We start from the raw sequence: 115,343 nt of genomic DNA on the forward strand, positions 1-115,343 counted from the left end.
CGCCGGCTTAATTGCGAAGCCAGGGCTGGCAGTGAGAAGGGTGCTATAGAGCCCAGCTAAAGGGCTCTAGCCGCCTTTGCTGGGTTTGGCAGTATACTTTTGAAAATTTGATTCTGGCTCGACCCCTTGTGAAACCCGTAGACCGCCCTGAAAAACTCCCAACTCTGATAAAGGGGTTGCTAAAGTCCCACCCTGCCAGCGGCCAGCTGTGGGTGGGGTTTTCTGGTGGTCTGGACTCCACTGTTCTCCTGCACCTTCTGGTAACTTGCCAGGTTCCCGTGCGTGCGCTTCATATTCACCATGGCCTGAATGCAAATGCGGACATTTGGCTGGCTCACTGTAAAGAGTTTGCTGAAAATCTGGCGGTACCCTTTACAGCCATCCAGGTTACTGTTGATTACAAAGATGGCGGATTGGAGCAGGGGGCTCGCCGGGCGAGATATGCGGCCTTCAATCAGGTGATGTCCGAAGGTGATCAAATTCTGCTCGGTCACCACGCGGACGACCAAGCTGAGACTTTCCTGCTGCGCTTAATGCGGGGCGCGGGCGTGTTGGGATTGGCCAGCATGTCCGAGAGTCGAACGATCGGAGATAATAAGTACTTACTACGCCCTCTACTCGGAGCGGGGCGAAAAGAGCTAGAGCAGTGGGCTGAGGCTCACGGATTGAGCTGGATTGAAGATGACAGCAATGCGGATGAGGCCCTGGAGCGTAATTTTTTGCGGCATCGAGTTGTGCCACTGCTCAACCAGCGTTGGGGAGTGAGTCGCCAGATCGCTCGGGCAGCGGAGAACCTGAGGGAGTCTGCGGACTTGCTGTCTGAGTTGGCACTTGCTGACCTGGAGGAGGCTGATTTAAAGGTGGGGCGATTTGGCGAAAGTCTGGCCCTGCCTCGCTTCTTCAGCCTTAGCGAGGGGCGCCGTAAAAACCTTATGCGGCATTGGGTATTGGGCCAAGGGGGGCAGCCGCCAGAGTCAACCCTATTAAATCAGGCGCTTTTCCAGGTGACTCATGCGGCAGGGGATGCACAGCTTGAAGTTAATATGGGTGGGCGAGTGGTACGACGTTTTCGGAGTCGTCTTTACCTGACCCCTGAGCTGGCGCCAATTGCCAATAAACCCGATAAAAATTGGTACTGGGATGGCCGCTCTAATCTGGCTCTGCCAGCGGGTGGCATTCTTCGGCCCTCGTCGGATTGGCCAGTGGGCGATTATAGAGTGTGTTATCGCAGAGGGGGAGAGCGTGCGCACCCGGTAAATCGCTCCAGGTCACAAACGCTTAAGAAGCTCTTGCAGGAGTGGGCCCTTGAGCCCTGGCTCAGGGATCGTGTCCCATTGGTATTTTTGGGGGATGATCTGGTGGCTGTCGCGGGGCTCTTTTCATGCAAAGTAGGCTGCGCCATCCCGGATGAACCACCCGGCTGGCGGTTTTTCGATTGAGTGTTAAGGGGGTTTCTGCTACCCTGGCGCCCCGTCTAAAAGGCACCGGGAGAAGCTGGATTATCCGCCCGGGCCAGCCCTGTAAGCTCGACATTCATCGAGCGCTCAACTGACCAAGGTTTTGCATGACGCGCTATATTTTTGTAACTGGTGGCGTGGTTTCCTCGTTGGGGAAAGGTATCGCCTCCGCCTCTTTGGCCGCCATTCTCGAGGCCCGCGGCCTCAAGGTTACCATCCTCAAACTGGACCCCTACATCAACGTAGACCCGGGTACCATGAGTCCCTTCCAGCACGGCGAGGTGTATGTCACCGAGGATGGTGCCGAGACTGACCTGGACCTGGGTCACTACGAACGCTTTATCCGTACCCGGATGTCCAAGCGTAACAACTTCACCACCGGCCGCGTGTACGAAACCGTACTGCGCAAAGAGCGCCGTGGTGACTACTTGGGTGGCACCGTACAGGTGATCCCCCATATTACCGACGAGATCAAGCGCCGCGTTGTAGAAGGTGGCCGCGATGTCGATGTCGCTATTGTTGAAATCGGTGGCACCGTAGGTGATATCGAATCCCAACCGTTCCTGGAATCTGTGCGTCAGCTGCGTGTGGAAATGGGCACCAATCGCGCCCTGTTGATCCACCTGAGCTATGTGCCTTTCCTTGCCACTGCTGGTGAAACCAAGACCAAGCCGACTCAGCACTCTGTTAAAGAGTTGCGTTCTATCGGCTTGCAGCCGGATATTCTGCTGTGCCGTTCCGAGCGTGAGATCGATGAGGACTCCCGCCGCAAGATCGCACTGTTCACCAATGTTGAAGAGCGCGCTGTTGTACCGCTGCCCGATGCCAAGACCATCTACGGCGTACCGCGTCTTCTGCACAGTTACGGCCTCGACGATATCGTTGTGGAAAAACTGCAGCTGGAATGCCAGGCACCAGACCTTTCCGAGTGGGATGAAGTGGTCGATGGCAAGCTGAACCCGCAGCACGAAGTGAAAATTGCCATGGTTGGCAAATACATGGAGTTGCTGGATGCCTATAAGTCCCTGATCGAGTCCCTGACCCATGCGGGTATCAAGCATCGCTGCAAAGTGGATATCGACTTTATCAACGCTGAAGACGTTGAGGGTGAGAACGGCATTGACCTGATCAAGGATGCCGATGCAATCCTGGTTCCCGGTGGGTTTGGTGAGCGCGGTTTAGAGGGCAAGCTTGAATCTGTTCGCTACGCTCGTGAAAACAATATTCCCTACCTGGGCATCTGCCTCGGTTTACAGTCTGTGGTTATCGAGTTCGCGCGCAATGTGCTCGGCCTCGAAGGTGCCAACAGTACTGAATTCAATACTAAAACCCCGCACCCTGTTATTGGCCTGATCACAGAGTGGATCGATAGCGAAGGCAATATCGAGAAGCGCGACGAGCAGTCCGACCTGGGTGGCACCATGCGCTTGGGTGGCCAGGAATGTCGCTTGGCTAAAGACACCAAGGCTCGCGATATCTACGGCGCTGACGTCATTGTAGAGCGCCACCGCCACCGCTATGAAGTGAACAACAACTACGTTGATCGCCTGCAGCAAGCTGGTTTGAAAATTGGCGGCTGGTCTGCAGACGATACCCTGGTAGAAATGGTTGAATTGCCGAACCATCCCTGGTTCGTTGCTTGCCAGTTCCACCCGGAATTTACTTCAACCCCGCGCGACGGCCATCCGCTGTTCGAAAGCTTTGTTGCCGCCGCAATGAAGCAGCGTGAAAACCAGGGTTAATCAGTAATCCGCCCCCGGTCTCTGTGACTGGGGGTGAGATGACAGGGAGCTGACAGTGAAAACAATTGAAGTCGGAAATATTCAGGTCGCCAACGATAAGCCCTTTGCGCTGTTCGGCGGTATGAATGTACTGGAATCCCGCGACCTGGCGATGCAGGTGGCTGAGCACTATGTAAAAGTCACTGAAAAACTGGGTATTCCCTATGTTTTTAAAGCGTCTTTTGACAAGGCCAATCGCTCTTCCATCAATTCCTATCGCGGACCGGGAATGGAAGAAGGCCTGAAGATTTTTCAGGAAATCAAAGATACCTTTAAGGTTCCCTTGATTACCGATGTCCACGAAGTACACCAGGCTGCTCCGGTTGCCGAAGTCGTGGATATTATCCAGCTGCCGGCCTTCCTGGCCCGCCAGACTGATCTGGTCGCCGCTATGGCAGCGACTGGTGCAGTGATCAACGTCAAAAAGCCCCAGTTTATGAGCCCGCCGCAAGTTAAAAATGTGGTGGAGAAATTTGCTGAGTGCGGCAACGAAAACATTCTTTTGTGTGAGCGCGGTGCCTGCTTTGGCTACGACAATCTGGTTGTCGATATGCTGGGCTTTAGCACCATGATCAATGCCTCCGGCGGTGCACCGCTGATTTTTGACGTTACCCACTCACTGCAAATGCGCGATCCTTCCGGTGCTGCCTCTGGTGGTCGCCGTGCGCAGGTCACTGAGCTGGGCCGCGCAGGTTTGGCTATCGGTATTGCCGGCCTGTTCCTGGAAGCACACCCGAATCCAGACAAAGCATTGTGTGATGGCCCCAGTGCATTGCCACTGGAAAAGCTGGAGCCATTCCTGGCGCAGATGAAAGCGGTAGATGACCTGATCAAGGGTTTCGAGCCGCTGGATACGAAATAAGAAAGAGATACTTTTGCGCGCCCTGATTGGGCGCGCGGCACTTTCCCCTCTGCTATTTAGCAAAAAGTGCGTAAAGTCTGATTTACGAAAACCTATTTTCAGTAAGTACCAATACGGAGCCCATTGTAAATGAGCAAGATTGTCGCTGTTAAAGCCTTTGAAGTAATGGATTCTCGCGGTAACCCTACCGTTGAAGCCGATGTAATCCTGGAGGATGGTTCTATTGGCTCCGCCTGCGCTCCCTCCGGTGCCTCCACTGGCTCCCGTGAAGCGCTGGAACTTCGCGATGGCGATAAAAGCCGTTACTTGGGCAAGGGTGTCCTGAAAGCGGTTGAAAATATCAACACTACTATCGCTGACCTGCTCAAGGGTATGGATGCTTCCGATCAGCGCGCCCTGGACAAGGCGATGATTGATGCCGACGGCACTGAAAATAAGGCGAACTTCGGCGCCAACGCTATTTTGGCGGTTTCCCTGGCTGCCGCTAAAGCAGCTGCCGCTTCCAAAAAAATCCCCTTGTACCAGCACATTGCTGAGGTAAACGGCACCCCGGGCGAGTACTCCATGCCGGTGCCGATGATGAATATCCTCAATGGCGGCGAACACGCTGACAACAATGTGGATATTCAGGAATTTATGGTTCAGCCCGTTAAGGCTGAATCTTTTGCCGAAGCTCTGCGCCAAGGTGCTGAGATCTTCCACTCCCTGAAGAAAGTACTGTCCAGCAACAGCCTGAACACTGCAGTTGGCGATGAAGGAGGCTTTGCTCCGAACCTGCCTTCCAACGAAGCAGCGCTGAAAGTGATTGCTGAAGCGGTAGAGAAGGCCGGTTACACCCTGGGTGATGACATTACCCTGGCTCTGGACTGCGCTTCTTCCGAGTTCTATAAAGATGGCAAGTACGATCTGGCTGGCGAAGGCAAGCAGTTCGATAGCGAAGGTTTTGCCAGCTACCTGGCCGATCTGTCCGCCAACTATCCGATCCTGTCTATCGAAGACGGTATGGACGAGAGTGATTGGGACGGTTGGAAAGTACTCACCGATAAAATTGGTGAAAAAGTACAGCTGGTAGGCGACGACCTGTTCGTAACCAACACCAAGATCCTGAAGGAAGGTATCGAGAAAGGTGTCGGTAACTCTATCTTGATCAAGTTCAACCAGATCGGCTCCCTGTCCGAGACTCTGGATGCGATCAAAATGGCTAAAGATGCGGGCTACACCGCTGTGATCTCCCACCGCTCCGGTGAGACCGAAGATACTACTATTGCGGATCTGGCGGTTGCGACTGCTGCTGGTCAAATCAAGACCGGTTCCCTTTGCCGTTCAGACCGCGTAGCCAAGTACAACCGTCTGTTGCGCATCGAAGCTGAGCTGAATGGCTCCGCTCCTTATCGCGGCCGCGCTGAATTCAAGTAATCCATTATTTGAATTAGCGTGCAAGTACTACAAAGAGGGGCTAGCCCCTCTTTGTAGTACTATAAATACGAACAAGCGAAATATCGTAATCTCGTATGAAATGGCTGCTGGCAATACTCACCATTATGCTCCTCGCCACCCAGTACCGACTTTGGGTTGGTGAAGGTAGTCTCGCCGAAGTTACCCGTCTCAAGCGTCAATTAGCCCAACAGCAAGAAAAAAATATCGCGCTGGTGCGGGAAAACCGTCAACTGTTCAGGGAAGTCCGCAGTTTGAAAGTTGGCACTGATGGTGTGGAAGCGAAAGCCCGTTATGACCTGGGACTGATCAAGGAAGGGGAAACACTGTTTATCTTCCTGGATAAGGAAGAGGCTGAAAATTGATTAAGGATTATTGGGTCATTGTACCCGCTGCCGGCGTTGGCAAACGTATGGGGGCTGATCGCCCGAAACAGTACCTGCCATTGCTCGGGCGACCACTGCTATCCCTGACTTTAAAAAATATTCTTGGGTGGCCAGGTTTGGCTGGCGTTGTAGTATCGCTATCGGAGCAGGATACCTACTTCCTTCACCTGAAAGAAGCAAACCACCCCTTGGTACACACCGTTATTGGTGGAGCTGAGAGAGCAGACTCTGTTCAGTCCGCCCTGGATTTCCTGGCGGAGCGAGAAAGCGGCGATACTCCGGTTTTAGTCCACGATGCTGCACGACCTTGTGTGTCTGAGCGCGATATTTGCGCTTTACTCAGTGACGAAGTCTCACCGATGGCACTTTTGGCGCGCCCCGCGAGTGACACATTAAAGCGCAGTCATGTGACTGGCGGTGTAGCCTGTGTGGAAGAAACGGTTGAGCGCGAAAGTATTTGGCTGGCGCAAACCCCGCAACGGGCCCCTCTCAGTACTCTGCACTCTTGCCTTGGTAAAGCCCTGGAACAAGGGGTTGCTGTAACCGATGAAGCCAGTGCACTGGAGTTTTTTGGCCATTCACCGCAATTGGTTGCGGGTGAAAGTGACAATATTAAAGTGACGCACCCCGCCGATATCATAATTGCAGAAACTATTTTACGTCTGCGCTACTCCCCGACCGAGGATAAGCGATAGTGAGTTTTCGAATAGGCCAGGGCTTTGATGTGCACGCATTTGGCCCTGGTGATCATGTAGTGCTCGGAGGGGTACAAATCCCCTATGGGTATGGTTTGGTAGCTCATTCTGATGGGGATGTTTTACTGCACGCCCTATCGGATGCCTTACTGGGTGCTCTGGCCCTGGGAGATATCGGTAAACACTTTCCCGATAACGATGAACAATTTGCCGGAGCGGATAGCAGAAACCTGCTTCGACATGTTGTTGGGTTAATCGATAGTAAAGGGTATCGCCTGGTTAATGCGGATATGACGTTGATTGCCCAGGCCCCCAGAATGGCTCCGCATATCAATGGAATGCGAGTCAATATTGCCGCTGACTGTGGTGTTGATTGCGATGCGATCAGTGTCAAAGCAACCACTACAGAAAAGCTTGGATTTACTGGTCGCGGTGAGGGTATCGCGGCGCAAGCTACTGTTTTATTAGAGCGCAAAGATGTCTGAAGTTTGGAATCTGGATTGGCCCCGAGCGCTTGGGGGTGCGGTAATTTCTGGCGATTTTCGCACAGAATCAGAAGATTTTATTGTCGATGAATTGGCTATGCCACCGGCTGATAAAGATGGTGAGCATGTTTACTTACAGGTTGAAAAGCGCGGGGCAAATACCGCCTGGGTTGCCAAGGAATTGGCGAAGTTAGCTGGGGTGCAAAGCCGGGATGTCAGCTTTTATGGCTTGAAAGACCGACATGCTGTTACCACTCAATGGTTCAGTGTATGGCTCGGACAAAAGCCACAAGCAGACTGGTCGCAAATTAATAGCGATGAGATTTCATTGCTCCAGGCCTTCCGGGGACCACGCAAGTTGCGTCGTGGCGAGCATATGGGGAATCGCTTCAAGATTCGGCTGCGCAATGTAGAAGGTGATCGGGACAAAGCAGAAGAAGTACTTCAGCTGATTCCCAAAGGGGTGCCCAATTACTTCGGTGAACAGCGCTTTGGGATTGATGGCAATAACCTTAGCTTGGCAAAAAACTTAGCTGAAGAAGACGGTCGCTGCCGCAAAAGCGAAAAGGCCTTCGCCATGTCTGCTGCCCGTAGCTGGCTGTTCAATCAGGTTTTGGCTGAACGAGTCAACACCGGAACCTGGCAGAGCCCCCTCGTTGGAGAGCCTGAAGATTACCCAACCGGGCCTCTTTGGGGGCGTGGCAGAAACCTGTCAGCAGATGCCCTGGGGCAGTTGGAGGAGCAAGTGCTGTCTCCGTGGCAGCCTTGGTGCAACTGGCTGGAGCACTGCGGTCTTAGCCAGGAACGCCGGGCCATGATTTTATCCCCGGAGGCGTTTCGCTATGAGTGGGAAGGTGATCATTTAATCGTCGAATTTGCCTTGCCACCGGGTACTTTTGCTACGGCTTTGCTACGGGAGATAGCTCAGCTGGTCAATGTTAAACAGTGCACATAAAATTTGTATTTAGGTGACTGGCGCTGTTGCACAAATCATGGACAAGAAAAGAATATGGATCGCTTGAGACAAGAAGGTCTGGGGATGACTTCCCAGCGAACCCGTAATCGCTTGATCCAGCGATTGCGGGAAGAGGGGATATCCAACGAGGAGGTACTGGATGTAATGGCATCTACACCTCGACACCTCTTTTTGGATGAGGCCCTGGCTATTCGGGCCTATGAAGATACTGCTTTGCCTATAGGGTATGGCCAAACTATTTCCCAGCCATACATTGTCGCCCGTATGACTGAACTCTTACTGAGTAGAGCCAAGTCTCTACACCGGGTTCTGGAAGTGGGTACGGGCTCTGGCTACCAAACGGCCATTCTTGCTCGCTTGGTTGAACAACTTTATTCCGTCGAGCGTGTCGAACCTCTATTGGAAACTGCTCGCCATCGGTTGGGGGAGCTGGGTTACAACAATGTAGAGTACAAGCTCAGCAGTGGGGGCTTTGGTTGGAAAGAAGAGGGTCCTTACGATGCAATCCTGGCTGCGGCCGCACCTGCAATGATTCCTGATGAGCTGCGAGAACAGCTGGCTCCCAATGGAGTTTTGGTAATTCCGGTGGGGGCTGAGCAGCAATACCTGACGATGGTGACTCGTCGTGAGGATAGTAATAAGTTTGATGTGGAAAAGTTGGAAGCGGTACGTTTCGTGCCTTTACTCGGTGGCGTGGTTCGATGAGATTTACTGAGGTTCTAAAAAGTCGCTACCCCGGAGTACTTCTGCGGGGAATGGCAATGGGGGCTGCCGATGTGGTGCCCGGTGTTTCCGGGGGAACTATTGCCTTTATTACCGGCATCTACCAGGAGCTTTTGGACTCCCTCAGTCGAATAGGCCCGCATTGTATTACAGTGTGGCGGAAGGAGGGGTTTCTATCCACTTGGCGCTATATTAATGGGAGCTTTCTTCTCTCTCTTTTCCTTGGGGTATTGTTGAGCGTTTTTAGCTTGGCCCACCTGATTAGTGGCTTACTGCAAAATTATCCAATTGTTGTGTGGTCTTTCTTTTTCGGTTTGGTTCTCGCTTCCATTGTTCCCATTGTGAGAAATATCCCCCGGTGGTCGCCATCTGTTTTGGTTTTTCTCACACTGGGTATTGCGCTTGCAGTAACAGTGAGCGAGATGCGGCCTTCGGAGATACCGGCAACTCCATTTACGCTGTTTTTATCAGGTGCTTTGGCAATATGTGCGATGGCACTGCCGGGAATTTCCGGCGCTTTCCTGCTGTTATTAATCGGGATATACCCCAAGGTTTTAGCTGCAGTTCATGAACTCCAAATTTCAAACCTATTGTGCTTTGCGGCGGGGGCGGCAATAGGGCTGATGCTCTTCAGTCGCTTGTTGTCTTGGCTGATGCACAAATATGTAGCCAGGACATTGGCATTTCTTGCCGGGGTTTTGTTGGGTAGTTTGAAGATTATTTGGCCCTGGAAACTGCCAATGTCTGGGGAAATCGAAGCATCAAGCAAATTGGCCCCTTTGCTATCCAACACTTCTCCGCTAACTTATGTCGAGCAAACCGGCGACAGTGCTCATTTGGGGGGCGCAATTGTTGCGGCTCTAGTGGCGGCGCTCTTAGTTCTCGCTGTAGACTTCTTTGGCAAGGTGCACAGAGAGAAGTCTTGCGCCACTCCGCAATAAGATCTGGAAAATCTCGGTATGGCAGCGTTTTATCAAACTTTTCCAGAGATTTTTGGAGCTTTTCTTTAGACACTTTTTCCATAAATGCCGTGGTCTGATGTAAAAAGAGAATAATGGAATGTCATCTTTTGCAACCTCTTGAGCGCCGATGTTGGCGGAACAAACTCCCTAAAATCGGTCATTGTTTGTGGGGGGTGTTTAAAATATTAGGCTTGCTGGTTCTGCTGCAGGCCGTTTCCTCCTGTTCCAGCCATAAGGCTCCCTCAAGCTCCCTACGCCAGCCCCCGAGTATCAAAATTACCCACCACACGGTCGGTAAAGGGGATACCCTCTATTCGATAGCCTGGCGTTACGGTAAGGATTTTCGCCAATTGGCGGCGATAAATGGCATCCGCTCCCCTTATCAAATATATCCTGGGCAGAGAATCAGGCTGACGGGCTCAGTGCCAACCAAGAGCACCGCTAGTGCGCAAAAGAAGCAAAAAGCGCCAGTCACAAAAGCTAAACCGAAAACAACACAAACGACCACTGCTAAAAAATCTTTAACACCAAGCCCAAAGCGCCAATCAACAGCATCTCGCCGGAGCGGATCGGTCAACTGGCGCTGGCCCGCCAAGGGGAAAGTGATTAGTCACTTCCGCTCTGGGGACCCATTGCGTAAGGGAGTTGATATCGCGGGTGAAAAGGGTGAGTCTGTACTGGCAGCGGCTGATGGCACCGTGATCTACGCAGGAAGCGCCTTGAGAGGTTATGGAAAGCTGCTGATCGTCAAGCACAATGAGGTTTACCTCAGTGCCTATGCACACAATCACCGGTTGCTCGTAAAGGAGGGCAGCAGGGTAAAGGCGGGGCAAAGGATAGCGGAACTGGGTTCGAGTGGTACCGACCGCAACAAGCTCCACTTTGAGATTCGCAAAAACGGTCAGCCAGTAGACCCTCTTGCCTACTTACCGTAAGTTCACGGCCGCAGTAAAGCTCTGCAAATAAAAATGGACTTTTAACTAGTACCACTTGAGGTAGTCACTGTAATCGTGGCCATCCCAGGGTCAGCCGATTCAGTGGCTGTCGCCACATACCTGCGGCATTGATAGTTGTGTTATCAATGTCCGAGTGTGTTGTGCGGCTGAAATTGGCAAAGTACAAGGAGCAGGGGAAATGGAAGCACAACGGCAAGACCAGTCTATGGCTGGCCAGGCAGAAGACTTTCCTCCTGAGTTAGACGTTGAAAATGATGAGCAGAAATTAGGTTCAACTGAAGCAGGTGTTAGTCGCACGCGGAAATCTGCGGCTAAAAAGAGTTCCGCACCCTCCCAGGCAGAGAAAAGTAGAGTTTGTAGATTGGATGGCGATGGCCATTTGCAGAAAAATCTCGACGCTACTCAACTCTATCTCAATGAAATTGGATTCTCCCCCCTATTGACCGCAGAAGAAGAGGTGTATTACGCGCGCAAGGCTTTGCGTGGAGATGCTGCGGCAAGAAAACGAATGATCGAGAGCAATCTTCGCCTTGTTGTAAAGATTGCTCGCCGCTACGTTAGCCGAGGTTTGGCACTGCTGGACCTTATTGAGGAAGGCAATCTGGGCCTGATTCGAGCAGTTGAGAAGTTTGATCCAGAGAGAGGTTTTCGCTTTTCCACTTACGCCACCTGGTGGATACGTCAGACGATAGAACGGGCCATAATGAATCAGACCCGGACCATACGCCTGCCCATCCATGTCGTGAAAGAGTTAAACGTGTACTTGCGTGCATCTCGAGAGTTGGCGCAAAAGCTGGATCACGAGCCATCTGCAGAAGAAATTGCCACCCTCCTTGAGAAGCCAGTCGAAGATGTCGAGCGTATGCTGGGGCTCAATGAGCGGGTTACTTCTGTAGATACTCCCATTGGGCCCTCTTCTGAGAAGACCTTGGTAGATACCATCCCCGATCAGCAGGAATCTGACCCAGCAGAGCTTTTACAGGACAGGGACCTTTTTGACAGCATCAACCGCTGGTTGGGAGAGTTACCTGACAAGCAGTGTGAAGTGGTCTCTAGGCGGTTTGGTTTGCGCGGTTTTGAAGCGAGCACCCTGGAAGAAGTAGGGCGTGAAATCGGTCTCACCAGGGAGCGGGTCAGGCAGATACAGGTGGATGCACTGAAACGTTTAAGAGAGGTTATGGAGAAGCAGGGGCTCGACGGGCATTCACTATTTGGCAATTTGTAGCCTCTACTCCTTGATAATACCCCACTGCCAGTTTCTGGCTGTGGGGTTTTTTATCATCTCTTCTTACTGAGCTGAAGTCTTCGGGCTATGAGTTACTTCCTTACCCAGCGTCCCAGGTTGTCCTGGTAGTATTCTCCGGGTGACAAGCGGGCTTCCAACTTTTCAGCGGCGCGTGTTGCCACTTGGGCTATATCAATTTTATTGCGTTCAGCGATTCGAGCGTAAGCAGCTTTTCGCTTGGCATTCACTTCTTTGACCAGTTTTTCCAGTTCTGGTGAGCTGGCATCTACGATAGCGATGTATCCGCTATTGGCTTCACCAACCAGGCCCTTACTTTTGGCTTCATTCAGGGAAATTGCCATTGCAGGCAGGGCGATTAATAAGCTCAGTGCCAAAAAGGCTTTCATTAATGTCTTCATATTTGCCTCCTTAGAAAATCCCTTCCTTGTCTTCAAACAGGTTGTCCAGGTCCTTGTCGACCTTGACCCGAATTTCATGCTCAATTTTCACATTCAGGTTTACTGTAATTGGCTCACTGGGAGCCTTTACCGCTACAGTGGGTGTACACCCTGTAGCAACCATAGCGTATAGCAGCCCCATAGGAATCAGTCGGCTGGCTTTCATCTGACACTCCTCACAGTACCTCTTTGGTACCCTTTTACTTTTTGTACCTAGCCCGTGTTACCTGCCTGGTTCAGCAGGTGAGTTGGATGCCGGCAGACCCAAGTATTTTATTGAGTCAACCTTAACCGGTGATGAACCAAGCAGGCTTGTACATACCAATAAAGGCTACTTCACTCCTGACCTATTGGTCCAGCTGCTTTTCCAGGGTTTCAGTCAAATCACGACTGGCTTGCAATGAGCGCAGCATATCTGGGATATTGTTTTCAAGGTTCAGGTTGATCACCAGGTCTCGATCAGAATCGATAGCCTCACTTCGACCAACCAGCTTTAGCTGTAGTTGGAGATCTCCGCTGGCTGGATAGTCTATGCTGCCTTCCAGTGTTTGAAACTCATAATCTTCCAGTGCATTGGCTATCAACTTAAGTTGGGGGTTGCTTGCCAGCATCTGCGGAGAAAAGGCTCCGTAGTAGCGTAAGCGTCCGCCTGGAGCTTCACCCTGAAGGTGGCCGGCTTCCACAGTGATACCCTCAGGTCCCGTTACAATGGGGATTTCCAAATTAATTAGCCCGCTGGCCTCAAAGTTCTCTGAGTCCGTCTCCTGAGCTAAAGCCTTTAGAGAAATACCTTGTGCATGTACAATGCTTTTTCGAGTCTCTTCAGCGAGATTCCAAATAAGGGCTGATGAAGTAACCTTGCCTTGCAAAAAATCAGCAGAAAAATTATGCAATGTAATATCTTTCTGTTTGTCCAGTTGCAGTGATAACTGGATATTTTTCACTGGTAAGCCCGCGTTAATAGATTCTATCGATAGTGGGTATGGTGTAGGTGTGATCCAGTGCCCATCTTCGTTTTCTACTTTTAGATCTCCACTGATTCCGGTGGCAAAACTATCTTTATAGGTTGCTGCAATATCGTCCAATAAAACATGGATACTATCTTTGGACTGGGAGGGCAAAGACACAGAACCACCGGCAGAAAGTCTGCCCGAGACGATATTGAGGGGAAGGCCCTGGATCGTATCGTTTAGAGAGCGATCCGTACTAAAGGTCACTTCAGGAACGGAAAATTCAACTCCACCTGAGGATTTTGATAAGTCGTAAGAGCCGCTTAAATCAATTTTAATTGCACCTGCTTTAATTTGACTATGACTTGTTAGCTTATTGTGTTGCAGGGATAGCTTGCCTTTGGCTGAAGAGTTAACCTTGTACTTTTCCGGTGTCTCAATCTCTAAATTGTTACTATTAAATTCACTGTCCAGCGCTGTAGCACCATTTTTGATAGTAACAATACTATCAAGAAAATTGAGGTCTCCAGAAAGGGAAAATTGCTCGGTGTTGATAATTCCAAACTGACTGCTTATTTCTGGGAGAGTACAGATTGTAGGTTCTGTTACTTCGCAGTGTACTGTTGGTATATCTAAGTTTACTCTGTCAGCCTCCAATGTTTTGGTTGTTATTTTTTCTCCAGATACTTTAATGTTCTCTAGAGTGAATTTTTGACCTTTAAGATTGCTTTCAATCTTTGCCTTGGCCGTTGAACTTAGATTGGTAACTGCTAATTCTCTGGCCCGCTCATAAAGTTGGGATACTTTTGTCTTCAGCTCAAAGTTACAGGCACTGATATCAGAGAAGTGACATTGTATGTCGCTAGCGGTTAACTGTACTGTCGAGTCCCCATTGGAGCCTTGTATCGTTGCAGTTAGAGATCCTTGTTCGATCTTAATATCTCTTTGGTTGGGATTGGTCAGGTCACCTGTAATGGAGATAAGATCTTTAATGCTTGCCTGTATCTTGCTCTGATGTAATCCAGTAGTAATTAAAGGAGAGTTTTTTCCTGAAGTGGAAGCTGAAATATCCAATTGAATAGTTTGGTTTGGTATCAATTCTAATTGAAAGCTATTTACTTCTGGAGAGTTAATATTGTTAAGCGAACTTAGTTGAAGTTTACCCTTAAATGTCACATCTCCATTAACACTATCAATAGGTAGTGCTGGCAAGTGTCTGAGATATAGGGGGGAATTAACTATAGTATTTGCACTTGTTAGATGAAAAGTACCTTCGATATCTAATTCGGGAGATGTCGCCGATGTGCTCGAGCTAAAGTCCGCACTTAATAGCGGGGTATTGGTGTTTTTATCAGTATCTAAAGCTATATCAAGCTCGCCACTCCCCTTGATATGTCGAGGTTTAAATGGAAATAGTGATTCAAGTGTTATTTTTATTGGATTACTTATAGATAATTGGGCTTCTATATTGGAGTTTAGTTGAGCGTATGGGATTGTGGCCTTTAGATCATTGCCATTAAGTTGAATGTCAATTTCTCGGTAGCTTGAAATGGATAGCAGATTGTCTGGCAAGCTAATTGCGGTGGTAGCTATAATTTTGCCTGATACTGTCGGCTTAGTTGTGGAGCTAGCTTTAGGTTCAAATATCTCTATCAGTGGGGCTATAGATTCCAGCTCTGATACAAGTTCACTGTTTAAAATCCATGTGTCAGTTTCTAGTTTAGCAATAGTTATATCAGCTTCAGACAGAATCTTTGAGTTATTAGTTAGTATTCTGGGTTTTAGTTTGATTTCTGACAAACCTAAAAAAGCCTCAAAATATAAATTAAGCTCGCCAAACTGGGGGTGTTTAAGGGGAGTTTCGGCATGAATTTTTGTGCTGTCGCGAGCTATATTTAGTGGGCCGCCAATCAATTGGCCATCGAGTACTATTTGCTTAACGGATATCTTGCCTGGCAAAAAGCGGGTTAGACTTTGGCTTAGGGCTCTTAACGATAATGTATTACTTGTCTTGATATTATTTTCCGGGAGCTGCTCGTCGATATGGGCTTTGGTAACGATATCTTCAGCTTCCATGCTCCTGGTTAGCTTCTCTATTGACAGTTCAATTTTTTGAGTGTTATCTCGGTCATAAATAATATGGAAAGGATAGACAATTTTTACTCCCTGAAGGAGGATAATACTATTTACATTGGACTTTAGGCGAACTTCCTGGATGGAAACTTCTTTAAAACCCAGTCGTAGTCCTGTCAGCTCCTGAATAACTACCTCTCCTGAGAAAATATTGATTAGCTGAGAAGCAACGATATCCTTTTTCCACCAGCTAGCTGCTATGAGCGCAGCTAAAAAACAAGATAGGGTTATGATGGATATACGGAGTTTACGCACACTGAACCTCGGAGTTCCCGCAAGAGATTAGCTCAAACTTAAATCTATTATTCGTTACAAAAGGGCGGAGTAGGAATACTTTAATCCCTTACTTCTACCTTATGGCGAGTTTACCAGATTGGATAATTATACTGGCTGAAATTTCTCACCATGTTGGTCAGTATCTACTGTGCTGTGGGGTAGGGCAGACAGTAAGTGCTCTATATGGGTATATAATCGACCACTATTATATAGCTTTAATCTATTTAAGGTGATGCACTGATAGTTTTTGCCTTCTCCATCGCTGTTACCTCTGTGCTTGTGGAGGCAGACGTGCCAAGAGTGCCGGTGGGCAAGGCTGCAAGGGCAAGTATTAATCTAACTTATCTATGCGTGGCACCAATCGCGCTGGGAAGCTATAGTCCGGTTTTTAACTTGGGTGATAAATAGTATTAGCCCGGGTAACGATATTGTTGGTCCAATTAATCGAATTCATACTGCCCCGGAAGGGCATAGAATGACTGAAGGTGTTTCAATAATGAAAGATAGCCAGCCAAAGACCATTTACCTGAAAGACTATCAAGTACCAGATTACTTGGTGGATGCTACTGATCTACATTTTGAGCTGGAACCCAAGGCAACTTTGGTCAAATCTCGTTTGAATATTCGCAGAAATCCGCAAGCGGGTGCAGGGCTGCCGCCTTTAGTGCTGGATGGTGTCGAGCTGGAATTACTTTCGGTTTCTTTGGATGGAGTTTTGTTGTCTACATCTGATTATCAGGTTCTACCTGAGGGCCTGTCTATCCCTGTAGAGAAACCAGAATTTCTGCTGGAAATCCGCAATCGGATAAATCCGGAGGAAAACACATCTCTAGAGGGATTATATCTCTCTAATGGTATGTATTGCACTCAATGTGAAGCTGAAGGATTTAGAAAAATTACTTTCTATCCTGACCGGCCGGATGTTATGTCCAAATTTACCACCACCATCGTTGCGCCGATGGACCACCCAGTACTACTTTCAAATGGCAATGAAGTTGAAAGGGGTAGATATGAAGATGGTCGTCAGTTTGTAACTTGGGAAGATCCATTCGCCAAGCCGGCTTACTTATTTGCGTTGGTAGGCGGGGACTTGGAGCATGTGGAAGATAGCTTCACAACAGCCTCTGGTAGAAAGGTTAAGTTACAGATCTTTACGGAAGCGAAAAATATTGGGAAGTGTGATCATGCTATGCGCTCACTTAAAAATGCGATGCGTTGGGATGAGGAAACTTACGGAAAGGAATATGACCTAGATATCTTTATGATTGTTGCTGTTGATCATTTCAATATGGGAGCTATGGAAAACAAAGGATTGAATATTTTCAATTCGGCCTGTGTGCTCGCTAGCCCAGAAACAGCAACGGATTCAGCTTTTCAGCGGATTGAGTCTATTGTAGGACATGAGTATTTTCACAACTGGTCCGGCAATCGGGTTACTTGCCGGGATTGGTTTCAGTTGAGTCTGAAGGAAGGTTTTACCGTATTTCGTGATGCGGAGTTCTCCGCTGATCTTAATTCCCGAGCGGTTAAGCGTATTGAAGATGTATCCCTTTTGCGTACTACCCAGTTTGCTGAAGATGCCGGCCCTATGGCCCATCCTATCAGGCCAGATTCTTATATAGAAATTTCAAACTTTTACACTCTGACAATTTATGAAAAGGGTGCGGAAGTTGTACGGATGATTCATACACTCTTAGGTGCAGAAGGGTTCCGCAAAGGAAGTGACTTGTACTTTCAGCAGCACGATGGTTGCGCGGTAACCTGTGAAGATTTCGTCAAGGCGATGGAAGATGCTAACAAGGTTGAACTGAAGCAATTCCGCAACTGGTACAGCCAAGCAGGCACGCCGATACTTGACGTGACAGATAGCTTTAATGAAACTGATGGCACTTATAGTCTAACTATTCGCCAGTCTTGCCCTTCATCGCCAGGTCAGGAAGAGAAGTTACCTTTCCACTTACCAATAAGAATTGGATTGCTGGGGGCTGATGGCGCAGAGCTTGTACTCAATGAGCAGGGTGATACTGAAACTGTTTTACAGTTAACAGAAGATGAGCAATCTTTTGAGTTTTCCGGGCTTGCGGAGAAGCCTTTACCCTCATTGCTGCGAGGCTTCTCCGCTCCAGTAAAAATAAGGTACAACTATAGTAATGAGCAGCTTCAATTTTTAATGAGGAAGGATAAGGACACGTTTAACCGCTGGGATGCAAGTCAGCGCCTAGCATTAAATGCTTTGTGTGAGCTTCAGGTGGCTTTTCGTAAAGGTGAGGAACTACAGGTACAACCAAGTTTAATTAGTGCTTTTAAAGAGGTTTTAGAGGATGTTGATCTCGATCTAGCGCTGGTCGCAGAGATCTTGCAATTGCCCAGTGAGCAGTTTATCGCTGAAGAGTCATCATCTATTGATGCGGAAGCAATAATTGTTGCGAGGGAATTTGTAAAGAAGGTAATTGCAGGTGAATTATTTGATGAATTTCGCAAGCGCTATCTAGAATTGAATACCACAAAGCCCTATAGCCCGAATGCGTTAGATATTGCGCAAAGACGACTTAAAAATACCTGTTTATCCTATATCTGCATAACAGAAACTGAGGAGGCGTTAGATATAGCCCAGGTTCAGTTTGAGAGCGCTAGTAATATGACAGATAGTGCGGCGGCTCTCGCTGTTATTATTAATCATGCACCGGAAGACCGAGCCGGGGGGTTGATTGAACAATTTTATGAGCGCTGGAAAACCGATACTCAAGTAGTAGAACTATGGCTGGGTCAGCAGAGTTGTAGTCCCAAGCGCGGTACATTGGAAAATATTCGTGCACTTATGGATCACCCTGCTTTTGAAATGAAAAACCCCAATAAAGTAAGGTCTGTAATAGGTGGTTTTGCTAATCGTAATTTTAAGCAATTCCATAAGAGCGATGGTAGCGGGTTTGAGTTTGTTGCCGATCAGGTTCTGGCCTTGGACAAGCTAAATCCACAAATTTCAGCAAGGCTGGTTATACCGATCACACGTTGGAAAAAGTACTCTGGTAGCCTGGGTGAGAAGATGAAAGTTGCCCTGCAAAGGGTTGCTGATTCGGGAGACCTATCTAAGGATTTGTTTGAGGTAGTCAGCAAAAGCTTGATTTAAAATAAATGCCCGCTTGGGGTATGCTGCACATACCCCATTTTCTTATAGAATTTTGTTTTCTTTTTCTTCGCCTAGCTGGACTAAATGTAGCTTGTTTCCATCATTTTTTAGCTCAGTGATTGAAGTGTAATCGGGCCTAAATTGTTGTACTTTTTGGTGGTTTCGGATATGTGCAACAACTGAATTGATGACCATAAAATGGCAGAAGATAAAGGTGTCCTCTGAAAGACTTTCCAAATACCTGATTATGCCATCGCGCCAACCTTTTTGTTCTCTGTCGCAGGGGTCCCACTCTCCAGTAAGTAATGTTCGTAACCAGGTTAGGCGTTGAGCTTTGGGTATTTCCTCTGGTGTAGGTATTTCCGTCACTGCATTTTCAATTACAACCTCTATATCCCAAACTTCGGCCAAGGGCTTTGCTGTTTGCTGTGCACGGAGTTTGGGGCTGCTTATTAATTGAACTTTCTCGAGAGAGGAAAGTTTTAGGGCTAGCTCTTCTGCCTGCTTGTAACCTTCGTCTGTGAGTATTGGATCGGGGATGTGCTCCCCTTTCGCTGCTTCTCCATGCCTGATTAAAAAAATTCTTGCCATCTATGCCAACCTAAAGATAACCATTCAACCTATCGTCGGGTATATGTTGCCATAAACTGAGAAGCTCTGGTGAGTTAAACGCCCTGGCTGAGGGATGATTGCCAAATCGCTTACTGTGTTTTCCTGAAAACTCTGGCCAATCATTGCCGGGTTTCCCTGTTTCAGCAAAATTCAGCCAAGCTTGTTGCATTGAGGCACTTAATAAATGGGGGTTTTCTTCAGCGCCATATAGTGTTTTCAAGGACTGATCGCTATGGGTTCCAAATACATAGCCAAGCTCAACGGCGTGACAGGCCCCTAGTAAAGGCTGTGCAGCGAGAGGTTGTGCAAAGTGATAGTGATAGTTTTCCCCCTGATGACTTTGTAGGTGTCTCAACCCTGGCAAGGTGAATACCATATCAGTGAGCAAGAGGTTCCAGGCTCGGCTCCATTCTGGCCAGGGGTTGTCTGTCATTTTTTTTGCTAGTTGATAGTAATGTCTGAGTAGGGGCTTTAACTCGGACTCTGGGATAAGCCATTCCAAATGAGTGCATATTTGCCGGTAGTCCATGTTAAAGCTTTCAGGGTTTATTGCGCTGAAGAGATTCCATTCCTCCAAATTGTTCCCTAACAAAAGGGATGTTTGGTGTGTCGGGGAGAGCTTTTTTTCAGGGGAAAAAAGTTCCCTGTCTGCGACAGGTTTAAATGGCAGTTGCCCCCATTTTGCTGTCATAGACGTGTCAGAGAGTATTGCTTTTTGGGTTTTCAGAAGAAGTTTGGTTGGACAATTTTGTAGTGAGATGCCACCAGAGATTTCCTCAAATTGCTGAATGAAAGTCTTACCAACATGGTTGGCGCTTTGCTGGGAGTGGGAGGCTCTTGGGTGCCCACTTTGGACAATTGCACGCCGTATAAGTCCTTTACATTGTGGAGCTTCAAGTAAGGAGGCAATACTCATTGCCCCAGCTGATTCGCCGAAAAGAGTGATATTGTTTGGATCTCCGCCAAATGCTGAGATATTTTTTCGAACCCATTGTATGGCGGCTATTTGATCTAAAAGCCCTTCATTGCCGGTTGATGGTATATCACTAATATCCTTTAGGCGTAGAAATCCCAGTGCGCCTAAACGGTAGTTTATAGTGACAACAATTGTCCGACCGCTAGCTGCCAAGTATTTACCATTGTAAATTTCTTGGCATCCTGATCCCATGTAAAAAGAGCCGCCATGAACCCAAAACATTACTGGCAGCTTTTTTCCTTGCGACATTGCGGGAGAGAATACATTCAAATAGAGGCATTCCTCCCTTTCAGGAAGATTCCCGTTTTGATCTCGAACTTCCATTAGGGCGGATGAGTTTTGCGCTGCTGGTGAACCAAAGCTATGCGCTTGGAAAGGATTTTTCCAGCGGTCCAACTCTTGTGGAGGTAGCCAACGTAAATTCCCTACAGGAGGGAGAGCGTAGGGAATACCCAAGAATTTATATACGCCAGTTTCTTCATCTGTGGTTCCGATGATTGGCCCGGCAAGCGTATCAACAACGGGTGTAGGTTTTTTGTTTAAGTGCCTGCCAATTTCCGGGTCTGTAGTCATTTGTAACTTCCTAATCTTGCTGAAGTTAGCACGAAAACTGTTTTTCTCCTGCCGCAGCCTAACTCCTCCTTGAAAACGTTTTGAATTACGTCCATACAAAAGTAGTGCGCGTAAAAACGTACTGGCGTAATTGTTTTTTTATGGAGGGAAATTAGTAAGGCAATGTATTAGTGAATCTAGTCACGGATGGGCTCAAAGTGGGGTATTTTCCGTCTTTAAGCTCAGGCCATGAACTGTGTATTTAGGAAGTTGCACCGTTTGAAGTTGGTGAGAGCATGATTGCGAAAATCTTTGACAAATCCACGGGCTCAATCGACGAGCGATCACTGGAGGGGCTATCTTTGACCTCTCCTGGTCTTGTCGAAATGCCCGCAGATCCTGAGGATATTGCGTCTTTTTCCAAGGACGGAGTAGACCTTGTTATTGTTTTAAAGTCCGGTCAAATCATCATTATTTCAGGGTTTTACCTGTTAGATGAAGAAGGTGACCATAGTGAGCTAGTGCTAACAGGGGCTGAAGAGCCTCTTATGTTAGCTTCTAATGGAGACTTAATCTCCGCCTTTGCTGCGGCTGGTGGTGCATCTTATCCCGCACCAGCGCCGGCCAATCCCGGTTTTTCTTGGTGGATTCCAGCATTAATTGCCCTTGGAGTTGTTGTTATAGCTGTCGCGGCTAGTGATGACGATGACAATAACGGCGATCGTTTTTTTATTCCTGATTCTGATGCCGACGCTGACTCAGATGCGGATGCGGATGCGGATGCGGATGCCGATGCCGACGCGGATGCCGATGCCGATGCCGATGCCGATGCCGATGCCGATGCCGATGCCGATGCGGATGCGGATGCCGATGCGGATGCGGATGCCGATGCGGATGCCGATGCCGACGCTGATGCGGATGCGGATGCGGATGCGGATGCTGACGCCGATGCCGATGCCGATGCCGATGCCGACGCTGATGCCGATGCCGATGCCGATGCCGATGCCGATGCCGATGCAGATTCTGACGCTGATGCGGATGCGGATGCTGACGCAGATGCCGACGCAGATGCCGATGCCGACGCAGATGCCGATGCTGATGCGGATGCCGACGCTGATGCTGATGCTGATGCTGATGCTGATGCTGATGCTGATGCTGATGCTGATGCGGATGCGGATGCGGATGCGGATGCGGATGCGGATGCGGATGCGGATGCGGATGCGGATGCGGATGCGGATGCCGATGCCGACGCGGATGCCGATGCCGATGCCGATGCCGACGCAGATGCTGATGCGGATGCCGACGCGGATGCCGATGCTGATGCCGACGCGGATGCTGACGCAGATGCAGATGCAGATGCTGATGCTGATGCAGATGCGGATGCAGATGCGGATGCCGACGCGGATGCTGACGCCGATGCCGACGCAGATGCCGATGCCGATGCCGATGCGGATGCCGATGCGGATGCTGACGCCGACGCCGACGCCGACGCCGACGCTGACGCGGATGCCGACGCGGATGCCGATGCGGATGCCGATGCGGATGCCGACGCAGATGCGGATGCCGACGCGGATGCCGACGCGGATGCCGACGCAGATGCGGATGCCGATGCGGATGCCGACGCAGATGCGGATGCGGATGCCGATGCGGATGCGGATGCCGACGCTGATGCTGATGCTGATGCCGATGCGGATGCGGATGCCGACGCGGATGCCGACGCAGATGCTGATGCGGATGCTGATGCTGATGCTGATGCGGATGCTGATGCTGATGCGGATGCGGATGCGGATGCGGATGCTGATGCTGATGCTGATGCTGATGCGGATGCCGACGCGGATGCAGACGCTGACGCTGATGCTGATGCTGATGCTGATGCTGATGCTGATGCGGATGCGGATGCGGATGCGGATGCGGATGCCGACGCTGACGCTGATGCTGATGCTGATGCTGATGCTGATGCTGATGCGGATGCGGATGCGGATGCGGATGCGGATGCGGATGCGGATGCCGACGCGGATGCGGATGCCGACGCGGATGCTGACGCTGATGCTGATGCCGATGCCGATGCCGATGCCGATGCCGATGCCGATGCCGATGCCGATGCTGATGCCGACGCGGATGCCGACGCAGATGCTGATGCGGATGCGGATGCCGACGCGGATGCGGATGCCGACGCGGATGCTGACGCTGATGCTGATGCTGATGCTGATGCCGATGCGGATGCTGATGCCGACGCGGATGCCGACGCAGATGCGGATGCCGATGCGGATGCGGATGCGGATGCGGATGCAGATGCAGATGCAGATGCAGATGCTGACGCGGATGCAGACGCTGACGCTGACGCTGATGCTGACGCTGATGCCGATGCCGATGCCGATGCCGACGCAGATGCGGATGCGGATGCGGATGCCGACGCTGATGCAGATGTCGATATCGACATAAATATTGATATTGATATTGACATCAATATTGATATTGACGTTGACATTATCATCATCAATATCGGATCAAATTCTCAAGAGCCTGGTGAGCTTCAAGACAGCGATGTAGAAGCTCTCGATAGCGGTGCCGGAACGCCGTCTGATGCGTTGTTCGCTTGGGTGCCCGATGGGGATGCCGACGCGGATGCCGACGCGGATGCCGACGCGGATGCCGACGCGGATGCCGATGCCGATGCTGATGCTGATGCTGATGCCGACGCGGATGCCGATGCTGACGCGGATGCGGATGCCGACGCCGATGCTGATGCCGATGCCGATGCCGATGCCGATGCCGATGCCGATGCCGATGCCGATGCCGATGCCGATGCCGATGCCGATGCTGATGCTGATGCTGATGCCGATGCCGATGCCGATGCGGATGCCGATGCCGATGCCGATGCCGATGCCGATGCGGATGCAGATGCCGATGCCGATGCTGACGCTGATGCTGATGCTGATGCTGATGCTGATGCTGACGCGGATGCGGATGCCGATGCCGATGCCGACGCTGATGCGGATGCCGACGCTGATGCGGATGCAGATGTCGATATCGACATAAATATTGATATTGATATCGACATCAATATTGATATTGACGTTGATATTATCATCATCAATATCGGATCGGATTCGCAAGAGCCTGGTGAACTTCAAGACAGCGATGTAGAAGCTCTCGATAGCGAAGCTGGAACGTCGTCCGATGCGTTGTTCGCTTGGGTGCCCGATGGAGATGCAGACGCTGACACTGATGCAGACGCTGATGCAGACGCGGATGCAGACGCTGATGCAGATGCTGATGCAGACGCTGATGCAGACGCTGATGCAGACGCTGATGCAGATGTAGACATCGATATAAATATCGACATAGATATCAACCTTGATATCGACATTGATATTGATATCACCATCATCAATATCGGTTCTGATTCAACCGTTGGATCTGATGGGTTCCTCGATATCGACGTTACTGCAGATGCGGGCGAAGGTATGCTGGGTGCCGGTTCTAACCTGTCAATCGATGAGCTACTTGAGTCAACGAGTGAAGATGCTCAGGTATTTGAGTCGGGTGAAAATGAGGAGGGTGTGAGCCCGACCTTAGATTCCAGTGGCATGGTTGGTGGCACTGATGCCCTGACAGCGACAGATAATGCAGCGGCGTTTGAAGATCCTGTTGGAGATATGTGGCAACAAAATGGCTTGAGTGACACCTAGATCAGATAGCCTTTCATTAACTTATTTACCGGGCCGCAAGGCCCGGTTTTTTTTGGCTAGACTTTCGTAGCCACTCTTCGAAACCGTTGATGTCTAGCGGTGAGTGCGTGTTTTATCTCTCCAATAATCAGTGAAAAGTGAACATAGTGGAAGTGTTTAAACGACTATGGAAAATGTCAATGCTATTTGCTCTGGCATTTTGGGCTCTCCTTGCTGAAGCTGACCTCTTTGGTTCGTCTCCCACAGCTGAAGTAATTAGTCCAAGTAAAATGGATGTCGAAGTGAATGATTCACTTAGGCAGTTATCGTTTAGTGAGTATGAAAGGGGAATTAAACGAAATGAACTTAATATCCTTGAAGTCGTGCATCAAGCGGTGGGTTGGCACCCCCTAATTGCAGAAGCAATAGGTAGTCTTTACCAGCAGAGGCAGGGCGTCCGTTCCGCAAGGTCAGGATATTTCCCGCAGTTGAGTGCTGGTGTTGTGGCTGGACATGATTCTGAATATAAGCGTGAAGGTGATGGTCACGCATTTCAGATGAATGTTTCACAGATGGTTTACGACTTTGGCAAAGTATCCAGTAGCGTTTCTGTTGCCCAAGCAGGGGTGCAAAGATCGCAAGCTGAAGTTCTCCAATCTATTGATGAAGTTGCAAGGAGAACTGCAAAAGCTGCAATTGAAGTTCAACGTTACCAGTCACTTCTAATTACTTCTGATGCACAAGTTCAAGGTGTATCTGCTATTGCCAGACTTGTGCAAATTCGAAAAGAACGAGGGGTGAGTTCTCGCTCAGATGTTTTACAAGCTCAGTCTAGAGTAGATGCTGCGCACGCCGCCAAGCAACAGGTTGAAGCCCTGTTGCGTCGATGGCGTAGCACGCTACAAAAATTAACAGGTTTTCAGTCCCCTTTTCGGGTTGCTATGTATGTTCCGGAAGATGTCGCCCAAGCTTGTGACGTTGAATCGTTTAATCTGTCCTCTGTTCCAGAGGTTCTGGTTGCCGAAGCAGATAGAGCTGAGGCAGAAGCGAAACTAAAGTTGGCAAAAGCAAACACTTGGCCGACATTCACTTTGGACGGTAATGTAAATCAATATTTGGATCAAAACTATGTAGATGCCAACGCCCTCAATGAAAATGAAAAAGCCATCTTCCTAAATGTTTCCATGCCTATATACCAAGGCGGAAAAATAGCTGCTGGTCGAGAAGGCGCTAATTATGCTTTACAGTCAGCGGATGCTGCTCGGGATTCAGCTCAGCTGTCAGCAACCCAAAAGTATCGGGAGGCACAAGAGGAGGCAGAAGGGTTAATGCGAAGTTTGGGGGCGCTTAGTGCCAGGGAAAGTGCAATTGCAGAAACAAGGGATCTCTATAAGCAGCAATACTCCACCTTGGGAACAAGAACTTTAATTGATTTGCTCAATTCAGAGCAGGAATTACACCTTGCCCGCCTGGAAAAAAATAATACGATTTTTGATTTGCATTTACTAAAAATTGACTGCTTACATAGTCGTGGCGGTATGCGTGAAGCCTTCAAGCTAGAAGGTATTCAAATTCAGGGCGTGGAGGTGTTGCCTTGAATAATAACCAAATTGAAAGTACTAATGATGGTGAGGGTTCATCTTTAGATACCTCCAATATGGTATCTGACTTTGATCCATGGTGTGAGGCAATTATTGCCATTGCACGATATTATCGTATCGACTGTTCGGCCGAGAGAGTGCGAATAGCGGGAAATTGGGGGGGCTGTGATTCGGTAGAAGGTGTTATTCGTCAGATGTCGCGGCAAGCAGGCTTAACGGTTAAATTTTGCCCATTCACAGAGTCTGCGATTAATTCTTGGAGATTGCCTGTTGTAGCACAAACGATAGATGGACAGTTGATTGTCATCGATTCTGTATCCAAGCAAGAGCAACTGAGTGTTACCTACTGTGGCGATAAAGGCCTAAAAACGAGTGTGCCTCTGTGTGAGTTGAAGAGTCAAATTTTAAGTTTGGCAATATTCCGGCCTAGACGTACAGCGACTGATTCTAGAATTGATGAGTATATTAAGCCCCACGATAAACATTGGTTTCGACGTATTATATTACGGGACTTAAAACCCTACTTTCATGTGATGATTGCTACTACAATCGCTAATTCATTGGCATTAGCAGGCATCATTTTTTCCAAGCAAGTCTATGATCGAGTGATTCCCGCCGAATCATTGCCAACACTTTATGTCCTTTTTAGTGGTGTTGTAGTTGCCATTGTTTTTGATTTCATTATGAGAACCATGCGGGTCAGAGTAACGGATCTGTTGGGAAAACGTGCGGATATTCGTATGTCAGATTTAGTCTTTGGCCATGCCATACGGGTCAAAGATCAGGCAAGGCCAAAGTCTACAGGGACCTTTATTTCACAAATTAGAGATCTTGAAAGAATAAGAGAGTTGTTTACGTCCTCGACAATACTGGCACTCGCGGACCTTCCATTTTTTATACTTTTTCTGTTTGTTATGTGGTGGATTGCAGGAAGCCTGGCATTAATTCCTTTGGTAGCAGTCTTCCTACTGATAATTCCTGGTTTGCTACTTCAGCCAAAATTGGCGACTCTCTCCAAAGAATCAATCAGAGAGGGGGCTCTGCGCAATGCCATGCTAATTGAGACAGTGCAGGGACTTGAAGATATAAAAGCAATGCAGGCAGAGCAGAGATTTCAAGGGCAGTGGAATCACTTCAATGCAATTACCGCCGAATCCAGTCTTAAATTGCGGTATTTGGTAGGGCTGTTACTGAGTTGGACACACAATGTTCAATCATCGGTTTTTGCTGTTGTTGTTCTTTTTGGGGCGCCGATGGTAATGGAAGGGGGTATGACGACCGGTGCCTTGGTAGCAGCCTCGATTCTGGGCTCCAGAATGATGGCGCCAATGGCAAATATAACCCAAGTTCTTAGTCGGTGGCAGCAGGCTAGGATTGCGATGCAGGGTATTGATCAAATTATGCAGCTGCCAGTTGACAATCCTGAGAATGAAAAAAAAGTACAAAAATCAGTTATCCAGGGCAATTATCACTTTCAGCAAACGGTATATAACTACGGAGATAGTGCTGCTGAACCGGCACTGGTTATTTCCGACTTAAAAATACATCAAGGTGAGCGAATTGCGATCCTGGGCAGAAATGGGTCAGGGAAGTCAACCTTTTTACATGCTTTATCGGGATACATCGAGCCTGCCAGGGGGCAGTTGCGGCTTGATGATGTGAGCCTTGCCCATATAGATCCTGCTGATGTCAGACGTGATGTTTCCCTGCTTAGTCAGAAAACTGGCCTTTTCCATGGCACTATTTATGAAAACTTGGTGCTCGGCGCCCCATATGCCAGTGATGAGGAAATTATGTGGGCGCTTGATATGACTGGTGCCAAGGCTTTTGTTAACAAGCTTCCAAAAGGGTTGGGATGCTTGATCCAGGAAGGAGGTTTTGGACTTTCTGGAGGACAAAAGCAATCTCTGCTTTTAGCCCGCCTGCTTCTACGCCAACCAAATGTTCTTTTGTTAGATGAACCTACGTCAGCCCTGGATGAAGCTACTGAGAAGCGGTTTATTCATGCTCTTTCACAGTGGAGTGCTGAGCGCACAGTTGTAGTCGCCACTCATAGAACAAGTATTCTACATTTTGTGGATCGAGTAATAGTTTTAGATAGCGGCAGAGTTGCTTTAGATGAGCCCAAAGATAAGGCGATTTCCATATTGTCACGACAAAAAGGCAAAGATACCCAACAGGGTGAGAAGGTTTCATAGACAAATATTGGCGAGGTAGCCATGTCAAACGCAGATGGTCACGATTTGCTATCACACCCTCGGCGAGAACCAAAACGCGTTGCCCTCCTAGATATAGACTCTCAAAATGACGAAAAGCAGTATGGCGATGATGTTGATGATGCATCTCTGGTTCGTTCTGGAAGAATTGTTTGGGTATTTTTCCTACTTCTTGCAGCGTCAGTGACTTGGTCATATCTCGCTAAAGTGGATGAAGTGTCATCGGGTAGTGGAAAAGTAGTGCCAACTTCACGTTCACAAATTATTCAGTCTTTGGAGGGGGGCATACTTGCTGATTTAAAAGTATCTGAGGGAGATATTGTCGAGAAAGGAGAGGTGTTAGCACAACTGGATCCGACAAAGCTTCGCTCAAATGTAGATGAAATTTCAGCAAGATATAGAGCTGCTCTTGCAAGCGTTTCCCGCCTAAATGCCGAAGTAAATGGAATACCAATAAAATTCCCGGAAGAACTTTCAGAGTTCACCGAACTTATTGCTACAGAAAAGAAGTTATTTGATATAAGACAGCGAGGTCTGGCGGAATCCCTTCGTGGTTCAAAAGAAACATTAGAGTTGGTTAACAAGGAGCTAACTATCACAACTTCTTTACTTGATTCCGGGGCGGCTAGTAGTGTCGATGTGTTGCGTCTGCAACGGCAGAAGTCAGAGCTGGAAACCAAAATTCTGGAAATCAAGTCCGATTATATGGTCAAGGCTCGAGAAGAGCTTGCCAATGTTAGAGCAGAAGTTGAGTCACTTTCTTCCGTAAAAGAGGGGCGGTCTGACTCCTTGACCCGGTTGACTCATCGATCTCCTGTGAGGGGTATCGTTAAGGCTATTGAAGTTACAACAATAGGCGGAGTTGTGCCACCCAATGGAAAATTAATGGAGATAGTTCCTCTGGACGATCAGCTCTTAATTGAGGCAAAAATATCACCTAGAGATGTGGCATTTATCCGTCCTGGACAGGCTGCCAAGGTAAAAATAACAGCTTATGAGTATGCAGTATATGGAGGCTTAGATGGTGAGGTTACGACTATATCTCCAGATACAATACAAGATGAATTTACACCAGGGGAGTATTATTATCGGGTTTTTATCCTAACTGAAAAAGATTCCTTGATAAATAAAGTTGGAAAGAAATTCCCAATTGTGCCTGGGATGATTGCTACGGTGGATATCAAAACAGGATCAAAAACCATCTTTGATTATCTGTTAAAGCCGATTAACAGAGCAAGTGAAGCTTTGCGAGAGAGATAGCGGTGGGAATTGATGCTTGGTAGCAAAATCGCGTTTTCGGTGTTTTGTATTTTTCTCGGCCTTTTTGGTCTTTGGCGCGGTGCAGTAGCTGATAGCAAGAAGGTTACCTTGTCCGCAGAAGTTACTATAGAAAATCACTCTGAACGTGATGTCATAGGGTATATTCACAGATTGTCGATGCCAGTTGAAACTGGATTGCAGCAGTCATTAAAAGAGATAAGATACGAATACCCTGAAAATTTAGTTATCAAGGATCATAAGAAGGGAGATTCCAAGTATTTAGAAGTAAGGCTAGACATACCTGCAGGAAAGGTCGTTAAGCGAAAATTTCATTTTGACCTTTTGTTGAGTTCTTATGATTATGCCAAAATTTCTCGAGGTCGTGAGCCTTATCCGGCTAAAAAATATCTTCAGCCAGCAAAATATATTGAATCAGATGCTTTGGCAATAAAAAAATTGTCCTTGGAAATTCAGAATACGTTTTCTGATGAAGAGGGGCGATTGCGAGCTGCATTTCTCTTACCTCAAGCTGTTATCGAATATAAAATCCAACCGACAAAAGGCGCACTTGCGGCACTCGAGTCAAGAAAGGGCGATTGTACAGAGTATGCAGCTCTCTTTGTTGCTTTGGCCCGTTCAATGGGCTATCCAGCAAGGGTCACGTCTGAGTTTCTTTTTACCAAAAGAAAGCAATTTAAACAACCCAATCATCATGCTGCTGAGGTCTATATGAATGGACGCTGGATGCCGGTAGATCCTAATTTGGCTCAGGAGTCTCGATTTGGATATGGATTTGGTAGAGGACGGCTCAGTAAAATTATCCTTACCCGCGATTTTACTTGGGTGTGGTCCAATTTGTGGCCTAAAGAATTTAGGGGAAATGTAGACCAAACAAAGGTCGCTATTGAGTGGAGCTTACAATAGCGACTACTTGTTCTGATATATTTTGTAGACTGAATTTTATTCTGTTTTCAAGGTCTGCCCTGTTTTTTGGAGTTTATCTAGCAGTGCAGGAATAGAGCCAAAATCTGAATCCCGCCTTGAGCCTTTTAAAAGGATAAGGTCTGAATCCTGACAAAAGTCTGTTAGATAACTTACCAAGGCGGGAGCTTCGGAAAAGTGAGGGCCCAATAATTCATCAGGTAGCACCTTGCGAAGATACTCCATCTCCTCGCCATGGGTTATTACCCAATTTACCTGGCTTTGAATAAGAGGTCCAGCAAGGCTCTCATGAAGTTCCTTGGCTTTTTCGCCTAGATGCACGATTCGGCCTAGAACGGCAATCTTTCTTCCTTTATCTTGAGTTTCAGTTTGTGCAAATACGGAAAAAGCATTAAGCATTGAGCTAACCGTAGCATTCCAACTATCATCGATCAGACTAATGGATTTCCCATGTACTTTTATGCGGGTGCGCTGTAGGTGGCTGTCATCTAACTGTAGTTCTTGTAGTTTTAATGCCGCTGCATCGATATCTCTGCCCAAGGCATAGACTGCGCAAATGGAGGCTACAGCATTGTGTAGCATACCGATACTTGGAGCAGGAACGCGAAGTTCCAATTCCCTCTTAGGGAATTTCAGTTGGACCCAGCTACCAGATTCATCGGTACGTACTCCCAGAATACGAACTTCAGCATTAGGACTTTCCCCAAAGATGATGATTCGCTTTGCATGTTTCTTGGCTTTCTTCAATACATAGTCAAAGCACTTTAGATGCTCTCCAGCAATAGCGATAGCGGAGCCAGTAAGACCATCATAAATTCGTGACTTCCAACGAGCAGTATCTTCGACACATTTTACGTGGTGACTAGTTTGAGACATTCCAATTTCGGTTATTAAGGCAATAGTGGGTTTTACTTGATGTGTAATAGGGCCACGTTTCATCCATAGGGCACTTTGAGCAACTTCTATAACTGCGACTTCATGATCTTGATTCAGGCTAGCCATCATCGACGGCGCACCTACGCGAGAGTTATAGTTCCCCATACTGGAAAGTATTTTTTCTCTTGTTCCCAGCATTTGGGTAATCATCTTGAGTGTTGTTGACTTCCCCGCAGTGCCAGTAATCGCTATTACATCACCAGTAAATCGCTCCCTTGCCGCTAAACCTAATTCGACAATAACTTTGATTGGGTCTTTTACTTGGAGTACAGGGAGATCTTTTGGAAGTCCAGCAACGGGTTTGGATACAATTACTCCGGCAATTTGATCGGCAAAAGAAGGGAGTTTCTGGTGGAAATCCCAAAATTTGGTTGGCTTTTTTGAGCTTTGTTCATGGTAAGCTCGATCAAGGTTAGTGTGTGCAACGAATAGAATAGGGTCAAGAGACTCCTCTATAAAGCTACTCCCTGAGATTACGCTTCGGACAAACCATCCCTTTGGGGGCGGGACCAACCATCTGCCGCCTGCAATTGCATTAATTTGTTCTTCGTTCCAAGTTTGACCTGGATGATGTTGATAAATAACCGATGGGAACTCGGTCATATAATTGGGGACTCTGGGACGTGTGGAGGGCTTCTTCCCCAGTAGATTCAGTTGGGTAATCATTCCCCCTACGAGTATGGGTTTAATCTGGGTGGTGTTTGAAATTAGGCCTACGGCTAAATGTAAATGTACAGGTTGAAGTTCATTCTTGGCCGGTGCTCTTATTCCATACAGGTCTCGGTAGATTACCCCCGGCTGCCATTTTGTGGTGGGTACCTGCCAATCACAGGGATCATGGTCCATCGATTTTCCCCAATAAGGCATAGATGTTTCCTTGATAGGGATAGCTCGAAAGTCCAGGCGAAAATCTTCCTGTACTTTCTCGTCAGTAGTCCAGAAGGATTCTACCCACAGCATCTGGCGAGTTTTTATTTCACGGGGATAAAACCTGACACCTAATAATTTAAGCGGTCCGCATTCAAGCGGAGGGATCTGTGCATCCAGGGGTACTTGATCTACTGTCCAGTTTGGACTCAATGGACGCTGCTGCTTAATCGGGTCCCGCTTGTAATGGGTTTTAAAGAGATGTGGTAATTTACGGTATTTTCTATCTGGAGGCGAAAGCAAAATTGTTCCGCTACCATCTGAATTCGGTACTAGGTTTGTTCCCAGAGCTGAACAGGATTTGGAAAATCGTTGGGTAAGCTCTTTTGCGCTATCTCCACTCAACTGCTTGCTAAAGCCAAATCCGACACCTACAGGTACAAAGACAACCTTTTCTATTCCTTTTTCACTTAAGTAAAGCCGAAAGACTCCGCTATCTGCCAAACTTCGCCGAACTGCATCAAATAATAGATCCCCAGCATCATGGATAATTGGCCGATTCTTATAGACTTCAATACCTTGTAGGTTATGCGCACTGGTACCCAAAATACAATCTGCCCCAGCATCGATAATGGCATGTCCAATAGCGATTTCATCTTCGCTGGGCTCGGGTTCTCTGTTGCCTCCCCAGTGGACAGCGACAAGCACTATATGAGCTTTCTCTCGCGCGGCCTCAATTCGAGGTTTCAAATTGTCGAACCAGAGACTGGGCATGGTTAGTGGCAAGTGTGCACATCCGGGAGTATTTGGACCTGCTGCAAATCGGGGTTGTGTAGCATCAAGAGAAAAAATGGCTACATTAAGTCGGCCTGCTGGGCGATATACTGGGGCCAGAGCTTCTTCGATATTGATGCCTGAGCCTGTGTGCCCGATACCGGTTTCGTTGAGCCAATACTGCTGTTCCATTAACGCAGCAGTGCCATAGTCTCCACTGTGATTGTTTGCAGTGACAACAACATCAATACCGGCTTCCATTAATACCGAAAGCATTTCGGGCCGGGCTCGGTAATAGTATGGGGACGATTCGCCTTTACTGATCCCTTGCTCACCCTCAGTTCCGACTACACACTCTAAGTTAACGACGCTTATATCTGCATTTTTTAAAGCAATGACTGTGCCGAGTACTTTTTCGGTGCCAAATTGGGCCGTACGGTAATGCTGCCTCCGGGCTAAGTTAACATCTCCTCCCCAAGCGAGCACTGGTAGTGACTTGTGGGAGTCGGCAGTTGGCTCGACGGTCATCTCTTGGTATGCCTCATCAATATCCTCGGGTGCATTTTTGGGCGTAAGCAGGTACTTTCGATAAGCGACAAAACCAGATAGATAGTGCTCGACATCATCAATACGGATTCTGAAGGCATGGTGCCGGATAAAGAAGCTTCCCAATATACGTTTGGGATTCTTGAAATACATGGCGAATTCAGGCCAGAAATACCCATTTAGAAGGTACATCGCACGCTTATGTAGTGCCCTGTAAAAGTGTTTTAGGTCTACCTGGTCAAGTAAATATTGGAACTCGGGCTCTTTGCCCAAGCGAGTTACCATCTTTTCAGCTGCCATCATCAATTCAAGCAGAGTAGGGAATGTGGTTATCCTATTCTCCACAAAATCCAAATAGCTGGCGAAGTTTCGAATACCGAACTGGTAGTACTTCTCTTCGGGGCGATAAAGGGTTAGTTCATTAACGCAGTAGCTTAACCAATGATCGTGGGCGCGCCAGTGATTGGCTTGAATGAAATAATCAAATGCCTTTTCAACCAAATTTAGCCAGCGTGAATCTTTAGTAAAGCCATAGAGGCGCATCAAGCCAAAGGCAGCTTCACCGTCGTAATAGATGACCCTATGTTTATCTTTAACTTGAAGGTCTGGATATTCAAGAACATGGGAGAACTGCCCGGTGATTGAGTCCTGCATATACTCTATCCCAAGTGCTAATTGCTCCATCAGTTTGGAATACTTGTCGGTTTTCGTTGCCTCAGAGTACTTTACCAGGGCTAACAGTGATACTGCGTTGCCCCCTAGTTTTATTTCATTATTTGCCTCTACCAAAAAAGCTCCCTCAGCACCTGAGGGGAGGGTGGCGGTCTGAATTAGCTCTGTTGTAAGGTGTTCCAGTGATCGATGTATGGAGCTCATTAGAGCTTTGTCGCCAGTAACCTCCCAGGCTTCAATCATCGAATAAGTACTACTGGCATGTCGTAAGTTGTTATAGGTGTCGATCTTCCGGTCGAAACAGGCGTGCCAACCATAGTGGAAGGAGCCATTCTTTTTGACTTGAGAGCTTAAGTAGTTACTGCTGTTTCTAATCAATTCAGAGACAGTATTAGTATCTAATTTTTCTATGACACGTCGGCCGGCATCTAAACCGGGTCCGTAGAGGCAAACGGGCTGACGCTTGGATTCACAGAAAACTCCCTGAGTTGAAAGCAGAAGCACAGTCTTTTCTTCTGAAAAATCCAGCTCGGTATTTATACCGAATCTTTGCTTAGCGTAGGCAAGAAAATTGTTCTCATTAATAATGACATGATCAATCTGATTTCCGCCATAGAGCATGGCATTAGCATTTAGCTCTTGCTCCAGGAATGCTATTTCGCAGTCCATATCAAGTGCGAGGCCATAGCGGAAATACGACCTCTTGGTGTCTTTAAGGATTTCTTCCAAGCCTGCAAATGTCATTGTGCTTTTTTGGGTGACCCAATCGACACGTAACCAACAGGGTTCCATCTTGTGCGACTTTGCTGCCCTTTGGATTGTCTTTGCTAAGGCTTGCCAGGCTTCCGAAATATCCGCCGCCGTTTTATGCTTCACGATGGCGCGATGCTTGGCATCACTAATTGAAAAAAACAAGGTATAGGGGGGGCGTTGCTTACCCAGTGCCTGCTCAACCTGAGCACGCACTTGAACGAGCATGTTGGATAGGGACATGTCGCGACTTATCTCTCTATTAAAAAAGCTTGGCAGTATTTTTTCTGCTGGTCGGCTCGGGTGCTTTTCCTGAACGAGTATAGACGGGGGGGAAGATTCTGCTTTTAGTGGTTTGTACTGGGGTGGTGGTGTGGCAAATATTTTTTTTGTTTTATCTGTCAATTTGGGTTTTCAAAACAAATCTTGTCGGATAGTATTGGGTAACCGTATTCAGAATGATTGTTGTGCAACTCGCTCAGATCATTCTCTATTAACCTGTAATTAACAGTGTGGGTTAATACCAAGGTTTAGCCGTAGGGCAGGAGCATTTTCTGCCAAGAAGGAAACCCGGGATCTTATCATCTCGGGTTTTTTTGTCGGTAAATATAGGTTGTTTGTCTCAAATTCATCTTGCTTACTGAAACTCTTCTTTGTCTGCCTCTTAATTTTCTGAGGTAGGCTGCTTGCCCTCCCCCGAAAGATGGGCACCTTGGCCGAATAGTGAGAGAACCTTCCGGGTTTGTATTTGTACCAATGTCTTGCGGGCACTCGCCGAGTGGCCTTAGCGCCATTCTTTTATCTGGAACCAGTCAACTTAAACCATACAGGACAGGTGCCTCTATCGAATTGTTGGCAGTGAATCTATTGGAGTAGTAACCATGAATGGGAAGTGGTGGAGAAGCTTGAGGAGCTTCCCTCCGTTAGTTTGGATTATTTTAATTGGCAGTTTTTTTAGCCGTGGAACTTATTTTATGGTCTGGCCTTTCCTGGCCATCCTTCTATTTGAAAAGTTTCACCTCGGCGCGGCTGAAATTGGTTTGATCCTGAGTGCATCTGCCGTTGGTGCTGCTGTGTTGGGCTTCTTTACCGGTGCGCTATCGGATCGCTATGGGCGTCGCAATATGCTATTGCTTGGCTGCATTGTGAGTATTTTTTCCTTTGCTTTGTTGGCTGTGACGCAAACCTTGGCAGGATTTATCTGTGCGATGACCCTGTGTGCTATTGGTCGCGCGGTGTGGGAACCGCCGGCGAGTGCGCTGATAGGCGATTTAATTGACGATCAAGCCAGCCGTGAATTGGCGCTGCAATTCCGTTACTTCCTGATTAATGTGGGGGCCGCGCTGGGGCCCATTGTGGGTGTCTGGGCCGGTTTGAGTGCGCAGCAATCCACTTTTGGACTCACTTCTCTCAGCTACCTACTCTTAGCCCTGGCCTTTGTTTGGGGTTTTGCCAGAACCGAGAGCGGACGTTTAGCGAGTAAGCAAAGGGATGCGGGCGTATCTCTGGGAAATACGCTCTCGGTATTGCGCCGTGATCAGGTATTTATGGTGGTGATTATTGCGAATATTTTAACGCTGTTTATCTACGCGCATATGGATTCAAGCTTGGTGCAATACCTCACCCGCGCTGAAGCGCCGGGATTGGTAGAGCTGATATCCAGCATGATCTTTGTTAATGCGTCGACGATAGTATTACTGCAGTTTCCCATTATGAAGTTAATGGGGCCGCTGGCCATTAACACCCGTATTGTGATTGGGTTGGGTATTTTGTCGATCTCCCAGCTTTGGTATGCCCTAAATCCGGTAGATTGGTTTTGGGGTTGGCTCGGAGCGACTTTTATTTTGAGTCTGGCTGAGGCAATTTTGTTTCCAACCATGAGCATTCAAATTGACCGGCTGGCACCATCCCATTTACGCGGTACCTATTTTGGGGCCTCTTCCTTTTATGCCATTGGCTGGTCGATGGCGCCATTAATTGGTGGAGTGATTATTCAATGGTGGAGTGGCCCGGCCTTATACGGCTTGTTAGTGGCGTTATGTGGAGTTGTGTTCGTGCTCTATCGCCTTACCGAGTATCTGTCTCGCCCTGAGTGGCCTGAGCCTGAGGGAACGGTAGTCGCGGATCGAGTCGCCAATGTGTCCTAGCACCGGATACAGAATTTAAGGGCAAAAAAATACCCCCGCCAACTCTGGTCGACGGGGGTATTTTATTTTGTGATCGCCGGGAAATTAGATCTCGGCAGCGAGACGTGAGCCTTGGTCGATAGCGCGCTTGGCATCGAGTTCTGCGGCTTCATCAGCGCCACCAATCAGATGGGTGGTTACGCCGCGCTCTTGCAGAGCTTCGTATAGCTTGCGTGCGGGCTCCTGACCGGCGCAGACAATAATATTGTCGACTTCCAGTACCTTTTCCTCTTCACCAACGCGGATATGCAGGCCTTTATCGTCAATTTTGTCGTAAAGGGCACCGGCAATCATCTCTACCTTGCGATGCTGCAAGCTTCCGCGATGAATCCAGCCGGTGGTTTTACCCAGGCCTGCACCCACTTTGGTGGTTTTGCGTTGCAACAAATATACCTGGCGCGGAGAGCTTACTGCTTCGCGTGGCTTCAGGCCGGAGCGATTCTCCAGGGCAATATCGACACCCCATTCATTGAAGAACTCTTCCTTATCGCTGGCGACCACTTCATCTTCTGTGGAGTGGGGCCCATCGTGGGTTAGGTACTCCGCTACATCAAAGCCGATACCGCCGGCTCCGATAATGGCAACCTTCTCGCCAACCGGCTTCTTGTGCTTCAGTACATCCAGGTAACCCAGGACTTTATCGCTCTCAATGCCGGGGATCGGTGGAGTGCGCGGCTCGATACCGGTAGCAATAATCACTTCATCAAAAGATTGCAGATCTTCCGCTGTGGCGATGGTATTAAGTTTTACTTCAACACCGGTGACTTCCAGGCGGCGCTTAAAGTAGCGCAGGGTTTCCTGGAATTCTGCCTTGCCGGGGATCTGCTTGGCGATATTGAACTGGCCACCAATCTTATCGCTGCCTTCGAACAGGGTTACTTCGTGTCCACGCTCTGCGGCAACGGTAGATGCGGCCATGCCCGCAGGGCCGGCGCCGATTACAGCTACCTTTTTCACGTTGTCGGTAGGCAGGTAGTTCAATTCGGTTTCGTGACAAGCGCGGGGGTTTACCAGGCAGGAGGTCAGTTTCAGCTGGAAAGTGTGGTCCAGACACGCTTGGTTACAGCCAATGCAAGTGTTGATCTCGTCGGCGCGGCCTTCGGCGGCTTTGTTGACGAACTCAGAGTCTGCCAGGAAGGGGCGTGCCATGGAAATCATGTCAGCCTGGCCGGAGGACAGAACTTCTTCGGCGACTTCCGGCACATTGATACGGTTACTGGCGACTACCGGGATAGACAGGTGCTTTTTCACCTTGGCGGTGATATCGGTAAATGCCGCGCGGGGAACACTGGTGGCAATAGTGGGAACGCGCGCTTCGTGCCAGCCGATGCCGGTATTGATAATTGTGGCGCCAGCTTTTTCGATAGCCTGGCCCAGAGCCACTACTTCATCGAAGTCACTGCCATCTTCTACCAGGTCCAACATGGACAGGCGGTAAATAATAATAAAGTTCTCACCGACGGCTTCCCGTACGCGGCGCACAACTTCGATCGGCAGGCGGATACGGTTTTCGAAGGAGCCGCCCCATTCATCGGTACGCTTGTTGGTGCGTTTCACGATGAACTGGTTAATAAAGTAACCCTCGGAGCCCATGATCTCCACACCGTCATAGCCGGCTTCGCGAGCCAGGGTGGCGCAGCGTACATAGTCATCGATCTGGCCTTCGATTTCCTCGCTGGTCAATTCGCGCGGGGTGAAGGGGTTGATCGGCGCCTGGATGGGAGAGGGTGCGATCAGGTTTTCGTTGTAGGCGTAGCGGCCGGTGTGCAGGATCTGCATACAGATCTTGCCGCCCTCAGCGTGAACAGCATCGGTGACTTCGCGGTGCTGCTGGGCTTCTTCCGAAGTGGTCATCTTCGAAGCGCCCTGGAATACGCCACTCTCTTCGTTCGGGGCAATACCACCGGTTACAATCAGGCCAACGCCACCGCGGGCACGTTCGGCAAAAAAGGCCGCCAAACGGGTGAAGCCATTGGGGTGTTCTTCCAGGTTGGTGTGCATGGAGCCCATCAGCACCCGGTTTTTCAGGGTGGTGAAGCCCAGGTCCAGGGGGGCAAGCATATTAGGGTAGGCTTGGGACATGGCAAATTTCTCTTCTTGTAACCTTTAGGGTTCATTTATGTATATGCAAAAAAGTGCATATCGTTGCCCAGCAGGATAACAAGACGGCCCACTGTGAAACAGTGACTTAACCGGTCGAATTCAGTGATCAATTACGGGCCCCATCTAACCTTGATGCGTCCCATTCTCATCTATAAATAAAGTGTTTTTTAAGGGTTCCCTGTCTCGACGTATACAGAGGCTCATTTACTCCTCTACCAAGCTTACCAACTTGTTTCGCAGCCATTGATTGGCTGGGTCGTCGTGTTGATTTTTATGCCACAGCAGGTGCCAGTCCATTTGCGGTATTTGAAACGGAAGCTCAAACAATCGGGCTGAGTACTGTCGCGCCAGGCTGGCGGGGACTGTCAGTGCCAGGTCGGTTCTCAATACCACTAACGGTGCGACCCGGTAGTGCTGGACCCTCAATTTCACATTGCGACGGCGCCCTAACTTGTTCAGGGCAATATCTTCCAGGCCAGGACCACTCCGACGGCTGGAGACATGGATATGTTCCAGCTTCAGGTACTGTTCCAGGGTAAGGCTGGCGGAATCCGCCAAGGGGTGATCCTGGCGCAACATACACAGGTAGCGATCGTTCATCAGTCGCTGTTGTTTTATCTGTGGGGAAGTGGGTACGGGAACATCTAGGGCAAAGTCCAGGGTGTTGGCGGCCAGTTCCTTGACCAGCTGCTCCCTTGGGACCTGGAAAGACTCGACAGTGATACCTGGGGCCTCCTGCTCCAGCACTTCCAGCAGTCTAGGTAAAAGGAAAGTCTCCGCCATATCGTTCATGGAGAGCCGCAAGGTTTTTCTGGCTTCCTGTGGCACAAAATGACGCTGCTCGCTAAGGCTTGCCCCCAGTAGAGAAAGAGCTTCCTGGACCTTCGGCATAATGCCCTCAGTCAGTGGCGTCGGTGCCATACCGGTGGGGCTGCGAGTGAATAGTGGGTCGTCTAACGTACGGCGAAGTCGCGCGAGAGCATTACTGACAGCCGGCTGGGTGATATGCAGTTGCTCAGCGGCACGAGTCAGGTTTCGGGTTGTGTATATCGCCTCCAGCACGGGAAAGAGGTTCATGTCGATTCGCTGTAATTGCATTGCTGCCACCGTCATCACTCTCATGAATGATTCAATATTCGCATAATAAACTTTGATGATTCAAATGCTGGAGATAGGGTTGGGGAGATCAAAAGGGGAGGGAAATAGGTGGCTGAATTTATTCTGGTACGTCACGGACAGGCTTCATTTGGGGCCGATGACTATGACAATCTCTCCGATACCGGCTGGCAACAGTCGCGCTGGCTGGGTGAATACTGGCGGGATAAGGGTATTCGTTTCGACCGGTTGCTGTGTGGCAACCTAACCCGGCACCGGCAAACTTTGGACGGCATTTGCGAGGGGCTGGAACTCCCCGGTGAAAATACCCGCAGTGTACTCCCCCAGCTTAATGAATTTGATTTTCTAGCGGTTGCCAAGCATTACAGCGAGCTATACCCGGATCGGGCACCGGGAGCAGGTGCCAGTCGCGCCGATTTTTATCGATTCCTGAAGAAGGGGATGCTGGCTTGGGCCGCCGGTGAGATCAGTCCACCGGAAACCTGGTCGCATTTTGAAGCCAGAATCGCAGATGCACTTAAAAACATTTGCGATAGCCCCAAAGGCAGCCGAACCCTGGTTGTTAGTTCGGGCGGTGCCATTGCCATGATGTTGACGCAAATATTGGGCGGCTCAATTTCCACCGTCGCCAATCTCAATATGCAAATCCAAAACACAGCCGTTAGCCGTTTATTTTTCAGTGCAGAAAATATCAGTCTGCACAGTTTCAATCATGTGCCGCACCTGGATCGGGATGGGCGTCACGAATATATCACTTACAGTTGATTGGGCAGGTAACGATGGAATTTGAATACTCAGACAAGGTAAAAGGACTGCTGGAACGCCTGCAAAATTTTATGCAGGAGTATATCTATCCCGCCGAAGCGATATTTATGCAGCAGTTGCAGGAGGATCGCTGGGGAGAGCCGGCGATTTTGGCAGAATTAAAGATTAAAGCCCGGGAAGCGGAACTCTGGAATCTGTTTTTACCGGATTCCCGTTACGGTGCCGGGCTCAATAACCTGGAGTATGCACCCCTGGCTGAGGAAATGGGGAAAGTACTTTTTGCATCGGAGGTATTTAACTGTAATGCCCCGGATACCGGCAATATGGAAGTTTTGGCTCAATACGGTTCTGAGGCCCAGCGGGAACAATGGTTAACCCCGCTTTTGGATGGAAAAATTCGCTCTGCCTTTGCTATGACCGAACCCCGGGTTGCCTCCTCCGATGCCACTAATATCGAAACGTCGATTACCCGCGATGGCGACAGTTACGTTATTAACGGCCACAAGTTTTATATCAGTGGCCTGATGAATAAACGCTGTAAAGTGATGATCGTGATGGGTAAGACCGACCCGGAAAATCCCAATCGTCACCAGCAGCAGTCGCAAATCCTGGTACCCACCGATACGCCTGGAGTCAAAATAGTTCGCCCGATGACGGTATTCGGTTATGACGATGCACCGGAAGGGCATGCAGAGGTGATTTTTGAAAATGTCCGGGTGCCTGCCAGCCATTTAATTCTTGGAGAGGGGCGCGGTTTTGAAATTGCACAGGGACGCTTGGGGCCGGGCAGAATACACCACTGTATGCGGTTAATTGGCCAGGCTCAAAGAGCGCTGGAGATGATGTCGGCACGCGCGGAGCAGCGCATAGTTTTTGGTCGCCCGATGAGCAAGCAGGGATCGGTGCGTGAAGATATTGCCAAATCCGCCTGCGAAATCGAGCAGGCGCGCCTGCTGACTCTGAAGGCCGCTGCGCAAATGGATCGGTTGGGTAATAAGGCGGCCAAAGATTTAATCGCGATGATAAAAATTGTCGCGCCACAGATGGCTTGTAAGGTGATAGATCGCGCCATACAGATTCACGGCGCCGCAGGATTGGGGCAGGATTACAGTCTCGCCCATCACTATGCCTATGCTCGGACCATCCGTCTGGCGGATGGCCCCGATCAAGTTCATATGATGCAGTTGGGCAGAAACCTGGCAGCTCACTATGCCGCCGCAGAAAATCATGGAGGACTCAGTGACTGAGACGGTAAACAATTTGCGCAGCTCTGTGGAAGAGCTGCCTGTTGAGCGACTGCAAGAATATTTGTCCGGCAAAGTCGACGGTTTCAATGGGCCTGTAACGGTCACCAAATTTCCCGGTGGCCAGTCTAACCCCACTTTTAAGTTGCAAACCTCGGCGCGATCTTATGTTTTGCGGCGCCAGCCTCCGGGCAAGTTATTGAAATCTGCCCATGCCGTAGATCGGGAGTACCGGGTAATGTCGGCACTCGCCGATACTAAAGTGCCGGTGCCCAGGGTATTGCACCTCTGTGAGGACCGGGACCTGATCGGTTCTATGTTTTATTTAATGGAATATTGTGAGGGCCGGATATTCTGGAATGCGGCACTGCCGGAAGTTGACGCCGAGCAGCGTAGCGCTATGTACGATGAAATGAATCGTGTACTGGCGGCCATGCACAGTTTGGATATTAATGCCGTAGGCCTTTCGGATTACGGCCGACCAGGTAATTACTTCCAGCGGCAGCTGGACCGCTGGAGCACTCAATATCGAGCCTCTGAGCTGGAGCCCATTGCGGCAATGGATGAGTTGATGGCCTGGTTGGGTGACGTTTTACCGGATGATGATGGGCGTATCGCGTTGGTGCACGGTGATTACCGGCTCGATAATATGATTTTCCATCCTCAGGAGCCCAAGGTCATAGCGCTTTTGGATTGGGAACTTTCCACACTGGGACATCCCTATGCCGACCTCGCTTACCAGTGTATGCAAATGCGAATGCCCGCTGGCAAAGACAAAATGTCCGGCCTATTAGGCTTGGATATAAAGGCCTTGGGTATCCCCTCCGAAAAAGAGTATGTGGCCAAATACTGCCAGCGAATGGGTATTGATGGGATTGATAATTGGCCGTTTTATCTGGCTTTTAGCTTCTTTCGCCTGGCAGCGATTGTTCAGGGGGTGGTGAAGCGTGCAAAAGACGGCAATGCCTCCAATAAAAATGCGGCAAAACTGGGAGCCCTGGTAGAACCCCTCGCACAAGCTGCATTGGATATCGCTGCTAACGGTTAACTTGTGAAATTATAAGGATAAGAAATGGCAAAGAATATTTTTGATCTCTCGGGAAAAATTGCCCTGGTGACGGGTGCCAGTCGGGGTATTGGTGAGGCCATCGCAAAACTTTTGGCTGAGCAGGGTGCCCATGTTTTGGTTTCCAGCAGAAAAATTGAAGGGTGTCAGGCCGTAGCCGATGCAATTGTGGATGCCGGTGGCTGTGCCGATGCAATCCCCTGCCATATTGGCAACATGGATAATATCCAGCAGGTTATTGGCGATATTCGCGAGCGATTTGGTCGCTTGGATATTTTGGTCAACAATGCGGCGACTAATCCCTATTTTGGCCATATTCTTGATACTGATCTAGCGGCCTTCGAAAAGACGGTAGAGGTCAATATACGCGGTTATTTCTTTATGTCGGTAGAAGCCGGCAAATTGATGCGAGAGCAGGGTGGTGGCGTTATTGTAAATACTGCCTCAGTGAATGCCTTGCAGCCGGGTGTTGGGCAGGGTATTTATTCAATTACCAAGGCGGCGGTGGTCAATATGACCAAAGCGTTTGCCAAGGAGTGTGCGCAATTTAATATCCGGGTGAATGCTCTACTACCAGGGCTTACAAAAACCAAATTCGCCGGGGCATTGTTTTCCCACGAGGATATTTATAAAACTGCTGTTGGCCATATTCCCATGCACCGTCATGCGGAGCCGGAAGAGATGGCGGGCACCGTTTTGTACTTGGTCTCCGATGCTTCCAGTTATACGACCGGCGAATGTGTCGTTGTGGATGGTGGTTTGACTTCTTGTGGGGGGATTTAACCATGCATGATCCAATTCTCGATTTTAGTGATAAAGTCGCATTGATTACCGGTGCTGCCAGTGGATTTGGAAAATTATTGGCCGAGGAACTTGGTTCTCGGGGCGCTCGTTTGGTATTGGGAGATATCAATGAAGAGGCCTTGATGCAGTTGGCAGACAAACTGGGAAGCCAAAATATTGCTGTGCGCGCCCAGCGCTGTGATGTTTCCCAAGAGTCTGATTGCGCTGCTCTGGCGCAATTGGCTCAGTCAGAGTTTGGACAGCTGGATATCGCTGTTAACAATGCTGGAATCGCGCCTCCGATGATGTCTCTCAAGCAGACAGATGAGGCCATGATGGATCTTCAGTACAACGTTAACCTTAAGGGGGTTTTCCTGGGGCTTAAACACCAGTTGCCCCTATTGAAGATGACCAGCGGAGCTGTACTGAATGTTTCCTCTATGGCGGGGCTGGGCGGTGCTCCCAAGATAGCCTCTTACGCAGCGGCAAAACATGGTGTGATCGGCCTGACCAAAACGGCAGCGATGGAAAACGCCAAGTACGGTATCCGTGTAAACGCGATTTGCCCCTTCTATTGTCTGACCCCGATGGTTACCGATATTGCAACTGAAGATGCCAGCCCTGAACAAGTTCAAGCGTTTCTCGCTGAGGGATGCCCGATGAAACGCCTGGGCAAGCCGGAAGAAGTCGTAGCGGCCATGTTGATGCTGGTTTCCCCAAAAATGACTTACATTACCGGGCAGGCACTGGCAGTAGATGGCGGTCTCTCGGCCTATTGAGGTTGGGAATCGCAGAGAAAGCGAATAGAGAATCGAAAAGGAGCCTTCGATGCCTGTAGAAATTTCACCTGATAGCCTCGGCTATTACATTGGTTTTGAAACAGAGCCCACAGACTGGTTTGAAGTTGACCAGCAGAGAGTTGATAGCTTTGCTGAGTGCACCTTGGATCGACAGTTTATTCATGTAGACCCAGAGGCCGCTGCGAAAACACCTTTTGGTGGAACGGTTGCCCATGGATTTCTATCACTGTCACTGCTGCCTTATTTTGTAGGTGCTCTACAGATAACGGTTACAGGTGCTTATATGGGGGTGAATTATGGCTTGGATAAAGTCCGCTTTATCAACCCTGTAAAGACCGGTAGCCGGGTGCGCGTCTCCGGGAAAATACTGGATATTACGGAGAAAAAAGAGTCCCAGTATCAAATTAAGCTGATGGTAACTATGGAAATAGAGGGTGAGGCGAAGCCAGCTTTAGTTGCAGAGTGGATTTTTCTGCAGATTACCTAGTGGGGTCAGTATAAGGCCGGACCACCATTTTTCTAAGTCGTGGTGGAAAGTGGTGGTTTCGATCTGTTTGAGAGTTGTTTAAGGCGAGTTTACATAAATGTTTCTTCTTGTTTAAGGGTGTTGAGACCCATGCGAACAATATTCAAGTGAGAAGCGGGAATACCTTTTTTGTAGTACTCACCAGTAAAGTCAAATTGTTGGACTTCGATAAATGGTGAGAATAGGGTGCATCCCCAATAGGGGTTTATACCCCACCAGCCATATTTCCCAGCGGTTCTGGGGTTTCTTTGAAAGAAGTTGTAAGCCCTTTTGATATTGTCATATTTGAGTTTGAATTTTCTTTTGTCATTGATGCTGTGGGCGTCAAATATCACCAGGCATTGTATAGAGATGCCTTGCCTGCCAAGTGCATTGGCGATTTTTATCGCAGCATTTCCCCCTCTGCTGTAGCCAAACAATATCGCTGCTTTTTTGCGCGAAACCCCATTTTTAAGGTAACGGTAAATAGTGAGCTTTCGTGTGTGGGAGAATATCCGCCCATGAAGTTGGTTGATTACTGACTTTAGTACTGGATTTTCTCCGGCAGAAGGACCACCGGCACCGTAGATGCCTACCACAGTGTAGTGGCTAAGTTGAGACTGTATAGGAAGTGAGAATTCGAACTGGCCGCTTGAACTTGATATCAGTTGTTTCTAACTCCTTGAAGCCGTGCTCGATAAAATTCGGCAGTGACGCTTAGCACTTTTACGTAATTCATCGGGCAGGGATTCTTCACTTCCATCCTGCTGTTCAGTCCGCCAAAAGTGGCACAAGGCAACATACTCGCCACTATTTACCTGATTGCGTAGTACGAGCCAGGGATCTGGCGCTGGGGTAACTGCCATCACAGTTTCTTTCCAATCCCTTAACGCCGGCTCGTACAAATGCTGCTCGGTGGAATTTGCCTTGTGAGTGAAGGCACCTAGGTGTTGGGCTGGATGAAGAAGCAATAGCAAGGCGGTTACCAAGCTACAACTTACTGTTGCACGAGAGAGTAGATGATTGACGTTTACTTTCGGCTTATAGGTTTGGGCTGTTTTATATAGATCGTCATCCAGCTGCTGCGGGGAAGTCAACGTCTCGGCTTCTTTAAAATATTGATTTTCCCAATTGCTCATAGCATTAACTCGATTACTCTTCGATAACTTCTACTTGCCAAGGTCTTCTCTCCGAACCGTATATCGCTTCGTCCAGTGCGGTTCGGGCGCGATGATATAGGGTGCGGCATTTATTGAGAGAGAGCTGCTCGATATCGGCCACGGTTGCCAGTGGCAGCTTGCATTCCATATGCAGTAATAAAACATTGCGCAATTGAGAAGGTAAATTTTGAATCGCTGCGAGAATTCTATTCTGCTGGGGAGACTCTTGCGCGGATTTCTTCGAACTGGAAAATTCCTCAAGCTTGAGCAATTTATTGACTTGGATGTAAAGCCAACTTTTAAGCAGACGCCCGTGCAATTCTGGCGGATTTTCCAAAAGACCACGCCAGAGTTTTTGCAAGAGTAAAGTGGATGAAGACGGCGCCATTTGCATACAGTAGCGATACAGGGAATCTTTATGACGGCCGTAGAGTTGATGGAACACAGCAGGTTTGCGCGACTCCTTGTAGTATTGGAATAGCGCCTCGTCAGATAGCTGGCGTAACTCTTTGAGAGACAATGTCTTGAGCCTCCGTACGCAAATTATCCCGCCTCGAACCACTGGCCGAGTATTGGTTTATGCGGCGTCAATAAAGAAGATTGTAGTATGGTTCTGCGTCGCAATTATTCTCTGGCCAGTACTTATAATTTCAGCCGATGTCACGGTACGACAGATACGAATCTTCGGGCTTGCGAAGTATAGTTGCCCCTGGTTTGAGAGGTGGTTGCTCGGGTAAGGGCCAACGCCAGATTTATCAATAAGTGATGATGCGCCTAATTAAGCAATCAAACGTCAAAAAGAGGCTTGCTCCGGCAAGGGTAGTGGCAATTGAACAGGGCCTTGTCCCGCCCGGAGGTCTGTGAGTCGCAAGCCTACCCCAAGAAGGCGGATGGGAGCAGGGCGTTTTTCTCGACATTCCTGCAGTAGCTGGCGGAATTCAGAAATACGCCCGGCACGGCTGCTGCGCTCGTGGGTGCTGGTAGTAAAATCCGCGTACTTTACTTTTACGGTGGCACCATTTACTTCGTAACGATCGCCGAGTTTTTCCAGCCGCTCCAGCAGACGCATATACAGCTCTGTCAGCTGTTCCAGCCATTCGTCAAAACTGGATAAGTCTTCGCAAAAGGTGCGCTCGACACTAACACTCTTGCGGGAGCCATCGCCGCTTACCGGGCGATCGTCAACACCACGGCAAAGGTCGTAAAGGCGGCGGCCAAATTTGCCAAACTTCTTACTCAGTTCAACTTGCGAAAAATTGCGTAAATCCGCGCAAGTGCGAATGCCTTGTCGATGCATTTTCTCTGCGGTCACCCGTCCCACGCCGTGTATTTTGTTGATAGGCAGGCGCAAAACAAATTGATCGACCTCGCTCGGCGTAATGACTGTCAATCCGTCAGGCTTCTGCCAATCACTGGCAATTTTGGCCAGGAATTTATTCGGGGCCACCCCGGCAGAAATAGTGATACCCAGGGTGTCGCGCACCCGTTGCCGGATTTCCTCAGCGATTAGGGTAGCGCTGCCGTGGCAGCGGCCACTGTCGGTGACATCCAGGAAAGCTTCGTCCAGGGATAGGGGCTCAATATCATCGCAGTAGTCGAGAAATATCTCCCGTATCTGCCCGCTGACCTCCCGGTACTTAGCCATGTTGCCGGGTACTACAATCAAATCAGGGCACAGTTTCTTGGCCTGGGCGGTAGGCATTGCAGAGCGAACCCCATAGCTGCGGGCTTCATAGTTGCAGGTAGAGATCACTCCGCGGCGGTCGCTACTGCCTCCAACGGCCAAAGGGCGTCCACGGAGATTGGGATCGTCACGCATTTCGACCGAAGCGTAGAAGCAGTCACAATCACAGTGGATAATCTTTCTCATGCTGTGATTATATACAGTGTTATGTCGTGCCAGAAAGTAATTTATGCCACTTGGACACCCGGCGATGACAGGTAGGTGAATAATGAGCAGTATTCCGTTGGTCGAGCACCCAGCTTCCGATGATGTAGCCAGGGTTTTTGCTGAGATTGATGACGAGCTGGGGGGAATCCCCAGTCTGTTCCGTGTCTACGCCCAACACCCGGGATTGCTTGAGGCAAACTGGTACAAGTTTAAGACGGTGATGATTCACGGCTGTTTGTCGGCGCAGCTGAAAGAAGCCATTGGCCTGGCAGTCTCAGCCGATAACCACTGTGACTATGGCATTTATCATCACAGTATGTCCCTGCAAATGCTCGGGGTGGAAACCGATGAAGTGATGCGGATTCGCACTGACCCCAAGCATGTGCACTTTTCTGAAAAAGAGCACGCCCTGTTTGACTTGGCGCGCAATGCCAACAGCGCCCCTGATGACCATCGCGAGCACCTGATCGCCGCTGCGCGAAAGCTCGGTGCCGGTGATGATGAGATTCTTGAGGCGTTGGGGGTAATGGAGATGGTATTGGGGGCCAATCACATTGCTGAAGTGCTCAGCCTGGCGCCGACCCGAGTGCCTCACAAGAAGTAATAACAGGCGCCCTTGGGCGGCTGTTCTACTTGGGTCTGCCGAAAATTAGTGCCAGCACAAACATCACAAGGAAAATAAAGAAGAGAATCTTGGCTATTTCAGTTGCGGTCGAAGCGATGCCACTAAAGCCAAAGAAGGCGGCGATCAGCGCAATAACCAGGAAGGTGACAGCCCAGCGCAACATAAGAGGCTCCCAATAGAGTGGAGGGAGCCTTGGGCTCCCGTTCCGCTAATTGATAGAGTCCCGCTCCACAGGTTCCAAATGGTCGCCTGCTTTCATCAGGGTTAGTTGCTCCAGTGTGGCAAACTGGAAGCCCTTTTGCCTGAGTTGCGCAGTAATGAGGGGCAGGGCCTCCATTACCTGATGGTGCTGACCATACATGGGGTGCAGCAGAACCACACTTCCGTCTTTTGCCTTTTGGGATATATAGTCAGCTGCGACTTGTGCGCCGCCTGCTTGCAGTTGCTCAGTAGGATCGATATCCCAGTGAGCAATCTTGAACTGGTGATCACTTAAAAGCGTGCCCAGCTCGTCAGACATCTTTCCGTGAGGAGGGAGGAACATGGGCTTGCTGGTATAGCCATTACTTTGTAGTAGCCGACAGGTTTTTTTAATCTCCTCCTTGGCACTGCTCAAAGGCATCTGGGAAAGGTTTGTGTGTGAGTAACCATGGTTACCTAACTGATGTCCAGCCTGAATGATTGCCTGGGTCTGCTCCGGGTACCTTTCCATTTCCTGCCCTGTAGGGAAAAAAGTGGCGGTCACTTCCAAAGACTCGAGCCGCTTTAACAGTGGCTCGGTTTTGTCGGGGGAGGGCCCCTCATCAAAAATAAGCGCTACCCATTTATCCTTGCCGGTAATTGCCTGGGCACAGGTTGAAAATACAAAAAGCCAAATGCAAATAGCATTAATTATTATTTTCATTTTTTGGGGTTTCCACAGATAGAAAAAAAGCCGTCAATGACGGCTTTTTTTCTTTGAACTTGTTTAGCGCTCCAGCTGGTCCAGCTTGCCCTTCTTGCCGTCCCACTCCTCGGCATCCGGTAATGGGTCTTTCTTCTCAGTAATATTGGGCCATACCTCGGCGAGTTCTGCGTTCAACTCGATAAATTCCTGCTGATCGTCCGGAACCTCATCCTCAGAGAAAATCGCGTTGGCGGGGCACTCCGGCTCACACAGGGCGCAGTCGATACACTCGTCTGGGTGAATTACCAGGAAGTTGGGGCCTTCGTAAAAACAGTCTACCGGGCAAACCTCTACACAGTCGGTGTATTTACACTTAATGCAGTTTTCCCCAATTACGAATGTCATGTTTGTCCCTCGATAGTGCCACTGAATTCTTCGTGCAGCGGATTTTATCAATTACTGGCGCGAATTGTAGTGGCTTTTCAGTCGATTTAGTTCACTGTTTATAACAGGATGAATTGGGCGACCAGGGTCGCCCGGTCTTTTACTTCAGTAACTTGCGTAAAGAATAGAGCGCTTCCAGTGCCTGGCGTGGCGTCAAATCGTCCGGATCAAGCTCCTCAAGGGCATCCACGGCCGGGTGGCTTGGGCTGCCAAACAGATCTACCTGCTGGGGGGAACCAGGGCCCGCGGCCATTGGCACAGCGGCTTCTTCCGGCTCCTGTTTGGGGGCCGGTGCAGGCGTAGCAATAGGAGCTGGCACATCTACCGACTGGGCGCCGGCTTCCAATGCTGCCAAGCGCGCGCGGGCCTCGGTCAATACATCACTGGGGATGCCGGCCAGTTTGGCCACCTGCAACCCGTAACTCTTAGAGGCGGGCCCTTCCTGGATGCGGTGCAGGAAGACAATTCCCTCGCCGTGCTCGGTGGCATCCAAGTGGATGTTGGCGGCCTCAGAGCATTGGCTGGGCAGGTCAGTCAGTTCAAAGTAATGGGTGGCGAACAGCGTAAAGGCGCGCACTTCCCCTGCCAGGTAGTGGGCACAGGCCCAGGCCAAGGACAGGCCGTCGTAAGTGCTGGTACCACGGCCAATCTCATCCATCAGTACCAAGCTGTGCTCGGTGGCATTGCGCAGGATATTGGCGGTCTCGGTCATTTCCACCATAAAGGTGGAGCGGCCACCGGCCAGGTCATCGGCACTGCCGATGCGAGTGAAGATACGATCCAGCAGGCCGATCTGGGCACTGTCGGCGGGCACGTAACTGCCGCAGTGGGCCAACAGGGCAATCAATGCTGTCTGGCGCATATAGGTAGATTTACCGCCCATGTTCGGGCCGGTAATTACCAGCATGCGGCGGTCATTGTGCAAATCAATATCGTTGGCCACAAAAGGCTCGTCCAATACCTGCTCCACCACCGGGTGGCGCCCGCCGGTAATATGCAGACCAGGCTCAGTGCCCAGTTCGGGACGGCACAGGCGCAAATCGTCAGCGCGCTCGGCCAAGCATGCCAGCACGTCTAATTCGGATATACCCGCAGCGGCGGCTTGGAGCTCTGCCAGGGGCTCATTCAGCTGATTGATTAGCTCTTCGTACAATGCCTTTTCACGAGCTAGCGCGCGGCTCTTGGCGGAGAGCGCCTTGTCTTCAAACTCCTTTAGCTCGGGCGTGATAAAGCGCTCTGCATTTTTCAGGGTCTGGCGGCGAATGTATTCAGCTGGCGCCTTATCGCTTTGCCCGCGACTGATTTCAATAAAGTAGCCGTGCACCCGGTTGTAACCCACCTTAAGGGTGGGAATACCGGTGCGCTCTTTTTCCCGCTGCTCCAGTTGCACCAGGTAATCGCCGGCGTTTTCACTGATAGCGCGCAGCTCGTCCAGTTCTTCGTCGTAGCCGGTAGCAATAACGCCACCGTCGCGAATTACTACCGGAGGGTTTTCAATAATGGCATCTTGCAGTAGCTCTACGGTTTCTGGCCACTCGCCGATCTGGCTGCACAATTCATTCAATAACGTTGCGTCAGATTCCGCTAACTGTTGCTGGATTTCTGGGAATTGAGCTAGGGACTGGCCCAGGCGAGCCAAATCCCGAGGACGTGCAGAGCGCAGTGCCAAACGGCCCAGGATTCGCTCCATATCGCCCACAGGTTTGAGGGCATCACGCAGAGGCTCAAAGCCATAATCGGCAATTAATGCTGCGATGGCATCTTGGCGGTTGCGCAAGGTAGTCAGCTGGCGCAAGGGGTTGTTAAACCAGCGGCGCAGCAAGCGGCTACCCATAGCGGTTTTACAGCTATCGAAGACCGACAAGAGGGTATTGTCATCGCCACCGTTCAGGTTCAGATCAATCTCCAGATTGCGGCGGCTGGCACCATCCAAGGCGACTGTCTCATCACCACTTTCCGTCAGCAGGCCGCGAATATGGGGCAGCTCGGTACGCTGGGTGTCCCGTGCATATTGCAGCAGGCAGCCGGCAGCGATCACAGCACCGTGCATATGGCTACAACCAAAGGCCTCCAGGTTCATGGTGCCGAATTGCTGGTTGAGCAGACGCAAAGCGCTCTCCAGCTCGAACTCCCAAGGTGCCCGGCGGCGCACGCCCGCGCGGCGTTCGATTTCAATCGGCAGGCTAAGCTCTTCCGGCGCAAGCAGTTCAGCGGGATTGTGGCGCTGCACCTGCTCGGCCAGGGCTTCCAGAGTATCTGTTTCCTGAACCACAAAACGACCGGTTGCCAGGTCCAGCAGTGCCAGGCCAAATACATCGCCCAAGTGTGAAATAGCAGCCAGGAGGTTATCGCGGCGATCGTTGAGAAGTGCCTCGTCGGTGACCGTGCCCGGAGTAACAATACGTACTACCTGGCGCTCAACCGGCCCCTTGCTGGTGGCGGGATCACCGATTTGTTCACAGATGGCAACGGAAACACCAGCTTTAATTAGCCGCGCCAAGTAGCCCTCAGCTGCATGGTAGGGAATACCGGCCATGGGGATAGGTTCCCCCCCGGACTTGCCACGGGCAGTAAGGGTGACATCCAACAGCTCAGCCGCCTTCTTGGCATCATCAAAGAACAGCTCGTAAAAGTCCCCCATGCGGTAGAACACCAGCTCTTGGGGGTGCTGGGCCTTGATGCGCATGTATTGTTGCATCATGGGGGTGTGTTCGGGTTTCGCGGCCTTGGTCTTGTTTGCGGTTTTTGGCATTTTTTCTAAGAAAATCAGTAAGTTACAAAAGTGTTCGCAAACCCCAAGAGCCCCGCAGGAGTGGCGGCCGGCTCAGATTGGGGTAGGGGGCAGGTTTCCTCGGGGGCTTAATAAGCTGAAGCGTTCGATCAAATAATGAACGGCAAGCCCAAACCTGATGTTCCTGAAGCATACAATCGGGAAAGATCTGAACAGAAAGGTCCAGGCCAAAGTTCGAAGGGCTTCTTTATAGGGGCGCAGAATAGCAGAGTGGGGGGCAAACCACTATGGATGGCTTATCAACTGCAAGTGGGATGGCCTGCAGCGACCCTGTGATTTTATGAGAGCCTTGTAGGGAAGCGGGACGTTTTCCTCTTTGAGGTAAGGACCGTCACTTTTCTTTGCTCTAATGAGTCTGCTGCTGATCTCAACAAAAAAGATTCCTGACTCAGTAAGGTCGAGTACTAAGCAAGCCAATTCTTTACGCGGTAGCGCATCCCTCCAGCTGGGACATATGTGCATAGTAGGCTGATGAAATACAGCACTGATAACTAAGTCCTGCTTCGTATATCAGAATTCAAAAGACGCTGCTCCTATTTCTGGGGAAAATTCTATAACTTGTTGATTTTTAAAGGATGTGAAAAATGATATAAAGCAGGGAGAGCGCGGAATTATAAAGACGCTGCTTTATATCTACTTGTTTCGTTTCGTGCCACTCAATGTATTTTTTTGATTTTATTGGGTTTTTAAGCGGGCTTTGATTGAGGGCAGTAGAATTATAGAGAAGGGGAAACCTTCCCCCATTGAGTAGACGCCTACCTTTTGAATAGGGTAGGAAAAAATGCCGAAAATACTGAGTGAAGAGCGAGTTGTTGAATATTCAACAGAATTCAAAGTTAGAGTGGTAGCTCTCACTAATCAACTGAAAGTAGATACGACTACTATCGCCAACATTATTGGTTTGCATCCAGTAATGGTGTATAGATGGCGACAGGAAAGTAGAGAAGGCAAGCTGGTCGAGAAGCCCAGTCGTAGAATAAGTATGACAAAAACAACGAAAAATCGGTCTCAAACCGATGATAAAGAGATAAGACGTCTAAAAAAGCAGGTCGAGAAATTGCAAAAGGAGAATGATTTCCTAAAAAAGTGGGAAATGTACCTGAAAGATCCAAAGCTGAAAGATTCTCGTTCATAGCTCTTAATCGATCAGACTTTGGTGTCAGGTACTTATGTAGATACTTGAATGTTTCACCCCAAGGGTTTTATAAGTGGCTCAATCGAGATGAGAGCACTCGTGACATAGAGAATAGGCGAATTCTAGGGTGTATCGAAGCTATCTATACACAGCATGATGGTAATTATGGAAGTCCAAGAATTAGCGCAGAGCTGAAAGCTAATGGTGAACGAATAAATCACAAACGCGTTGAACGCCTTATGAGAGAGGCTGGAATCGTGGGGAAAGCTGGAAGGATCTATCGTCGACGCCCTTTGCCTGGAAATCCTTATATTAAGGTTGAAAACCTACAAAGAGAGCATGGTATGCCGAGTAAACCAGACTCTCAATGGGCTGGTGATGTAACCTATCTGAAGATCAATGGACAATGGCAATATTTAGCTGTGATTATTGATCTTTACTCCCGGAAAGTGTTGGGTTGGGAGTTGTCGGATACTCGAACTGTTGAGCTAACACTGTCAGCGCTAAATAAAGCTGTTCGTCGCAGAAATATAGAATCAGATCTAATATTTCACAGTGACCGAGGTTCTGAGTACGGTGCTTATGCATACCAAAGTCGACTCAAAGAACTGGGTATTGAGCCGAGCATGAACCGTCCAGGATTTATGAATGATAATGTGTATGTAGAATCATTTTTTCAAACACTGAAAACTGAGAGTTTCAAAGGATTTAATTTTGAATCCGTTGAGGAACTAAGAGCTAACTTAGCTTGGTATCTTGATAGGTACTATAACTTTAAAAGAAGACATGGTTCACTTGGGTTCAAAAGCCCAGATGAATATGAAAGAATGGCCGCATAAGATGAATATAAGGTGGCGTCTACTTTAAGGGGGGAGGCTTCTTCCGCTGCTCCGCAGCTACAAGTCCGCCCCAAAGCCGAGCGTTAGAAGGCTTTGAGAATGTCGAGAAAACTCAAAATCACGATCGTTATAGCGTGCGTAATGGCAGCACTACTTGCTGCCACATACTGGTTCCTGATTAAAGCGCTAGAGCCTAAAATACCTGAACCAAAATCTGATGTACCCATAACGTATAAAATTGGGTGGTGGGGCTACCAAGACGACCTAGTAATCGACGTATTAGAAACCAAAGAAATATACTCCAACTTGTACTTATTTAATTCCAAGGCTGTTATCGAGTACAGATTGAGAGGAACTATCAAAAACAAACCAATGTGGAAACCTTATATAAAATCAGTATTCCTTAGTGAGCGCTGGCTTGGTAATCCTGAAAGCTTCAAAGGAAATACTGGGGAAGTTATTTTGACTCCTATTGTAGGCGTGAAGGAAGATCAAGCGTATAGGGGAGAAAGAGTTTCTTTCGATCTTAAAGTACAAGACTATTTACAGGCCGGAGGATGGGGTACAAATACTTATCTGGTAAAAGCACAAGACAAGGAACAAAAAATTGTACTCCAGCAGCGTAAGTAGCCTTCTAACCAGGCCAAGCAACAGGACCCGCGCAAGCGCGGGCCTCTGTTGGCGGCGTTATGTGCTCATGGTGGTTCTGATTAAGCAAATTTAGAGATAGAGTATGAGTAGAAGTATTGATGAAGTAACAGATCACCTTAGAGAAAGAGCGGATTACTATATAAAATGGTATCAGCCTACATATGATTTTTGCGATGAAGTTGTGGTTGCCTTAAATGAGTTTTCTGGGGGTGAATATAATCTTCTAGATATGTTCTCTGAAGAAATCATTACCAAGCACATTCTTGAGCATTGCTTGCCTCCCCTTCAGGCCTATGCAGTCGGCGGCAAGGTAACAGGTTTTATATCCTCTAATCCCGGAGGAGTGAAAGAAATTGATCATTCCTCAACGATACCTATTTACAAAAAAGTTGTTGGTGAGTGGTGTAAAAATAATTGGGTCGAGATTAAATATGATGCAGAAAAGAGGGATTTTCCAATTGAAATACAATTGGTCGGGACTATAGAATAATTTGCAGTGCGAGAGTCACGCACATAACCAGGCGATGCACCAGATCTAAGCCACAGGCCTTTTCAACATGCATTCACTTCGTTCATTATTGCATATTGAAAAGCCCCATGGCATAGGCTGGTGATCAGGGCGTTATGTTTTCGTGCACGAAGCTGCAAAGATATAAAAGGTATAGGATGAGCAAGCAACAAGAGATATTAGGAAAAATACAGGATATTTTAGGAAGAGAGCTTAGTGTGTTCGAGGAGAGCGCAGTCAGCTCATATGAATCAATAAGTAAGCTGCACATGAACAACTTCAAAAAGCTATCTGAGCATGGCCCTGAAGTTTGTGTAAGTTATCTACGGTTCATTCTTGCAAGACCTGATCGCAACATGAAGTCCTTTGTAAGTAATGTTGTTTTGGGGCAGTCTGATATCAATACTTGGAAGCAAGCGCATTATCAAGAATCATAAACATAACAAGTGACTATGGTTGTTCGTCAAGTTATTAAGCCATATTTTCATCCCAGTAGGTGTTATTTTTCACCATCGTATTCAGAATCGTAATCTGCTTTCTCATGCAGGCAATCAGAGCGACCTTTTTAGGTTTGCCAGCGTCGACTAATCGCTTATACATCGGCTTTAATTTGGGATGATGTTGTATGGCCGACATAATGGAAACAAACAGAACCGTACGTACACGATGCCTTCCACCCCGAATATATCTCTTTCCCTGGAAGCTGCCGCTATCACGGTTCATCGGGGCGATACCGACAAGTGCAGCGATTTCTTTACGGTTCAATTTTCCTAGCTCGGGAAGTTCACTCATCAACGTATAAGCCAATACATTTCCGACCCCTTTAGCACTCAACAATAGGTCGCGCCTTTGCCGCCACTCAGACACACTGTTAACCAGTTTATCCAGTTGCTTGTCGATACCTTGTAGCTCTTTTTTGATGGTGTTTAGAATGGTCTGTATAGGTTTGTGTACTGATTTCGGCATTCTCTGAAGCCGATTCTTTTGCATTGTGCTCATCTCTAAACACTGACTTCTTACCGCCAGTAAGTCACTGATCTCCCTAAGCTTTTCTGGCTTTAGTACCGACAGCCTTGGCTTCATGGCCTCACCAAAATGTGCAATATCCATTGCATCTAGCTTGTCGGTTTTGGCGAGGCGCCCTGCGGATTTAGCGAAGCTTCTTATCTGAGAAGGATTGCAAACAACAATAGGTAATCCTGCTTTGTCGGCGGCGCAAACAAACTCTAACTCGAGTCTTCCCGTAGACTCTATTAATACTCTTTGAGGTTTAAGGGGTTGAAGTTGTTTAATGGCATCCTTAATGCCACTTTTATCATTGGCAACACTAAAAAACTGGCCAGTAGGTCTCACATAAATATCGAGTTGTTTACTGCTGGTATCGATACCGACATTGATCTCTTGAGGTTCCATAAGATAAGCTATCTCCGCCTTGCTATTCGGGCTCGAGGCCCACATGACTATCCGAGTTATGCCTAGTGAGTGTCTGTCACGTTCCTACTTGTTAACGGTCTTTATAAACCGGCGCAGCAACGAACTGTGACAAACAAGGCCTTCGGTGGCCGCCGAAGGTGGGTCTCAATTTACCCGTTAGCGAAAAGGATTTTCAACATCAGAATCGATCAAGAACTACCATACAAGGCATTGCAGCGCGACATCCAAAGCTGTACGGCTTTTGCGGTCGCTACGCTCATACCACAAAAGTCATCCAACTTAGGCCGCGGCTGAACGCGGCGTTATGAATAAAAACTATGTCTAATCTCAAAGACCGCCGATGGCGTCGAAAAGGCCTCGATAGAAAAATCGAGACTCCTTCATGGGGGGAGCTTGCTTTTGGGAAAAAGCTTTTCAATTTGCGGCATATGTTACTAGCTGTATTTACTAGTGGCTTCATATCTTTTGCAATGCTATATCAGCTTATAACCTATGGGCATTGGGAGGCCAAAGGAGCTAAAGTAGATGGTGCCGTGGGCTATGGTGTTGCCTTTTTCCTTCTAGTAATTTTCATAGCCCTATTTATTGCAACTATTAAAGACTGGCGGAGAGGCTAATGCATAACAAAAAGCAGCACGATTGCCCACAAAATATGTGGGCTGGACGGCCTACGCTTTGCTTCGGCCGCCCGTGTGCTAGGCGTTACTCACACGTGGGGCTCTAAGTTTTGTCAAAGCTCGAAAAAGTTCTTGAAATCCTTGAGGAGAGTGGTGTTTCTTGCGACTTAGACCTCTCACCTCCTAGGGAGATCCAATGGATTGACGGCGATATAAAGTACAATATTTACGAATGCGACATTGCTGAAAAGGAAGATGCTTTAGGATGGCTCCAGTCCAGTGATAACGATGATCACTTACTAGTTATACACCAAAAAAACAGTAGGCTTACATGGTTACCTGAAACATACAATCCTGCTTTTGGATGCGAATGTATCTATATTGGCTGGCGTGGCGATTTTTTGATATTTATTTATCTAGAAAAGCACGACATATATATTTGTAAGGCTTCTAACAATACAGTAGAGCACTTCAATTTTAGTGGGCAGGACATATTTATCGGTGAGGATGTCGTAACTTACTGTTCGTTCGGAGGAATTAAAAAGGGCAAGGTCAGTCTTATTGAGCTTGAAAGTTTCAACGAGGTCAAAAAGATTACCATCCAAGAAGCGGAGAAAAATGGCACTAAGCCAATTTATTATCAGGATCTAATTGGTTAGTGTGTAACAAAGCCATCAAAATACGCGCACTATGTGCGCTGGACTCGCAACAAGTTGCTCGCCTTTTATGGCGGCGTTATAGCTAAGACTTACCCACGTTTAGTAGACACCCTGTATAGTTAGGTTTAGGCCTAACACGGAGGTGTATCATGGGTAAGAAAAGAACTCAGGCGTATACGGAGGAGTTCCGCAGAGAAGCAGTTAAGAGAGCGGAAAAGGCTGGAGCAACAACGGCTTCTGTGGCGCGAGAGCTAGGCGTCAGCGCACAGCAGATCTACAACTGGCGTCGTCAATTTAATCGGCTGTCTGATAAGCAGTTCAATAGTTTAGACGGTGTCGACTATTCCAAACAGGAAAGCGCTGAAGTTCGCAAGCTCAAGAAGGAGTTGCATGAAGCTCGTCAGGAGGTTGAGTTTCTAAAAAAGGCAGCTGCGTACTTTGCGAACCACCAAGAGTAAAGTACGCATTGATACAAGAGTATGTAGGGTCATTCCCGGTTAGCTTGATGTGTCGGTGTTTAGATGTCTCAAGATCGGGTTATTATCGATGGCGGGGGCGATTGCCATCTGCTCGCACGATTAGAAAGATACGAACAATCGAGAAAATCCGAGAGATGTTTGTTGAGTTTAAAGGTCGTTATGGCGCGCCTAGAATTGCTTGCGAGCTTCAAGAGTTAGGTGAGCCATGCTCGCGGAACTACGTCGCTAAGCTTATGCAACAGGAGCATATTAAAGCGAGAAACGGCAAAGGCTTTCGATATAGTCAGCCCGTAGAGGGGAGCATTAACGTCTCCGCCAACTTACTTAAGCGTTGCTTTGATGTGGATCAACCAAATTGCCGCTGGACCAGTGACATTACTTATATCTGGGTTCTGGAGAGGTGGCTATACCTCGCGGTAGTTATGGATCTGTACTCTCGACGTATTGTAGGTTGGGCATTTGACTCGCAGATGACCGATGAATTGACACGTCGAGCATTGAAAATGGCTTTAGAGCGACGACCAATAAAGCCTGGACTAATAGTTCACTCTGACAGGGGTGTGCAATATCGATCGCAGAAATACCAGGATCTCTTGTCCGACAGCAAGTGCAAGCCGAGTATGAGTCGCCAGGCTAACTGTTGGGATAATGCGGCAATGGAATCATTCTTTAGCAGGCTAAAAGTCGAGCTGGTCTATGCCGGAACATTCGAAAGCGAAGAGCAAGCAAAATCTGAGGTGTTTGAATACATTGAGATTTTCTACAATAGGATTCGTAGGCACTCTGCATTGGGCTATGTAAGTCCAGCAGAGTATGAACGAAAATACGCATAGTTAGAGTGTCTACTTTTTGTGGGCAAGACCAGCTGAAAGCACTTATGAATATGGAAGAATGCGAGAAATTGTTTGGCCGTGCTATAAGAAGCAAATCTGAAGCAGAATTCTTCTACTTAATTGAGCCTCTATTTAATGAGTATGAGATCCTTTCGTTAGAACTTGGCCGGGGAACTATTTTTTGGAGGGCCAGGGTAATAGATGGAGAAATTTTTCCCAACATAGATGATCTAGATTATCCGCCTCCAGAAATCGTTAGTTCCGGGAGATTGAATGATAAGGGAGTACCATTTTTTTACATTTCAGCGGATATGGAAACAGCATTGGCGGAAGTAAATCCGGCTGATGGTCAGTTGGTACAGCTGGCAGGATTTAAAATTAAGAATGATGCTCCTCTTGCCGTAGCGGTTGTAGGAGAATATTCCAACGTACAAAAAAATGGTTATATGCACTTTGTTGGGCGAGATCCGGACCAAACCATTTCAAAAATACTAAATCAGCTACCAAGAAAAGAGGCGCTAAAGAAAATATATATCGACAGATTTTTTGCGCATGTTCTGAGAGATCCTGAAGCAAGCACTAATGATTATCGGTACAGTCGCGCATTGACCCAAGCAATCTTGACTAGAAATCATGCAGATGGAATAGCATTCCCAAGTGTTAAAGACCGCGGAGGTTTCAATTTAGGGATAAAGTCTGAGCCTTCGGACGAATGCTTTCATAATGTCAGTTGCGCAATTGTAAAAGTTCATGCCAAACGGAAATTTGGTTTGATAGATTATGAAATAGTTAATTCGGCTCGACACTTAGATGAAAACCATAATTTTGTATGGCCAGAAAGATATGTCCCGGAAAGCTTGGGAGTATACAACATGAACAAAGACGAGTTTGAAGCAGAAATAAGTGATCCCTCGAAGAAAGTTTACTACAGCGGGGAAATTGACAGCTGTGATAGCAATTAATGAGCCTAACCAAGGGTTAAATATCGTTCGCTGTCGCTCACTGGGAGGCCGCAAAAAGCGCGTCGCCCATTAACCCAGGCGTTATGCATCATTAGAGAGTTACCCGTATCGATGAAAGAATCGGATTTTCCTGAGGGCACCGAATTTTATATCAAGGAATTTGATGTCCCCTTAGCTCATATACCCACTAAAGGCTGGGTCAATTTTTTCGGTGGTAATGCTCGTGCTTACAACGTTGAAGGCCTTAAGCCTGGCAACAACTGGCCAGCAAGTTCGTTCGGCGAGTGGCTAAAAATAGTTAATGAATCTAAAAAGTGATTGTGCCTTGCAAATGCGTAACAAGATCCGGCACGATCACAAATGCTACGCATTTGTTGGACCTCCGGCGCTATCGCGCCTCCGGGCCGTGCGGATAGGCGTTAGGCTCCATCAATCCTCAGCTCATGATAAAAAAGGAAATTAGAGAGTGAGTAAAAATCCATGGGAAGTGCCTGAATGGCATGCTCTAGGTCGAGAAGCGTCATTAGTCAGGCATCTAATTGGCTCAGGAGCGACGGCCATAGGCAAGGCTAATTACGCAGATAAGATGGGCGAGTACTACACTGCGTTCTTTGGTCTTTCTGTTGGGTTAGAAAGACTTTCAAAGTTAATACTCGTTGCGCATTACGCTATCGAGAATCATGGAAAAATGCCTGACGAAAAAATCGTAAGGAAATTCGGCCACAAACTTATCGAATTGGCCAATGAGGTTGAAAGAATTTCCGAAAAGATGAATCTGTCGCTAAGCTATTCGCGCCCAACACAAGATATTGCCCAAAAAATACTAGAATGTTTGGATTCATTTGCTGATGCACGACGAGGTAGGTACGCAAATTTCGCTTCATTAGATAATCCCAATTTAACGGCCGATGAACCTATTAACAAATGGTGGGGGGAAGTGGCTGAGTGCATATTAGAGAAACACTATTACGATAAGGCCACACAGAGGCGTATTGAAGGTAGAGCTGAATTAATTGACTCAATGATTTCACCATTTACGATGGTAATTCAAACAAATGAGAGTGGGTATACTATGCAAGACGTTGAATCTGCCTCTATACGTACTGGCAAGAATGCCATTGTACAAAAGTGGGGTAGGTATCATTCTTTGACGATCGCCCGCTGGCTTTCAACTGTTTTATCTGAGCTCTCCCACATTGCCTGCCATACGCATGGGATAGACGGTTTTTTCGGTCTAAACGAACACTTTTATAGTTACACGGTTGACGATAGTTTTTTAAAGACGAGAAAAGTATGGCCTCTGTAGCTCTAAAAAGCCTAACAAATCAATCAACTTCGCGCCTTCGGCGCCGGACGCGCTAAAGAAACCTTCCCCCATTGAGTAGACGCCTATCTTTTAAATAGGATAGGAAAAAATGCCGAAAATACTGAGTGAAGAGCGGGTTGTTGAATATTCAACAGAGTTCAAAGTTAGAGTGGTAGCTCTCACTAATCAACTGAAAGTAGATACGACTACTATCGCCAACATTATTGGTTTGCATCCAGTAATGGTGTATAGATGGCGACAAGAAAGTAGAGAAGGCAAGCTGGTCGAGAAGCCCAGTCGTAGAATAAGTATGACAAAAGCAACGAAAAATCGGTCTCAAACCGATGATAAAGAGATAAGACGTCTAAAAAAGAAAGTCGAGAAATTGCAAAAGGAGAATGATTTCCTAAAAAAGTGGGAAATGTACCTGAAAGATCCAAAGCCGAAAGATTCTCATTCATAGCTCTTAATCGATCAGACTTTGGTGTCAGGTACTTATGTAGATACTTGAATGTTTCACCCCAAGGGTTTTATAAATGGCTCAATCGAGATGAGAGCACTCGTGACATAGAGAATAGGCGAATTCTAAGGCGTATCGAAGCTATCTATACACAGCATGATGGTAATTATGGAAGTCCAAGAATTAGCGCAGAGCTGAAAGCTAATGGTGAAAGAATAAATCACAAACGCGTTGAACGCCTTATGAGAGAGGCTGGAATCGTGGGGAAAGCTGGAAGGATCTATCGTCGACGCCCTTTGCCTGGAAATCCTTGTATTAAGGTTGAAAATTTACAAAGAGAGCATGGTATGCCGAGTAAACCAGACTCTCAATGGGCTGGTGATGTAACCTATCTGAAGATCAATGGGCAATGGCAATATTTAGCTGTGATTATTGATCTTTACTCCCGGAAAGTGTTGGGTTGGGAGCTGTCGGATACTCGAACTGTTGAGCTAACACTGTCAGCGCTAAATAAAGCTGTCCGTCGCAGAAATATAGAATCAAATCTAATATTTCACAGCGACAGAGGTTCTGAGTACGGTGCTTATGCATACCAAAACCGACTCAAAGAGCTGGATATTGAGCCGAGCATGAACCGTCCAGGGTTTATGAATGATAATGTGTATGTGGAATCATTTTTTCAAACACTGAAAACTGAGAGTTTCAAAGGATTTAATTTTAAATCCGTTGAGGAGCTAAGAACCAACTTAGCTTGGTATCTTGATAGGTACTATAACTTTAAAAGAAGACATGGTTCACTTGGGTTCAAAAGCCCAGATGAATATGAAAGAATGGCCGCATAAGATGAATATAAGGTGGCGTCTACTTTAAGGGGGGAGGCTTCCACTGCTACGCAGCGCCAGCCCATTCGCTTGGCGTTAGAGAACCAATGAATAACGAACATAGGGCGCGGGATTGGATTAACTTTATTTTAGAGAGATGTCAGTTCCCTGATGCACCAGCGCTAAAGAATCACCTCGATAAAGCCGTGTTTTCTGAGTTCTGTCAGTGCGGTTGTAATAGTTTCAAGGTCCTGGTCCCGGCTTTCACCAAAGCAATTGCAGTTCCAGGTAAATATGGTGTAATTTTTGAAGCACACTTTAATCTTGCAGAAGCCGGTAAAACGTTAGAGATCCTAATATTCTTCGGAAAATCAGGAATGGTTGAGTACATTGAAATAGACTGTTGTGGTAACAACTTGCCTGTTACAGAAGCAGTTGAGGTTGTTGGCGAACCGTTTCATGTCAGTGCCGGTAGTGCGCTCGCTCTCTAACAAGAGCCGGCACAAGCGCGCACTTCGTGTGCTGGACTCGCAACAAGTTGCTCGCCTGTGCGGCGGGCGTTATGTGTCAGGAGAGATAGATTGATAAATATTGGAGATACGAAAATATCGTTTAGCGATATCGTTAAAGGATCAATCGATTGTTCGGGTACGATAAGAATCGAAAGGGAGAATTGTTCAGTCTCTGGAAGTTTTATTTATTCCAAGAATAATAGTCCTCTAGATTCACTTCTTAGCTTATCTTCTGTAGATGAGGTTTCTTGGAAATCAGATTGTGAGAACTTGATAGTTACAAAATGTCGCGAAAACGAAGAGTATGTTTTCAATGTCAATTTATGCATTGATTCAATTGATAAAGATGAATATTGGGAAGTTAAAGTTGTAACAGTTCCTGTTCAAAAAATTAGTGTAAACAATGACGCTATCAAACTTACGTTCAAGTCAAACACATAACCAGTGCAGGCAAAATCGCCCGCAAGCGGGCTGGACCTCCCTGACGGTCGGCCTTTGCTGCAGGCGTTAAATTGCGAATATGAAAGCGAAGCTACTTTCTACAGAAGGTACATATCTTGAGGCGCTTATTGAAATAGGGGGCGCTGAGTACTGTGTTATGGATGAATTGACTCCTGATGTCGAAAGCATACCCAAAGATGAAGGTGTGTTTGAATTTGAGTTCTCTAACATGCTTGACGAAGAAGAGTCTTGGGAGTCTATTTTCCAAGGAAACCCGGAAAAGAAAAAATGTTTAGAGCAAGTGCATGGCTGGAAATACAGAGCTTTTGGACAAATTGTTTCAATAAATCCAGTTAAGGTAGATTGTGGTGTTCTCGTCGAGGAAGATGTATTACACACAAATGACCCAAAGGTTGTTGGTGAATTCGTTGCATTTACAATCAGTAGGCTCGGCGGCTATGCCATTTAACAATCACAGGCAGTTTGCGCCGGCCCTGCGGGACGGCCTACACTACGCTTCGGCCGCCCCTGCTGTGGGCGTTAGTAAGCATAAGCAATGAGCGAACTAAGTCGAGACACTAAAAATCTTGTTCATTCTCTGTATAAGTCCAGAGAAGCTCTTGAGGTTTGTGACATGCTAGAAATTGAATGTGGAACTGAAGCACTGTCATGTGAAGGTTGGACACCTAAGCAAATGGAGCGTATCCGATACGCTGTATTGAGGCTTGCAACTGAAAAGTCGATGAGCTTCGATTCAGCTATCAATCTTGCTAAAACAGATTGACGGGATCTTTTAATGGCAGCAGAATTTGGCAATGAAGTAGATGCTCATGAAAAGTGGGCACACCGACATGCCAACTAACAAGCCGCTGAAATTCGTTCCGTCCACAAAAAGCGTGGCCTCCACCGGACTCGCTAACGCTCGCCGTTTAGCTGGGCGTTAGGCATCTGTATGCAGTGGAAGATAGTTAAAGAAATTCCAAGGAAGTTCGCAGACGAGTCCTACTATTTGAAAGCTGAGCGAGATTGCTCAGAGGGCACCCTTGTCTTGGAAATATGTTGGGCCCAAATCATGTATGCTTTGACCGTTGACCTAATTAAGGACAACGATAATGCTGAATTGATTTACGACTGCATGGTCTTCTATGAAGATCGAATAGAAAAGTACGGGCATCAAATTATGAGAATCACAGAAAATTCACCGATAAGTAAGTTGGAAAGATTAGATTCACTGCAACAAGATGGTGTTTTGAATTATGTTTTAAGTGAAAAATATGGCGTAACTTTTAAAACCGAATTGCCAGATAAAGTAAGTGCCTAACAAGCGGCTGCATTACGCTCCGGCCTGCGGCCTCCACCGGACTCGCTACGCTCGCCGATGAGCCGGGCGATAGAAATATATGAAATTTATACCAATAACACTAATTCTAGTTCTCCTAAGTGATGCGGTATTTTCTGTAGATCTATCAGCTCTTGTAACACCTATATCTGTCAAGTCTTCGAACTATTCTGAAGGTGAGACATGCGCCCCGGAAGATGAGTGTATGCAAATGGGTTGGTGGTATGAGGTTACAAACATTAAGCCAATCTATGGCTCTATAGATGAAAAGACCATTTCGGTATTACTATTTAGCCACTCAAATTGGTATTACGAAGAAAAAGATCAAATGCAGTGGTATGTAGAGCTGGAACGTATGCCGGAAGCAAAAAACAAATTTATAGTGATAAATTGGTCTATCGAGCAGTCTATCATCTGCGTGGGTCATAAGATCGACAATTACGATGTTGTTGCGCTTTCTAGTTCGGAAGGTACGCAGTTTTGCTACGATACTTATGATTTTGGTGGAGAATAGAATTTCTAACAAAGCCATCAAAAATCGCGCTTTCAGCGCTGGACTCGCAACAAGTTGCTCGCCTTTTATGGCGACGTTAAGGCATAGGGAGAGAGAATTGAGATTTATAATAGCCATACTACTATCTTTACCAACAATTGCGTATTGCCAACAAATAGGTGATGAATGTGAGCGGCACCAGATTGAAGGAAATTTAGTATGTATCGATGGTGTTCTTAAAAATCCGTGTGACTATGCAACAAGACATGAAACTTCGATGTGTCTGAAGATAAAAAGAGATGAAGCTGAGAAACAGCTTCAAGAAGCATATGAAGCGGCTTTGTCTTTGATTGAAGATGATAATGGAAAACATAAGCCAAAGAGCAGCTTTGTCGAAGCCCAAATAAAGTGGGAAGAGTTTAGAGAAGCCATGTGTAACTATGAAGGTAATTCACAGCATCTAAGGTTTGGTCAGGGTATAGGGATGAACTGCATCATATCAATGGCTAATTTTCGTACTGATGCGCTTGAAAAACATGCAATATATCTAAAATCATTACAGTGTGGCTCACCAGAATGTCACAAATTTCATACTTGGTAAGTAGCCTTAACAAGGCAATGTAGCTGACCTTTTACTTTGTGCGCTTTTTATACCGTTGCTGCGCTCCAATATGCATGTTAAATGTTCACGAAGTAAGCCGCCGCTGATCTTAGTGCTATGAGAATAAGAACATGAAGAGCATTCCAATAACTTTCATTCTCACTATTTCTCTCGTGTCCGGATTTGCGTCGGCAACAATAATTTATGTAAAGCCAAATTATCCTTTAGAGGCACTTAAAAATTGCATAGAGGGTTGGGTAGAGTTCGAAGTGACGGTAATGCCTGGTAGTTTTTTTGAAAATGTTAAAATCATAGATTCTTATCCTGAAGGTGTATTTGATGAGGCAGCTAGAAAAGCTCTTATGAAATACAAGTTAGTGCCTAAGGAATTAATAGGCGTAACTGCCCCGGTTCATGGCGTGAAGCGCAAAATAAGCTACAATCTGGACGGCGAGTGTATACAGAAATAACAATCACAGGCAGCCGTGTCTACGGCCCTATGGGTCTCCGTAGGTGTTAAGTGGTACAAGGAGAGCAAATGAAATCATTCATAATTAATTAATACATGGGTAAACCACCGCCTCTGGCGGTGAGACTTGACAAGGCTCTGCCGTTCCGGCGTGCAGAGTAAAAATATGGCCTCCATGAACCGGCAAGTTCTTTAAGGAGGCCATATGCGAGATTGGCAGTGCCAAGCTCACGTGAAACATTATTGCAGGTACCATGTGGTATTTGTGCCCAAGTATCGAAAGAAAGCGTTAGTTGGGGCATTGAGACGTGAGATTGGAGCAATATTCCGAGACTTGTGTCGTCAAAAAGGCATTGAGTTGGTCGAGGGGTACGCAATGAGGGATCACATTCATATGTTGTTAATGATTCCTCCCAGGATAAGTGTTTCCAATACGGTTGGGTTTCTGAAAGGGAAATCTGCGATCCGGATATTTCGGAAGTACAAGCATGTACAGAGAAATTTCACAGGAAGACATTTTTGGGCTCGGGGCTACTGCGTGAGTACAGTAGGGCTTGATGAGCAGATGATTCGAGAGTACATCAAGAATCAAGAGGTTGAAGAACGCCGGCAAGAGCAGATGCAATTGGCGGGATTGTAACAAGCCCCCTCTGGGGGCTTTCACCATACCACCCGCTATGCGGGTGGTTGCTGATTTTTTCGGCCTAGTCGGATCTTGGTATATGATCGATTTTACTTCCGAAAATTTGCTTAACTCAGTTTTTGCCCCGTTAGTATTCACTGGCTTCCTAATTTCCAGTGTGCTGTGGTTTATTGTAAAGTTTGGAACAACTCAGGGCTATAGCTCTGGCGCTTACCTTGGCAGTGGATATTCAGGAAATTTTGGTGGTGGAGATGGAGGCGATGGTGATGGTGGGTGTTAAATCACTGAACAAGCACATATTATTTGCCGCTATCGCGGTCGAATGGCTTACGCCACGCTTCACCCGCTGCAAGTGCGAATGTTATGTAAATACTCTGTAATTGAGTAACCATTGATAGCTATGTCTTCAATTTCAAAAAATAAAGAAGAATTAATCTCCTCAATTGAAAATTCTTATGAAAATTTATTTGCTGATTATATGGGGGTTCCCAAGGAGCTTTCGAGAGAGATTGGTGTCGAGGGTAATGTAAAAAATACAGAAATAAGTGTTTCTGATACTATTTCATACCTGATCGGTTGGGGAAATCTTGTCCTAAAATGGCATGAGCTTAGGGTAAATAATTTCGAAGTAGATTTTCCAGAAAAAGGTTACAGCTGGAATGAGCTTGGGAGGCTAGCGCAGCACTTTCATGCATCCTATAAGGATTGGTCTTATAAAGAGTTGCTGACAGAATTCCAGTTTACAATACAAAAAATACTGAAGCTTATAGACTCATTGAGCAATGATGAACTTTATGGGCACAGTTGGTATAAAAGTTACACCCTTGGGAGGATGATCCAGTTTAATACTTCATCTCCAATGAAAAATATCCGCGCAAAGGTGCGCAGGTTTAAGAAGCAGAATAATATCAAGTAAATTCATACAACCTGTAAACCCAGATGACGCCTAAGAAGTACCTAATTTAAGCGTTTTGTTCGAGGTGAAGAATGAACAGTGAAACAAAAAACGTACTGCTAAGTGCATATACAGCTATAGGGCTTCCTATATCAGGTATTTTGCTTTTTTTTGCATATATTCTTACAGACAAGGCAGTGCCTAGCGTTCAAGATTATGTAATTGCTACGATATGTGTATTTGTTAGCTTAAGTAGTATTTATCTATATAAGAAATTGAGCGCTAGAGAATCTGACCCACCGTTAACTATTCGTACTGCGATTAATGGTGTTTTGTATATTGTAGCAGTAATAGTAATTACAAGTATCATATGGTAATCCTCCTACACAACAAGGGGTTCCAGTCGACACCCAAAGCTACGCACTTTTGAGTGTAAGGTTGCTGCGTTCCCCTTAATGCACAAGTGGCGCTTCGCTCCTGGCGCGCTGAATCCGACATTATGAGCTAAACGAGCTATGTTTAAGCATGTTCTAAAATTTTTATTTTTAGCGCTTTGTGGCGAATCTATGGCCTATGGCCCACCTAAAAATACTGAAGTAACACGAGTAAATGCTGACTTGCTGTCTATTAAGTTGGAAAAATAGATTCTGGAAGTGTTGATACTTTTCTATATCAGCTTGAGTTTGCTAACAAACTCGAAAGTTGCTTAGCGGGACGGGTTCAAACCTTCCTATTGATTGATAAAAAGGAAATTTCAAGCTCTTCTATGGATTATAAAGTCGGCAGTGAGCAACCCAGTGTTTTACTTCATATGCCCGCATCGGGTTATGATATGGCGATAACTATCCAGTATTGCTGCTCAGAGGGAGTATCCCCCAGCTGTAAACAGTCACTCTCAATCAGTTCGGTCATTAGGATTACGTCGCAGTGAGAGGCTCTCATAGCAAGTGACTATGGTTGCTCGTCAATTTTTTAATCCATACTTTCATCCCAGTAGGTGTTATTTTTCATGTTCGTATTTAGGGGGTAGTCTGCTTTCTCCGTGCACAAACAAACTCTAATTCGAGTCTTTCTGTAGACTCTGCTAATATTCTTTGAGATTGAGAGGCGTCCTTAATGACTTAATGAAATTTATATTGGTGACACTAAAGAATTGGCCTGTAGATCTCACATGAATATCGAGTTATTTATTGCCGGTATCAATTCCGATATTGATCAGTTGAGGTTCCATGCGATAAGCTATCTCTACCTTGCTATTCGGGCTTGAGATACATATAACTATCTGAGTTGTGCCTTGCGGATATCTGTCACGTTCGTACTCTTTAATGGTCTATATAAACTAATCGGTTTAGCAATGAACTGTGACTAACAAGGTCTTCGGTGGCCACCGAAGATGGCTCCCAATTTACCCGTTAGCGAAAAGTACTTTCAATATCAGAATCGGGCAAGAACAGCCACACAAGGCGCTGTCACCGGCTCCAGCGCGAATGCGTCTCCGTGGGTGAGCTTAGCGTTATGAGGAAACTATGGTAACTCCAATAATTATTCTTTTACTGTTGTCTAGTCCCTTAGGTATCTCTTTTATTTGTTCAAAGTATAGCGGCATGCCTCTGAATGTTAAAAAGTACGCCTATTGGGGATTGGGAATAACCTTCATATTCTTCTGCGTTGGGCACTTTGTTAAAACGGAGGGCATGGTGGAAATGTTACCGTCTTGGGTTCCTTTTCGCCTGGCGATAATCTATCTCACTGGATTGATTGAGCTATTGATAGGTATTGCTCTTTTTGTGCCAAGATATCAGCTCCATGCTGCATGGCTTGCTATTGTAGTTTTCGTTATTTTCTTTCCTGCAAATATTTATGCGGCATTAAACGGTATTGGTCTTGGCGGGCATCAATGGGGGCCAGTTTATTTGTTATTACGTGCGCCACTGCAAATCATACTAATTGCATGGGCATATTTTCTGTGTGCGAAAGATCATAACATTTTAAAGCTGTCGACCACTAATGCAGTCGGCTGATTGAGGTGTTGTGTGTAAGGCCTGCCCAAGCTTAAACGTATTCAATATTTTGGTGTTTTATCACTAGGAATCAATACTCCTATATTCATGTGGGTTTTTTTTCAATTATTTGGAGTAAAGCATAACAAATTGCTGAATTCTATGTTCTGCTCGCTTTGTGCTGTAGACCAAAGCAGCTTTATCCCGGTGATGGCCTGAGTAAAGCGTTGCGCATATGAGTAGGTCTATGCTACAACTCAGATATGTGTAATCGAGAGGAATAAAAGATGATGAGTTCTTTGGAAGTAGCAGAGTATTATTTCAAACTCTCAAACGAAAGTAATTTTGATGAAATCAAAAAACTATTTTGTGAAAGCTCCACATTCAGGTCAGGAAAAGGAGATCTATTCTTAGGTGTGAATGACATCATGTCTATGCAGAGACTTCATCATGGTATGTTTTCAAAGCTTGAGTGGGAAGTATGCAGTGTTACAGAAACCAAACCCGGGATAGTTCATTTCAACTTTAACTTTACAGGTGAAACACATGCTGGAGAGAAAGTAGAGTATTCCGGTTTGGAAGATGTGGTTGTATATGGTGGTAAAATTCAGCACGTTCAAATACAGCGTATGTGATACCTTATAATCCCATGTCATGCAACCTATCTTTCGCTGCATGCATGGGTCAAAATCAGGCAAGTGAAACCATGTAAGTTAAAGCATGAAGCTTTGAAAAGCTGGTCTCGTTTTGCCCACAAAAAAGCCTCCAACTTCATAGGTCCTGTGTTTGAGGTGTTAATAAAAAGACTAGCTTGCTTTTAGTAGGTATCCGGTATCATTAGGTTTAATTGGGAGTTAATAGAAATTTCTGCGGGGAAGTCTTTCACCCGTTAAAGCTGGAGAAGTGTTTAAAGTACTTCTCCAGTTTTTCTTAGGCTGCCAATCAGCATTTCGCAAATTATTAGCTCACAAAGTGATGGTGTTCTGCAAAAGAATATATGGTTTATGGGTTGATTAGATGGAGACTAATCAATCCATACCCTGGTATAAACCCGCTTCTGATCCGGAGTATCAATAAATCCATCCCGATCATGTAGGACTTTGGTGTTGTCAACGAAGACCATATCTCCAGAATTCATGTAGAAGCTTAATGTATTCTCCACACTATTTAATTCCTTATCTAGCATGTCCAGAGCCTTAAGTACTTCTTTTGATAAAGGCTGGTTTACACGCTGATGGCCTTTCTCAATCCAGTACCGCATATAACGAATACTGAGCTTTTCGTTTGAATATTCGAAAATAGGAAAACAGTTCTCAAGTATGCTTTTTATGTTTTTGTCACTGCCTGGAGTAACTAAATCCCTAATATAGTTGTTGTACAGGATCTCTAGTTTTTGTGGGGCAGTTTTTCGTAAGTTTTCATGAACTTGAGCCGCAGAGACGATTTTCGATTTTCCACCTTCAACTGCCGGAGTAAGGCAGCATAATCCAAGTACCTTTGGTTGTACGGTACGTTGTGAGCTATCAGTATGGACGCCAGTGGGTGCATTTGTCTGAGACACAGGAATAGCTTCGCTAGTATAGTCTTTTCCTGTGTCGAGAATCCCATAAAGCCGGCCATAAGTATCTATAGTATTGCCCATTGCCAGGCTAAGCTTTAGAAATAGTAGGTTAAGCGTTGGCTTGCTTAATGATTCCTCGCCCTGTATCCATGCCACCCCGCTACCATGTTTTATTTCATATTTTATCTGGTTGGCAAGTTGGTCGAACTCAGGTGTGGCAACTGATTCTTGGGTCAGATTATCAATCGGATTGTTTTGTTGTTTGGCCCAGCTCTCCAGAGCCTCGACTTCAGATTTCCAGTTTGAAGGCCACAGAAACTTCCAGTTGGAAGTTGCGGTCATATCATTAGCAGTCCAGGCTTGAGCTTGAACTACTTCACTTGGGGCTAAGTTAGTCATTTACTTGCACCTTAAATAATACGTGTAGTGGATAGCCGGCTAGTGGTGAGAAAAAATCTGGATCTAGGTCGAGGTGCTCTTGAGTCACTGAGAGTTCTTGAACGGTTGGCAGGGATTTAACACCAGCTTGTGCCAGAGCTTCAAAATAGTGTGAAAAATTTTTATGCACGCATCGTACTGAAACTGGCTTGCCGTCTCTGCGCCATATTTTTCCTTCAAATGTTTGATCTATGCCATCTAAATAAGTCAAGTTGCCGTGTTGAAAGTAGAATGGAGGAGCTTCTTCCCTCATGAACGGAAGGCAAGGGTGAGGCACTGTAAAAATAAAGGTGCCCCCTTTATTTAATAGACTCTTGACCTTACTTATGACCTTTGTCATTTCTTCTATGGTTAGATAGTTGAAAAGAAATACAGCAATAGCATGGTCAAACTTTTCTCTAGGAAATTCTGTAAATGTAACGGCATTTCCAACTGCATATTCTGCTTTCGTCAAATTTCCAGCAGAAGCTGTTTCCTTTGCCTGGGAAATCATCTCTGAGGAAGAGTCAACACCAAAGATTGAACCTGCTCCCTTATCAAGTAGCATCCTGGATACATAGCCTTCACCGCAGCCCATATCCAATATGTTTTTCCCGGAGATATCTCCGATTGCTTCCAAAACTTTGGGGCGAGCGGTGAAATCACTGAGTAGGATTTTCTCAGAGCGGTTCCAGCTGTGAGCTTGTTTGTTATAGATGGTTTCAGTTGATAGTGGTAAGTTCATCCCGAACTGCTCCTTCAATTTTAGGGATAAAGTATGCTATGCAGTGGTGTGTATATTGGTGTTTACTACATGGCTGGTGAAATTTTAGGTATTTGCGGCTTTAATTATTTAAGTTTAATTGCTGTTTTGATAAGGCCGGCGTTTTAAATATATAAAGTTAGTCGTTACCAGGAAATCCACTTGGTGTTTTGTTGTATTCTGCAGCTTGTTTTGCGTGGGCATGCTGGCAGTTTTTTATTGTTTGATTTTGTTGCTTGGTTGAGTGTGCAAAGCTGGAGGAGGAGCCTCAAAGTCTTTTTGTTGAGATAGAATATTCATAGCTCACATTTTATTTATATTATTCATGCCGCTCAGGCTAGCAGTACTTTTGTTTTTAGAATTGATATATGTCAAATAAAACTAATTTTTTGGGGTTGAATTTAATGGATTAAATTCGCCTTAAGATGCTGTTTGGGTAGGGGGTGATGTAATCAGGAGTATATTTTAGCATGTTGTATTCAATTCTCTTAGGTTGGATTGATGTGCTTGATTAGCGGCGCCTCTAGTTCCCCATGTTCTTGGCGTCTCGATGCTTAGGTTAATTTTTTAGGATATCTCTTCCTTAACTAATCTGATGTTATTGTGGTTTTTATCCTGTTGGCGTCTAGGCATCTTGTTAAGTGTGATTTGATATGAGAGCAACCGCGATTGATTCGGTCGTTTTTTGCGATATTTTTAGTACTTCAGCAATGCGTGAGATTTTCTCGGATGAACAACGCGTTCAGTACTATCTCGATGTTGAGGCGGCACTGGCCAAAGTACAGGCCCGGTTAAAAATAATCCCTGCAGAGGCTGCAGAGGACATTACTCAACACTGTGACGCCAAGCAGATAGATTTTGTAAAGCTTAAGGAGCAAACGGAGCTGATTGGTTATCCAGTGCTGGGTGTTGTAGAGCAGCTAGTGTCACTGTGTAGTAGAGATTTAGGTCAGTGGTGTCATTGGGGGGCTACTACTCAAGATATTACGGATACGGCAACCGTCTTACAGATTAGGGCGGCGCTTGAAATTGTTGAGACGGAGGTCAATGGGATAGCAGATGCTTTAGCGAGCCTGGCCAAGCGTTTCAGGGATGCGCCTATGGTTGGGCGCAGTAATCTTCAACAGGCGGTACCTATAACGTTCGGCTACAAGGCGGCTGTTTGGTTGGCTGGTATTCATCGCCATCAAACGCGCTTAAAAGAGATAAAGTCTCGGGCGTTTGTAGGGGAATTTGGTGGTGCGGCGGGTAATCTTTCTTCCCTGGGGCATCAGGGGCTAGAAGTTCAAAGAGGAATTATGCAGGAACTCGATCTCGGAGTCCCTTGTATCGCCTGGCATACGATGAGAGATCGCGTTACCGAAGTGGCTTGTCTATTGGGGCTGATTACTGGCACCTTGGGAAAAATAGCCCTCGATATAAAACTAATGGCACAGACAGAAGTCGGGGAGGTGGCGGAGCCTCTTATATCTGGCCGGGGAGCGTCTAGTACAATGCCCCAAAAGCACAACCCTCTATCAGCAGTTCTTATCAGCGGTACTGTCCCAGTGGTTAGACAGCAGGTTGCCTCTTTGCTGGAAGCGATGGTTGAAGACCATGAGCGGGCTACGGGCCCGTGGGAGATAGAGTGGATTGTTCTGCCGGAAATATTCTGTCTTACCGCATCGATATTATCCCAGGCACGTTTTGCGCTAGAAGGACTTCAGGTATTTCCTGAAAAAATGATGCGAAACTTGGAAATGACTGGAGGTTTAGTGCTCTCTGAGGCTGTAATGATGGGACTGGGACCGAAACTGGGGCGTGAGAATGCCCACGATTTGGTTTACCAGATTTGCTGCCAGGCAATGGAGACGGGTCGTCCTTTTTCTGACTTGTTAAAGGAAGATAAACAGGTGTCGGGGGCTCTCTCTGATGCGGAGTTAGATCAACTTCTTGACCCTCATAATTATCTTGGATCATGCGGGGAGATGGTTGATGCAACGCTTGCTGGAAAAGAGCGCTGACTCAGTAACCTGCCGTTTCCCAATTGTCACTGCTAGCTGCTGTGGATTGATTCTTGTCTCCGCTGCTCTTAATGCAAACTCTCTAAGATTAGAGTCTAAATCTTTATCTTGGCTGGTTTTTATTTTTTCAGTCAATTATTTTATTTTTAAATAGATACCTGAAGAAAATGTAGGTTATTTATTTAAGGATAAGGATTCTAGAGGCGGGCGTAACTTAAAAATTAACACAATCAAGAATCGGTGCTTATTACTTGTGGTATAACATATACTGTAATTTAGGCGATTCATGCTGTATCTAACTGGTGATCTGAAGGGTGGGGTGATGGGCAAGTTTAAATTGGCATTGGCACAGTTGCCGTCAGTGAAAGGAAATATTGAACGCAATATTGAGTCACATATCCACACTGTAAAAGTCGCAGTAAGGAAAAAGGCCTCTATTGTGGTGTTTCCCGAGCTTTCATTAACTGGTTATGAGCCGGATCTGGCTGAACAATTAGCGCTTAAGATCGACGATCCACAGTTAAGCCCTCTAGCTGACTTGGCAGCTAACTGTGGTGTTTGGCTAGTTGTGGGTGCGCCTATTCGGCAGAAGAATGGTATTGCGATCGGTTCGCTCGTATTTTCTCCTCAGGGTGAGATTTCTGTTTATTTGAAAATACATTTGCATCCAGGAGAAGAAAAATGGTTCGTTCCTGGATCTGAATATCTATCACTGAACATCGAAGGTGAGACCGTAGCTCTGGCTATTTGTGCAGATGTTTGTAACCCAGGTCATGTTGCCACCTATGAAAAGCAGGGGGCTTCAGTTTATGTGGCAGGGGTATTGATTACTCCGATGGGATACCCGGAGGATAGTCAACAGTTGGCAAATTATGCTTTGGAGCACAATTTATTGGTGGCTATTGCGAACTTTAATCAGCCGACAGGTGGTTATTCCACAGCCGGCTGTAGTGCAGCTTGGGGCCCCGAAGGTGAGATTGTCAGCGCGAGTGATACAGCCAGCCAACTAGTTTGCGTTGAGCGTGACGATGAAGGGTGGTGTTCGGAGATTGTGTCTCTTTAATTGTGCAGCTCTATAAATAGTAGTTGCCAATAGCTCCCTTCATTGACTCGCTTCCAGCTCCGCTACTAAAGCTGTCACCAATCCGGCTGCGGGCAGGGCTCGTGCGAGAGGGGCTCCTTGTCCGGCCCATTGAACGGCATAGTCGTCATTGCCCGCTTTTGTAGCTGCTTGAGCCAGGGCTTTGCCTGCGGAGTAAGCGATCGGGTAATCCGGCAGAGGGGGAGCGCCCTTACTTAGTGCTTTATAGAATTGGTTGCTGATACCGCGAGCGGGGCGCCCGGAAATATTGGCGGTAATCTCTGTGTGCTGTGCGCGCTCACTTCGCAAGGCGCTGCGGTAGCTGTCGGAGGCCGCAGATTCCGGACAGAGGACAAATGCGGTTCCCATTTGCACGGCGCTGGCTCCGAGAGATAGTGCAGCGCGAATGCCAGCGCCATCCATAATGCCACCCGCAGCAACGATTGGTAAGCTGCTGTGGCAACACAGCAATCGCACCAAGGCCAGAGTTCCAATTTCCTGGTCGCTCTCTGGGTGGAAGCCCCCCCTATGCCCACCAGCTTCAATACCTTGGGCAATTAAAACATCGATACCAGCATCCTCAGCCAGTTTGGCTTCTTGAGGGGAGGTTGCCGTGGCCATCAAGATAATCCCTGCACCTTTTAGTGCGGCGATAAACTCCTCTGACGGTAGGCCAAAGTGGAAGCTGACAACCGGTGGCTTTTGCTCGAGCAAAACTTCCAGCATGGCCTTATTGTCGATAAATGTTGAGTAGGGTTCATTGATCAACTTGGGAACCGGTGCATCGAAGGCGGCAAAATGTGGGGCGAGATGGGAAAGCCAGGCTTGCTCCCGTTGGGGATCTTTTGTCGGGGGTTGGTGGCAAAAGAGGTTTACATTAAAGGGGTGCTCGGTCTGGTCGTGAGTACAACGAATTTCATCTGCGGCTTTTTCTACTGAGCAGGCGCCGAGCCCAAGTGAGCCGAGTCCTCCTGCATTGGATACAGCGGCGGCGAGAGCGGGTGTGGATACCCCGGCCATGGGTGCTGCAAAGATGGGATGGGAAATTCCGAGTTTTTCGAGTAATGGATTCATGGCCCTGCCTTTGAATTGCGCTCCCCTTCTGGGCCACCTTAGTGCAGATTGAGCGAGGTAGCTATACCTCACAGGCGTTAGTGCTGCAAAAGTTTTTGGGGAGCGCGAACAGCAATCCTAGGTGGATTGCTTACAGATGTAGGTTGAAACCGATGTATGGTCCTTTGATTTCAATATCGCTCTGCAAGTCGTCGAGCTCTTCCAGATCGAGAGTCATTACGCGGTAACCAGCTTCGATAGCAAAGTCGACAGCTGGTACAAAATCCCAGCGCACTTTAGCTGTCAGGTCGGTATGGGTATCGCCACGGTAGGCCGTTGCATTGCCTTGGGCAATTACAGACCAGCCGGTAAATGGAAGATCAAAGCGCGCCATGCCGTAGGCCATAGGCAGGTAGCCCGTGAGGTCGACAGTCTCTGCCTGGGTATCGCTCACTGCAGTAAATTCACCGTCATACATACGCGCGGTCAAACCGAGATCCAGATTTACCCAGTTGTCCAAAATTTCGTAGTAAAGAGTGGCGTCGGTATGGCTGAGGTTCAGATCTGTGCGGATTTCTGAATTGGCAGTGAAGGTTTCATCATCAAAAGTAACGGAGGTGGCCAGGGTATCGTCACCGTCGGTATCGATATTGCTGTGGGCCAGAAGCACATTGGGCACCAGGGGAATGGGGTGTTCCAGGGCAACCTGCAGGAAGGTAATGTTATCTTCCGAGAGGGACAGGTTATCCAGCTTGTATTCGTCGGTACCGATATTACCGCTATAGCCTGGCAGCCATGCGCCGGCAGTAGCATCAAGGCCGAGGATAGTATCTGCGCTTGCGGTGCCGCAGGCGAGGAGGGTACTCAAGGCAAGTGCGGATTTCTTCATTGACTTCACTCCGTGATGAATTTGTCGCGGAGTTTACAGATAAATTTTTCCCGTGCCGTGGCTAAGTTGCACATTTTTACAAATCTTTAACGTTTTGCACTGGTAAAAATGGTGCGTTTGGGTATTGCCTGTTAGTAAATTGGTCGCTTTTTTCCTGCCTCACTAAATAGCTGCTTCGAACAACATCTGTTGTAGCGCGCTGGCGGGATTGCTCAGTGTTCGGCCCCGGTGACTGATTACGCCAAGGTTTCGCAGTACTTGCAGCTTTTTGACTGGCAGCACTGCCAGGCTGCTGTCCACCAGTGTGTGGGGCAGAACACTCCAGCCGAGACCGACACAGGCCATCATCTTAATGGTTTCCAGATAGTTGGTTGCCAGCTTCGCGGTGAGTTTTAACCCCTGGGCATCAAACTCTCTTTTGATCAGGCGCCCGGTATAGGTATTCATATCCGGCAGTATGGCGGGATAGTTGGCGAGGTCGGTGAGTTCCAGTTCCGGCAATTTTGCCAGGGGGTGGTCCGGGGCCGCCACCACAACACAGGGGTCGGGCCAGATCACTTCGGCATTCAGGTGCGGATACTCCTTAAGTGCCAGGGTGACCACGGCCAATTCATATTTGGCGGCCATCAGGGCTTCGTAAGCTTGTTCCGAGTCGACAAAATCGATGTCCAAGGCAACCTGTGGGTAGCGGAAACTGAACTCTTTCAGCACTGGAGGTAGATGATGTAGACCCACGTGATGGCTGGTGGCGATACGCAAGCTGCCGCTGACCGAGTTGCTCAATGCGCGCAATTCCCGCTCGGTGTCGCTGATCTCATTGAGTATATGGCGGGCGCGGGGCAGCAGGGCGCGGCCGGCATCGGTGAGCTGCAATCGCCGTCCGATGCGGTCAAACAGCGGAGAGCCCAGTTGCTGTTCCAGGGCGGCCAGGCGCTTACTCATCGCGGGCTGGGTCAAGTGCAGTTTTTCAGCGCCTTCAGATACAGAGCCCTGTTCGGCGATCGCCAGAAATGCCCGCAGCCACTGTAGTTCCAAGCTGTTTCCCCTGAGCTGGTTTGTCAGTAAAGGTTCCGATTGAGCCCCTGTGTAAATGGCAGAGACGCCAGAAGATGGATATTACCTCAGTTTGGCTTTCGAATTCCATTTAGGAATACTTTAGATAATAAATATAAATTGGTGTTATTTGGTGGGTCTGGGTAGACTCAGGCTCTTAACTACTGAGAGGAATGGCTTTGGCAGGGCAAACACTCTACGACAAACTCTGGCAGGACCACCTGATCAAGAACTGTGATGATGGCTCCTCACTTATCTATATCGACCGCCACCTGATTCACGAGGTGACCTCCCCCCAGGCGTTTGAAGGCCTGCGTCTGGCCGGTCGCAAACCTTGGCGCAAGGATTCGCTAGTCGCCACTCCCGACCACAATGTGCCTTCCGAGGCAGCCGAGCGCGCCGCTGGCGTCAGTGGTATTCGCGATGATATCTCCCGAATCCAGGTGCAGACCCTGGATGAGAACTGCCGTGACTTTGATGTAGTCCAGTTCGGTATCAATGAGCCGGGGCAGGGTATTGTGCATGTGATCGGGCCTGAGACAGGTGCGACACTGCCGGGTATGACGGTGGTTTGTGGCGACTCACATACCTCCACCCACGGGGCACTCGGCGCCTTGGCCCACGGTATTGGCACTTCTGAGGTGGAGCATGTGATGGCTACCCAGTGCCTTACCCAGAAGAAAATGAAGAATATGCTGGTTCGCGTCGACGGCCAGCTGCGCCCAGGTGTCACGGCTAAAGATGTGGTGCTGGCGATCATTGGCAAAATTGGTACTGCTGGCGGTACCGGTTTTGCGATTGAATTCGGTGGCGAAGTGATGCGCAACATGTCCATGGAAGGCCGTATGACCGTGTGCAATATGGCCATTGAAGGCGGTGCTCGCGCGGGGATGGTGGCGGTAGACCAGATCACTCTCGATTACGTGAAAGGCAAGCCCTACGCGCCGAAAGACGAAATGTGGGATCGCGCAGTTGAGGCCTGGAGCCACTTGCACTCCGATGACGATGCGGTATTCGACGAAGTGGTGGTACTGGTCGGTGAGGACATTGAGCCGCAGGTCAGCTGGGGCACTTCCCCTGAGATGGTGGCGCCGATCAGCGCCCAGGTGCCTACCCCCAGTGACGAGAGCGATGCCACTAAGCGTACGGGCATGGAGCGAGCGCTGGAATATATGGGGTTGAACGCCGGGCAGAATATCAGCGATATCAAACTGGATCGCGTATTTATCGGCTCCTGCACCAACTCCCGGATTGAAGATCTTCGCGCAGCAGCAGAAGTTGCCAAGGGCCGTTACAAGGCGGATAGCGTCAAGCAGGTGCTGATTGTTCCGGGCTCCCAGGCGGTAAAAGCCCAGGCTGAGCGCGAGGGGTTGCACGAGATTTTTGTTGAAGCCGGTTTTGAGTGGCGCGAACCGTCCTGTTCCATGTGTCTTGCGATGAATGCGGACAAGCTGGGGGCGGGAGAGCACTGTGCTTCCACCTCCAACCGCAACTTTGAAGGGCGCCAGGGTTACGGTGGCCGCACGCATCTGGTGAGTCCCAGTATGGCGGCAGCGGCTGCAATTGCCGGCCACTTTGTCGATGTGCGAGAGGTGGCACAGGTACAGCTGGAAGAGGAGATGGTTTGATGAAAGCGTTTACCCAGCACGAAGGTCTCGTGGTACCGATGGATCGGGCCAATGTGGATACCGACCTGATCATCCCCAAGCAGTTTTTGAAATCCATTAAGCGCTCTGGCTTTGGCCCGAACCTGTTTGATGAGTTGCGCTATTTGGATGAGGGGGTTCCCGGGCAGGACTGTTCTGGCCGTCCGCTCAATCCGGACTTTCCCCTTAATTTCCCCCGCTACCAAGGTGGCTCAGTGCTGATTGCACGGGAGAATTTTGGCTGCGGTTCCAGCCGTGAGCACGCACCCTGGGCACTGGAAGATCACGGCTTCCGCGCAATTATCGCGCCCAGCTTTGCCGATATCTTTTTCAACAACTGTTTTAAAAATGGTCTTTTGCCAATTGTCCTGGCGGAAGATGTAGTGCACCAGTTGTTTGAGGAAACACACGGGCAGGAGGGTTATGCGCTCACCATCGACCTGGAACAGCAGCATGTGCGCAAGCCCTGTGGCGAGCTGATTCCATTTGAAGTGGATGTCTTCTACAAGCACTGTTTGCTAAATGGTCTCGATCATATCGGTCTGACCCTGGAGCACGCCGATGATATTCGCGCTTATGAGCAGGCGCGCCGAGAGAAAGCCCCCTGGCTTTTTGATGCGGTTCAGTAATTAAAGGAAATTCCTGTGACGAAAAAAGTAATGATTCTGCCGGGTGACGGCATTGGTCCGGAAATTGTTGAACAGGCCATGGCGGTGCTGGAAGTTGCATCGGGAAAATTCAATCTGGGGCTCAGCTTTGAGCAGGGCCTGATTGGTGGCTCGTCTATCGATGCCCACGGTGAGCCTCTGACCGACGAAACTCTGAAGGCGGCGGGTGACTGCGATGCGGTGCTGCTCGGTGCGGTAGGCGGCCCCCAGTGGGATACCCTGGAGCGGGAAATTCGCCCGGAAAAAGGTCTGTTAAAAATTCGCAGCGGCCTGGGCCTCTACGCGAATCTGCGCCCGGCGATTCTTTACCCACAACTGGCCGATGCCTCTTCGTTAAAGCCTGAAGTGGTTGCCGGCTTGGATATTTTGATTGTGCGCGAATTGACCGGCGGCATTTACTTTGGTGAGCCGCGCGGTATCAAGACATTGGAAAATGGTGAGCGCCAGGGCTTCAACACCTACGTGTACAGCGAATCAGAAGTTGAACGCATTGCCCGCTCTGCCTTTGAGGCGGCACAAAAGCGCAATGGCAAACTCTGTTCTGTAGACAAAGCCAATGTACTGGAAGTGACAGTGCTCTGGCGCGAGGTGTTGGATCGTCTGGCTCCGGAATATCCCGATGTAGAGCTATCCCATATGTACGTGGACAACGCGGCGATGCAATTGGTGCGGGCGCCCAAGCAGTTTGATGTGATGGTAACCGGCAATATGTTCGGCGATATCCTCTCCGATGCTGCCGCCATGCTTACCGGTTCCATTGGGATGTTGCCCTCCGCCTCCTTGAACGAAAGCGGTTTTGGTCTTTACGAGCCCTGCCATGGCTCCGCTCCGGATATTGCTGGCCAGGGTATCGCCAACCCGCTGGCGACTATTTTGTCTGCTGCCATGATGTTGCGCTATTCCCTCGATATGAATGAGGCCGCAGATGCGATTGAAGCAGCAGTGAGCAAGGTGTTGGAGCAGGGTTTGCGCACTGCCGATATTTATACCGACGGCTGCCAGAAAGTCTCTACCGCAGAGATGGGCGCTGCCGTTGTAGCCGCACTTTAAGTTTCGATTCCACAAGTTTCGAAACCGCAATTTTCGATTCCACTATCGCGCCGCTTTCCCGGCGGCGCACTTTGACCACCTCACATACAGGACACCGCAATGCAAAAAATAGGTTTTATCGGCTGGCGCGGCATGGTCGGCTCGGTATTACTGGAGCGCATGCGAGCAGAGGATGACTTTGCCCATATCGCCGACCCGGTTTTTTTCTCAACTTCCAACGCCGGAGGCACGGCGCCGGACATCGGCAGGCCCCTGCCGCCACTGGGCGATGCTTACGATATTGATGCACTGATCCAGCTGGATGCGATTGTCAGCTGTCAGGGTGGCGATTACACCAAGGAAGTTTTTACCCGCTTGCGCGAGGCCGGTTGGCAGGGTTACTGGATTGATGCGGCTTCCAGCCTGCGAATGCAGGACGATGCTGTGATCGTGCTGGACCCGGTTAATCGCGATGTGATTGATCGCGCAATTGATGCCGGACAGAAAAACTTTATCGGTGGCAACTGCACAGTGAGCCTGATGTTGATGGCTCTGGGTGGACTGTTTAAGGCGGGCATGGTCGAGTGGGTTACCGCCATGACTTACCAGGCGGCCAGCGGTGCCGGTGCGCGCAATATGCGCGAGTTGATTTCGCAGATGGGTGCGCTGCGCGATGGTGTGGCAACAGAGCTGGCCGACCCCGCCAGCGCCATTCTGGAGATTGACCGCAAAGTAGCAGCAGATATGCGCTCAGCAGAATTCCCCACGGCAGAATTTGGCGCGCCACTGGCAGGCAGTTTGTTGCCCTGGATCGATACCCAGTTGGAGAATGGCCAGAGCCGCGAAGAGTGGAAGGCGCAAGTTGAAGCAAACAAGATTTTACAGACCGAAAACCCGATTCCGGTGGACGGCACTTGTGTACGTATCGGTGCCATGCGCTGCCACAGCCAGGCTTTCACCATAAAATTGAAAAAAGATTTGCCACTTGCCGACATTGAACAATTGTTAAATGGTGCCAACGACTGGGTAAATGTGGTGCCCAATGAGCGTGAGGCTACGGTGCAGAACCTGACGCCAACAGCAGTTACCGGAAAGTTGGATATTCCTGTTGGTCGACTGCGTAAATTGAGCGTTGGTCCAGAGTACTTAAACGCCTTTACTGTAGGGGATCAGCTGCTTTGGGGCGCCGCAGAACCCCTGCGCAGAATCCTGCTGATTTTACTCGGCAAACTGTAACTGGTACGAACCTGAGTAAGTCCTCTACTAAGAGTGGAAATAGGCCACTTTAGTGGAGGACTTTTTGCCAAGCTGTGAACTTCTTCGCGTAAAAAACGGCTACTGTTTGTCATAGCGCCTTTTTCGAATTTTCCCCACGGGTATAATCGCCCCTCATTTTTCCCTTTCCAATTCAATGAAGTGATTTGCCATGTCCGAAGCCACCCGCGAACTGGTCATTGTCGGTGTTGATAACGCCGCCTTTGGTCCCCTGCTGGAAGTACTCGAAGAGCGTGAAGTAATTTCCGCCGAGCAGCTGAGTTTGCTGGAGACTGACGAACGGGAAGTGGACCCCCAAGTATTTGCCAATCGCAATATTCCGGTGGAGTCCCTGGAGAAATTTACATTTAACGATAAGCAGGTCGTGATTCTGCTGAGCGCCGGTGATGCCGTTGAAGCCGCCATGGCTGCAGCAGAGCAAAATGGCGCCTGGATTGTAGACGTGGCCAACAACACCCGTGGCGATGAAAGTGTTGCCCTGGTACACCCAATGTTTAACAGCGGTGAACTCGCTTCTGCCGAGCGCCGTGTTGTTGCGCTGCCAAGTGCCGGCGCCTCTATGGTGGCGGAGGCCCTGGCGCCCCTGAAAGATAAACTGCAAGCGGTAGAGGTACAGCTCAATCAGCCGGTGTCTGCTCTGGGCAAGGCCGCAATTGATGCTATGGCGGCACAAACCGCGCGGATGTTTAGCGGCCAGGACGCAGAAATTGATCCTGAGATTGGCCACCGATTGGCGTTTAACCAGCTCAGTGCCTGCGAGGCTCTGCTCGCCAGTGGCCACACCCTCAGTGAGCTGACTTTGGTTCACGACCTGCGCCGCTTATTCGGAGACGCGGTAGCAGTTGATACCAGCATCAATACGGTCTCTGTTTTCCACGGTCAGCTAGCTAATTTGGGCGTCGCTTTAACTGAAGATGTCGACCTGGAAAAAGTGCGTGCGCTGCTGGCAAATGGCGCTGGCCTCAAAATGGCGGAGCAGCCCTCGGCAGAAAGTGCGGTGGGCAGTGACGTGACAATCATCGGCCGCTTGCGCCAAAGTCTACTCAACAAGCGACAGTTAAATCTTTGTGCGGTGTCTGACAACCTGCGTAAAGATGTAGCAATAAACTGTGCACAAATTGCCCACTTGTTGCTAAAAAACTACTGATATTTAATACTTAGCGGCCATAGTGAAGGTGTAATCTTAACTTTGGCCTGGCTGAGACTGGCGAAAAATTCGCCATAGTTGGCGGCTGCCTAAACGGCGGCTAATTAGTTGAACGATTACCGTTCAGTAATGGGGATATTCTGAAGGCGCGCTTTTCGGAAACCCTGGGAAGGTTCTAACAATAAAGGGAATCGGATATGCGTGTGCGTAAGTTGGCACTTGCAGTTGGTCTAGTCGGTGCACTGGGAAGCAACGCGGCTCTGGCGCTTGGACTAGGTGAGATCAAGCTCAACTCGACCCTTAACCAGCCTCTCGATGCGGAAATCGGACTGCTGCAGACTCGCGGTTTGGAAGATACCGAAATTAGGGTTCGCCTCGCAGGTCCTGAAGAATTCGAACGCGCTGGTGTCGAGCGCTCTTACCTCCTTACTTCTTTAAGTTTTGAAGTGGACTACTCCGGTGGTAAGCCGGTTATCCGCATTTCCAGTCGCGATGCCATTCGCGAACCTTTTTTGAATTTCCTGGTTGAAACTCGCTGGCCCAGTGGCCGTCTACTGCGCGAATATACGCTGCTGATGGACCTGCCGGCGTTTTCCCCAACGGCTGCGCAGCAACCCGTGCGCGCAGCTGAGCGCGAGCGGCAGCAAGTGCGTCGCACAGCCCCAGTTCAGCAGCCCCAGCCTCGCACAACACCGGCCCCGGCTGCTCGTCAGGCACCAGCCGAACCAGCCCCAACTGAAAGGACTGCCCCGGAAACTCGCGAGCCCGCTCGCCCGCAGCCACGTTATACGACTACAGACACCAGTGAGAGCAACAGCCAGGTATATGGCCCGGTAAGTTCCTCCGATACGTTGTGGGAAATCGCGCTGCAAAATCGCGCCAGTCGCGAGTTCTCTGTTCAGCAGACCATGCTGGCGATTCAAAGGCTGAACCCAGAAGCCTTTATTAATGACAATATCAACCTGTTGAAGAAAGGTGCCGTGCTGCGCCTGCCCAACACCGAGGATTTGCGCACTCTGACTATGACGGAGGCGATTTCTGAGGTGGCTCAACAGAATGACTCCTGGCGCCAGCGCTCCGAAGTGGAAGTGGCTACTGGCGCACCGCTGGATGCCCGTGCGGTTGAGGAGGAGTCCTATGTCAGCGAAACGGTTGAAGGGCGCGTTAGCCTGGCTGCACCGGGGGACAATGAGTCCGTTACTTCCGGTTCTGGAGTCGGCACTGATGACAGTGAGGCGCTGGAAGGCGATCTCACAGTAGCTGAGGAAGAGCTGGATAAGTCCAAGCTCGAAAACACTGAATTGCGTGAACGTATCGCCGAGCTCGACGAGCAGATCGATACCATGGATACGCTGATTGATGTTTCCAATGAGGAACTGGCTGCGGTGCAGGCCGCCGCGGAGCAGTCAGACGTGTTGCTCGACCCCACTGAGGCGGATGGCGTTGAAGTAGAGTCTTTAGATGACAGCCTGACTGTTGAAGACAGCGAAGAGTTTGATGTTGCTGCTGATACGGAAGAAGAAACTGTTGAAGCAGAACCGGCTCCAGCAGAGACGCGTAACCGTGTAGTTGAAGTTCAAACTAAGCCCAAGCCAACCTTTATGGAGCAGCTGGCCGATAACGGAATGCTGATTGGCCTGGGTGGTGCGGGTCTGCTGGCCGCTATATTTGGCCTGTTCACCTGGCGTCGCCGCAAGGCTGAACAAGAGGCGCAGCAGGAACTTGAACAGCAGATGGCTATGGAACAAGAGCCGCTGGATATTCCTGAGGATATTGCCGAACCCGATGAAACTCTCGCTGCAGTTGAGAGCATGGAGGCAGACGATACCTTCGATCTGGGCGATCTCGGCGATGTAGGCACTGATGACCCAATTTCTGAAGCGGAGATTCACCTGTCCCTGGGGCAGTATGAGGAAGCGGAAAGCAAGCTGCTGCTGGGCCTGGAAAAGGACCCGCAGGTAGTCGATGCGCGCCTGATGTTGATGGAGGTTTACGCCCACAACCAGGACGTTGAAAAGTTTGACGATCACTACCGCCAGCTGCTCAGCATCAGCGACGGTCCTGCTGCCGATCGCGCCGCCCGCCTGCGTGAATCCATTGCTGGTGCGCCGGATTTTGAAGCCCCGGCTATGGGTCTTTCCAATGAGTCCTTCGAAGCGGCGCAGCTCGACGATATCGGCGCGGCCCTGGACGATGACTTCACCAGCGCCGAGCCGGGACTGGTTGGTAGCGGTGACGCGCTGGAGCCCGATACCTCTCTCCTCGATGACCTGACTATGGATCTGTCATTGGATCAGGAAAGCTCTGATTCTGAGCAAGAGCTGTCCCTGGACCTGGAGTTGGATAGCAGCTTTGAAGAGCCGTTGCAGGCGAGCGCAGATCAAAGTGAGTCGCTGGATACCGAGTTCAATCTGGATGATTTGGACCTGGACAGTGCTCTCGACGGAGACAGCCAAGAAGTTACTGCTGAGGTATCGGAACCAGAAGTTGAAAACGACTTAAATCTTGATGAACTTGATTTGGGTGAGTTGGACCTGGGTGATCTGGGCTCAAGTAATCAAGAGCCCGCTTTGATTGAAGAGGATTTGGGGCTTGAGCTTTCTGATAACACAGAAGAGAGTGTCGATGCTCCAATAGAATTCGATACCTCTGAGTTGGATCTGGATTCCCTCGACTTGGAGCCGGCGGCAGAAGAAAACTCTGAGGCCTCAGTTGAGGCCCAGCTGGAAGAAAAGGCAACTACCAGCGGTGGTTCCGTTCCGGGCCTGGATTTTGAGCTGGATCTTTCCATGATGGAGGAAGAGATTCAGCCCCAGACAGAAGAAGAGACTTCGGTTGAGCTGGATACGGCCTTTGAATTGGATGATGCTCTGGAACTGGATTCCGTTGACAGCGGTTTGAGCGAGGAAATCTCCCTGACAGAAGGAGTCTCCTCTGCCCAGGAGTCTGCAGAAGAGTTATCCATGGATGACTTCTCTGATGGCGATCTGGAGATGATCGGCGGCGACTTGGATTCCGACCTGGATCTCGACGGTATCGACCTGGATGATATTGCTGCGGATCTCAACGCAACTGAGCAGCCCTCGGCAGAGGTAGTCGCGGCCAGCAATGAGCCGGCAGCAGATTTATCCCTCGATGCTGATCTGGATACTCTCGATGCTGCAGGTATGGAGCTGGCCGGGGCTAGCGACCTGGACTTCAATGCGGATGCAATCGAAGAGGAGTTCTCCCTGGAGGATGAGCTGGCTCTCATCGATGAATCCACTGAGGGTGATTTGACTCTTGAGCCAGAACCCCTGGTTGAAGCTAAGCCTGAAGCGACAGAGCAGGTTGAGGCGATTGTTGAAAAGCCGTCAGATTCTGATTTTGGTGACCTTGACTTCAACCTGGAAAGCGACCTCAATTCAGAGTTGAGTTTGCTGGAAGGCGGCGATGAGATGGCGACCAAGTTGGAGTTGGCTCAAGCTTATATGGATATGGGTGACGAAGAGGGTGCCAAGGATATCCTCAAAGAGGTCGCCCAGGATGGTGGCGGTGAGCACAAAGACCGCGCCGAGGAAATGCTGGAGCGGATGGTGTAAGCTAGCAGCGTATTCCGTTTTTGAAAAAAACCTCGCACTGGTTGCGAGGTTTTTTTATTTTTACCGGGAAGTTCCCGGCAGTGATTTTTACCCGGCGCAGTCGCAGCGGGGAGAGCAAGTGGTTTTGGTGATATGAGTCAGGTGACGCAGAGGGAATATATTTACAAGCCAAATGGGGAGGTCCCTGAAGGTGAGGGGCTGCCTGAAGGGCTGCGCCGTATAGCCCTGGGCGTTGAATACTGCGGAGCCAAGTTGCACGGTTTCCAGAAGCAGAAGTCTGCATCGGAGACTGTCCAGGCTCATCTGGAGCGGGCTTTATCCACTATTGCAGCGGAGGATGTGACCTTGGTTTGTGCCGGGCGTACCGATGCGGGCGTTCATGCTACCAACCAGGTCATTCACTTTGATACCCGAGCGCAGCGCCCGGACCGCGCCTGGGTACAGGGAGTTAATACCAAGTTGCCGGATTCCGTGCGGGTGCGCTGGGCTCGGGAAATGCCGGCGCAGTTCCATGCACGTTTTTCCGCTCACGCACGCAGTTATCGCTACCTGATCCACAGCGCACCAACCCGCTCGGCACACAGCGCCGCTGAGGTAACCTGGACCCAGCACTCACTGGACTTGGACGCGATGCGTGAGGGAGCCAGCTACTTGATCGGCCGCCACGACTTCACCAGCTACCGCGCCTCTCAGTGCCAGGCTAAGAGCCCGGTGCGCGAAATTACCCGCCTGGATATTGCTCCAGTGGGTCAGCTGATTGCCTTGGAAATTAGTGCTAACGCATTCCTTCACCATATGGTGCGCAATATCACCGGGGTTTTGATGGCCGTGGGGCGAGGGGAGCGCCCACCAATTTGGGTAAAAGAGGTGCTGGATCAGCGGGACCGCTCCGCCGGCGGCGTGACTGCACCGCCGTTTGGCCTGTATCTCGTTGATGTGCGCTACCCGGATCATTTCCAGCTTCCCCAGTGTGAGCCGGGGCCACTTCTGGTGCCACAGCCTTTGGGTGCTTTGCTATCCAGTTAAACTGCTGAATTTTTCGAGGCTAAAGCAAATCTGGGAGAGGGCGTGCATTTCGCGCCTTCTGACTATCTGCTAGTATCCGTCGTTCCCTCTTTTGATCGGCCAGCCGGCTGAGTCCAGGTTACACGATGCAAGTAAAAATATGCGGCATCACTTGTATAGAAGATGCTCTGATGGCTGTAGATGCAGGTGCCGACGCGTTGGGCCTGGTATTTTATAAGCTGAGCCCGCGCTATATCGATCTTGATATGGCAGCTAAAGTTGCAGCGGCAGTTCCCCCATTTGTCACCCTGACGGGGTTATTTGTCGATGCGGCACAGAGTGAGGTGGACGCTGTACTGGAATCGGTGCCGCTTAACCTGTTGCAATTCCACGGCGATGAAAGCGCCCGTTTCTGCGAACAATTCCGGCGTCCCTATATCAAAGCGTTGCGGATGAAAGTTGACCTCGATGTCAAAGCCGCAATGACTGAGCACCCCAAAGCCCGGGGTTTTCTATTGGATGCCTACAGGCCTGGTGTCCCCGGTGGTACCGGAGAGACCTTTGATTGGGACAGGGTTCCCCAAGATAGCAGTCGCCCGATCGTTCTTGCCGGTGGCTTGAATCCCGCTAATGTAACTGCAGCAGTAGAAGCTGCGCGCCCACAGGGGGTGGATGTGAGCGGAGGTGTAGAGCGTCAGCCGGGACGCAAGGATCGAGAAAAAGTTTTTGCGTTTGTCAGCGCGGCGAAGAGATAGATTTAGAGGCGGCACCGGAAGTGCCGCCCGCCGGCTTGGCCGGCGCGAGCCAGTAAATACCAGCAGATCGACGCATCTGCGCCAGTATTTTCTGGCGACGTTTGAATAGTTCGGGAAGAACTACGGCTAATAGTATTGAGGCGGCACAGGGAAGTGCCGCCCGCCGGCTTGGCCGGCGCGAGCCAGCAAATACCAGCAGATCGACGTATCTGCGCCAGTATTTTCTGGCGACGTTTGAATAGTTCAGGAAGAACTACGGCTAATAGTATTGAAGCGGCACAGGGAAGTGCCGCTCGCCGGCTTAGCCGGCGCGAGCCAGTAAATACCAGCAGATCGACGCATCTGCGCCAGTATTTTCTGGCGACGTTTGAATAGTTCAGGGAGAACTACGGCTAATAGTATTGAAGCGGCACAGGGAAGTGCCGCTTGCCGGCTTGGCCGGCGCGAGTCAGCAAATACCAGCAGATCAACGCATCTGCGCCAGTATTTTCTGGCGACGTTTGAATAGTTCAAGGAGAACTATTCAAACAGTAGGTAAACAGAAAGAAAGTTTTAACCCCACGTGACCCACGGAGTATGAGTGTGAGTAAGCCAGGTGCTATCGATTTTTCCACCTTCCCGGATGCGAGCGGACATTTTGGTCCCTACGGCGGTCGCTTTGTATCGGAGACGCTGATCAGCGCATTGGATGAGCTTCAGGCAATGTATAGCCGCCTGAAAGATGATCCGGATTTTGTCGCTGCCTTTGATCACGATCTGGCGCACTACGTAGGCCGGCCATCGCCGCTGTATCTTGCTGAGCGACTGACTGAGCAGGCGGGCGGTGCGCGAATCTGGCTTAAGAGGGAAGACCTGAACCATACCGGTGCGCACAAGGTAAATAACACGGTGGGCCAGGCACTGCTGGCCAAACACAGCGGTAAAACCCGTGTTATTGCCGAAACCGGCGCTGGTCAACACGGTGTGGCTACGGCAACCGTGGCGGCGCGTCTCGGTTTGCAGTGTACGGTTTATATGGGTGCGGAAGACGTTAAGCGCCAGTCCCCCAACGTATACCGTATGAAACTGCTCGGGGCAGAAGTGGTGCCGGTGGAATCCGGCTCCAAGACCCTAAAGGACGCCATGAATGAAGCCATGCGCGATTGGGTAACCAATGTCGATAATACTTTCTACATTATCGGCACTGTGGCTGGTCCTCACCCTTATCCGCAATTGGTGCGCGACTTCAACTCTATTATCGGCCGTGAAGCCCGTCGCCAGAGTTTGGAGCGCTTTGGCCAGTTGCCCGATGCGCTGGTGGCCTGCGTCGGTGGTGGTTCCAATGCGATCGGCCTGTTCCACCCGTTCCTGAATGACGCTGAAGTGAAAATGTTTGGTGTCGAAGCCGGCGGTGAAGGCCTGGCTTCCGGTAAGCATGCTGCACCACTGAATGATGGTATTCCCGGTGTTCTGCACGGTAACCGCACCTACCTGATGGAAGATGACGACGGCCAGATTATCGAGACTCACTCGGTTTCTGCAGGGCTCGACTACCCGGGTGTTGGCCCTGAGCACTCTTGGCTGAAAGATATCGGCCGGGTGGAATATGTCACCGCCGATGATGATGAAGCCCTGGATGCCTTCCGTCGACTCACTCGCACTGAGGGCATTTTGCCGGCATTGGAATCCAGCCATGCAGTCGCGTACGCGCTCAAGTTGGCGGCTTCCATGAGCCCTGAACAGAATGTCCTCGTGAATCTCTCCGGCCGAGGCGATAAGGATATTTTCACCGTTGCTGCTATCGACGGTATCGAGGTGTAGCAATATCACCGCCCGCCTCTGAGGCGGGCAAAATGGGTGAAGATCAAATAATTGAGCTGGCTTTTTGCCAGGAGTAGCTCAGGGAATAAACTGTGACAGAACAAAATAGAATTGATCGCCGCTTTGCCAAGTTGCGCGATGAGGGCCGCAAGGCACTGGTAACTTATATTGTCGCTGGCGATGGCGGCTTGGAAAATACTGTGCCGTTGATGCATCAGTTGGTGGCCAGCGGGGCCGATGTTATTGAACTGGGGGTGCCGTTTTCCGACCCCATGGCAGAGGGCCCGGTAATTCAGAAAGGGCATGAGCGCGCACTGGCCAATGGGGCTTCGCTGCGCAAATGTTTGGCATTGGTGAAAGAATTTCGTCAGTCGGATAGTGACACCCCGGTAATCCTGATGGGCTATGCCAACCCTATTCAGCGTATGGGTGAATTGGAGTTTGCTGAAGCGGCGTCCACTGCGGGTGTCGATGGTGCCCTGACCGTAGATCTGCCAGCTGAAGAGTCCGGTTCCCTGAATGCCTTTTTGGCGGAGCGCAACCTGCGCAATATCTTCCTGCTAACGCCTACCACCACTGAAGAGCGTATTCGTGAAATTACCGATGTCGCCAGTGGCTTTGTTTACTATGTATCCCTGAAGGGGGTTACCGGAGCAGGCCACCTGGATTTGGATTCAGTGCGTGACAATCTGGACCATATTCGCCAGTTTACCGATCTGCCCCTGTGTGTTGGCTTCGGTATCAAAGATGGTACCTCGGCCCGCCAGGTCAGTGCCCATGGCGACGGTGCTGTAGTCGGTAGCGTGCTGGTGTCGGCAGTAGATGCGGCGGCAGACCTGGAAGCCGCTAAAACGGCGGTTGGAGCTATTGTCAGCGAGATGCGCGAAGCCCTGGATCGCTAAAAGCAGCTACAGGTCTAAGCACAAAGTTGGCCAGAAAGCCAAAAATAGCGGCTGATCTGGCCGGGTTTGTTGTTCAGCTTAGTGTTTTAATTCCTAGCCTGAAACCCACTGGTCGGTAAAATGTGCCGGCCCAAAGAAAGCCTCCGGATTTGGAAACGAGATGAGCTGGTTAGAAAAAATTGTCCCTGCGGTAATTCGCACAGAGCGTCGCACCGGCAGCAGCAAGGTCCCCGAGGGGGTTTGGAAGAAGTGCGTCAAATGCGATGCGATGCTTTACCGCCCGGAGCTGGAACGCAATCTGGATGTGTGCCCCAAGTGCGATCACCACTTTAGAATCGGCGCCCGTCGCCGCCTGGATATCTTCCTCGACGAGGAAGGTCGTGAAGAGCTGGCCACCGATGTGCAGCCGGTTGATCGCCTGAAGTTTAAAGACGTTAAAAAATATAAAGACCGCTTGGTACAGGCACAAAAGTCCACTGGTGAGAAGGATGCCCTGATCGCCATGCAGGGCAGCCTGAATGGTGCCCCCCTGGTAGCGGTAGCATTTGAGTTCGCTTTCCACGGTGGCTCCATGGGCTATGTGGTCGGCGAGCGCTTTACCCGTGCCGCTCAGCGTGCCTTGGAGCAGCGTATCCCGCTGGTTTGTTTCTCTGCTACCGGTGGTGCCCGTATGCAGGAGGCCCTGATCTCCCTGATGCAGATGGCCAAAACCTCGGCGGTGCTGGAAAAAATGAAGATGGCCGGCGTGCCATATATCTCCATTATGACCGACCCGGTTTACGGTGGTGTTTCCGCATCCCTGGCCCTGCTGGGTGATATCAACGCGGCGGAGCCCGGAGCGCGCGCTGGTTTTGCCGGCCCGAATATTATCGAGCAGACCATTCGCCAGAAATTGCCGAAAGGTTTCCAGCGCAGTGAGTTCCTGCTGGAGCACGGCGCAATTGATATGATTATTCCTCGCAAGGAAATGCGCTCTACAGTGTCCCGCATATTGGGTAAACTGACCGGCAACTGATTTCCATTCCCTTGGGGTAATGCTGTGATCAGCTTAATTTCCGCTGATTGCAGCCCCCATCATCGATGTTTTCAACTATGCCTTCACTGCAAGATTGGCTCTCCCGCCTGGAGCAGCTGCACCCTTCCGAAATTGAATTAGGTCTTGAGCGCGTCGCGTCTGTGGCCGATGCACTGGGTATCCAGAAACCGGCACCGACAGTGATTACTGTGGCGGGCACCAATGGTAAGGGTTCCTGCGTGGCGACTATGGAGGCGCTGCTGTGTAAGGGGGGGCGCTCCGTAGGCGCTTACAGTTCCCCACACCTTCTGCGCTTTAACGAGAGGGTGCGTATCGGGGGTGAAGAGGTTGCCGATAAAGATCTCGTGCTGGCGTTTGAGGCTATCGAGGTTGCTCGCGGTGAGACCAGCCTGACCTATTTTGAATACACCACCCTGGCGGCGCTCTGGTTATTTCAAAGGGCAGGCGTCGAGTTTGCACTTCTGGAAGTTGGCCTGGGTGGACGCCTGGATGCAGTCAACCTGGTGGATGCGGATCTCGCTATTATCACCAGCGTTGCCATTGATCACGAGGACTGGCTTGGCAGTGACCGGGAAATAATCGGCCGTGAAAAAGCCGGTATCCTGCGTGCTGGGGCGCCTTTTGTCTGTGCTGATAGCAATCCCACCCAATCTGTGCTGTCTGCGGCAGAAAAATTGTCCAGTTCCAGTTACTTTATAGGTCAGGATTTCTCTCTCAATTTGGGAGAGGGTAAAAAAGAACTTTACCGTTTTGGTGAGTTGGAACTTGCTATTCCCCCGATCAACTTGCCGCGCCCGAGTATCGCTGCTGGGATTACCGCGCTGGCTCTGCTCAATGTATTGCCCCAAGGTGAGGTCGAATCTGCACTGGCTGAAATTGCCCTGCCTGGGCGCTGTCAGCAGGTTCAATGGCAGGGGTGTAACTTGCTGTTGGATGTGGGGCACAATCCGGCAGCGGCCGAACACTTGGCTAAATGGCTTGCAGATCACCCTGTAGATGGTGAGACCCATGCGCTGGTAGCGGCCATGGCCGATAAGGATTTGGCGGGACTCTTCGCGCCTTTGCGGGATGTGGTGGATGCCTGGCACCCCGCAGAGTTACCGGGCAATAGCCGCGCTGCGAGCGGAGAGACCTTGCTGGAAGGTCTGGCCGCAGCAGGTGTTGAGGCAACGAACGCCGATAGCCGCTGTCCAAGCGTCGCCGATGGTTTACAACAGCTGCTGCCGACCATTGGTCCACAAGATAGGTTGCTTGTATTTGGTTCCTTCTTTACTGTGGCTGAGGTTCTGCAGCAGATGCGAGACGAAGGTAATGGAGAATTGCGAGGGTAAACCCTCCCGCCGAGGGCGATTGAACGACGGATTTAAGCAGCGTATTGTCGGTGCGTTGGTTTTGGCTGCGCTTGCCGTTATTTTCTTGCCCAGCCTGTTGGACCGGGAGGCCGCAGGCAATATCAGTGAAACCAGCCAGATTCCGGCGGAGCCGGATATACGCCCTATTGAAATTGCCGAGCCGCAACCGGTAGCGGATGCTGTGCCTGCACCGGCGCCCGGTGAGGCTTTCCAGCCGGATCTGCCGGAGAACTTCTCCAACCCGAAGGCTCCAGTAGCTGATGAGGGGGAGGAACGGTCAGAGATCGCCAAGAGTGATGAGCCGGAGGAAAAACTGGCCGCGCCGAAGAAGGGAGCCTCGCCCCTTGTAGATGCCTATGGCCTGCCTGTGGCCTGGGTGGTTCAAGTGGCTTCCTACCGGGATGAGTCCAATGCGGACAAGCTGCGTTTGCGCCTGATGAACGAGGGCTACAGTGCCTATACTCGGGCAGTGGATACAGACAAGGGTCGCCTGGTGCGGGTCTTTGTTGGGCCAAAGGTCAACAAGGCCGATGCCCATCAACTGAAAAAAGAATTGGATACCCTTCTGAAGGCCCAGACCCTCGTGCTTCAGTTCAAGGCCTGATCGGGCCTTTGACTTCAGGTTGCCACTATTTCAGCCCGAGGCGGATGGTGGTAACTCGCTGGCAGATTTCCACTTTGCATTTTTATTCGCAATTAACCGATTGCCACTGTGCCAAACGTCCAGGGAAAGCGGTACTACAAGTAATAAATTCCAATCGGTTGGCCTACGGCTTCACGCGCTTAGTCCCTTCAGTTAGAATGCGCGCTCTTCGCGGCAGCAGCCGCCACGCAGGTAGGATTGAATGAATTGGGCTGACTGGATCATTCTGGCTATTGTGGGTATCTCCACGCTTATCGGCCTTAGTCGAGGTTTCATCAAGGAAACCTTGTCTCTGCTTACCTGGATTGCCGCCTTTATCGTCGCCATGATGTTTCGCGACCAGCTGGCGCCAATGCTATCCAACCTCGTCGACACCCCCTCCCTCCAAATGATTGCAGCTTTTGGCATCCTGTTTATCGGCACCTTACTCGCTGGCGCCGGTCTCAACATGGTGCTCTCTGCCTTTGTTGAGGCAACTGGGCTATCCGGTACAGATAGAGTGCTGGGAATGGCGTTTGGCTTGGTGCGGGGAGCCATTGTCGTGATGGCGCTGTTGATCCTGGCCCCGGCATTGGTGCCGGTGGAACAGGACAGTTGGTGGAGTCAGTCTGTTCTGATTCCCCATTTCCTCGAATTTGAGGATAGTGCGCGGGAGCTGGCGGGCTCCGTTAAGGAATTCTTCGTAAAGTTGTTTTAAATAGAGCGCCAAAAGCGCTCTTCTCGAGTCAATAGGGTCAAATATATGTGTGGTATCGTCGGTATCGTCGGTAAGAGTGACGTCAATCTGCAGCTCTATGATGGGCTCACTCTGCTGCAGCACAGGGGACAGGATGCCGCCGGTATCGTTACCTGTGACGATGATCGCCTGAACCAGCAGAAAGCCAATGGTCTGGTTCGCGACGTATTCCGCGCGCGCCACATGGAGCGTCTGAAAGGTAATTTTGGTATTGGTCACGTCCGCTACCCCACTGCCGGTAGCTCCGGCCCGGCGCTGGCTCAGCCGTTCTACGTGAACTCTCCCTACGGCATTGCCATGGCTCACAACGGCAACCTCACCAATGTGCATGAGGTGGTCGATGAGATCTTCCAGCAGGACCTGCGCCATATCAATACAGATTCTGACTCGGAAGTGTTGCTGAACGTGTTCGCCCACGAGCTGCACAAGTTGCACAAGCTGCAGCCGAAAGCCGAAGATATCTTCAGTGCGATGCGCTCTGTACACAAGCGCGTGCGCGGCGCCTACGCTTGCGTTGCCCTGATTGTCGGTTACGGTATTGTTGCTTTCCGCGATCCCAACGGAATTCGCCCACTGGTTTACGGCAAGCGTGAAACCGAGAAGGGCACCGAATATATGGTGGCTTCCGAGTCCGTGGCTCTGGACGTACTGGGTTACACCCTGGTGCGCGATGTCGCTCCTGGCGAAGCGCTCTATATCGAATTGGATGGCACTGTGCACTCCGAGCAGTGTTCAGATAACCCGTCTTTGACTCCCTGTATTTTTGAGCATGTGTACTTTGCCCGCCCTGACTCCATTATGGATGGCGTATCGGTACACAAGGCGCGTTTGCGTCAGGGTGAGCATCTGGCGGACAAAATTCTCAGCATGCGCCCGGATCACGATATCGACGTGGTTATCCCGATCCCGGATTCTGCCCGCACGGCAGGCCAGACGGTAGCCCACCGCTTGGGGGTGAAATTCCGTGAAGGTATGGTGAAGAACCGCTATATCGGCCGAACCTTTATCATGCCCGGTCAAAAGCAGCGCAAGAAGTCGGTTCGCCAGAAGCTCAATGCCATCGAGCTGGAATTCCGTGGCAAGAACGTGTTGCTGGTAGATGACTCCATTGTGCGCGGTACTACCTGTAAGCAGATTATCCAGATGGCCCGCGATGCCGGTGCTGCCAAAGTGTACTTCGCCAGTGCTGCCCCTGCAGTAAAATACCCGAATGTTTACGGTATCGACATGCCCTCCGCCACTGAGCTGGTGGCTCACGGTCGCACCACCGAGGAAATCTGTGAGGAGATTGGCGCAGACTGGTTGATCTACCAGGAGCTGGAAGATCTGGTGGTCAGCTCCAGCGGCGGCAAGCAAAAAATTGACCGCTTTGATTGCTCTGTATTCGACGGCAATTACATCACCGGTGATGTGGACGAGGAATACCTGAACGATCTGCACGCTCAGCGCAATGATACGGCGAAGCGTAAAAAGGCCGACGCCAACGCTTTGTAATTCGCCCTTGGGGGAATATCTAAATATCCTTCACCTGATTGGCGGGCGGCAAAAAAACCGTTTTTGTAGCCTGCCAATAGTAAAAAAGCGTAAGCGTCCTTTTCTCGCGGCAGAAGAGGGCGCCAGTTAAGATCGTTTCGGTTAAGATGACTGCTTCCAAAAATACTGACCAGGAAGCGGTATATGTTTGAAGACGACGGTTACGCTCTGGAAACCCTGGCGGTGCGCGCCGGCCAGGTTCGCTCACCGGAAGGAGAGCACTCCGAGGCACTTTACCTCACCTCCAGTTATGTTTTCCCCTCTGCTGCAGAGGCTGCTGCGCGCTTTTCTGGCGAAAGCTCCGGCAACGTCTACTCCCGCTATACCAACCCCACAGTACGCACTTTTGAAGAGCGCATCGCTGCTCTAGAAGGCGGTGAAGCTGCGGTAGCCACTGCTAGTGGCATGGCTGCCATTCTCAGTATTTGTATGGCGCTACTGAAAAGTGGCGACCACGTTATCTGTTCCCGCAGTGTTTTCGGCACAACTACGGCTTTATTTGGCCGCTATATGGAAAAGTTCGGCGTGCGGGTGAGCTATGTCGATTTGACCGATATGGATGCCTGGAAGCAGGCCGTAGATGGTTCCACCAAGCTGCTGTTTATGGAGACGCCTTCCAACCCTCTGTGTGAAGTAGCCGATATCCGCGCGTTGGCACAGGTCGCCCACAGCGCTGGTGCCATGCTGGTTGTCGATAACTGTTTCTGTACCCCGGCACTGCAGCGACCTCTATCCATGGGCGCTGATATTGTGGTGCACTCCGCAACCAAATTCCTCGACGGCCAGGGGCGGGCCCTGGGCGGTGTTGTTGTTGGTCGCAAGGATGTAATGGATGAGTTGGTGGTTTTCCTGCGCACTGCCGGACCGAGTATGAGCCCGTTTAATGCCTGGGTATTCCTCAAAGGCCTGGAAACTTTAAAGCTGCGTATGCAGGCGCATTGCACCAATGCACTCGACTTGGCTTGGTGGCTCGATGAGCAGGAGATGGTTGAGAAGGTAAATTACACCGGCTTGCCTAAACACCCCCAACACCGCCTAGCGCGGGAACAGCAAGACGCTTTTGGCGCAGTGCTGAGTTTTACTGTGCGCGGTGGTCGCGAAGCTGCCTGGAAAGTGATCGACAATTGTAAAATCCTCTCCTGCACCGCCAACTTGGGGGATGCAAAAACCACTATTGTGCACCCTGCCACGACAACCCACGGCCGCCTTAGTGATGAAGATAAGGCTCGCGCCGGAATTACCGAAAATTTAATTCGTGTTTCGGTAGGGCTGGAAAATGTTGAGGATCTCAAGCGCGACCTGATGCGTGGATTATCCCAACTATAAGCGCTGGCGTAAGCGCCCAGCTACCTATGATTATTAGCGGACAGTGAAATACTGTTCGCTGCTTCCGGTAGCGTTTGCATTTTGTTGCGCCCCTGCCGGTGTGTAGAAATAGCCCCCTTGAGAAAAATTGAGCAGTAATGGATTTGCCGTGCAAAAAATAGTTTCCGCCATAGTGTCCGATATCGGCAGCGTTTTATTGGGTAAAGAGCGCCAGGTGAAGTTGGCGTTGGCCTGTTTGTTATCAAAAGGCCACCTATTGATCGAAGACCTACCGGGTATGGGTAAGACCACCTTGGCTCATGCACTCGCCCAGGTGCTGGGGCTAACGTATAAGCGGGTGCAGTTCACCAGTGATATGTTGCCGGCGGATATTCTCGGTGTTTCGATATTTGATCGGGAGTCCAGCCAATTTCATTTTCACGAGGGACCTGTGTTTAGCCAGGTGTTATTGGCGGATGAGATTAATCGCTCATCGCCAAAAACCCAAAGTGCGCTGTTAGAGGCCATGGAAGAGCGCCAGGTGAGTGTCGATGGTGAGACCCGCACACTGCCCCAGCCATTTTTTGTGATTGCCACGCAAAACCCGATGCAACAATCGGGCACCTTTGCATTGCCGGAATCCCAGTTGGATCGCTTTCTAATGCGTATTAGTCTCGGCTATCCCACCCGGGAGGCGGAACGAGCTTTGTATTTGGGGGCCGATCCGAGGCAGCAGCTGGCAAAGTTAAAGCCCAGAATCGATATCGCCACACTCGGAAAAATGCAAAACCTGGTTACGCAGGTGAAAACTTCTGACAGTCTGTTGGATTACCTGGAGCGACTGGTTTTGCAAACCCGCCAGAGCCCGGATTGCGCAGTGGGTTTATCACCCCGAGGCGCTTTGGCCCTTTTGCGCGCAGCCAAAGCCTGGGCGTTGATTCACAATCGTGGCCATGTTTTGCCTGAGGATATCCAGGCTGTGTTGCCGGCGGTGGCAGGACATCGATTACAGAGCGATGGCAGCAACGGCGAGCAGTTGGTTGAGCGTCTGATGCGCCAAGTGGATGTGATTGCGGCCTGAGTCGATGAGTGTAAGTCACCCCCAACGTCGGAACCCTTCCCGCAATCCGATACACCTGCTGGTGGAATATTGGCGCAACCTTATGCAGCGCTGGCTTAGTCGCCGGGCACCGCGGGCCCGAGCGATTACCTTGAACCACAGCCGATTATTTATCCTGCCCACGCGCGCAGGCTTAGGTTTCCTAATAGTGGTGGCATTATTGTGGTTGCTGGGCACCAATTATGAAAACAATCTGGTTTTCGCTCTGACATTTTTGTTGGTCAGCATTTTGGCGGTGCTACCACTACACACCTTTGCCAATTTAAGTGGCGTGCACTTGCGCCTTGTGGATACCCGAGCAGCTTTTGCTGGTGATTTTGCCGAGGCGGAAATTAATGTCAGTTGTGAGGGCAAGCGGGAGCGGGAATGGCTCGAGCTGAGTTGGCCACCGGAGCAGGGCAGTCGCGTGGATTTGTGCGAGCAGAAAAGTGCGGATATTTGTATCTCTATGCCGGTAGTAAAACGTGGGCGAGTGCAGGCACCTCGGTTGAGGGTTGAAAGTCGTTTCCCTCTCGGGTTATTTCGCTGCTGGAGCCGCATTGACCTGGATGTTGAATTTTTGGTTTACCCCCGTCCAATTTCTGCGGGCCCTTTACCGCTAGGAGAGACTGTTGCCGAGGGGGAGTTCGGTGAGGTGAAGCGGGGCGGAGATGATTTTGCCGCGCTAAAACCCTATCAAGCGGGTGACTCGTTACGCCATGTAGCCTGGAAGCAATACGCGGCCGGACGCGATCTTTACAGCAAGGACTATGAGCGCAAAACTGACACGCGCTTGTGGCTCGACTGGGGTTTACTCGATGGTAGGGATATAGAGATGCGCCTGAGTAATCTCTGTGACTGGACCCTACAAGCGGAAAAGCAAGGCATTGCATACGGTTTGTGCCTGCCTGGCATTTCAATAGAGCCTTCGCTCGGTCCCGAGCATCAGCAGCAGGTCTTGCAGGCATTGGCCCTGTACCCAGGGCGAGGCCAGTGATGATTGCGAATAAGGATTTATTGCCCAGGGAAAGTTTGCTGTGGATTTTTGCTGCCCAGTTTGTCGCCCTTTTGCCGCAATTCACATTGCTGCCACTGTGGGTGGCTTTTGCCTGGGCCTTTGCAGTTTATTGGCGCCTGGAAGTCTTTCGCGGGCGCAGGGATTTACCCGGCCGCGCTCTTAAACTGACAGTGATTCTTTTGACGGTGGCGGGACTGGCTCTGTCCTATCGGCGCTTGTTTGCTTTGGAGCCGATGATTGCACTCTTGGCGCTGTCATTCACCCTGAAAAATCTCGAACTGGTCAGCCGCAGGGATGCCTTTGTCAGTCTACTGCTGGCCTACTTCGTAGCCGCCACTCTGTTTGTGCAAGAGCAGACCATTCCCTATGCACTTTACGGTTTACTGAGTGTGTTGGTAATTACTGCAGCCCTGGCGGCGCAGCTGGGACACTATAGTGCGCGCCCGCGCCGGGCTCTGGGATTATCCCTGCGGTTGGTGGCACAGGCCACGCCGTTGATGGTGTTGTTGTTTTTGGTGATGCCTCGGCTGGGGCCCCTTTGGTCTGTGCCGCAGAATACCTCCGCTGGGCGCACCGGTGTCAGTGATTCGATGGCCCCGGGAGACTTTACTGAGCTTTCCAAATCCAGTAAGCCGACCTTGCGTATCTCCTTTGATGGACCAGTGCCCCCGCCAGAGCAGCGCTACTGGAGGGGCTTGGTGTACTCGGAATTTGATGGGCGTACCTGGCGCCAGGGCTATGGTGTTGACCCTCGAAATGGCGGGCGAGTGTATTGGAGAAGTGGTGAGCAGGTGCTTCCGCAAGTGGGTCCCCGTTATCGCTACCAGGTTATCCAGGAGGCGAGCCGCAGCCCTTGGCTATTCGCTATGGCAAAACCGGCTTCAGAGAGCGCGGGTGTGGGAGAGACAACGGATGATCGCCTGGTAAAACGGACCCCGGTTTTCAACCGCTTTTCTTACCAGGTAAGTTCCTGGCCGAGAGAAACCCTGTCGCTCAGTGCTACTCTCAGCAATGCGGAGCGGCGCAGGAATTTGCAACTTCCCAGTTTCGGCAATAGCCGTACTCGTCAGTGGATGGCTTCCCTGCGGGACCAGGGGCTCAGTGCTGAGGCGGTTTCCTCCCAGCTGTTGTCGCACTTCCACAGTGCTTTCACTTATACCCTGAAGCCTCCAGCACTGGGCGGCGATACTATTGATGAGTTTCTTTTCGATAGCCAGCAGGGCTTCTGCGAGCACTTTGCCGGTAGTTATGTGTTTGCCATGCGCGCAGCGGGGATACCGGCGCGAGTAGTGGCTGGTTACCAGGGCGGTGAGTGGGTCAGTGGAGAAGAGTACTTATTGGTGCGAGAGTACGACGCCCATGCCTGGGCTGAAATTTGGCTCGACGGCCAAGGCTGGCAACGTGTAGACCCCACAGCGGCAGTAGCTCCGGAGCGGGTGCGCGACGGTCTGGAGAGTGCGGCGGGTGAAGAGTTTATGCAGGACTCCCTATTTCCTTTACACCGTATCGGCATTCTCAGCCAGTTGCGCTTACAGTGGGATATGATCAACTACCGTTGGTATCAAACCGTAGTGAGCTTTGATGCCGATCGGCAGCAGAATTTGTTACAGCGGCTATTTGGTGATCTGTCTCCAATGCGTATCGCCCTATTACTGGGGGCACCGATTCTTGTGCTTTTGTTGGGTATCAGTTTGTGGGCGGCCCGCTCCGCAGGAGGACCCAAGTTGGCGCCTGCAGAGAAGCTCTACCAGCGCTTTTGCCGGCGCATGGCCCGCAATGGAGTCCAGCGGCATTCCGGTGAGACTGCAGGATCCTATGCCCGCCGGATTGCCGAGGAAAAACCGGAGATGTCTGGTTATGCCGCAGCAGTGACAGAGGCTTTTGAGTCTGCCGCCTATGGTGGTGATGGCTCTGGGCTAAGAACACTTCGGAAGCTATCAAGCTGGTATTTCTGGTTGCGGCACTCGGCAAATATGACGCCGCAAAAGCGTGAGTTGGCAGGTTATTAATCATTGAGTTATTTCGTATCTAGAATGCCAACCCAATTGCAAAGGTTTCTGTTGGGCTATAGCGGCACCTCCCTGGCAACCGGGTTGCAGGTGATATTGCTGCCCTGGATTGCGCTGACGATCGTGGATCTTCCGGCCCTGCAATTGGGGTGGATTCAGGCATCAGTATTGCTGCCAAACCTGGTATTCCTGCTGTTTGGCGGCGCTTTAGCGGATAGGCGAGACCCGGCTCTGGTGTCGGCTCTGGCCTGTTTGGGCCTGGCGCTTTGTCATACCGCATTGTTGTTGTATTTCACCTTCCATGTCCTGAATTTATCCACCTTGATGGTTTACGGAATTTGCCTGGGGGTGTGCAGCGCTTTTTTACAGCCGGCACGGGATAACCTGGTGCAGCGCAGTGCCCGCAACCGCAAGGGGCAGGCCACTGAGCGAGGCGTGCAAAAAACCGTAACCTGGATGATGTTGGCGCAGTACGGCGGCCAGGCGGTGGGCATGCTGCTAGCGAGTCGATTTGACCAGTGGGGCTTGCAGCACTTGCTGGGTGTACAGATTGCCGTTGTGCTAGTGGCTTCATTATTGCTTTTCTCCTTGCGCCAGCCTCAAGAGCGTCAAAAGGCACCAGAGAAGCGACCCCATACCCTGATTCTGGATGGTCTCAGTCAGGCATGGAAACATCCGGTATTGCGGGAGCTGACAGCATTGATGGCGTTCAATGGCTTTGTGCATATTGGGGTTTTCCTGGTGGTCTTACCGCTGCTGGCCGAGGACTACGGCCGCGGTGCCGGTTACTACGCGACCCTGCAGCTGGCATTTATAGCGGGCACGGTGATCGCGACGGTGACTATGTTGAGACGGGGCCAGGGGCAGGAGCCAGGGCGAGGAATTTTGATGTGCTTGCTTTACAGCGCTGCACTCTTGATTGCTATCAGCCTGGGGCCAACAAAGTTTGGCTTGATTCTGTTGTGTCTGTGTTGGGGGGCGGTTGCGGCAGCCTCCGCAGGGTTGGGGCGAGGCATTGTGCAATTGATGGCGCCGGCGGATTATCGCAGTCGCATTATCTCTATTTATCAATTTGCCCTATTTGGCTCTGCGGCGCTGGGGGCCCTGGCTGCGGGTGTTTTGAGCGAGGTTGCAGCGCCTCTGACGACACTATTGTGGGCGGGAATCCTGAGTTTATTGGCATTCGCACTGGTTGCCCTGAGTGGGGCTCTACGGCAGGTTAAAATTTCCGATAGCGAGGTTTAGGGAGCCTCTGAATAGCTCCGTGATACCTCTGGCATGCAGAGCGGTTCACAATCAAGGCGCGGCTTCGCAGGAATGTCTAGACCTTTCAAGAAGTCGCAACGCGGAGTGTGAATCGCTCTGCAAGCCCCGAAGGGCGGGCCTTGAAGGCCGCATCTGCTGCGTTGCAGCTCTTGCAAAGGGCTACGGCCATTCGCGGCGAGCTGCGCCTTACATCTGCACCCTTCAAGACCCGCAGAGGCATTACGGAGTTATTCAGGGGCTCCTTAGGATTCCCGCAACGACCAAATCCGGTTGAGCCACCATATATTTAACAGGGAACTGCGGTTATGGAGGTGGGGTTTGGTATCAGTAAAAAGTGCCAAATGGTCACAGAGAGTCACGACAAACAGCCATGCGCTGGACCTTGAAGCCGGTGTATTTAGCCTGGATGATCCAAAAGCGATAGCCAAATCCCTGAAGAGTGCAGCTGAGGCCAGTCAGCAGCGCAAATCAGAGCCTTTCCGTTCAGCCATGTCTATGCTCACTTTTTATATCAATCGTGCGGGTCATCATTTGCCTGCGCGCAGGCGCAGAATCCTGGAGGCCGCGAAAAATGAATTGCGTGAGCTTTATGGGCGTCCGCGCCGGCATTGAGCCGGCGCAGGGTAGAGGCGATGAAGTCTTTTAGGGGGCTAGGCAGGGCAGGCAGCGCACGTAGAGTCCGCGCGGGTCGCGGAAGCTCTGCAGTTCGCCGATTGGTGCCAAAACCGGTTGTAAGCTGTTTAACCAGGCGCCGAGTGGCAGGTTTGCCTCAAGGCTGGCGGCGATACGTGCATCCACATTATCGCTCAGGGCGCGCAGGAATCTTTCGCCGGGAGTCAGCTCGCGCTGGATCTCTATTACATCGTATTCTTCGATCTCAGCAAGCTGTGCGGCGTCGGCAATGGCGTCGTTGAGATTGCCCAGATCGTCTACCAGCCCCAGGTTTTTGGCCGCGCGCCCGGTCCAGACCTGGCCCTGGGCAATTTTGTGCACTTCCTTGGGAGTGCTGCCACGGGACTCGGCCACAATTCTCAGGAACCTGGCGTAGGTATTATCCACTCCCTGTTGCAGGATACTGGCGGCTGCCTCGGGTAGGGCACGATCCAACCGCATGCTGCCGGCCAGGTCTGAAGTGCCCACACCATCGGTATAAATACCCAGTGCCTCGAGGGAATCCTCAAAGGTCGGGAAGGCGCCAAATACGCCAATGGAGCCTGTCAGGGTTGCGGGAGAGGCCCAGATTCGATCGCCGCCGGTAGCAATCCAGTAGCCACCAGATGCGGCCAGACTGCCCATGGAGATAACGACAGGGATATCGGCTTCGCGGGTAGCGAGTAACTCCTGTCGAATTGCTTCTGACGCGAAGGCGGAGCCGCCACCACTGTCAATACGCAGAACCAGTGCATCAACTTCTTTTTTGCGCGCCTGTGCGATTAGTTCTCCCAGGCTTTCGCTGCCGATCCTGCCGGCGGGAGCGCGGCCATCGACAATAGAACCGCTTGCCGTGATTAAGGCAATCTTATTGGGTTCTTTCTTGGCGGCGACTTCGCTGAGCTTTTGGCTGCGTAAATAGGTGAGGGCATCGATGGCCTTATAACTGCGTTCATCGTTCTCATCTTCACCAATGGTTTTGCGTAGCTCTTGAACAGCCAAGTTGCGGTTGGCGAGTTGGTCGACCAGTTTATTGGCCAGAGCAGTACGTGCCCAGTCGCCCTCATGCTGCTGCAGTTTCTGGGGTAACTCGTCGATAAATAGATCGATGCTCTCAGTTGGCAGGTTGCGAAGGCCAGTCACCTGTTCGGTGTATTCACTCCAGAGTTCATGCAGCCAGCGCTGGTTATTCTCACGAGAAGCCGGAGACATGTCGTCGCGAGTATAGGGTTCGATAAAATCCTTGTAGTCGCCAACGCGGAACACGTGGAAATTGACTTTGAGCTTTTCAAGGGCGCTTTTATAGTAATTCCGATAGACGCCAAAGCCGGTGAGCATCACGGAACCCATTGGATTCAGGTACACTTTATCGGCGTGGCTGGCGAGGAAATACTGCGCCTGGGTGTAGTTATCACCTACCGCATAAATGGGCTTGTCGGCAGCCTTGAAGCGCTGCAGGGCTGCGCCAATCTCGTCGAGCTTGCTGAGACTGCCGCCGACCATATTGTCGAGCTCCAGCACCAGTGCGGAAATGCGTTTGTCCTGTGCGGCTTTGTCGATAGAGTCGACAAGATCCTTAACCCTGATTTCCGCTGGCCCCTGGGAGCCGCCGAAGAAAATCGGTAATCCGCTGGGCTGGCTGAGCTCATCTACCAGAAATCCACTCGGAGCCACGCGCAGGGCCGCGCCTTGTGGGACTACCAGCTGTTCGTCCTTGCCAAAAATTGCGATACCCAGGAATACCAGTATTAACAGGAACACCAGGTTGGTAAACACTCGCCTCAGCCAGGTAATTGAGCCGCCAATGGCACCAAAAAAGCTGCGGAACAGTCCTTTCTCATTGGATGAATCAGTCAAACCTCAAAACTCCTTAGTGCGCTGAGGGGCAAGCGTTGTCTATTTATCAGTTACAAAATCATTAGCAATGTGAGTAGTGCCGGTGGCTATTGCATGCGATGCCAGCGGCTGCTCATCATTGATGAAAAGAATAGGATAAGGCTAAGGACTACCAGTACGCCATCCTGCCAGCCGCGTGTAGGCATCATTACGTCGACAATACTGGCAGTGATATACAGCAAAAGAATAAAACAGAGCCACAGATAGCTACGATAGTGCTGCTTTAGTAACCCAGGTAGTACCAACAGCAGTGGTATGGTCTGCAAGCACCACAGGAACAATGAGCCGCCTTCGAGGAATAGATTCCAGACGACAAACAGTACGAGCATGCCGATATAACAAATCCAGTTAATTCGCAGCGCTATCTTGAGCTTGCGCTGTACAGAATCGTTCACACTTTATCCTCTAGTTGTCGCCGTTATGTGCATTATCCAGCGTCTGTGCCAGGCTGCCGACTCGCTTGCCCAGTGCTCGGCACAGGGTTACTTCGTCATCGGAAAGCGATGTGGCGTGTTCACCGGACCAGTGTGAGGCACCATAGGGTGTGCCGCCAGTGCGGGTGCGCATTAAGGCGGCTTCGGAGTATGGGATGCCGGCGATTAACATGCCGTGGTGCAGTAGGGGCAGCATCATGGATACCAGCGTAGTTTCCTGACCACCGTGAAGACTGCCAGTGGCGGTAAATACCGCAGCCGGCTTACCGGTAAGGCTGCCATCGAGCCAAATATCACTGGTTTGGTCAAGGAAATAGCGCAGCGGAGAGGCCATGTTGCCAAAGCGGGTAGGGCTGCCCATCAGTAAACCGGAGCAATTGCGCAGGTCCTCGATTGTACAGTAGGGGGCACCTTCGGTGGGTACCGGCGGCTCGCTGGCTTCAGTGTCTGGGGATACGCCGGGCACGGTGCGCAGGCGAGCGGTAATCCCACTGGCCTCTACGCCGCGAGCCAGTTCGGTGGCCATGCGCGCTGTAGCGCCGGTGCGGCTGTAGTAGAGGATGAGGACATAGCCTTCGTTGTCCCGATCCATCAGATCAGCCCCAGTACATTTTCAGGGGGCCGCCCTATCACTGCTTTGTCGCCTTTTATAACGATCGGGCGTTGGATCAAAATAGGGTTTTGAGCCATTGCGTCAATTAACTGGGATTCGGCCAGATCTTTGTCTTTCAGATTTAACTGCTTGTAGGGCTCTTCACCAGTGCGCAACAACTGTCGTGCATCAATATCCAGTTTGTGCAGCAACTGCTGAATATCCTCGGCAGAAGGTGGAGTTTGTAGATAGAGAACCACCTCAGGTTCAATACCGTTATCCTGCAATAGCTGTAGGGTTTGGCGGGATTTTGAGCAGCGGGGGTTGTGGTAAATCGTCCACATTGTGGCGGCATCCTGTTACTGTTTGGCGTATTCTAACCGAAGAATGTTGCGGAGTTCTAAGGCGCTTCTGAATAATTCCCCCAACGTCCTGCGGGGTTTTCGGGAGCTCCTTGGCTATTTGGGGCAGTAATACTGCGGCCTGGGCGAGATGTTCAGGCATAGAGAGATCACAATGAGAAGCACCGTAAAGGATTGGGGAAACCACTGGCTGCGCTTTGCGACGTCACTGTGGAAACTGTTTGATGAAAAGGATTGTCGGCAACGCGCGGCTGCTCTCACCTACCTGACACTGTTTGGCATAGTTCCCCTGGTGACGGTCAGCTACGCCATGTTGTCACTGTTTCCCGACTTTGCCGGCTTGCAGAGTAGGTTACAGGATCAACTGTTCACCCACTTTTTACCTCAGAGTGGGCGCGAGATCCAAAAATATATCAGCAGTTTTTCCGAACAGGCACAGCGTTTGACTGGCGTTGGTATCGCGATGCTGATTATTACTGCGGGTTTGACCCTTCGCGGTATCGAGGGGACCTTTAATTCTATCTGGGACGTCCAAAAAGGCCGCAGCGGCGTTTCGAGTTTTCTTTTGTACTGGGCGATATTGAGTCTCGGTCCAATCCTATTAGGGGCGGGACTGGCGACAAGTACTTTTGTCTTTTCACAAAAATTTTTCTTGGGTGGAGCTGATTCTTTTGAGGTAACTTCGTTGTTATTCAGGATTCTACCGTTTGTTTTCAGCTCCATAGTTTTTACCCTACTGTTCATCGCTGTGCCCAATTGCTATGTCCCGTTGCGCCACGGAATAGAGGGGGGGATCATAATCTCGATTGTTTTCGAGGTTATGAAGTACTTATTCGGCTTGTTGGTAGCGCGGAGTTCGGTCCAGGCAATCTATGGGGCATTCGCTGTTGTTCCCCTGTTCCTGCTTTGGATTTATCTGATGTGGATACTGGTATTGGCTGGCTGTGTGTTGGTGCGCACACTATCGGTTTATCAAGCTGCGACCCAGGAGCGGGAGCATTCTGACCTGGTTGCCCTCCTTATTGTTCTCTGGCAGATGTATAAGAAATGCGCGAAGGGGAGGCCTCTGAAGGAGCGAGATATTTCCCGTATGGGAATCAAGTTTGTTCAGTGGCGAAGGTTGCGGAATATCCTTCAGGCTAATCGTATGGTGACCCAGACTGATCGCAATGATTATGTTTTGCTGAGGGACCTGAATACGGTGTCCCTGGTTGAATTGGCAGGCTGGCTGAGTTCGGATTGGATGCCCAGTGGAATTCCTGCGAGTCTGGATGGATTGCCCTGGTATGGAGAGGTAGAGCAACGCTTTGCCAATGCCAGAGAGTCAACCCGAGAGCAATTAGGTATTACTGTTGGGGAGTTGTTCCTGGAGGCCGAACAAAAGGAAGCTGAAGATAAGCCCCTTGAGCTGGGTCACGACGGCGGGACTGATGATAAGCAAACAAACTCTGAAAGCGGGGGAGAAAGTGGGCCTGATGAAAATAGTCAAAGTGAAGATGACAAGAGCAGCAGCGGTCACCTTTCTTTTGTTGGTATGCGGAATAAGCGCCTGCGCTAAAGACGATAAATCGCTTCTAGCCATTGATGGGGAAGAGTTGGATGTATCGGGTAAGGTTTTGCTGGTTAACTATTGGGCAGAGTGGTGTAAGCCCTGTCGAGAGGAGATCCCGGTCCTTAACCAACTGGCCGACGGTAACAACAATGTCGTTGTTGTTGGGGTGAACTTCGACAATTTACCGATTGCGGAAATACAAAAACAGGCGGATAAGTTGGGTATTACTTTTCCCGTTCTAGTGGCCGAACCGCAAGGGCGCTGGGGGCAGGAGAAGCCGGAGGTGCTGCCTTCTACGTTCATTATTGGTACCGATGGTCGCTGGCATAAAACATTGGTTGGCCCGCAGGATAGAGACGACTTCATTTCGGCTCTCAATCTATAGCGAGTACTAATGGAGTGCTGGTAAAAGCCGGCGGGGTAACAGTGGATTATTAGAAGCTCCCAAACTTTATAAAACTATAACTAACACATCTATAGGCTTGTGGCGGTTCGCTGATAGCATGCCGCCACTTTCCCCTTTTGTTCCGGGTGGGACCCAGACCTTATGCATATCAGTTCATTTGCTTTCCTGCTTCTATTTATTGTTTTTATATACGGACTTTTTCGCTGGCAGCGAGGCCGTGACTCCCTCGCACCAGCAGTGCTGGCTGGCCTGATTCTTGGGGTTATCTTTGGAGGCACCCTGCAACTGTCTCGCGGATGGGGGGCTGCACCCGCAGAGGTGATACCTTGGGTAGAGATGATAGGGGACAGTTACGTAAATCTATTGTATTTACTCGTGATGCCCCTGGTGCTGACTTCCATATTAGTGGCGGTAGTTAAAGTCAGTCATACCCAGGCGCTGGGCAAAATCAGTATTTCAGTCCTGGGGGTGCTATTGGGAACAACGGCGGTGGCCGCTCTAATTGGCGTGGCTATGGCCGAGCTATTTGGTTTGTCGGCTGCGGGATTGGTTGAGGGTTCCAGGGAAGCTGCGCGAGTGGAAGTGCTGAATGAGCGAATTGGCAAGGTCACGGACCTTTCCATTCCTGAGATTATTACCTCTTTTGTTCCGCGCAATATTTTTCTGGACCTGACCGGGGCTCGCTCTACTTCTGTTATAGCGGTGGTTATATTCGCGGTGCTTTTAGGGTTGGCAGCCTTGGCGGTTCGCCGTGAATTTCCCGAAGAGGGCGCAGCGATTGAGCGCTTCGTTCATGTGGCTCAAGTCTGGGTTATGAAGCTGGTGCGACTAGTGATGGCTTTTACCCCTTACGGCGTGATGGCCCTGGTTACAGGCCTGATCGCTAAATCCAGTATGGGGGATATTCTTAACTTATTGAGTTTTGTGCTGGCCTCCTTTACGGCTATTGGTTTGATGTTCCTGGTGCACGGTCTGTTGCTACTTATTAATGGTATCAATCCGCTGCACTATTTCACCAAGGTATGGCCGGTGCTGGTTTTTGCCTTTAGCTCCCGCTCCAGTGCTGCAACTATTCCCCTGAATGTCGAGACTCAGGTAGACCAGCTGCGTACGTCTCCAGCAATTGCCAATTTCTCTGCATCTTTCGGTGCGACTATTGGGCAAAACGGCTGCGCCGGTATTTATCCGGCCATGCTGGCAGTAATGGTGGCAGTGCCGATGGGGATCAATGTATGGGACCCAGTATGGATTGCTACTTTAGTGGCGGTTGTAATGATCAGTTCTTTCGGTATAGCGGGCGTTGGTGGCGGGGCGACCTTTGCAGCCTTGGTGGTACTGCCGGCAATGGGGTTGCCAGTTACTATCGCAGCTCTGCTAATTTCTGTTGAACCTCTGATTGATATGGCGCGAACCGCGCTGAATGTTAACGGCGCTATGACTGCTGGCACCCTGACACAACGCTGGCTCGGCGATGAAGTGCCCGGCCCGGAAGTTGTAGAGGGTTGAACAGAGAATGGTACTTTGTGCACCGATTATTTTTGTCTTCTGATTTCGCCGATTTTTCATAGGAGTCCTGTCAACCAGCTCTGGTGCCTGACGTTATAGTCAGTGCTGTTAACGCATTGAGTTTTTTGTTCACGGAACTGGAGCAACTTATGAATAAACTGATAGGACTGTCAGTACTGGCGCTTAGCCTTGGTTTTCCCCTCTCGCTGCAAGCTGAAAGCAGTGAGGATGATGGACATGATCGCGGCGACCGTATTGAAAATCGTCTCGACAGAAAGGGGGATCGTATTGAAGAGCGCCTCGACGATAAAGGTGATCGTATTAATGAGCGCCTGGACCAGCGGTCTGAGCAGGCTGCCGCTAATGGGAGAGATAAATTAGCTGCACATTTAGATAAAAAAGGTGATCGTATCGATAGGCGCCTGGATAACAAAGGTGAGAAAATAAACGAGCGCCTCGATAAAAAAGGCGAGCGAATAGATAATAGATACGATCGGAAGAACGAACGCGGCGAGCGGACAAAAAAGCACCATCGTAGATCCCGTGACAACAATAACGATTAGTGATTGTTGGTTGTAGCAGGCATTATCTAGTGGGTTGCGGCAAACTAAGGAGCCTCTGAATAATTCCGTGATATTTCTATAGTCTTGGAAGACTGCAGTCGCTAGGCGCAGCCTGCTGATAAAGGCCTTAGTCCTTTGCAAGAGCTATGCAGTAGCTGGGGCCTTCTAAGTCTGTCCTACGGGGATTTCAGAGTGGTTCATACTCTGTGCTGCGACTTCTCAAAAGGTTTAAACACTCCTGTGAAGCCTTGCCTAGACTGTGAGTTGCCCTGACAGCCAAAGAAATATCACGGAATTATTTAGAGGCTCCGCAATAGCCGTAGAAGGATTGCATCCTCGTCAAGGGACCTCAATCGGCTTTTATGGATCAGTTTCTCGCTTCAGTTGAAAAGCGGGCATTCACTATGGCGAAATATGCTGTAGGGGACCGTGATGATGCGCTGGATATCGTTCAGGACTCTATGCTTGCACTCGTCAAAAGCTATAGCTGCAGAGACCGTGCGGAGTGGCGCCCATTATTTTTTACCATTCTTAATAACCGCATAACCGATTGGCATCGTCGCAAGAAAAACCTGTCCCGTTGGCAGCTGTTGAAAGATAAACTTCCTATTAATAGCGAAGGCGATGAATGGGATCTGAGTGAATTTCCCGACCCCAACGGCCGCAGCCCGGATAGTGTCCTAATCGGTGAACGTACGATTGATGCCATTGACCGCGCCATTGAAAAGTTACCTCTGCGTCAACAGCAGGCTTTTTTGTTGCGCTGCGTTGAAGGCTTTAATGTCAGTGAGACAGCAGGGGCTATGGCTTGTAGCGAGGGAAGTGTGAAGACTCACCTCTCTCGAGCATTGCGCAGCCTGCGGGTTCATTTGGAGGCGATGGAATGAGTAATTTAGAAAACAATTCATCGACTAACGAGAAGCGTATACTCGGAGCGGCCAGTGCCGCTGTTATACGTAGAGAGAGATCGCTCGATACGGAAACCCTGGCTGAGTTGCGGCGAATCCGCTCCGCAGCGCAAGATCAAAATAAT

At 49.6% G+C, this 115,343-nt stretch carries 110 protein-coding genes (2 of these 110 cut by a window edge); 84 read left to right on the forward strand and 26 right to left on the reverse strand.

The features are described 5' to 3' along the window. From ACG1BZ_RS06375 to rpoS, 13 genes are all read left to right on the forward strand, one after another. Positions 1-60, forward strand: partial view of a helix-turn-helix domain-containing protein gene (locus ACG1BZ_RS06375; RefSeq protein WP_413664886.1) — the end only. 1,170 nt of this gene lie to the left of the window's left edge; the window shows 60 of its 1,230 coding nt (coding positions 1,171-1,230); its start codon lies off the left edge, out of view; it ends in the stop codon at positions 58-60. A 68-nt stretch (positions 61-128) separates the two neighbouring features. Further along, the gene (tilS, locus tag ACG1BZ_RS06380) at positions 129-1,439 is read left to right on the forward strand and encodes a tRNA lysidine(34) synthetase TilS (RefSeq protein ID WP_413664887.1); all 1,311 of its coding nucleotides are present in this window, start codon (positions 129-131) and stop codon (positions 1,437-1,439) included. A 125-nt stretch (positions 1,440-1,564) separates the two neighbouring features. Then, a complete protein-coding gene (locus tag ACG1BZ_RS06385; protein WP_252085084.1) occupies positions 1,565-3,199 on the forward strand; it encodes a CTP synthase in 1,635 nt (544 codons plus the stop codon). A 55-nt stretch (positions 3,200-3,254) separates the two neighbouring features. Further along, positions 3,255-4,100 carry a 3-deoxy-8-phosphooctulonate synthase gene (gene kdsA / locus ACG1BZ_RS06390; RefSeq protein ID WP_413664888.1) on the forward strand — a complete coding sequence of 282 codons (846 nt, stop codon included), beginning with the start codon at positions 3,255-3,257 and terminating at the stop codon, positions 4,098-4,100. Between the two features lie 129 nt (positions 4,101-4,229). After that, a complete protein-coding gene (gene eno / locus ACG1BZ_RS06395) occupies positions 4,230-5,516 on the forward strand; it encodes a phosphopyruvate hydratase (protein WP_282931805.1) in 1,287 nt (428 codons plus the stop codon). Between the two features lie 95 nt (positions 5,517-5,611). Then, the gene (locus tag ACG1BZ_RS06400) at positions 5,612-5,899 is read left to right on the forward strand and encodes a septum formation initiator family protein (RefSeq protein ID WP_282931806.1); all 288 of its coding nucleotides are present in this window, start codon (positions 5,612-5,614) and stop codon (positions 5,897-5,899) included. Then, positions 5,896-6,615, forward strand: coding sequence for a 2-C-methyl-D-erythritol 4-phosphate cytidylyltransferase (gene ispD, locus ACG1BZ_RS06405; protein WP_413664889.1), 720 nt, complete (start codon positions 5,896-5,898; stop codon positions 6,613-6,615). Before ACG1BZ_RS06400 ends, ispD begins: the two co-directional genes overlap by 4 nt. Beyond that, positions 6,615-7,100 carry a 2-C-methyl-D-erythritol 2,4-cyclodiphosphate synthase gene (ispF, locus tag ACG1BZ_RS06410; protein ID WP_413664890.1) on the forward strand — a complete coding sequence of 162 codons (486 nt, stop codon included), beginning with the start codon at positions 6,615-6,617 and terminating at the stop codon, positions 7,098-7,100. Before ispD ends, ispF begins: the two co-directional genes overlap by 1 nt. Continuing rightward, positions 7,093-8,055, forward strand: coding sequence for a tRNA pseudouridine(13) synthase TruD (truD, locus tag ACG1BZ_RS06415; protein WP_413664891.1), 963 nt, complete (start codon positions 7,093-7,095; stop codon positions 8,053-8,055). Before ispF ends, truD begins: the two co-directional genes overlap by 8 nt. A 54-nt stretch (positions 8,056-8,109) precedes the next feature. Then, positions 8,110-8,781, forward strand: coding sequence for a protein-L-isoaspartate(D-aspartate) O-methyltransferase (locus ACG1BZ_RS06420; RefSeq protein WP_413664892.1), 672 nt, complete (start codon positions 8,110-8,112; stop codon positions 8,779-8,781). Further along, a complete protein-coding gene (locus ACG1BZ_RS06425) occupies positions 8,778-9,740 on the forward strand; it encodes a DUF368 domain-containing protein (RefSeq protein ID WP_413664893.1) in 963 nt (320 codons plus the stop codon). Before ACG1BZ_RS06420 ends, ACG1BZ_RS06425 begins: the two co-directional genes overlap by 4 nt. Before the next feature lie 194 nt (positions 9,741-9,934). Next, positions 9,935-10,696, forward strand: a complete 762-nt coding sequence (locus ACG1BZ_RS06430; RefSeq protein WP_413664894.1) for a peptidoglycan DD-metalloendopeptidase family protein — start codon at positions 9,935-9,937, stop codon at positions 10,694-10,696. Between the two features lie 199 nt (positions 10,697-10,895). Further along, positions 10,896-11,942 (forward strand): RNA polymerase sigma factor RpoS, encoded by a 1,047-nt coding sequence (gene rpoS / locus ACG1BZ_RS06435; protein ID WP_413664895.1) that lies wholly within the window; start codon positions 10,896-10,898, stop codon positions 11,940-11,942. 92 nt (positions 11,943-12,034) lie between these two features. On the opposite strand, the gene ACG1BZ_RS06440 is transcribed toward rpoS, so the two are convergent. The 3 genes from ACG1BZ_RS06440 to ACG1BZ_RS06450 form a co-directional block, all read right to left on the reverse strand. Then, positions 12,035-12,361, reverse strand: coding sequence for a YdbL family protein (locus ACG1BZ_RS06440; RefSeq protein WP_282931814.1), 327 nt, complete (start codon positions 12,359-12,361; stop codon positions 12,035-12,037). A 10-nt stretch (positions 12,362-12,371) separates the two neighbouring features. Then, positions 12,372-12,566 carry a YnbE family lipoprotein gene (locus ACG1BZ_RS06445; RefSeq protein WP_282931815.1) on the reverse strand — a complete coding sequence of 65 codons (195 nt, stop codon included), beginning with the start codon at positions 12,564-12,566 and terminating at the stop codon, positions 12,372-12,374. 181 nt (positions 12,567-12,747) lie between these two features. Then, the gene (locus ACG1BZ_RS06450; RefSeq protein WP_413664896.1) at positions 12,748-15,738 is read right to left on the reverse strand and encodes an intermembrane phospholipid transport protein YdbH family protein; all 2,991 of its coding nucleotides are present in this window, start codon (positions 15,736-15,738) and stop codon (positions 12,748-12,750) included. Positions 15,739-16,234: 496 nt separating this feature from the next. On the opposite strand from ACG1BZ_RS06450, the gene pepN reads away from it, so the two are divergent. Then, on the forward strand, positions 16,235-18,886 hold the full coding sequence (gene pepN, locus ACG1BZ_RS06455) for an aminopeptidase N (protein WP_413664897.1): 2,652 nt from the start codon (positions 16,235-16,237) through the stop codon (positions 18,884-18,886). Between the two features lie 42 nt (positions 18,887-18,928). Here the strand turns inward: pepN and ACG1BZ_RS06460 are convergent, their stop codons facing one another. Together ACG1BZ_RS06460 and ACG1BZ_RS06465 are read right to left on the reverse strand one after the other, a co-directional pair. Then, complete coding sequence (locus ACG1BZ_RS06460) at positions 18,929-19,477, reverse strand: histidine phosphatase family protein (RefSeq protein WP_413664898.1); 549 nt, start codon at positions 19,475-19,477, stop codon at positions 18,929-18,931. A gap of 10 nt (positions 19,478-19,487) precedes the next feature. Continuing rightward, on the reverse strand, positions 19,488-21,047 hold the full coding sequence (locus ACG1BZ_RS06465; RefSeq protein ID WP_413664899.1) for a carboxylesterase/lipase family protein: 1,560 nt from the start codon (positions 21,045-21,047) through the stop codon (positions 19,488-19,490). Between the two features lie 275 nt (positions 21,048-21,322). Between ACG1BZ_RS06465 and ACG1BZ_RS06470 the strand changes: the two genes are divergently transcribed. The 5 genes from ACG1BZ_RS06470 (at position 21,323) to ACG1BZ_RS06490 (ending at position 30,698) form a co-directional block, all read left to right on the forward strand. Further along, positions 21,323-24,718, forward strand: coding sequence for a BapA/Bap/LapF family prefix-like domain-containing protein (locus ACG1BZ_RS06470; protein ID WP_413664900.1), 3,396 nt, complete (start codon positions 21,323-21,325; stop codon positions 24,716-24,718). 146 nt (positions 24,719-24,864) lie between these two features. Next, positions 24,865-26,295, forward strand: coding sequence for a TolC family outer membrane protein (locus ACG1BZ_RS06475; protein ID WP_413664901.1), 1,431 nt, complete (start codon positions 24,865-24,867; stop codon positions 26,293-26,295). Positions 26,296-26,354: 59 nt separating this feature from the next. Then, entirely contained in the window at positions 26,355-28,496 is a 2,142-nt protein-coding gene (locus ACG1BZ_RS06480; RefSeq protein WP_413665851.1) for a type I secretion system permease/ATPase, read from the forward strand. A gap of 21 nt (positions 28,497-28,517) precedes the next feature. Continuing rightward, positions 28,518-29,774, forward strand: a complete 1,257-nt coding sequence (locus tag ACG1BZ_RS06485; protein ID WP_413664902.1) for an HlyD family type I secretion periplasmic adaptor subunit — start codon at positions 28,518-28,520, stop codon at positions 29,772-29,774. A gap of 12 nt (positions 29,775-29,786) precedes the next feature. Beyond that, complete coding sequence (locus tag ACG1BZ_RS06490; protein WP_413664903.1) at positions 29,787-30,698, forward strand: transglutaminase-like domain-containing protein; 912 nt, start codon at positions 29,787-29,789, stop codon at positions 30,696-30,698. A 36-nt stretch (positions 30,699-30,734) separates the two neighbouring features. On the opposite strand, the gene ACG1BZ_RS06495 is transcribed toward ACG1BZ_RS06490, so the two are convergent. Next, positions 30,735-35,504, reverse strand: coding sequence for a CapA family protein (locus tag ACG1BZ_RS06495; protein ID WP_413664904.1), 4,770 nt, complete (start codon positions 35,502-35,504; stop codon positions 30,735-30,737). Between the two features lie 731 nt (positions 35,505-36,235). Here ACG1BZ_RS06495 and ACG1BZ_RS06500 point away from each other — a divergent pair. After that, the gene (locus ACG1BZ_RS06500; protein ID WP_413664905.1) at positions 36,236-37,408 is read left to right on the forward strand and encodes an MFS transporter; all 1,173 of its coding nucleotides are present in this window, start codon (positions 36,236-36,238) and stop codon (positions 37,406-37,408) included. Between the two features lie 84 nt (positions 37,409-37,492). On the opposite strand, the gene ACG1BZ_RS06505 is transcribed toward ACG1BZ_RS06500, so the two are convergent. Both ACG1BZ_RS06505 and ACG1BZ_RS06510 read right to left on the reverse strand, forming a co-directional pair. Further along, the gene (locus tag ACG1BZ_RS06505) at positions 37,493-39,529 is read right to left on the reverse strand and encodes an FAD-dependent oxidoreductase (protein ID WP_413664906.1); all 2,037 of its coding nucleotides are present in this window, start codon (positions 39,527-39,529) and stop codon (positions 37,493-37,495) included. A 225-nt stretch (positions 39,530-39,754) separates the two neighbouring features. Beyond that, positions 39,755-40,648, reverse strand: a complete 894-nt coding sequence (locus ACG1BZ_RS06510; RefSeq protein WP_413664907.1) for a LysR family transcriptional regulator — start codon at positions 40,646-40,648, stop codon at positions 39,755-39,757. 108 nt (positions 40,649-40,756) lie between these two features. On the opposite strand from ACG1BZ_RS06510, the gene ACG1BZ_RS06515 reads away from it, so the two are divergent. The 6 genes from ACG1BZ_RS06515 to ACG1BZ_RS06540 are packed head-to-tail and all read left to right on the forward strand — an operon-like array spanning position 40,757 to position 45,811. Then, complete coding sequence (locus tag ACG1BZ_RS06515) at positions 40,757-41,431, forward strand: histidine phosphatase family protein (protein ID WP_282931830.1); 675 nt, start codon at positions 40,757-40,759, stop codon at positions 41,429-41,431. Positions 41,432-41,445: 14 nt separating this feature from the next. Beyond that, on the forward strand, positions 41,446-42,678 hold the full coding sequence (locus ACG1BZ_RS06520) for an acyl-CoA dehydrogenase family protein (RefSeq protein WP_413664908.1): 1,233 nt from the start codon (positions 41,446-41,448) through the stop codon (positions 42,676-42,678). Beyond that, the gene (locus ACG1BZ_RS06525; protein ID WP_413664909.1) at positions 42,671-43,723 is read left to right on the forward strand and encodes a phosphotransferase; all 1,053 of its coding nucleotides are present in this window, start codon (positions 42,671-42,673) and stop codon (positions 43,721-43,723) included. The genes ACG1BZ_RS06520 and ACG1BZ_RS06525 overlap by 8 nt, the downstream gene beginning before the upstream one ends. A gap of 24 nt (positions 43,724-43,747) precedes the next feature. Continuing rightward, positions 43,748-44,524, forward strand: a complete 777-nt coding sequence (locus tag ACG1BZ_RS06530) for an SDR family oxidoreductase (RefSeq protein ID WP_282931833.1) — start codon at positions 43,748-43,750, stop codon at positions 44,522-44,524. Between the two features lie 2 nt (positions 44,525-44,526). Further along, a complete protein-coding gene (locus ACG1BZ_RS06535; protein ID WP_413664910.1) occupies positions 44,527-45,303 on the forward strand; it encodes an SDR family NAD(P)-dependent oxidoreductase in 777 nt (258 codons plus the stop codon). Positions 45,304-45,352: 49 nt separating this feature from the next. After that, the gene (locus ACG1BZ_RS06540; protein WP_413664911.1) at positions 45,353-45,811 is read left to right on the forward strand and encodes a MaoC family dehydratase; all 459 of its coding nucleotides are present in this window, start codon (positions 45,353-45,355) and stop codon (positions 45,809-45,811) included. Between the two features lie 89 nt (positions 45,812-45,900). Here ACG1BZ_RS06540 and ACG1BZ_RS06545 read toward each other — a convergent pair whose 3' ends face one another. From ACG1BZ_RS06545 to dinB, 4 genes are all read right to left on the reverse strand, one after another. Then, the gene (locus ACG1BZ_RS06545; protein ID WP_413664912.1) at positions 45,901-46,269 is read right to left on the reverse strand and encodes a hypothetical protein; all 369 of its coding nucleotides are present in this window, start codon (positions 46,267-46,269) and stop codon (positions 45,901-45,903) included. Between the two features lie 234 nt (positions 46,270-46,503). Then, positions 46,504-46,968 carry a hypothetical protein gene (locus ACG1BZ_RS06550; protein ID WP_413664913.1) on the reverse strand — a complete coding sequence of 155 codons (465 nt, stop codon included), beginning with the start codon at positions 46,966-46,968 and terminating at the stop codon, positions 46,504-46,506. Positions 46,969-46,981: 13 nt separating this feature from the next. After that, positions 46,982-47,509 (reverse strand): RNA polymerase sigma factor, encoded by a 528-nt coding sequence (locus ACG1BZ_RS06555; RefSeq protein ID WP_413664914.1) that lies wholly within the window; start codon positions 47,507-47,509, stop codon positions 46,982-46,984. 273 nt (positions 47,510-47,782) lie between these two features. After that, positions 47,783-48,859, reverse strand: coding sequence for a DNA polymerase IV (dinB, locus tag ACG1BZ_RS06560; RefSeq protein ID WP_413664915.1), 1,077 nt, complete (start codon positions 48,857-48,859; stop codon positions 47,783-47,785). 82 nt (positions 48,860-48,941) lie between these two features. Here dinB and ACG1BZ_RS06565 point away from each other — a divergent pair, with 82 nt between their 5' ends. Then, positions 48,942-49,484 (forward strand): carboxymuconolactone decarboxylase family protein, encoded by a 543-nt coding sequence (locus ACG1BZ_RS06565; RefSeq protein WP_413664916.1) that lies wholly within the window; start codon positions 48,942-48,944, stop codon positions 49,482-49,484. A 25-nt stretch (positions 49,485-49,509) separates the two neighbouring features. On the opposite strand, the gene ACG1BZ_RS06570 is transcribed toward ACG1BZ_RS06565, so the two are convergent. From ACG1BZ_RS06570 to mutS, 4 genes are all read right to left on the reverse strand, one after another. Then, positions 49,510-49,668 (reverse strand): DUF1328 domain-containing protein, encoded by a 159-nt coding sequence (locus tag ACG1BZ_RS06570; RefSeq protein ID WP_282931841.1) that lies wholly within the window; start codon positions 49,666-49,668, stop codon positions 49,510-49,512. Between the two features lie 45 nt (positions 49,669-49,713). Then, positions 49,714-50,409: a polysaccharide deacetylase family protein gene (locus ACG1BZ_RS06575; protein WP_413664917.1), complete on the reverse strand. Its 696-nt coding sequence runs from the start codon at positions 50,407-50,409 to the stop codon at positions 49,714-49,716. Between the two features lie 63 nt (positions 50,410-50,472). After that, positions 50,473-50,796 (reverse strand): ferredoxin FdxA, encoded by a 324-nt coding sequence (gene fdxA / locus ACG1BZ_RS06580; protein ID WP_108732342.1) that lies wholly within the window; start codon positions 50,794-50,796, stop codon positions 50,473-50,475. A gap of 139 nt (positions 50,797-50,935) precedes the next feature. Further along, on the reverse strand, positions 50,936-53,587 hold the full coding sequence (mutS, locus tag ACG1BZ_RS06585; RefSeq protein ID WP_413664918.1) for a DNA mismatch repair protein MutS: 2,652 nt from the start codon (positions 53,585-53,587) through the stop codon (positions 50,936-50,938). Between the two features lie 820 nt (positions 53,588-54,407). Between mutS and ACG1BZ_RS06590 the strand changes: the two genes are divergently transcribed. The 5 genes from ACG1BZ_RS06590 to ACG1BZ_RS06610 all read left to right on the forward strand — a co-directional run bounded on the left by ACG1BZ_RS06590 (position 54,408) and on the right by ACG1BZ_RS06610 (position 57,196). Next, positions 54,408-54,761 carry a transposase gene (locus ACG1BZ_RS06590; protein ID WP_413662312.1) on the forward strand — a complete coding sequence of 118 codons (354 nt, stop codon included), beginning with the start codon at positions 54,408-54,410 and terminating at the stop codon, positions 54,759-54,761. Further along, entirely contained in the window at positions 54,713-55,600 is an 888-nt protein-coding gene (locus ACG1BZ_RS06595; RefSeq protein ID WP_413662311.1) for an IS3 family transposase, read from the forward strand. The genes ACG1BZ_RS06590 and ACG1BZ_RS06595 overlap by 49 nt, the downstream gene beginning before the upstream one ends. A gap of 141 nt (positions 55,601-55,741) precedes the next feature. Beyond that, on the forward strand, positions 55,742-56,230 hold the full coding sequence (locus ACG1BZ_RS06600; RefSeq protein ID WP_413664919.1) for a hypothetical protein: 489 nt from the start codon (positions 55,742-55,744) through the stop codon (positions 56,228-56,230). A gap of 103 nt (positions 56,231-56,333) precedes the next feature. Continuing rightward, a complete protein-coding gene (locus ACG1BZ_RS06605) occupies positions 56,334-56,741 on the forward strand; it encodes a hypothetical protein (RefSeq protein WP_413664920.1) in 408 nt (135 codons plus the stop codon). A 176-nt stretch (positions 56,742-56,917) separates the two neighbouring features. Continuing rightward, on the forward strand, positions 56,918-57,196 hold the full coding sequence (locus tag ACG1BZ_RS06610; protein ID WP_413664921.1) for a hypothetical protein: 279 nt from the start codon (positions 56,918-56,920) through the stop codon (positions 57,194-57,196). A 34-nt stretch (positions 57,197-57,230) separates the two neighbouring features. Here the strand turns inward: ACG1BZ_RS06610 and ACG1BZ_RS06615 are convergent, their stop codons facing one another. Further along, positions 57,231-58,172 (reverse strand): IS110 family transposase, encoded by a 942-nt coding sequence (locus ACG1BZ_RS06615; RefSeq protein WP_413662296.1) that lies wholly within the window; start codon positions 58,170-58,172, stop codon positions 57,231-57,233. Positions 58,173-58,510: 338 nt separating this feature from the next. On the opposite strand from ACG1BZ_RS06615, the gene ACG1BZ_RS06620 reads away from it, so the two are divergent. The 23 genes from ACG1BZ_RS06620 to ACG1BZ_RS06730 all read left to right on the forward strand — a co-directional run bounded on the left by ACG1BZ_RS06620 (position 58,511) and on the right by ACG1BZ_RS06730 (position 72,358). Then, positions 58,511-58,810, forward strand: a complete 300-nt coding sequence (locus ACG1BZ_RS06620; protein ID WP_413664922.1) for a hypothetical protein — start codon at positions 58,511-58,513, stop codon at positions 58,808-58,810. 110 nt (positions 58,811-58,920) lie between these two features. Continuing rightward, positions 58,921-59,469 (forward strand): hypothetical protein, encoded by a 549-nt coding sequence (locus tag ACG1BZ_RS06625; protein ID WP_413664923.1) that lies wholly within the window; start codon positions 58,921-58,923, stop codon positions 59,467-59,469. Positions 59,470-59,618: 149 nt separating this feature from the next. Further along, a complete protein-coding gene (locus ACG1BZ_RS06630; RefSeq protein ID WP_282933834.1) occupies positions 59,619-59,927 on the forward strand; it encodes a transposase in 309 nt (102 codons plus the stop codon). 8 nt (positions 59,928-59,935) lie between these two features. Continuing rightward, positions 59,936-60,781: an IS3 family transposase gene (locus ACG1BZ_RS06635; RefSeq protein WP_413662930.1), complete on the forward strand. Its 846-nt coding sequence runs from the start codon at positions 59,936-59,938 to the stop codon at positions 60,779-60,781. 44 nt (positions 60,782-60,825) lie between these two features. After that, positions 60,826-61,743 carry an RES family NAD+ phosphorylase gene (locus ACG1BZ_RS06640; RefSeq protein ID WP_413664924.1) on the forward strand — a complete coding sequence of 306 codons (918 nt, stop codon included), beginning with the start codon at positions 60,826-60,828 and terminating at the stop codon, positions 61,741-61,743. A 111-nt stretch (positions 61,744-61,854) separates the two neighbouring features. Then, positions 61,855-62,061 (forward strand): hypothetical protein, encoded by a 207-nt coding sequence (locus ACG1BZ_RS06645; RefSeq protein ID WP_413664925.1) that lies wholly within the window; start codon positions 61,855-61,857, stop codon positions 62,059-62,061. Between the two features lie 148 nt (positions 62,062-62,209). Next, positions 62,210-63,049 carry a hypothetical protein gene (locus ACG1BZ_RS06650; RefSeq protein WP_413664926.1) on the forward strand — a complete coding sequence of 280 codons (840 nt, stop codon included), beginning with the start codon at positions 62,210-62,212 and terminating at the stop codon, positions 63,047-63,049. Positions 63,050-63,158: 109 nt separating this feature from the next. Continuing rightward, positions 63,159-63,512, forward strand: coding sequence for a transposase (locus tag ACG1BZ_RS06655; RefSeq protein ID WP_413662302.1), 354 nt, complete (start codon positions 63,159-63,161; stop codon positions 63,510-63,512). Further along, positions 63,464-64,351, forward strand: a complete 888-nt coding sequence (locus tag ACG1BZ_RS06660) for an IS3 family transposase (protein ID WP_413662301.1) — start codon at positions 63,464-63,466, stop codon at positions 64,349-64,351. The genes ACG1BZ_RS06655 and ACG1BZ_RS06660 overlap by 49 nt, the downstream gene beginning before the upstream one ends. Positions 64,352-64,437: 86 nt before the next feature. Beyond that, a complete protein-coding gene (locus ACG1BZ_RS06665; protein ID WP_413664927.1) occupies positions 64,438-64,821 on the forward strand; it encodes a hypothetical protein in 384 nt (127 codons plus the stop codon). 90 nt (positions 64,822-64,911) lie between these two features. Next, positions 64,912-65,283, forward strand: coding sequence for a hypothetical protein (locus ACG1BZ_RS06670; RefSeq protein WP_413664928.1), 372 nt, complete (start codon positions 64,912-64,914; stop codon positions 65,281-65,283). Between the two features lie 79 nt (positions 65,284-65,362). Then, complete coding sequence (locus ACG1BZ_RS06675; RefSeq protein WP_413664929.1) at positions 65,363-65,752, forward strand: hypothetical protein; 390 nt, start codon at positions 65,363-65,365, stop codon at positions 65,750-65,752. Positions 65,753-65,839: 87 nt separating this feature from the next. Further along, positions 65,840-66,067: a hypothetical protein gene (locus ACG1BZ_RS06680; protein ID WP_413664930.1), complete on the forward strand. Its 228-nt coding sequence runs from the start codon at positions 65,840-65,842 to the stop codon at positions 66,065-66,067. Positions 66,068-66,235: 168 nt separating this feature from the next. Further along, positions 66,236-66,604 (forward strand): hypothetical protein, encoded by a 369-nt coding sequence (locus tag ACG1BZ_RS06685; protein ID WP_413662933.1) that lies wholly within the window; start codon positions 66,236-66,238, stop codon positions 66,602-66,604. Positions 66,605-66,683: 79 nt separating this feature from the next. Continuing rightward, positions 66,684-67,136 carry a hypothetical protein gene (locus tag ACG1BZ_RS06690; RefSeq protein WP_413664931.1) on the forward strand — a complete coding sequence of 151 codons (453 nt, stop codon included), beginning with the start codon at positions 66,684-66,686 and terminating at the stop codon, positions 67,134-67,136. 97 nt (positions 67,137-67,233) lie between these two features. Beyond that, entirely contained in the window at positions 67,234-67,716 is a 483-nt protein-coding gene (locus tag ACG1BZ_RS06695) for a lysozyme inhibitor LprI family protein (RefSeq protein WP_413664932.1), read from the forward strand. A 131-nt stretch (positions 67,717-67,847) separates the two neighbouring features. Then, positions 67,848-68,186, forward strand: coding sequence for a TonB family protein (locus tag ACG1BZ_RS06700; RefSeq protein WP_413664933.1), 339 nt, complete (start codon positions 67,848-67,850; stop codon positions 68,184-68,186). A 204-nt stretch (positions 68,187-68,390) separates the two neighbouring features. After that, positions 68,391-68,825 (forward strand): IS200/IS605 family transposase, encoded by a 435-nt coding sequence (gene tnpA / locus ACG1BZ_RS06705; RefSeq protein ID WP_413663507.1) that lies wholly within the window; start codon positions 68,391-68,393, stop codon positions 68,823-68,825. 182 nt (positions 68,826-69,007) lie between these two features. Next, a complete protein-coding gene (locus ACG1BZ_RS06710) occupies positions 69,008-69,208 on the forward strand; it encodes a hypothetical protein (RefSeq protein WP_413664934.1) in 201 nt (66 codons plus the stop codon). A 20-nt stretch (positions 69,209-69,228) separates the two neighbouring features. Continuing rightward, positions 69,229-69,744, forward strand: a complete 516-nt coding sequence (locus tag ACG1BZ_RS06715) for a ClbS/DfsB family four-helix bundle protein (protein WP_413664935.1) — start codon at positions 69,229-69,231, stop codon at positions 69,742-69,744. A 71-nt stretch (positions 69,745-69,815) separates the two neighbouring features. After that, positions 69,816-70,100 (forward strand): hypothetical protein, encoded by a 285-nt coding sequence (locus tag ACG1BZ_RS06720; RefSeq protein ID WP_413664936.1) that lies wholly within the window; start codon positions 69,816-69,818, stop codon positions 70,098-70,100. A 1,149-nt stretch (positions 70,101-71,249) separates the two neighbouring features. Beyond that, positions 71,250-71,744 carry a hypothetical protein gene (locus ACG1BZ_RS06725; RefSeq protein ID WP_413664937.1) on the forward strand — a complete coding sequence of 165 codons (495 nt, stop codon included), beginning with the start codon at positions 71,250-71,252 and terminating at the stop codon, positions 71,742-71,744. A 266-nt stretch (positions 71,745-72,010) separates the two neighbouring features. After that, positions 72,011-72,358, forward strand: coding sequence for a hypothetical protein (locus ACG1BZ_RS06730; RefSeq protein ID WP_413664938.1), 348 nt, complete (start codon positions 72,011-72,013; stop codon positions 72,356-72,358). A 389-nt stretch (positions 72,359-72,747) separates the two neighbouring features. On the opposite strand, the gene ACG1BZ_RS06735 is transcribed toward ACG1BZ_RS06730, so the two are convergent. Beyond that, a complete protein-coding gene (locus tag ACG1BZ_RS06735) occupies positions 72,748-73,683 on the reverse strand; it encodes a TauD/TfdA family dioxygenase (RefSeq protein ID WP_413664939.1) in 936 nt (311 codons plus the stop codon). Further along, positions 73,676-74,446, reverse strand: coding sequence for a class I SAM-dependent methyltransferase (locus ACG1BZ_RS06740; RefSeq protein WP_413664940.1), 771 nt, complete (start codon positions 74,444-74,446; stop codon positions 73,676-73,678). Before ACG1BZ_RS06740 ends, ACG1BZ_RS06735 begins: the two co-directional genes overlap by 8 nt. A gap of 671 nt (positions 74,447-75,117) precedes the next feature. Between ACG1BZ_RS06740 and ACG1BZ_RS06745 the strand changes: the two genes are divergently transcribed. Together ACG1BZ_RS06745 and ACG1BZ_RS06750 are read left to right on the forward strand one after the other, a co-directional pair. Beyond that, positions 75,118-76,467 carry an adenylosuccinate lyase family protein gene (locus ACG1BZ_RS06745; RefSeq protein ID WP_413664941.1) on the forward strand — a complete coding sequence of 450 codons (1,350 nt, stop codon included), beginning with the start codon at positions 75,118-75,120 and terminating at the stop codon, positions 76,465-76,467. A gap of 286 nt (positions 76,468-76,753) precedes the next feature. After that, complete coding sequence (locus ACG1BZ_RS06750; protein WP_413664942.1) at positions 76,754-77,530, forward strand: carbon-nitrogen hydrolase family protein; 777 nt, start codon at positions 76,754-76,756, stop codon at positions 77,528-77,530. A 39-nt stretch (positions 77,531-77,569) separates the two neighbouring features. Here ACG1BZ_RS06750 and ACG1BZ_RS06755 read toward each other — a convergent pair whose 3' ends face one another. The 3 genes from ACG1BZ_RS06755 to ACG1BZ_RS06765 all read right to left on the reverse strand — a co-directional run bounded on the left by ACG1BZ_RS06755 (position 77,570) and on the right by ACG1BZ_RS06765 (position 80,525). After that, positions 77,570-78,622, reverse strand: a complete 1,053-nt coding sequence (locus ACG1BZ_RS06755) for an NAD(P)H-dependent flavin oxidoreductase (protein ID WP_413664943.1) — start codon at positions 78,620-78,622, stop codon at positions 77,570-77,572. Between the two features lie 130 nt (positions 78,623-78,752). After that, complete coding sequence (locus ACG1BZ_RS06760; protein ID WP_413664944.1) at positions 78,753-79,490, reverse strand: TIGR04219 family outer membrane beta-barrel protein; 738 nt, start codon at positions 79,488-79,490, stop codon at positions 78,753-78,755. A 162-nt stretch (positions 79,491-79,652) separates the two neighbouring features. Beyond that, positions 79,653-80,525 (reverse strand): LysR family transcriptional regulator, encoded by an 873-nt coding sequence (locus tag ACG1BZ_RS06765; protein WP_413664945.1) that lies wholly within the window; start codon positions 80,523-80,525, stop codon positions 79,653-79,655. Positions 80,526-80,722: 197 nt separating this feature from the next. On the opposite strand from ACG1BZ_RS06765, the gene leuC reads away from it, so the two are divergent. From leuC to ACG1BZ_RS06870, 21 genes are all read left to right on the forward strand, one after another. Next, positions 80,723-82,171 (forward strand): 3-isopropylmalate dehydratase large subunit, encoded by a 1,449-nt coding sequence (leuC, locus tag ACG1BZ_RS06770; RefSeq protein ID WP_413664946.1) that lies wholly within the window; start codon positions 80,723-80,725, stop codon positions 82,169-82,171. After that, the gene (leuD, locus tag ACG1BZ_RS06775; protein ID WP_413664947.1) at positions 82,171-82,818 is read left to right on the forward strand and encodes a 3-isopropylmalate dehydratase small subunit; all 648 of its coding nucleotides are present in this window, start codon (positions 82,171-82,173) and stop codon (positions 82,816-82,818) included. Before leuC ends, leuD begins: the two co-directional genes overlap by 1 nt. Positions 82,819-82,848: 30 nt before the next feature. Then, a complete protein-coding gene (gene leuB, locus ACG1BZ_RS06780; protein WP_413665852.1) occupies positions 82,849-83,907 on the forward strand; it encodes a 3-isopropylmalate dehydrogenase in 1,059 nt (352 codons plus the stop codon). Between the two features lie 99 nt (positions 83,908-84,006). Next, positions 84,007-85,122 (forward strand): aspartate-semialdehyde dehydrogenase, encoded by a 1,116-nt coding sequence (asd, locus tag ACG1BZ_RS06785; RefSeq protein ID WP_413664948.1) that lies wholly within the window; start codon positions 84,007-84,009, stop codon positions 85,120-85,122. Positions 85,123-85,312: 190 nt separating this feature from the next. Continuing rightward, the gene (locus tag ACG1BZ_RS06790) at positions 85,313-86,308 is read left to right on the forward strand and encodes an Asd/ArgC dimerization domain-containing protein (RefSeq protein ID WP_413664949.1); all 996 of its coding nucleotides are present in this window, start codon (positions 85,313-85,315) and stop codon (positions 86,306-86,308) included. 197 nt (positions 86,309-86,505) lie between these two features. After that, the gene (locus tag ACG1BZ_RS06795; protein ID WP_413664950.1) at positions 86,506-89,889 is read left to right on the forward strand and encodes a FimV/HubP family polar landmark protein; all 3,384 of its coding nucleotides are present in this window, start codon (positions 86,506-86,508) and stop codon (positions 89,887-89,889) included. A 132-nt stretch (positions 89,890-90,021) separates the two neighbouring features. Then, positions 90,022-90,915 carry a tRNA pseudouridine(38-40) synthase TruA gene (gene truA / locus ACG1BZ_RS06800; protein WP_413664951.1) on the forward strand — a complete coding sequence of 298 codons (894 nt, stop codon included), beginning with the start codon at positions 90,022-90,024 and terminating at the stop codon, positions 90,913-90,915. A gap of 125 nt (positions 90,916-91,040) precedes the next feature. Continuing rightward, on the forward strand, positions 91,041-91,649 hold the full coding sequence (locus ACG1BZ_RS06805; protein WP_413664952.1) for a phosphoribosylanthranilate isomerase: 609 nt from the start codon (positions 91,041-91,043) through the stop codon (positions 91,647-91,649). A 576-nt stretch (positions 91,650-92,225) separates the two neighbouring features. Further along, positions 92,226-93,449: a tryptophan synthase subunit beta gene (gene trpB, locus ACG1BZ_RS06810; protein WP_108732438.1), complete on the forward strand. Its 1,224-nt coding sequence runs from the start codon at positions 92,226-92,228 to the stop codon at positions 93,447-93,449. A gap of 92 nt (positions 93,450-93,541) precedes the next feature. Then, positions 93,542-94,351 (forward strand): tryptophan synthase subunit alpha, encoded by an 810-nt coding sequence (gene trpA, locus ACG1BZ_RS06815; protein WP_413664953.1) that lies wholly within the window; start codon positions 93,542-93,544, stop codon positions 94,349-94,351. A gap of 160 nt (positions 94,352-94,511) precedes the next feature. Beyond that, the gene (gene accD, locus ACG1BZ_RS06820) at positions 94,512-95,366 is read left to right on the forward strand and encodes an acetyl-CoA carboxylase, carboxyltransferase subunit beta (RefSeq protein ID WP_282931874.1); all 855 of its coding nucleotides are present in this window, start codon (positions 94,512-94,514) and stop codon (positions 95,364-95,366) included. A gap of 77 nt (positions 95,367-95,443) precedes the next feature. After that, entirely contained in the window at positions 95,444-96,718 is a 1,275-nt protein-coding gene (folC, locus tag ACG1BZ_RS06825) for a bifunctional tetrahydrofolate synthase/dihydrofolate synthase (RefSeq protein ID WP_413664954.1), read from the forward strand. Beyond that, a complete protein-coding gene (locus ACG1BZ_RS06830) occupies positions 96,699-97,343 on the forward strand; it encodes an SPOR domain-containing protein (RefSeq protein ID WP_413664955.1) in 645 nt (214 codons plus the stop codon). Before folC ends, ACG1BZ_RS06830 begins: the two co-directional genes overlap by 20 nt. Positions 97,344-97,584: 241 nt before the next feature. Beyond that, complete coding sequence (locus ACG1BZ_RS06835; RefSeq protein WP_282931877.1) at positions 97,585-98,079, forward strand: CvpA family protein; 495 nt, start codon at positions 97,585-97,587, stop codon at positions 98,077-98,079. Positions 98,080-98,124: 45 nt separating this feature from the next. Next, positions 98,125-99,612, forward strand: coding sequence for an amidophosphoribosyltransferase (purF, locus tag ACG1BZ_RS06840; protein WP_282931878.1), 1,488 nt, complete (start codon positions 98,125-98,127; stop codon positions 99,610-99,612). A gap of 183 nt (positions 99,613-99,795) precedes the next feature. Then, the gene (locus tag ACG1BZ_RS06845; RefSeq protein WP_413664956.1) at positions 99,796-100,977 is read left to right on the forward strand and encodes an O-succinylhomoserine sulfhydrylase; all 1,182 of its coding nucleotides are present in this window, start codon (positions 99,796-99,798) and stop codon (positions 100,975-100,977) included. A 148-nt stretch (positions 100,978-101,125) separates the two neighbouring features. After that, the gene (locus ACG1BZ_RS06850; protein WP_413664957.1) at positions 101,126-102,037 is read left to right on the forward strand and encodes an AAA family ATPase; all 912 of its coding nucleotides are present in this window, start codon (positions 101,126-101,128) and stop codon (positions 102,035-102,037) included. A 4-nt stretch (positions 102,038-102,041) separates the two neighbouring features. Continuing rightward, complete coding sequence (locus ACG1BZ_RS06855; RefSeq protein WP_413664958.1) at positions 102,042-103,052, forward strand: DUF58 domain-containing protein; 1,011 nt, start codon at positions 102,042-102,044, stop codon at positions 103,050-103,052. Further along, positions 103,052-105,082, forward strand: coding sequence for a DUF3488 and DUF4129 domain-containing transglutaminase family protein (locus ACG1BZ_RS06860; protein ID WP_413665853.1), 2,031 nt, complete (start codon positions 103,052-103,054; stop codon positions 105,080-105,082). Before ACG1BZ_RS06855 ends, ACG1BZ_RS06860 begins: the two co-directional genes overlap by 1 nt. A gap of 36 nt (positions 105,083-105,118) precedes the next feature. Further along, positions 105,119-106,327, forward strand: coding sequence for an MFS transporter (locus ACG1BZ_RS06865; protein ID WP_413664959.1), 1,209 nt, complete (start codon positions 105,119-105,121; stop codon positions 106,325-106,327). Between the two features lie 339 nt (positions 106,328-106,666). Continuing rightward, on the forward strand, positions 106,667-106,960 hold the full coding sequence (locus tag ACG1BZ_RS06870; protein WP_413664960.1) for a DUF3175 domain-containing protein: 294 nt from the start codon (positions 106,667-106,669) through the stop codon (positions 106,958-106,960). A gap of 30 nt (positions 106,961-106,990) precedes the next feature. Here ACG1BZ_RS06870 and sppA read toward each other — a convergent pair whose 3' ends face one another. The 4 genes from sppA to arsC form a co-directional block, all read right to left on the reverse strand. Further along, positions 106,991-108,856, reverse strand: coding sequence for a signal peptide peptidase SppA (gene sppA, locus ACG1BZ_RS06875; RefSeq protein ID WP_413664961.1), 1,866 nt, complete (start codon positions 108,854-108,856; stop codon positions 106,991-106,993). A gap of 86 nt (positions 108,857-108,942) precedes the next feature. Continuing rightward, on the reverse strand, positions 108,943-109,290 hold the full coding sequence (locus tag ACG1BZ_RS06880; protein WP_413664962.1) for a DUF2069 domain-containing protein: 348 nt from the start codon (positions 109,288-109,290) through the stop codon (positions 108,943-108,945). Positions 109,291-109,300: 10 nt separating this feature from the next. After that, positions 109,301-109,921: an NAD(P)H:quinone oxidoreductase gene (gene wrbA, locus ACG1BZ_RS06885; protein WP_413664963.1), complete on the reverse strand. Its 621-nt coding sequence runs from the start codon at positions 109,919-109,921 to the stop codon at positions 109,301-109,303. Next, positions 109,921-110,265: an arsenate reductase (glutaredoxin) gene (gene arsC, locus ACG1BZ_RS06890; RefSeq protein ID WP_282931887.1), complete on the reverse strand. Its 345-nt coding sequence runs from the start codon at positions 110,263-110,265 to the stop codon at positions 109,921-109,923. The genes wrbA and arsC overlap by 1 nt, the downstream gene beginning before the upstream one ends. A gap of 172 nt (positions 110,266-110,437) precedes the next feature. Between arsC and ACG1BZ_RS06895 the strand changes: the two genes are divergently transcribed. The 6 genes from ACG1BZ_RS06895 to ACG1BZ_RS06920 all read left to right on the forward strand — a co-directional run. Beyond that, complete coding sequence (locus ACG1BZ_RS06895; protein ID WP_413664964.1) at positions 110,438-111,841, forward strand: YihY family inner membrane protein; 1,404 nt, start codon at positions 110,438-110,440, stop codon at positions 111,839-111,841. Next, positions 111,780-112,220: a TlpA family protein disulfide reductase gene (locus ACG1BZ_RS06900; protein ID WP_413664965.1), complete on the forward strand. Its 441-nt coding sequence runs from the start codon at positions 111,780-111,782 to the stop codon at positions 112,218-112,220. Before ACG1BZ_RS06895 ends, ACG1BZ_RS06900 begins: the two co-directional genes overlap by 62 nt. Before the next feature lie 162 nt (positions 112,221-112,382). Continuing rightward, positions 112,383-113,747, forward strand: coding sequence for an L-cystine transporter (locus ACG1BZ_RS06905; protein ID WP_413664966.1), 1,365 nt, complete (start codon positions 112,383-112,385; stop codon positions 113,745-113,747). A 149-nt stretch (positions 113,748-113,896) separates the two neighbouring features. Continuing rightward, positions 113,897-114,310: a hypothetical protein gene (locus tag ACG1BZ_RS06910; RefSeq protein WP_413664967.1), complete on the forward strand. Its 414-nt coding sequence runs from the start codon at positions 113,897-113,899 to the stop codon at positions 114,308-114,310. A 404-nt stretch (positions 114,311-114,714) separates the two neighbouring features. Further along, positions 114,715-115,197, forward strand: a complete 483-nt coding sequence (locus ACG1BZ_RS06915; RefSeq protein WP_413664968.1) for an RNA polymerase sigma factor — start codon at positions 114,715-114,717, stop codon at positions 115,195-115,197. Beyond that, positions 115,194-115,343 carry the 5' end (the start) of a hypothetical protein gene (locus tag ACG1BZ_RS06920; RefSeq protein WP_413664969.1) on the forward strand. The gene runs 237 nt beyond the window's last position, so 150 of the gene's 387 nt are visible here — the first part of the coding sequence; its start codon is at positions 115,194-115,196; its stop codon lies beyond the right edge, outside the window. Before ACG1BZ_RS06915 ends, ACG1BZ_RS06920 begins: the two co-directional genes overlap by 4 nt.

Source organism: Microbulbifer sp. CNSA002, assembly GCF_047324085.1.
Lineage (GTDB): Bacteria > Pseudomonadota > Gammaproteobacteria > Pseudomonadales > Cellvibrionaceae > Microbulbifer.

Excerpts from the sequence above, each read along its gene's own strand:
- trpB (WP_108732438.1), top strand. The coding sequence starts at position 92,226 with ATGAGTGTGAGTAAGCCAGGTGCTATCGATTTTTCCACCTTCCCGGAT.
- ACG1BZ_RS06600 (WP_413664919.1), top strand. The coding sequence starts at position 55,742 with ATGGCAGCACTACTTGCTGCCACATACTGGTTCCTGATTAAAGCGCTA.
- leuB (WP_413665852.1), top strand. The coding sequence starts at position 82,849 with ATGATTCTGCCGGGTGACGGCATTGGTCCGGAAATTGTTGAACAGGCC.
- ACG1BZ_RS06905 (WP_413664966.1), top strand. The coding sequence starts at position 112,383 with ATGCATATCAGTTCATTTGCTTTCCTGCTTCTATTTATTGTTTTTATA.
- ACG1BZ_RS06910 (WP_413664967.1), top strand. The coding sequence starts at position 113,897 with ATGAATAAACTGATAGGACTGTCAGTACTGGCGCTTAGCCTTGGTTTT.
- tnpA (WP_413663507.1), top strand. The coding sequence starts at position 68,391 with ATGCGAGATTGGCAGTGCCAAGCTCACGTGAAACATTATTGCAGGTAC.
- ACG1BZ_RS06720 (WP_413664936.1), top strand. The coding sequence starts at position 69,816 with ATGAACAGTGAAACAAAAAACGTACTGCTAAGTGCATATACAGCTATA.
- mutS (WP_413664918.1), bottom strand. The coding sequence starts at position 53,587 with ATGCCAAAAACCGCAAACAAGACCAAGGCCGCGAAACCCGAACACACC.
- ACG1BZ_RS06485 (WP_413664902.1), top strand. The coding sequence starts at position 28,518 with ATGTCAAACGCAGATGGTCACGATTTGCTATCACACCCTCGGCGAGAA.
- ACG1BZ_RS06795 (WP_413664950.1), top strand. The coding sequence starts at position 86,506 with ATGCGTGTGCGTAAGTTGGCACTTGCAGTTGGTCTAGTCGGTGCACTG.
- leuD (WP_413664947.1), top strand. The coding sequence starts at position 82,171 with ATGAAAGCGTTTACCCAGCACGAAGGTCTCGTGGTACCGATGGATCGG.
- ACG1BZ_RS06735 (WP_413664939.1), bottom strand. The coding sequence starts at position 73,683 with ATGACTAACTTAGCCCCAAGTGAAGTAGTTCAAGCTCAAGCCTGGACT.
- ACG1BZ_RS06535 (WP_413664910.1), top strand. The coding sequence starts at position 44,527 with ATGCATGATCCAATTCTCGATTTTAGTGATAAAGTCGCATTGATTACC.
- truA (WP_413664951.1), top strand. The coding sequence starts at position 90,022 with ATGAGTCAGGTGACGCAGAGGGAATATATTTACAAGCCAAATGGGGAG.
- rpoS (WP_413664895.1), top strand. The coding sequence starts at position 10,896 with ATGGAAGCACAACGGCAAGACCAGTCTATGGCTGGCCAGGCAGAAGAC.
- ACG1BZ_RS06680 (WP_413664930.1), top strand. The coding sequence starts at position 65,840 with ATGAGCGAACTAAGTCGAGACACTAAAAATCTTGTTCATTCTCTGTAT.
- ACG1BZ_RS06830 (WP_413664955.1), top strand. The coding sequence starts at position 96,699 with ATGGAGAATTGCGAGGGTAAACCCTCCCGCCGAGGGCGATTGAACGAC.
- truD (WP_413664891.1), top strand. The coding sequence starts at position 7,093 with ATGTCTGAAGTTTGGAATCTGGATTGGCCCCGAGCGCTTGGGGGTGCG.
- ACG1BZ_RS06665 (WP_413664927.1), top strand. The coding sequence starts at position 64,438 with ATGAATAACGAACATAGGGCGCGGGATTGGATTAACTTTATTTTAGAG.
- ACG1BZ_RS06750 (WP_413664942.1), top strand. The coding sequence starts at position 76,754 with ATGCTGTATCTAACTGGTGATCTGAAGGGTGGGGTGATGGGCAAGTTT.
- ACG1BZ_RS06805 (WP_413664952.1), top strand. The coding sequence starts at position 91,041 with ATGCAAGTAAAAATATGCGGCATCACTTGTATAGAAGATGCTCTGATG.
- ACG1BZ_RS06480 (WP_413665851.1), top strand. The coding sequence starts at position 26,355 with ATGGTATCTGACTTTGATCCATGGTGTGAGGCAATTATTGCCATTGCA.
- ACG1BZ_RS06385 (WP_252085084.1), top strand. The coding sequence starts at position 1,565 with ATGACGCGCTATATTTTTGTAACTGGTGGCGTGGTTTCCTCGTTGGGG.
- folC (WP_413664954.1), top strand. The coding sequence starts at position 95,444 with ATGCCTTCACTGCAAGATTGGCTCTCCCGCCTGGAGCAGCTGCACCCT.
- ACG1BZ_RS06730 (WP_413664938.1), top strand. The coding sequence starts at position 72,011 with ATGATGAGTTCTTTGGAAGTAGCAGAGTATTATTTCAAACTCTCAAAC.
- ACG1BZ_RS06755 (WP_413664943.1), bottom strand. The coding sequence starts at position 78,622 with ATGAATCCATTACTCGAAAAACTCGGAATTTCCCATCCCATCTTTGCA.
- ACG1BZ_RS06495 (WP_413664904.1), bottom strand. The coding sequence starts at position 35,504 with ATGTCCCTATCCAACATGCTCGTTCAAGTGCGTGCTCAGGTTGAGCAG.
- ACG1BZ_RS06460 (WP_413664898.1), bottom strand. The coding sequence starts at position 19,477 with ATGGCAAGAATTTTTTTAATCAGGCATGGAGAAGCAGCGAAAGGGGAG.
- ACG1BZ_RS06630 (WP_282933834.1), top strand. The coding sequence starts at position 59,619 with ATGGGTAAGAAAAGAACTCAGGCGTATACGGAGGAGTTCCGCAGAGAA.
- ACG1BZ_RS06915 (WP_413664968.1), top strand. The coding sequence starts at position 114,715 with ATGGCGAAATATGCTGTAGGGGACCGTGATGATGCGCTGGATATCGTT.
- wrbA (WP_413664963.1), bottom strand. The coding sequence starts at position 109,921 with ATGGATCGGGACAACGAAGGCTATGTCCTCATCCTCTACTACAGCCGC.
- ACG1BZ_RS06715 (WP_413664935.1), top strand. The coding sequence starts at position 69,229 with ATGTCTTCAATTTCAAAAAATAAAGAAGAATTAATCTCCTCAATTGAA.
- ACG1BZ_RS06565 (WP_413664916.1), top strand. The coding sequence starts at position 48,942 with ATGAGCAGTATTCCGTTGGTCGAGCACCCAGCTTCCGATGATGTAGCC.
- ACG1BZ_RS06490 (WP_413664903.1), top strand. The coding sequence starts at position 29,787 with ATGCTTGGTAGCAAAATCGCGTTTTCGGTGTTTTGTATTTTTCTCGGC.
- ACG1BZ_RS06895 (WP_413664964.1), top strand. The coding sequence starts at position 110,438 with ATGAGAAGCACCGTAAAGGATTGGGGAAACCACTGGCTGCGCTTTGCG.
- ACG1BZ_RS06520 (WP_413664908.1), top strand. The coding sequence starts at position 41,446 with ATGGAATTTGAATACTCAGACAAGGTAAAAGGACTGCTGGAACGCCTG.
- ACG1BZ_RS06790 (WP_413664949.1), top strand. The coding sequence starts at position 85,313 with ATGTCCGAAGCCACCCGCGAACTGGTCATTGTCGGTGTTGATAACGCC.
- ACG1BZ_RS06900 (WP_413664965.1), top strand. The coding sequence starts at position 111,780 with ATGACAAGAGCAGCAGCGGTCACCTTTCTTTTGTTGGTATGCGGAATA.
- ACG1BZ_RS06615 (WP_413662296.1), bottom strand. The coding sequence starts at position 58,172 with ATGGAACCTCAAGAGATCAATGTCGGTATCGATACCAGCAGTAAACAA.
- ACG1BZ_RS06510 (WP_413664907.1), bottom strand. The coding sequence starts at position 40,648 with ATGCAATTACAGCGAATCGACATGAACCTCTTTCCCGTGCTGGAGGCG.
- ACG1BZ_RS06740 (WP_413664940.1), bottom strand. The coding sequence starts at position 74,446 with ATGAACTTACCACTATCAACTGAAACCATCTATAACAAACAAGCTCAC.
- ACG1BZ_RS06420 (WP_413664892.1), top strand. The coding sequence starts at position 8,110 with ATGGATCGCTTGAGACAAGAAGGTCTGGGGATGACTTCCCAGCGAACC.
- ACG1BZ_RS06590 (WP_413662312.1), top strand. The coding sequence starts at position 54,408 with ATGCCGAAAATACTGAGTGAAGAGCGAGTTGTTGAATATTCAACAGAA.
- ACG1BZ_RS06645 (WP_413664925.1), top strand. The coding sequence starts at position 61,855 with ATGAAAGAATCGGATTTTCCTGAGGGCACCGAATTTTATATCAAGGAA.
- arsC (WP_282931887.1), bottom strand. The coding sequence starts at position 110,265 with ATGTGGACGATTTACCACAACCCCCGCTGCTCAAAATCCCGCCAAACC.
- pepN (WP_413664897.1), top strand. The coding sequence starts at position 16,235 with ATGACTGAAGGTGTTTCAATAATGAAAGATAGCCAGCCAAAGACCATT.
- ACG1BZ_RS06500 (WP_413664905.1), top strand. The coding sequence starts at position 36,236 with ATGGTCTGGCCTTTCCTGGCCATCCTTCTATTTGAAAAGTTTCACCTC.
- ACG1BZ_RS06530 (WP_282931833.1), top strand. The coding sequence starts at position 43,748 with ATGGCAAAGAATATTTTTGATCTCTCGGGAAAAATTGCCCTGGTGACG.
- ACG1BZ_RS06575 (WP_413664917.1), bottom strand. The coding sequence starts at position 50,409 with ATGAAAATAATAATTAATGCTATTTGCATTTGGCTTTTTGTATTTTCA.
- ACG1BZ_RS06400 (WP_282931806.1), top strand. The coding sequence starts at position 5,612 with ATGAAATGGCTGCTGGCAATACTCACCATTATGCTCCTCGCCACCCAG.
- ACG1BZ_RS06505 (WP_413664906.1), bottom strand. The coding sequence starts at position 39,529 with ATGTCCCAAGCCTACCCTAATATGCTTGCCCCCCTGGACCTGGGCTTC.
- ACG1BZ_RS06610 (WP_413664921.1), top strand. The coding sequence starts at position 56,918 with ATGAGCAAGCAACAAGAGATATTAGGAAAAATACAGGATATTTTAGGA.
- ACG1BZ_RS06700 (WP_413664933.1), top strand. The coding sequence starts at position 67,848 with ATGAAGAGCATTCCAATAACTTTCATTCTCACTATTTCTCTCGTGTCC.
- ACG1BZ_RS06685 (WP_413662933.1), top strand. The coding sequence starts at position 66,236 with ATGCAGTGGAAGATAGTTAAAGAAATTCCAAGGAAGTTCGCAGACGAG.
- ACG1BZ_RS06835 (WP_282931877.1), top strand. The coding sequence starts at position 97,585 with ATGAATTGGGCTGACTGGATCATTCTGGCTATTGTGGGTATCTCCACG.
- ACG1BZ_RS06570 (WP_282931841.1), bottom strand. The coding sequence starts at position 49,668 with ATGTTGCGCTGGGCTGTCACCTTCCTGGTTATTGCGCTGATCGCCGCC.
- ACG1BZ_RS06620 (WP_413664922.1), top strand. The coding sequence starts at position 58,511 with ATGTCTAATCTCAAAGACCGCCGATGGCGTCGAAAAGGCCTCGATAGA.
- ACG1BZ_RS06845 (WP_413664956.1), top strand. The coding sequence starts at position 99,796 with ATGTTTGAAGACGACGGTTACGCTCTGGAAACCCTGGCGGTGCGCGCC.
- eno (WP_282931805.1), top strand. The coding sequence starts at position 4,230 with ATGAGCAAGATTGTCGCTGTTAAAGCCTTTGAAGTAATGGATTCTCGC.
- asd (WP_413664948.1), top strand. The coding sequence starts at position 84,007 with ATGCAAAAAATAGGTTTTATCGGCTGGCGCGGCATGGTCGGCTCGGTA.
- ACG1BZ_RS06760 (WP_413664944.1), bottom strand. The coding sequence starts at position 79,490 with ATGAAGAAATCCGCACTTGCCTTGAGTACCCTCCTCGCCTGCGGCACC.
- accD (WP_282931874.1), top strand. The coding sequence starts at position 94,512 with ATGAGCTGGTTAGAAAAAATTGTCCCTGCGGTAATTCGCACAGAGCGT.
- ACG1BZ_RS06690 (WP_413664931.1), top strand. The coding sequence starts at position 66,684 with ATGAAATTTATACCAATAACACTAATTCTAGTTCTCCTAAGTGATGCG.
- ACG1BZ_RS06655 (WP_413662302.1), top strand. The coding sequence starts at position 63,159 with ATGCCGAAAATACTGAGTGAAGAGCGGGTTGTTGAATATTCAACAGAG.
- ACG1BZ_RS06855 (WP_413664958.1), top strand. The coding sequence starts at position 102,042 with ATGAGTGTAAGTCACCCCCAACGTCGGAACCCTTCCCGCAATCCGATA.
- ACG1BZ_RS06465 (WP_413664899.1), bottom strand. The coding sequence starts at position 21,047 with ATGACTACAGACCCGGAAATTGGCAGGCACTTAAACAAAAAACCTACA.
- ACG1BZ_RS06725 (WP_413664937.1), top strand. The coding sequence starts at position 71,250 with ATGGTAACTCCAATAATTATTCTTTTACTGTTGTCTAGTCCCTTAGGT.
- ACG1BZ_RS06675 (WP_413664929.1), top strand. The coding sequence starts at position 65,363 with ATGAAAGCGAAGCTACTTTCTACAGAAGGTACATATCTTGAGGCGCTT.
- ACG1BZ_RS06470 (WP_413664900.1), top strand. The coding sequence starts at position 21,323 with ATGATTGCGAAAATCTTTGACAAATCCACGGGCTCAATCGACGAGCGA.
- ACG1BZ_RS06860 (WP_413665853.1), top strand. The coding sequence starts at position 103,052 with ATGATTGCGAATAAGGATTTATTGCCCAGGGAAAGTTTGCTGTGGATT.
- ACG1BZ_RS06640 (WP_413664924.1), top strand. The coding sequence starts at position 60,826 with ATGAATATGGAAGAATGCGAGAAATTGTTTGGCCGTGCTATAAGAAGC.
- purF (WP_282931878.1), top strand. The coding sequence starts at position 98,125 with ATGTGTGGTATCGTCGGTATCGTCGGTAAGAGTGACGTCAATCTGCAG.
- ACG1BZ_RS06540 (WP_413664911.1), top strand. The coding sequence starts at position 45,353 with ATGCCTGTAGAAATTTCACCTGATAGCCTCGGCTATTACATTGGTTTT.
- ACG1BZ_RS06605 (WP_413664920.1), top strand. The coding sequence starts at position 56,334 with ATGAGTAGAAGTATTGATGAAGTAACAGATCACCTTAGAGAAAGAGCG.
- ACG1BZ_RS06445 (WP_282931815.1), bottom strand. The coding sequence starts at position 12,566 with ATGAAAGCCAGCCGACTGATTCCTATGGGGCTGCTATACGCTATGGTT.
- dinB (WP_413664915.1), bottom strand. The coding sequence starts at position 48,859 with ATGAGAAAGATTATCCACTGTGATTGTGACTGCTTCTACGCTTCGGTC.
- ACG1BZ_RS06440 (WP_282931814.1), bottom strand. The coding sequence starts at position 12,361 with ATGAAGACATTAATGAAAGCCTTTTTGGCACTGAGCTTATTAATCGCC.
- ACG1BZ_RS06550 (WP_413664913.1), bottom strand. The coding sequence starts at position 46,968 with ATGAGCAATTGGGAAAATCAATATTTTAAAGAAGCCGAGACGTTGACT.
- fdxA (WP_108732342.1), bottom strand. The coding sequence starts at position 50,796 with ATGACATTCGTAATTGGGGAAAACTGCATTAAGTGTAAATACACCGAC.
- ACG1BZ_RS06745 (WP_413664941.1), top strand. The coding sequence starts at position 75,118 with ATGAGAGCAACCGCGATTGATTCGGTCGTTTTTTGCGATATTTTTAGT.
- ACG1BZ_RS06425 (WP_413664893.1), top strand. The coding sequence starts at position 8,778 with ATGAGATTTACTGAGGTTCTAAAAAGTCGCTACCCCGGAGTACTTCTG.